Origin of the sequence: Campylobacter massiliensis, assembly GCF_014253065.1 — a bacterium.
Classification (GTDB): domain Bacteria; phylum Campylobacterota; class Campylobacteria; order Campylobacterales; family Campylobacteraceae; genus Campylobacter_A; species Campylobacter_A massiliensis.
Genome location: NZ_JACLZK010000001.1, coordinates 1,150,874 through 1,262,802, shown reverse-complemented (window position 1 = coordinate 1,262,802; position 111,929 = coordinate 1,150,874). Strand labels below are relative to the sequence as shown.

Below are 111,929 nucleotides of genomic sequence, written 5' to 3'. Positions count from 1 at the left end.
TTTGAATTAGTCAAATTTAGTTAGATTCTTTTCGTAAAAAACAACCGTCTAAGGTTGTTTTTTACTTTATTGTAAAGGGGGTGGGGCTTAAATTGCGAAGTCGCTCCCCACCCCTTTAATCCCCCCCCTACGACGCTTTTAAGGTGGCGACATTGCTTTGCCTTACAGGCAAAGCGTCGCGGGTTTAAATTTACATTTTCAAGGTGCGGGTTTTGGCGGCTCAAATTTGTAAATTTGACTTCAAATTTGAACGTAAAACAATAAGGCGAAGTATCGTGAGATGATTTTAAATGTTTTGAAGTAAATTTCGTCCCAAGACTAGACACGTAGTCTGTCGCAGGGCGAAATTTACGAAATCATTTAAAAGCGCGCGCGAGACAAGCCGCTTAAATTTTAACAGCCAAACTCACGCTAAATATCCCATCCCCATCTATCCACTCTTTTACTTTCTTAAATCCCGCATTTGCCACGAGCTGATCCATCTCGGCTTGGCTGCGGCGGCGCATGATCCATGCCGCACCCTGCCTGTGGCTAGATAGAGCGCGCGCGATCATCTCAAGCTGCGGGTGCCACGGCTGGTTGGTGTAGATGAGGTAGCCGCCGCTTTTTACGCTGCTTGAAAAGCCTTGTAGCGCGGTGCGCACGACCGAGTTATCAGGGAAAAGTTCAAACAGCCCAGACACGACGCCTAGCGTATATGCATCCTGCAGGCCCTCGTAGCTAGCGGCGTCAAAGGCGTTTGCCTGCGTAAAGCTCGCGACGTCCTGCAGCCCGCGCTCTTTTATCATTTCGCTGCCGGCTTTTACGTTTATGTCGCTGTAGTCGCGCAGCGTTATGCGCTCAAATTTATGCCCCTGCGCGGCGTCTAGTATGTATCTGCCGTGTCCCGAGGCGATGTCGAGCAGTCGTAGCGGCTCGCCTCGCTCCTGCAGATTTGCCACGGCTTGATCGATAGCTAGCTTGATATTTCGTTTGCGCTCTCTGATACCGCGCCAGCCGATGGCGTTTAGGTAAAATTTATCGATAAATTTAAAAAATTTATTCGCCCCTTGCGGCTCGTTTCGGTAGACGTAGTCAAGCGTACTGCCGCTATCGTAGCCGGTATTTTCGCCGATCTTTAGTCCGCCGACCCACGGTGAAATCGCCTGCATACCAAACCTTTGAAACTTAAACATCAAATTTTTCGGGCTAAATCTCGGCAGCGGCGTAGCTAGCCTATCGGCCTCCTCGCGGCTAAAGCCGTATTCGTCCGCATGCGTGCAGTCCACCTCGCTAAAAGGCGCGCTAAACCTCTCACCGACGAACTCGCGCACGATCTCAAACGCCCTCTCCCGCTCGCTTTCGCCCAGCGTATCGTGGTAAAATCCCTCTAAAATCTCGCGCCTTTTTACGCGCGCGCCAAGAGCGTTGTAAAACTCGTGCTGCGGGGCGTGCTCTACGACCCAATCATCGCCCGAGATCAGCAGCAGCGTAGGCGTCGTGATAGCCGCAGCGTCCGAAACCACGCGCTGCGCCGCTTCGTAAAGCCCCAGCAGTATGCGCACCGAGATCGCGCGAGTGATGAGCGAGTCGGCGTCGTAGCTGGCCTGACGCTGTTTGTCGTGCGTGAGATAGTGAGCCTTGACGTAGCTGTTTACGAAAAAATTTCCGCGGGCGCGGTAGATCGCCTTTAGACCCGCTCTAGCAAACGGTACGTAAAGCTTCACGCTAAACGCCGGACTAGCCAGCACCGCGCAGCGAACGCGCGGAGCGTAGTCGTGCAGCCACGCCGAGACCAGTACCGCGCCCACGCTCTGGGCTATCACGGCTAAATTTTGCGTCTCAAAGCCGAATCTCTGCTCGATGTGCGCCACAAACTCGTCCACGTCGGCGATGAGGCGGCCGATACTCGGCGCGTCGCCCCGCTCGCCGTCGCTCCTGCCGTGTCCGCGCTGATCCCACGCAAAATAGCTCAAACTCTCGTCCGCTAGCCCCTCCGCCACGTGCGTCGTCCTACCCGAGTGCTCGTGCCCGCGGTGAAAAATCGCTACGGCTTTGGCGTTTGGCGCGGCTTTAAATTTGAGATTTTGCTCGGCAATTTCGCTAGGCGTCTCGCTCAAATTTGACGCGGCGCATTTGCCTGTTTCGTTTAAATTTGAGTCCGAGTTTTCGCCGCCGTTTGGTAGATTTTGCTCGCCAAGTTTACCTTCGCCGCTTGAGCCTAACTCCGTATTTTCATCCGCGCCGCTTGCTCGCTCGTCGGTCAAATTTGACGTTTCGTTTGAAGTTTGGACGCCCAAATTTGATCCGTCAAATTTGCCGTCCTCGCTCAAATTTACTTCGCCTGCGCCCGGGTTTTCGCACGCTACGTCGCTAGCTAGGCGGTATCTGTAAAATATCCTCGCCCCGTCGCTCGTTATAAAATAGCTCTCTTTAAACTCCATTTTTTCGCCTTTCTCGCTTAAATTTATCGATTTTTCTACTTATTTTATCCTAAAGTGCCCCGTTATCTCGTAAACATTTAGCACGTCCTCCTCCTGCGCGCCAAGCCCGATATTATGGATCACGAGCGGGTTTTTGTTAGCGGCAAATTTATCCGAAACTATGCCGATGTGCGGCCTGCCGTTATCCAGCCGCCACGTCACGATATCGCCGGTCCTAAACTCGCCCTTCGTCTCGTAGCCCTTGCGTTTTAGATAGGTCGCGATGTTTGGCACGCGGCGATGATCGATGTTTTTGTCGGTCTTTTTCGCGCCCCAGTTTTTTGGATAGGCGTTAAAATTTGCGCTCATGTCCTCGTGGATGAGCCGCTGCAGATCGATATCCTGCCCGCGCAGCGCCCTAACTACGACGTCGGTGCAAACGCCTCTTATCATATCCACGTCGCCCATCGGATAGGCTAGCCTCTCGTACGAAGGATCGTAAAACAGCGTCCGTCCGACCTGCGCTCTAGCGTCTTGCACGAGCTTTTCGGCCGAAAATGCAAAGGCAAAATTTGCCGTCAGCGCTAAAAGTAAAATTTTGCTCCAAATTTTCATTAAACCCTCACGCGTAAAAATATCTAACTATGTGAAAAAATATCGGCGCCGCAAAGCACAGCGAGTCCATACGGTCAAGCATCCCGCCGTGCCCGCTGATCATATAACCCCAGTCCTTGATGCCCAGATCGCGCTTGATCGCAGACATAACAAGCCCTCCTAAAAAGCCCATCATGCAAACGGCAAGCCCGATAAAAAACGCCCCTACCGCGCCAAAAGGCGTGAGATGATGCAAGCACGCAGCCAGTGCGCTAGCGCTAAGCACCCCGCCCGCAAAGCCGACCACGGTCTTAGACGGACTGATGCTAGGCGCGATCTTGCGCTTGCCAAAAAGCTTGCCCCAGACGTACTGCAGCACGTCGCTAGACTGTACAACCAGGATCAAAAATAGCATCAGCTCCATGCCGTTACCGCGCTCAAGATCCAGCAAAAGAAGCGCGGGGATGTGCGAGATACAAAACACGCAGATCATCAGCGCCCACTGGATCTTCGTCGAGCGCTCTAAAAAATATACCGCATCGCCGCAAATAGCCGCCAAAATCGGCAAAAACAAAAATCCGTAAACCGGGATAAATATCATCGCCATCGCGTACCAGTCGGCATAGATAAAGATATACTGCGCGGGCAAAATCACGTAAAAGCACGACACGAGCGCGATATGATCGCCCCTGCGGATGTAGATGAGCGACAAAAACTCGCGCAATGCAGCAAAAGATACGAGCAAAAACAAAAATATCACGGCGTTTTTGCCCATATACGTAAACGCAAAAATCACCAAAATCATCGCCCACCAGGCGTTTATGCGCGAGGTCAAATTTGCAATGGTTTTGTTCTCGGCGCCTAATTTTGCCTTTAGCATAAAGGCAACGACGCTAGAGACGACTAGCACTGCGATGAGTCCTAAAAATAGATTTAAGATATGATTTTGCGGGTTCATTTTAGTGCCTTTCGGTTAAATTTAAAGCTAAATTTGACGTCTGTTTTGAAGCGCTCCCAGCTAGTCAAATTTGCGCACGTTTGATTTGCTCTGCGGACGGTTTGGGCGGTTAAATTTATTGGCGAAAAATGCTCGCGCTTTGAGCCTGCGTTTGGGTCAAATTTGATTTGCGGCGAGGCGAGCATTTTAGCCCGGGCTTTATTTTTAAATTTGACGCTTCTAGCCGCCGCTCTCAAAGGCTTGCCGTCAAATTTGCCGTAAAGATCGGTCACAAATCTCCCAGTCTTACGTGGCGGATTTACGGAGCTCAAATTTACCGCCATCGCCAAAGCCGCCGCGCTAGGCTTTCGTTCTATCATTTTGCGTATCGCTCATCGCTAGTAGCGCGTCCTGCGTCTTTTGTAAAAACTCGCCCTTGCCCTCGCCGCCGTAGATTATCTCCTCGCCCACTATCAGCTCGCAAAGTAGCGGGATGGGTATTATAAAGCCTTTAGGCAGGACATTTCGCGCATTTTTGATCCATACGGGCACGAGCGGGACGGCGGGACACTGCTGCGCCAGGCGGAAAATCCCGCTTTTAAATGGCTGCAGCGCTAGATCGTCGTCCGTCTTGCGCGTGCCTTCGGGAAAGATGATGAGAGAGTGCGTTTTTAGCGCCTCGCTCATTTGCGCTAGCGCCTCTAGCGGATCTTTATGACGGCTGATTAGCAGCATATTAAACACGTTTTTAGCAAGAAACCTGCGCACCGGCCCGCTCTCCCAGTACTCCGCCGCCGCAACTGGGCGCACGAGCTTTCTCGCGCGGTAAGGCAGCGAGACGAAAATCAGCAAAAAATCGCCGTGGCTAGCGTGGTTCGCGTAGTAAATTTTAGTGCCCTCGCCGATGTTTAAAAGCTCCTGCGGCGGCCGCACGCCCGTGATAAATATCGTGATGCGGCAAAGGATAAAATCAAGCGCGGCCGCTAAAAACTCTTTCATCTTTCGTCCTTTTTGTTAAATTTGCCCTGTTTGCGCGTCAAATTTGACGAGTAACACAGATTTGCGGCGACAATTGCTTGCGAACGAAGCGGGTTTGAAGCTCGGGATTTTAACTCGCAAACGCTCATGATACTCCAAATATAAGCTTAACGAAACTTAGGCAGATTTTAGCTGCGACTCTAGCTTGCCGCCTACAAAACCCTTATCGATTTTAAAAATATGATAAATTTCTTTTATAGAAATATCGCTTCGATTGTTTTGTATTTTTGCGGTATTATACCTAAAATTCGTATTCTTTAAGCGAAGCAAGCAATTGTCTCCTTGCCCCTGCGGTTGCTACGCCTTGGAGAAATACCCTTAAATTTGCCGACCCATGTTTCTTGATCGTTTTGCGCGTTAGCGAGTTTGGCTACACAGCCCGCCGATCTCCCGCAACCACCCTGACTTCGTAGAGCCGTCAAGATTGCCATCGCGCCATAGTATCGGCTCGTTTGTTGAGCGATTTTACTACCCGAGCATAGGTCGTGCCGCTCGCGATTTTGTCGTTAGAATTTTAAAATTTGACTCAAATTTGCATAACGCCCCAGCCGCCACAAGAGCTCAAATTTAGCTCGTGAAATTTAAATTCTCATTTTATAAATAATTTTGATAAATTTTCGCCGTTTCTTGACGGCGATCAAGTCGTTATTATAAATAAAATCTTAAAATCTATAACTAATTCTTTATAAAGGATTTTCTATGAGTTACAATCAAGAGATGTTCTGTCATCAGTGCCAAATGAGCGCGCCTGAGGGTTGCGGCGCCAAAGGTCAAGACCGCGGCACCTGCGGTAAAACCTCCACGCTGGCGTTACTTCAAGACACTATGGTTTTCGGACTTAAGGGGCTTAGCGCCTACCGCCACCACGCGCACGAGCTCGGCGCCGATACTAGCGCGGTCGATACCGTTATGGCAGACACGCTGTATTTCACGCTGACGAACTCAAATTTTAACTTTGACGAGCATATTGCGCAGCTGATGGCCGTCGGAAGCGCGGGCGTGCAGATGATGGATATTTTAAGCGAGGCGCATACCGCAAAATTCGGCGTACCGACCCCGGTCAAGGTAAGCCAAAACAAGGTCGAGGGCAAGGCTATTTTGGTTAGCGGTCACAACCTGCACGCTCTTGAGGCGCTGCTAAAGGCGACCGAGGGCAAGGGCATCAATATCTACACCCACTCCGAGATGCTCCCTGCGCACGGCTATCCACAGCTTCGCAAGTATCCGCACCTAAAGGGCAACGTCGGCAAGGCGTGGTTCGATCAGACTAAGCTTTTTAACGAATTTAAAGGCGCGATTTTGATGACCACGAACTGCATCGTGCCGCTTCGCTCATCCTGTAGCTACGCGGACAGGCTGTTTGGCTACTCTATCGCGGGCACAGACGGCGTCAAACATATCCAAAACGACGATTTTACGCCGCTCATCGAGTGCGCGCTTGCATGCGGTGACGTGAGCATCGACAGCGACGAGAGCTTGGTAACGGGCGGACACTACAAGACGATTTTAAGCCTTGCGCCGCAAATTTTAGACGCGATCAGCTCGGGCAAAATCCGCCGCTTCTTCGTCATCGCGGGCTGCGATGCGCCTGGCAAAGGACGAGAGTATTACCGCGAGCTAGCGCTTAGCCTGCCGAAAGACTGCGTGATTTTGACCTCCAGCTGCGGCAAATTCCGCTTCAACGACGTGGATTTCGGAACCGTGCCCGGCACCGAGCTTCCGCGCTATATCGACCTTGGTCAGTGCAACGACAGCAACGGCGCGGTCAAGATCGCTCTGGCGCTTAGCGAGGCTACGGGCATCGCGGTAAACGATCTGCCGGTCTCGATCGTGCTGATGTGGATGGAGCAAAAGGCGGTCATCATCCTGCTTGCGCTGCTTAGCTTGGGCGTTAAGAATGTCAACGTGGGCCCTACGGTGCCTGAGTTTTTCAACGACGAAATTTTGGGCTTTTTGGTGCAAAATTTCGGCCTTCGCCTAATCAGCGGCGACGCGCAGGCGGATTTGAAATACTTCCTGGGCGAGTAATCTTTTAGGGCGCGCGAGAAATTCTGCGCGCCCGTTTCGCCGCCGTTCGCGTTTGTAAATCCGCTTGCGCTCGCTAAAATTTAAAATTCGGCTGGGCGGCAAATTTCGTTTTACAACACGAGCATTACATAGTCTTTGCTTATTAAAAAGCGATCTTAACCACCAAACCTACACTCAAACAAAAATACCCACTCGCTCCTCTGCTTTAAATTCCATAAACGCGTTTGCCTTAGCAATAAGATAACTTTAGTAAAAACCGAGTTTATAAATTTGACATACTCGCCAAATTTAGTTTTTTGTACGGCTATCGCAAGCTCTTATTTTAAATTTGACTAGCTTGCGTCGTCCATAAATTTGGCTATCTTTTTAATAAAGTTTTTGCCGCGGCCATGCTACATTTTTTGGCTATTTTTTTAAAGAATTTATCTGAGTACGGATTGTGATTTATTGCTTGCCCACTAAACATATGCTAGTTTTATAAAACCTTTAAACTAAATTTGGCCGCAACCCTAAACTACGCCAAATACTATATCATTGCAGCTGGATATTCTTTTGGGATTTATATCGTTTGATTTATGGGAGTCTAGGCATAAATTTGCAAAAATACGTCATCCTATTTTTTGCTTCATTCCTTAAATTTATGCCGTGTATTTTATTGAACTAGCTTTTTAAGCCCATTCTGACGCGATTTATGCAGGTAAGCGCAAGCAAAAACACCACCGCATAAAGCACCCAACTAAACCATGAGGGCAGCTGACCCAGTACCGCATATATAGTACCGATAAGTCCGAACACGAATGCGCGGTCACTCTTACCCATAGGGCCGTCGTAACGCCTACCGCTACAGTGTACCTGCCCTAGGACGCCTAAAAACTCGCTCATAAAGGCTAGAAAGATAATAAGCGTGATAATGCCCCATCCAAATGGCGCCACGAAAGCAAACGGTAAATAAAGCGCGGCATCTGAAATAACGTCGGCAGCTTCGTTTAGATAACCTCCAAGCGGGCTTTTTTGATTAAACTCGCGAGCCAGCATACCGTCGATAGCATTTAACGCCATACGTAAAAACATCCAAATAGGTAGCAGAAAAAATAATGCTGAAATATCGGAAAATTTAGCAAGTAGCGCACCTAATAAAATGGAGATAATGCAGGCTAGAAGCGTAACTTGATTTGCCGTAATACCGGCATTATAAAGATGCTTTACTAACGGACGAAGCAGGTTTTGAAATTTGGGTTTTAGCTCGTAAATACTCATGATACTCCAAATAATTTTAATTTAGCATTTTCTCCTAAAAATACTTGAATAAAGTTTAATAAAGGAGCGCACCAACAACTTCATCAATCCAAGAACAGACAACATATTACAAGACAAACAAACTAAAGAATACAGAGTGTAAAACAAGGGAGTAAATAGTATAAAAGAATAAAAAACAAAGCCCGCAACGACCTACTTTCCCGACATCCCAGTAAGGGAGAGTATCATCAGCCAGGACGAGCTTAGCTTCTTGGTTCGAGATGGAGCAAGGCGTTTCCTCGTCTGTATAGTCACGGGCAGTGTTAAAGAAATAAACTATATTAATTTACTTCTTTAACACTGCTATTTAATTGTTAAAAGTCAAATCTCATTTTAACTAAAACAAGATCTTGATAAGGTATAGATTAGATATTTTATTTCGGATTTTCGAAATAAAATTACCCTTAACAAGGAAGTGATGCTTATTAAAAGATAAGCAGACGAGCTATTAGTACTGGTCAGCTAAAGGACTTTCATCCATTACACACCCAGCCTATCAAACTTATAGTCTATAAGAGCTCTTAAAAGAAGATTCATCTTGGAGTTGGCTTCCTGCTTAGATGCTTTCAGCGGTTATCACATCCCGACATAGCTACCCAGCGCTACCCTTGGCAGGATAACTGGTACACCAGTGGTCGGTTCAACCCGGTCCTCTCGTACTAGGGTCAACTCTCCTCAATCTTCTTGCGCCCACGGCAGATAGGGACCGAACTGTCTCACGACGTTCTGAACCCAGCTCGCGTACCGCTTTAAATGGCGAACAGCCATACCCTTGGGACCTGCTCCAGCCCCAGGATGCGATGAGCCGACATCGAGGTGCCAAACCTCCCCGTCGATGTGAGCTCTTGGGGGAGATCAGCCTGTTATCCCCGGGGTACCTTTTATCCTTTGAGCGATGGCCCTTCCACACAGAACCACCGGATCACTAAGACCGACTTTCGTCCCTGCTTGACGTGTATGTCTCGCAGTTAAGCTGGCTTTTGCCTTTATACTCTGCGAACGATTTCCAACCGTTCTGAGCCAACCTTTGTAAGCCTCCGTTACATTTTGGGAGGCGACCGCCCCAGTCAAACTACCCACCAGACATTGTCCTACTTGAGGATAACTCAAGCTAGTTAGCTATCAGAATAAAAAAGAGTGGTATCTCAACAACGGCTCACCATAAACTGGCGTATATGGATCAAAGCCTCCCACCTATCCTGCACATTTTTATCCCAATAGCAGTGTCAAGCTGTAGTAAAGGTCCACGGGGTCTTTCCGTCTTGCCGCGGGTAGGAGGAATTTTCACCTCCACTACAATTTCACTGGATCCCTCTTCGAGACAGCTCCCATCTCGTTACGCCATTCATGCAGGTCGATATTTAATCGACAAGGAATTTCGCTACCTTAGGACCGTTATAGTTACGGCCGCCGTTTACTCGGGCTTCGATCAAACGCTTCGCAGAGCTAACGTCATCAATTAACCTTCGAGCACCGGGCAGGCGTCACACCCTATACATCCTCTTACGAGTTAGCAGAGTGCTGTGTTTTTGGTAAACAGTCGGGAGGGACTCTTTGTTGTAACCTTCAATGCTTACGGAGTAAATCCTTCACAAAGTTAGGCACACCTTATACCGAAGATACGGTGCTATTTTGCAGAGTTCCTTGAAGAGAGTTCTTCCACGCGCCTTAGAATACTCATCCCACCCACCTGTGTCGGTTTACGGTACGGGCAACTATAACTAAACTTAGAAACTTTTCTTGGCTCGACAGTATCAGCAATTCGCTATCCATTCCGAAGAACTTCAAACGCCTGTGGGGTCTCGGCTTAAAAAAATCCGGATTTGCCTGGATCTTAACCTACACCTTTCGACTAGCACTACCATCCGCTAGCTTGCTTAACTCTAAGCGTCCTTCCATCGCACATTATAGTTGGCATTGGAATATTAACCAATTTTCCATCGCATACCCCTTTCGGACTTTGCTTAGGACCCGGCTAACCCTACGATGACGAGCATCGCGTAGGAAACCTTGGGTTTACGGCGTTGGGGATTCTCACCCCAATTATCGCTACTCATGCCTGCATGCTCACTTGCATTCGCTCCAGCGCTCCTTACCGGTACACCTTCGACGCTGAATGCAACGCTCTCCTACCACTTAGTAAAACTAAGTCTAAAGCTTCGGTACTCATTTTAGCCCCGTTATATTTTCCGCGCAGAATCACTAGACCAGTGAGCTATTACGCTTTCTTTAAAGGATGGCTGCTTCTAAGCCAACCTCCTGGTTGTTTAAGTAACTCCACATCGTTTTCCACTTAAATGAGATTTAGGGACCTTAGCTGTTAGTCTGGGTTGTTCCCCTCTCGACGACGGATTTTATCACTCGCCGCCTGACTGCCATGATTACACACTAGGTATTCGGAGTTTGATAGGGTTTGGTACATTGGTGTATGCCCTAGCCCATTCAGTGCTCTACCCCCCAGTGTTACTACATGACGCTATACCTAAATATATTTCGGAGAGAACCAGCTATCACGATGTTTGATTGACCTTTCACCCCTATCCACAAGTCATCCCATGGCTTTTCAACGCCAGCGGGTTGGGTCCTCCACCGGCTCTTACACCGGCTTCAACCTGCTCATGGATAGATCACATCGTTTCGGGTCTGCAGCATCTGACTAAACGCCCTATTAAGACTCGCTTTCGCTACGGCTCCGGGTTTCCTTAACCTCGCCAGACACCACAACTCGCAGGCTCATTATGCAAAAGGCAGTCCATCACACGTCATAAAGAATCGTGCTCTGAATGATTGTAAGTAAATGGTTTCAGGTTCTATTTCACTCTGATCACCTCAGTTCTTTTCACCTTTCCCTCACGGTACTTGTGCGCTATCGGTCTAGTAGTAGTATTTAGGGTTGGATCGTGGTCGACCCGGCTTCAGACAGAATATCACGTGTTCCGCCCTACTCAGGATACTGCTAAGTAAAACAAAGCTTTCATATACGGGAGTATCACCCTCTATGCTTAATCTTTCCAGATTATTCTATTAGCTAAGTTTAGTCTATATCGCAGTCCTACAACCCCGTTAGTAAACTAACGGTTTGCCCTCTTACGCGTTCGCTCGCCGCTACTAGCGTAATCTCTTTTGATTTCTTTTCCTGAGGGTACTAAGATGTTTCAATTCCCCTCGTTCGCTCCATATTAGGTAGTTAAGCTCGCGCTTAACTGGGTTGCCCCATTCAGAAATTCCCGGATCAAAGCCCCTTGACGGCTCCCCGAGACTTATCGCAGCCTGGCACGTCTTTCATCGCCTCTACTAGCCAAGGCATCCACCACTTACTCTTAGTAGCTTACCTTTTATTAGTATATAATATATTCTAATTCGCATCACTTCCTTGTTAAAGGTAACTCATAAATTTAAGATTTCATAACGAAGCCTCAAATTTAGATCTATTACGAAATTTAAATCTCTAGCTTTTAAGACGGAAAGCATTGACTAATATCTAGGTAAGTTTTAAATCCTATGATATCTTGTGACGTCAAACTTCTGCATTAAGCAAATAAGCAAGATCTTTAAATCTTTAACAAGTCCTGTAAAATTGTTTTATTTATTAAAACTTGATTGTGACTTTTAACAATAATAAACTAAATAACGTTTAGACTTCGCAGACTAGTAAAGCTAGTCTTTGCGACCAAGGGCAAAGCCCTTTGGAAACCCCTAAAGCACACCGCTTCTTTCGAAAGCGCCGTAAAAATAAAGAGTCTATTTCGACAAAGTCTAAACTAAATACTTAATAAAAATACTTAGTTTAGACTTTTTTGATGTTAAACTAATTATGGTGGAGAATAGCGGGATCGAACCGCTGACCTCCTGCGTGCAAAGCAGGCGCTCTCCCAGCTGAGCTAATTCCCCAATTAAATTCTCTGGTGGGCCTAACAAGACTTGAACTTGTGACCTCACCCTTATCAGGGGTGCACTCTAACCAGCTGAGCTATAGGCCCCTATAGGTTTGCGTCAATCTTTCAAAACTAAACAAGGTCGATTGAGTAGATTATCTATAACGATAACCTAAATTTTCCTTTGACGAATATCTTGTGAGAGAATATTCGTTGTACTCTAGAAAGGAGGTGATCCAACCGCAGGTTCTCCTACGGTTACCTTGTTACGACTTCACCCCAGTCGCTGATTCCACTGTGGACCATAACCGGTTTGGTATTTGGGCTTCGAGTGAAATCAACTCCCATGGTGTGACGGGCGGTGAGTACAAGACCCGGGAACGTATTCACCGTAGCATGGCTGATCTACGATTACTAGCGATTCCGGCTTCATGGAGTCGAGTTGCAGACTCCAATCCGAACTGGGACGTATTTTATAGATTTGCTCCATCTCGCGATATTGCGTCTCATTGTATACGCCATTGTAGCACGTGTGTCGCCCCGGACATAAGGGCCATGATGACTTGACGTCGTCCACACCTTCCTCCTCCTTGCGAAGGCAGTCTCATTAGAGTGCTCGGCCGAACCGTTAGCAACTAATGACGTGGGTTGCGCTCGTTGCGGGACTTAACCCAACATCTCACGACACGAGCTGACGACAGCCGTGCAGCACCTGTCTTAACATTTCTGCAAGCAGACACTCTTCCATCTCTGGATGATTTGTTAGATATCAAGTCCGGGTAAGGTTCTTCGCGTATCTTCGAATTAAACCACATGCTCCACCGCTTGTGCGGGTCCCCGTCTATTCCTTTGAGTTTTAATCTTGCGACCGTACTCCCCAGGCGGTATACTTAATCCGTTAGGTGCATTACTGCCTCGACTAGCGAAGCAACAACTAGTATACATCGTTTAGGGCGTGGACTACCAGGGTATCTAATCCTGTTTGCTCCCCACGCTTTCACGCATTAGCGTCAGTTAAGTTCCAGCAGATCGCTTTCGCAATGGGTATTCTTCTTGATCTCTACGGATTTTACCCCTACACCAAGAATTCCATCTGCCTCTCCCTTACTCTAGATTATCAGTTTCCCAAGCAGTTTAACGGTTAAGCCGTTAGATTTCACAAGAGACTTGATAATCCGCCTACGCGTCCTTTACGCCCAGTGATTCCGAGTAACGCTTGCACCCTCCGTATTACCGCGGCTGCTGGCACGGAGTTAGCCGGTGCTTATTCCTTGGGTACCGTCATAATTCTTTCCCAAGAAAAGGAGTTTACGCTCCGAAAAGTGTCATCCTCCACGCGGCGTTGCTGCTTCAGGGTTTCCCCCATTGAGCAATATTCCCTACTGCTGCCTCCCGTAGGAGTCTGGACCGTGTCTCAGTTCCAGTGTGACTGATCATCCTCTCAGACCAGTTACGCGTCATAGCCTTGGTAAGCCGTTACCTTACCAACTAGCTGATACGATATAGCCCTATCCATTACCGAAAAACTTTCCCGTACCTACTTATATAGATACGGAGTATAAGGTATTAGCAGTCGTTTCCAACTGTTGTCCCTTAGTAATGGGCAAGTTAGCTATATATTACTCACCCGTGCGCCACTAAGATTAAATAGCAAGCTACTTAATCTCCGTTCGACTTGCATGTATTAGGCACGCCGCCAGCGTTCACTCTGAGCCAGGATCAAACTCTCCATATAAAATTTACCTAAAATAAAATATCTTAGGATTTAATATGAAGTTTTAATCAAAAAACTTTAATTTTATTAATTAGTTTTATCTTTATATCTACTTTCCAGGGAAAGCCTGATAAAAGATTGGCTCAATCGATCACTTGTTTAGATTTCAAAGATTGACTAATTAGTTTAACAGTGTTAATTTAAAAAACATAATTTAAAAGTCAAATTCAAGATTCTCAAAAATTAGAGAATGGTTTATTTAACTCAAAATTAAAACTTACGATATTAAAAGAAAAGGCTTTATTAACGTGAAAGTTAAAGGTGGTTTCTCAATTCGTGAGCTCGAATTATACAGATAGGATGCTTAAAAAATACTGAAGAATAAGAGGGTCGAGAATAAAATTTAGAGATTTTTTGTTGGGCGTTTTGTTAAATTTAATCTATCAGAAATTTACTTTAATATATAGGCAAAAATAAAATTCATTTAGCGGACAAAGTGGTAAATTTTGCGCTATCGTCCGCTAAAAATAATGCAAATTTTAGTTCGCCATTAGGCTCATTATAAATTCTTTGAGCGAAATTTTATCGTTTACGAGCAGGTCGTCGCTACCGACGTCGTGTTTAAATTTCGCGCTCATATACTCGCCGTCTTTGGCAAAAAGCGAATTTACGCGCTCCTCAAAAGGCTTGATGCCATCCATCATCTGGTTAAAGTCGCTATCGGCCATTAGCCCCTTATACGCGCTTAAAAACTCCGTTATAGACGCGACTTGCACCTTTATCTCGCCGTCAAATTTGATCGCTTTTAGCGCCGTTTGGATATCTACGTCGTCATGTAGCGTTTTGCTTTCCGCGCCGAGCCCTGACGCATCGGCAACGGCATTAAATTTTAGCTCTTTGCCGTTTGGGTTTTTAAAGCTAAAATTTTTAATCTCCATCACGTAGTTTTTGCTCATCAAAATTTTATAAAGAGCCGACTCTTTCGGGTCGGTGACGTACATCGCCATCGCTTCTTTGTTTACATTTTTCTCGTTTAGACTCAAATTTAGCTGCGTGAGCACATTTTTGCCGTCTACGTCAAGCGCGCCTAGGCTCGCGTCGGTAAGCGTATCGAGGAGATTTGCGTCCGCGTTTTGCTTTTTCTGCGCCAAAAACGACATACCCGTGATGCCGACCGATTTTGGAAAATCATAGCCCCTAGTGCTGTTAAAGCTTATTTTATCGGCCTTTAGCCCGATTTTAGCTATATTTTCGTAAGGGTTTTGTATTTTTATAAACGGGATAAGATCGTCATAGCTCTTAAAGTCGTTAAGCTCGATGAGCGCGGAGGCGTTTTCTATATCGACCTTATTCGTGCCGTCCGTATCGCCGCCGCCGATTTTACCGACGCCGATTTCTAGGGATTTTATCTTATTTTCTTTGATTTGTGCCTTTGCGAACGGCTTTGAGATTACAAAGCTAGAGTCATCTTCATTTGTTTTGATATCGGCCAAATTTAACGTCACGTCGCGAGTTTTATCAAATTTTATCAGCGCGTCGACGCTTAAAAACTCGTCCGTACCGAAAATTTTCTTTAGATAGAGCGCGGCTTCCGGCGTTAGCGCTTTGACGTCGCTATGAGCCCTAAAGCCGCTAAATAGCTCCGCAAATCCGTGTTTTAGCGTCGTTTTGGCTTCAAATTTGACCGGATCGTTGCCATCGGTGAGCTCGAGTTTTAGCACCGCGCGCGAGCTAAACAACCCTTTGTCGTAGTCGTTTTCTACCGCATTTGCTTTTATATTGAAAAATCCAAGCTTCAAAGTCTCGCTAGTTAGCCTCGCCACGCCCCTGTCGTAGGACTCTTTAGCTTTAGACGAGCCGTAAAACGCGACTCCGAAAACCGCGATCAAAACGACTGCGAGCGCGAATATAATCTTTTTCATTTTTTTTCCTTGATTTTAAATTTTACTTCGTTGCGGCGACGAGCTCGATCTCGACTAGGCCGCCTTTTGGCAGCGTTTTAACGGCGATCGTACTTCTGGCAGGATACGGCTCGCTAAAAAATTTAGCGTAAATTTCATTTACGGCCGCAAAGTCCTCGATGTCGGCTAGAAAAATCGTCGTTTTTACCGCGTTTTCAAAGCTAAGCCCCGCCTGCGCCAAAATCGCCTTTAAATTTAGCATCGACTGCTCCGCCTGAGCTCTCACATCCTCGCCCGCAAATTTGCCGTCAGGCGTAACGCCCAGCTGCCCTGAAATAAACAAAAATCCATTTGCCTCGATCGCCTGCGAATACGGTCCGATCGCTTGTGGGGCGTCTTTTGTAGAGATAACCTTTTTCATTTTCGTCCTTTGTAAAATTTGGGCGAATATTACCTAATTTACGGCTAAAAAAGCAAATTTCGCTATAATTTCCCGCAAGAAAGGCACGAAAAATATGAAAATAACCCTTGCGCCAAACGAGTTTTTGGATGATTACGTTCTGGGATGCGAATTTGCGCGAAACGCTGAAATTTCGGGCAATGCGTATCTGTTTTGGAGCGGCGCGATCTGCGCTAAATTTGAAAACTCGCGCATCGTTTTTCTGCATAAAAAATGCATTCCCGCGCGATTTCGCGAGGCCGCTGCGCGCTGCAGCGATCTGGCTGGACTCGTACTAACATCGGCATTTTGCTCGTTTACGACGCTAGCACCCTCGCACCTCGTCGCCAAAAACGGTTCCAAACTCTATCCGCTTTTTGATCTATGCGAAATTTGCGGGATAAAATTTATAAATTTAAAGAAATTTTACGACGACTTTGGACTTGACTACGACTACAGAATTTACATCGAAAAGTGCTCGTTTTTCTCGCCTGCACCGCTTGAAAAGCGCATAAAGCTAACCGAGACGATGTGTCTTGGGTATTATTAGTCTAGCCGCAAGACCCGCCCAAATTTAACTCTCAAAACGCTATAGCAAATTTGGATCGCAAATTTAATCGCCACAGCATAAAATTTAATTTTCGTAACATTTTAGAAATTTATTTACGTTTTTACTCATTTGTCATAAATTTTTATAGCTTAAATTTTAAAATTAATCAAAAAGTATAATACAAAACTCTATAATCGGTAAATTTAAAACCGAAAGGAGAAAAAATGAAACTATTTTCAGCTCTGACTCTATGCGCGGTGATGGCATTTAGCGCGCAGGCTGCGGAAAAATACAAGATCAAGCTCGCATCCACCTACGAGAGCAACGTGCCAGTACTAGGCGACGCTCCAAAGAAATTTAAAGAGCTCGTGGAAAAGATGAGCGACGGCCGTATCGAGGTGCGCGTCGACTATCCGTCCAAGCACAAGGCGGCGTTCGCGCTGCTTGATATGGTCAAAAGCGCCCAGTACGATGCGGCTTTCACCGCAAGCTACTTTTATAAGGGCAAGGACGCCAAGCTCATGCTCTTTACGACCGTGCCTTTTGGCATGAATAAGGCCGAGCAAGACGCCTGGTACGCATACGGCGGAGGCAAAGAGCTCGCGCAAAAGGTCTTTAACGAGTACGGCATCGTGACCTTTCACGGCGGAAATTTCGGCATGCAGATGGGCGGCTGGTTTAAAAAAGAGATCAAGAGTACGGACGATCTAAAGGGACTAAAACTGCGCATGACCGGGCTTGGCGGCGAGATAATGGCAAAGCTAGGCGTAAACATCAACACGATCCCGATCGGCGAGCTATACATGGCGATGGAGATGAACACGATCGACGCCGTCGAGTGGGTCTGCCCTGCGATCGATATAAATTTCGGCTTTCAAAAGGTGGCTAAATTTTACTACACCGGCTGGCAGGAGCCCGCTAGCGAAAATGAATTCTACATCAACAAAAAGCTCTGGGACAAGCTACCCGCCGACCTTCAAGCTATAGTAGAAACCGCGACTAAGGCCGTAGCAGCCGATGTATACGAGTCTGCCGTCTATCAAAACTCTCTAGTCCTTGATAAAATCAAAAGCGAGCATCCGGACGTAAAAATAGCCTCATTTCCGCCAGAGATCATCGCCGCACTGCGCAAAGCTACGGACGAGATCCTAGACGAGCTCTCGGCAAAAGACGCGACGTTTAAGGAGATTTTGGACTCGCAAAAAGCCTTTATGAAAAAGGCTAGAGTCTGGACGCAGATCTCCGAAAACAGCTACATAAACAGCACTACGGAGTGATCGCTGCTAAATTTAACGAGCCGTCCGAGTAAATTTGACGGCTCGGCTAACGTAAATTTGGTGTTAAATTTAGCCCGATTTTAGCTTGACATCAAATTTGAACTCTAAATTTTATCAACGCTGGTTTGCTTAAATTTAACTGACAACTGCGCCAAGACAGACGCCGTTACTTTTATATCTTAAACTTCTCAAATTTTAACCCAAATAGTGCTAAAATCACTCAAACACCTAAATTTAAAGGAAAGCCATGAAAAACGTGTCTAAAATTTGCCTTTTGGCGGTGATTTTTTGCGGACTCGGCGGCGCAAATCTAAGCGCTCAAACGACTAAAGCCTCGCTAATGGAAAAAACGGTAAACGAATTTTACCAAACAAACTACGGCAACGGCGAAGTGCAACCTATCACATCGGAGTGGCTGACTCCCGAGCTTGACGGGCTCATTTACGATCAGTTCGGCTCTGCGCTCGGACGTCTAAGCGGCGTAGAACACGTATCGTCGGATCTAGATGCCGATCCTTTTATAGATGCGCAGGATATTGACGAACTCAAAAACTTTAGCGCAAAAGCGGTCTCAGAGAACGAAGTGCGAGTAAAATTTGAGCTATTCGGCGAAAAACGGGATATAACTTTGCGCCTAATTTGCGACAAAGATTGCCTAATCGACGACGTAAAGCTTAGCGACGGAGGTTCGCTAAAGGCTAAAATTAAGAAATCTCTAAAAGCGGCGTATCCGAGCAATTACGACAAAATTTTTAAAGACTAAGCATAAAATTTGAGAGTTTAACGCGCCGTTTGGTTTCAAATTTGCCCGCTTTCGCAAATAGCGCGCAAACTAAAAGCGGCGCGTAGATCAGGGCGCGAGCTAGCGATAACCCGCGCCGATAAATTTATATTTTTTTATACGGAGCTTGTCCGACTTCGTAGAAATTGTTGCCCTCGCTATCTATCGCTACGATAGCGGGGAAATCCTCGACCGTAAGTCTTGCGACCGCCTCTGGGCCGAGCTCTGGATAGGCTAGCACTTCGTACTTTTTGATGCTTTGGCTAATCAGCGCGCCCGCACCCCCGATAGCGACCATATAAACGCAGCCTGATTTTTTCATCGCTTCGACGACGGCGTCGCTACGATATCCTTTGCCGATCATGCCGTTGATGCCTACTTCGTTTATCATCGTCGGAGTGTATTTGTCCATGCGTCCGCTAGTAGTCGGTCCCGCAGCGCCTATGACGTCGCCCGGTTTTGCGGGGCTCGGTCCTAGGTAGTAGATCGTCTCGCCGGCTAAATTTACGGGCAAGGCCTCGCCGCGAGCCAAAGTCTCGGTTAGCGCCTTGTGCGCGGCGTCGCGGGCTGCGATGATGGTGCCGCTTATTAGTACGTTATCGCCTGCTTTTAGGCTTTTTACGACCTCTTTGTCAAACGGCGCGGTTATCTTTTTTACTTCTGACATCTTTTCTCCTTAAATTTCAGCTTCGGCGTGGCGAGCGGCATGGCAGTTGATGTTGATAGCGACCGGTAGGCCCGCGATGTGGGTCGGATACCACTCGATGTTTACTTTTACCGCGGTCGTGTCGCCGCCTAGACCTTGCGGTCCGACGCCTGTTTTGCAGGCGAGCTCTAGTAGCTCCTCTTCTAGTTTGGCGTACCTCGGGTCTGGGTTTTTGCTGTCTGCGTCGCGAGCGGCGGCGTATTTTGCCATTAGCGCGGCCTTATCCATCGTGCCGCCTATGCCTACGCCGATCACCATCGGTGGACAGGCGTTTGGACCCGCTAGCTTAACGGCGTCTAGAAATACCTTTTTCACGCCCTCTAGGCCGTCTGCAGGCACTAGCATCTTTAGAGCCGATTTGTTCTCGCTACCAAAGCCTTTTGGAGCCACTTTTATATGAATTTTATCGCCTCTTACTATCCTTACGTTTATGACGGCGGGGGTGTTGTTCGTTGTATTTTTACGCTCAAAGATCGGATCGTTTACGACTGATTTGCGCAGGTAGCCGCCCACGTAACCGTCTTTTACGCCCTCGTTTATCGCGTCTTCTAAAAATCCGCCCTCGATATGCACGTCCTGTCCGAGATCGACGAACACGACCGCCATGCCCGTGTCTTGGCAGATCGGCGCGATACGCTTCTCGGCTAGATCGGCATTTTGGAGTACCTTGCCTAGGATGTCCTTGCCTATCGGCGAGCTCTCGTTTTCTCTAGCTTTTTCAAAAGCCGCTCTCATATCGGGCGTTACGACGTAACAGGCCTGCTTGCAAAGCTCGCTGACGGTTTTGGAGATTAATTCCGCTTGAACTACTCTCATCTGTCCTCCTGTGTTAAATTTGTTTTATAAATTTCAAAATATAAAATTTAATTTTTATCTCTTATTAAATTTCGCGAAGTTTATCAAAATAAGCTAAAAAGTTAGATTAAATTTGCTGATTTTGAGAGAGTCTGAGAGAAAAATCGGCTGAAATTTAGAAAGACGAATTTAAATTTATGCTTCGCGCAAAATTAACGGCAATCCCGCAAGACTCGGCCAAACGGCGATAAATTTAGAGCAAATGCCGCAAACTCAAATTTGACGAAACGGCTTAAATTTGTGCTGGTTTCAAGCGTGGCTGCGTTTTCAAATTTTAGACCGGCTTAAATTTAAGAAGCCGTTTTCACGCATCAAATTTGCGACCAAATTTACACCCTCGCCTGCCAAAAGCAAGGCGCAAATTTACTCAGTCTTCGTCCTCTTTTTCTTCGACTTTTCTGCGCACCTTGACGCTTGAGATACTAGCGCCGTCCATCTTGCGCACCTCGTAGTAGCAGTTTTCATCCTCGATCTTGTCGCCCACGAGCGGCAAGCGACCGATGAGATTAAAGACATACCCGCCGATCGTTAGCTCCTCGGTCTCATCAGCGAAGCTTATCCCCATCAGCTCTTCGACGCTCTCTAAATCAAAGCGCCCCTGAAACTCGTAGATATTTTCGTTGATTTTTTTGTAATGCGGGTCGGCGTCGTCGTGCTCGTCGTTAAAGTCGCCTAGGATCTCTTCCATGATGTCTTCCATCGTAAGCAGGCCCGCCGTGCCGCCGTATTCGTCCACAACGAGAGCGGCGGAGATTTGCTGCTTGTTCATCATCACGAGGATTTTAGATATCGAGAGGTTTTCAGGCACGATGACGAATTTTCGCACGATGCTGTCAAATTCGCGCTTTTTGTTGCCCAGATCGATTTGCAAGATATCTCTGATATGGATCATGCCTAGTATCGCGTCCTTGCTGCCGTCGATGTATGGATAGCGCGTGTATTTGGAGTCAAAGATCACTTTGATATTTTCTTCGTAGCTTTTTTGTTTGTTTATGCAGACCATATCGCGGCGCGGAGTCATAATCTCTTTAGCGACCGTGTCGGAGAAATCGACCGCATTTTTGATGATCTCGGTCTCAAAGCTATCTAAAACGCCGCCTTTTAGGCTCTCGCCCACGATGATTTTTATCTCCTCTTCCGAGTGGGCTAGCTCGCTATCTTTGGCGGGTTTGATGCCTAAAATTTTAAGTGAAACGCCGGCTAAGAAATCAAAAGTCTTGATAAGCGGCGAGAAAACCACCCAAAATACGTGCAGCGGACGCGCGATGGCAAGGACCGCTTTTTCTGATTTTGCGATGGCGACGGACTTTGGTACTAGCTCGCCTAGCACCACGTGCATGAGCGTGATCAGCGTAAACGCGATCGCAAACGCAACGGTGTGGACTAAAATATCGTTTAGATTAAAGTATGTTTTTAGCGGCTCCTCGATCAGCCTAGCGACCGCAGGCTCGCCGATCCAACCAAGAGCTAGCGAGCTTAGCGTGATGCCTAGCTGCGTGGCGGAGAGGTAGGTATCGAGGTTGTTTGACATATCAAGCGCGATTTTTGCGTTTGGCACTTTGTCCTTAGCAAGCTCCTCTAGGCGGCTCTTACGGACTTTGACGATGGAAAATTCTGATAAGACGAAAAAAGCGTTTAGAAATACGAAGAAAAACGCGAGAGCGATCATAAAAAGCGAGTCGGCGCTACTGGGGTGCAATTAAAATCCTTAAAAAATTAAAATGAAATGCGGCGATTATAGCAGAAAATCGGGAATTTTAAACTGAAAGCGCATTTTTGCCGCCTCTAGCGCGAGCAAGAGCCGCAGAGGCTATTTTGCCGCGTTTTAGCGCTTTTGGCGGCGTGCGCGCCTTGCTTGCGGCTTAAATTTGAGCGCAAATTTGACCTCCGCGCTAAACTTGTAATACAAATATTGCTTATATTGTGCGCCGTTTGGCTCAAATTTGCGAAATTTATTTAAATTTGAGTCCAAATTTGACGCGCCTAGACCCGCACCGCAAAAATGCTAGCGGTTAAATTCATAAAATTTGACCCAAGTTTGCGCCGTCAAATTTAACGCGCAAAATCCTAAAACTGCGGTTTGCCGCCGTTTGCCTTCGCGCCGTTTACGAAGTCGATCGCTATCTTTTGGCAGGCTTTTTTGTCCTTTTTCTCAAGGCACAGCATCTCAAGCTCCTCGCGGCTCATGCCTTTGTAATCAGCCACCGTTTTGGTCGTCCCGCCCATATAAAGCCACGTGAGAAAGCCCAAAATAAACAGGATAAAAATTAGTCTCGCCACGCCCGCTCCTTTGCAAATTTATCTTAATGATACAGCGGCGGCGGTTAAATTTAGCTTGATTTTGCGCCAAATTTGACGCGGTGCGGCGCTCAAATTTAAAAAATAGTCTCGCGGTAAAAATCGCCGCGAAAGCCGGTAAAACGATGGCCGCGGCGTTGGAAAATTTTACGCCGAACTCGCTAAATTATTTTACCTTCTTGCCGTTTTTATAGCTTGCGAAAATTTCGCTCGTACCGTCCTTTTTAAACGCGATTACATCATAGTCCTCGACGATGCCGCCCTGCTCCATGCCGGGGCTTCCCAGCGGCATGCCGGGTACCGAGATACCAACGACGTCAGCCGGTTTGGCGGCTAAAAGCGCCTTTATCTCTTCGGCCGGCACGTGCCCCTCGATAGCGTAACCTCCGACTATACCGGTGTGACAGCTAGATAGCTCCGGCGGAACGCCGTATTTGTTTTTCGTTTCGATTATCGCGTTTGTTTTGTGCTCTACGATCTCAAAGCCGCTTTTTTTCATTATCTCGCCCCACTTTCCGCAACAACCGCAGTCCGGGCTTTTATAAACTTCGATCGTCTCGCCGCCCAGGGCCGCCGACGCAAGCGCCGTAAATAGCGCAAATCCCAAAATAGTCTTTTTCATTTTCATCCTTTGTAAAAAAATCGCCGGATTTTTAACGTAATACGCATAACAGTAATCTAACGCACATAAATTTAGCCTGGTTTTGCTATACTTTGCGACTAAATCTCAATTTTAAAGGCAAATAGATGTTTTCGTCGTTTTTCGCGAGCAAAAAATGGGTGCAGTGGGCGCACCTGGGTGTGATATTGATACTAGCTCTTACCTACGCGCAGGTGCAGCTAACGGTAGCGATAAACGAGTGGTACAAGGGCTTTTACGATATATTGCAAGACGTCAAAAACCACACGGTAGGGGACTTTTGGACGGCGATCGAGATTTTTGCCGCGCTAGCGTTTCCTTTCGTGCTACTAGGTACGGCTATATCGTATTTTACGCGGGTTTGGACGCTTCGGTGGCGAGAGGCGATGACCTTTAGCTACATCGACTATTGGAAAAAGACGCCAAAAGATATCGAAGGTAGCTCGCAACGTATCCAAGAGGACATCTACCGTTTTGCTAAGATCGTCGAGGATCTGGGCACTACGGTGGTGGATGCGGTTATGACGCTAGTGGCCTTCGTGCCCATCCTTTGGGTGCTTAGCGCAAAGGTAAAAGTGCCGTTTATGGAGAACGTAGCCGGCTCGCTCGTGTGGATCGCGGTGGCTACTAGTGCGGGCGGCCTCATCGTCTCGTGGTTTGTGGGCATAAAGCTACCCGGTCTTGAGTACAACAACCAAAAAGTCGAAGCCGCATTTAGAAAAGAGCTCGTCTATGCCGAGGACGACAAGCAAAACTACGGCGATACGCGCAAGCTAGAAGAGCTTTTTCAAAAGATAAGATTTAACTTCGGCAGGCTCTTTTTGCACTATGGATATTTCGACGTTTGGAAATACAGCTTTAGCCAAGCCATGATCATCGTTCCGCTCATAGCCCTAGGCCCTAGCGTACTAACGGGCGCGATAACCCTGGGCGTGATGATGCAAGTCGTAAATGCCTTTTCTCAGGTGCGCGCTAGCTTGTCGATATTTATAGGAAACTGGACGACCATCACCGAGCTACGCTCCATACACAAGCGTTTGAAAGAATTTGAAACCAACATCGGCTACAAAGGCACGAAAAACGAGAACAACGAAGGACTCGGACTTGATATATTTGCCTATTGGGCGATCACGATCGTAGCCTTTGCGATATATTTAAAGCTAATGGAATTTAGCATATAAAAACCGTCATGCTTCGTCGGCAGCTCAAATTTAGAGTTTCGGATGCAAATTTGACGGCTTGCTCGGCTGTAAATTCGGCAAATTTGACGAACTCGCGGTTTTTTAAATTTGACGGCTTGCAAGCAGCGGTTAAATTTGAGCTTGCATAGCTACGTCCGAGCCGTCTAAAGCGGGTTCAGGCGCGCAAATTTGCCGAATTTGACCCGCACAAATTTAACGCAGGTCCGTTAAAACCGCCAAAAACAAAGTCCAAATTTATACCGTCAAATTTCCAAAACTCAAATTTACCCGCCGTTTCTTTACAAATTTGCCGCCGTTAAGCCAAATTTAAACGCCTATTTACGAATTTATAGCTGTTTTAGCGGTATAATCGCCAAAATCTCGCAAAGGATGAAAAATGACGATAAGAAAAATTATTTTACTCGCTGCATTTACCGCGACGATGCTGACGGGCTGCTTCACTAGCTCGACTAGCGGTGGCGCGCTAGGCGAAAACAGACGCCAAATGTTTCTAGTCGGAGAACAGGAGATGAACGAGGCCGCAGCCAAAGCCTACGTGCAAACGCTAAGCGGCGCGCGTAAAAAGGGGGCGCTAAACATCGATCCCGTGATGACCAAAAGAGTGCAAGACGTCGCCAAACGCCTGATCGCGCAGGTCGGGGCGTTTAGGGAGGATGCGCTCAAGTGGAAATGGGAAGTAAACGTGATCGACGAAAATACGATAAACGCGTGGTGTATGCCCGGCGGCCGCATCGTCGTTTATAGCGGCATCATCAAAAATCTCTCGCTCACAAACGGCGAGCTAGCCGCAGTCATGGGACACGAGATCGCGCACGCGCTGCGTGAACATAGCCGCGAGCAGGCCAGCACGGATATGCTCAAAAACGTCGGCATTTTCGCCGTTTCGCAGGCTGCAGGACTGGGCGATCTAGCTACCGGCGCCATGAATATGGCCGCACAATACACCATCTCGTTGCCGTTTTCTCGCTCGCACGAGCGCGAGGCTGACCACATCGGCACGGAGCTGATGGCACGCGCGGGCTACGATCCTAAAGAGGCGGTAAACGTCTGGGTCAAAATGTCGCAAAAAAGCGGCGGCAGCGTGCCTGAGATACTGAGCACCCACCCGTCCAGCCAAAGCCGCATCGCCGATCTGCGAGAGGTCGCGGCCAAGCTCGAATCGGTGTATCTGCAAGCCAAAAAGTAAAATTTAGCTTGCGTAACGGCTCTTTAAACGCTTGCGGCCAGCTGTTTGAGGCGGCCGTGGGGCGTTTAATATATTTTACAAGTCGGATATATGAGCCGTAAAAATCCGCCGAATGCTAAATTTGAACGACTAGATTTTAAATTTGCCGCTCAAATGCAGTTTTTGATTTGCTTTAAAAGCGGTAAATTAAACTGCATTTGGTTTTTATGGATTTTGGGCTAGCTATTTTTGCCGTAAATTTGAGTAGTTCTTGACGCCGAATTTACATCGCCGCCCGCATCAAATTTGCGCGCAAGCCTGCTTTTTTATCGCGCTTTTTACTTACGCAAAGCGACGCGTAGCGGGTACAGCGTTAGTTAATCTCTCGCATCGCATCAAGCCGTTTTAAAAAAACTTCCACCTTGCGTAGCTGCGCCGCATCTAGCGCCCTGCCCGAGTAAAAATACTCCACGCTGTTGCCGTTTGGATAGTAAATTTTGCCGCCGTCCGCGCCATATCCTTCTGCATTATTTTTGCCGACACAGCTTTCGTTGCCCCCTCCTGCGCCCTGCTCGCCACCCGCGCCTCGTCCTTCCGCGCCAAATTTGCCGGCTTGCACCGATAAATTCGTATCAAATTTTACGCCATCCTCGGCGTTAAATTTAGTCGTCCGCGATGGCAAATCCTCGCCGCGCGCAAGCCTTAGCCCTCCACCTAGCTCGCTTGCAAGGCGGTTTAGCGTGCCGTCGATGCCGTCGATGATGCGCACGTACGGCGGCAAAATTTCGCGCAAAACGTCCTTGAAATAGTTAAAATGCGTGCAGCCAAGCACGAGCGAACCGAGGCGCTCAAGCTCAAATTTATCTAGCTCCTCCCGCAGATACGTCCGAACCGCGGGCGAGTCAAACTCCAAATCCTGCGCAAACTCCACGAGGCGAGGCAGCGGCAGGCTCCACGTCTCGCACTCCAGCCGCCCCACGAGGCGCGCTAGCTTCTCGCCGGCGATCGTTAGCGGCGTGGCGATGAGCAGCGTCGGGCGCGCGCCGAAGCTGTCCGCGGCGAGCTTGACGGCGGGCTCCATGCCGATAACTGGCACGCCAAATGCGCCGCGAAGCTCCGAGATAGCCGCGCTCGTGGCGGTGTTGCAAGCTACGACGACCGCGTCCGCGCCGCGCGAGACCAGAAACCCGACCGCATCGAGGCTCAGCCGCACGATCTCAGCTCTACTTTTTGTGCCGTAGGGGACGTGATCCTCGTCGGCAAAATACAAAAACTCTGCCCCGCTAAACCGCCGCAGAGCCTCGGCTAGCACGCTCAGCCCGCCGATACCCGAGTCAAAAAACGCTATTTTCAAATCTTTATCCAAGGTAAATTTAAAAGAGATTATAACTCAAATTTGCGGCGATTTAGCCTTTGGACGCAAATTTTGCCTTTTTGCGGCGGCTAGACTCGCACCTTTACGGCGCTAAAATTCGGACCTACTTTTAGTTTAAATTTGACATTTGCGTTGCTACTTTTAATCAAATTTGGCGTAAAATCGGTTAAATCTAACAAAAGGCCTCAAGATGCAAGAAAAACCCGCCGACGCAAAATACGAAATCTCGCGCGCCGTCAAGGCTGATCTAGCCGCTATCACGCGCATTTATAACGCGAGCGTTTTGGAGCAAAACGCCACGGCCACGCTGCATCCGGTCGGCATAGAGGAGCGCGAAGCGTGGTTTGACGCGCACAAGGCGGCAAATCGCCCGATATACGTGCTACGCGAGCTTTGCGAGGGAAATTACGGCGAAGCTGATTGCGAGAGAAAATTTGACTCAGACGGCGAAAATTTCGGCGCGCAAAAGATAGGCGCCGCAAACCAAAAGGGCGAAATCTTAGCCTGGGGCAGCCTTGGCGACTATCATCCGCGCGAGGGCTACCACATCACGGCCGAGATCAGCGTCTACGTCGCACCGGGCGCTCGCGGCAAAGGACTGGGCGGACGGCTAGTAAATTTTATGCTTAAACGCGCGCCGGAATTGGGCGTCAAAAACATCGTCGCGCTGATATTTTCGAGCAATGCCGCAAGCTTAAATTTGTTTGCAAAATTCGGCTTTACGCGCTGGGGCGAACTACCCGAAGTCTGCGATATGGGCGGCAAGCTCGAGAGCCTAGCGATACTGGGCAAAAAACTGGGGTAGATTAAATTTGATCCGTAGATTAGAATACCTGCGCTTTTATCACGCTACATCTCAATCGCGCTACCAATAATTTCAGACAGCGCCGATTTTGACGATTAGCGGGCTTAAATTTGCAACCTAGGATACCGATATAAATCATGCCGACAATGAAGCCAAATTTGGAATAAATTTGCCTGGGCAACGCGAGCGATAAAGCGAGCTGTATACGGTATTTCGCATTTGACGATAAAAATAAATAGCCAAAATTACTTCATAAATTTTATATAGGTTATCAGTTAGGCAAGAAAATCTTTAACTTATTCTTAAGAGATAAAATTATAATATTATTTTAAATTTTATCCCAAAGGAGACCCCATGAAGCACTTTTCACTCTCAAAGGCCGTTTTTATGGCGGCGAGTTTGGCCCTGCTCGGGCTGACGGCTGCGAATGCGCAGGAGAAATTTTCCCCAGTTATCGTCATTCACGGCGGCACCAGCGGGCTTGATCTAACCAAGGAGGAATTTAAAATCCGCGAGGAGCCGATGAACCGGGCGCTTTTAGCAGGTCAGGCCGTGCTTGAGAAGGGCGGCAGCGCGATGGATGCCGTAACGGCGGCCATTATGGTGCTTGAGGACGATCCGAATTTCAACGCGGGAAAGGGTGCGGTATTTACGGCCGACGGATTTAACGAACTCGACGCCTCGATCATGGACGGCTCGACCAAAAAAGCAGGCGCGGTCGCGATGGCGCGGCATATCAAAAACCCTATCCTAGGCGCCAGGCTTGTGATGGATAAGACGTGGCATACGCTAGTCGCCGGCGAGGGAGCCGACAAGCTCGCCAAAGAAAGCGGCCTAGAGATGGTCGATCAGAAGTATTTTTTCACGCAGTTTAGATACGACGCGCTGCAAAAAGCCAAAGAGAAGCAAAAGCTGCTACTTGATAGCGAAAAGGCGAAAAAGACGTCGCTAAATTTACACGAGCGTCCGTATCTAGGCACCGTGGGAGCGATCGCGCTGGATAAAAACGGCAACCTAGCCGCGGCGACCAGCACGGGCGGCATGACAAATAAAATGACCGGCCGCATCGGCGATAGCCCGATAATAGGCTCCGGAACCTACGCCGACAACGACTCTGTGGCGGTTTCTTGCACCGGCACGGGCGACATCTACATGCGAGTAAACGCCGCGCACGAGGTCTCGGCTCTGTATAAATACAAAACCTCCGACGTGCAAAAAGCCGCCGAAGAAGCGGTAAGCCAGGTCAAAGCACTCGGCGGTAGCGGCGGCATCATCTCGATCGACAAGCACGGACACACAGGCTTTGCGTGGACGAAAGACAAGCTCGGCATGTATCACGGCGAAGCAAGGCTCGGAGCTAAGCCGATCGTTTATTGGCCGCTTGGCGAGAAATGATCGAATTTTAGCAGATAGCGCAGAGAGCAGGCAAAGCGCTCGGCGAGAAACGATTAAATTTGCCCCGCCTATTTTGACTCGGACGGGGTCAAATTTAGTTAAATTTTGATTTTATACATAAATACGAAGTCAAATTTGAAAAGCGGTAAGGCTAGGTCTTGTCGCTAAAATTTTGCCCTTTTGCCTACACACAAATTTTAAAATTTGCCGCCCGTTTTAATAAAGCTTCGCTTCGGCGGAGCTAAATTTTAAATTTAACAGCAAATTTTATGGCTCTATTTATAAAATTTAAGCGGGCAAAGGCGTAGTTAATCAAATTTGAGCGCGCTTTAAATTTTGCCGCAAAGCCCATAAACCAACCAATCTACAATTCGCATAAAACTTCGATATCGTTGTTTTTCGCGTATTTTACTCCCCACTCTTTCATCGCTATAAAGATATCGCTAAGCTCTTTTCCGCATTCGCTCAGCGAGTATTCGACCTTGGGCGGGATTTGATTATAGACCGTTCTTATAACAAGACCGCTCTCTTCGAGCTCTTTTAGCTGCGTAGTTAGCATTTTTTGCGTGATATCTTTTATCTCTCGCCCCAGCTCGCCGTATCTTAACGTGCCTTTTTCATTCAGTTTCCAAAGGATCAAACCCTTCCATTTTCCGCCGACTAACTCTAAAGTTAGCTCAAAGCCGCAGTTGTAAGTTGCCTTTTTTGCCATAATTCTTACCTTTTAGTATGTATAATACTTTTTTGTACATACTTGACATAATACACCATACGTGATAATATTCCGCTTAAATTTTAACAAGGAGAGAGTATGAATACGATTTTTTCAATATTAATCGTTGTTACGACGTTTTCTGATGTTAGCGATCATCAAAAAACTGGCGTTTGGTTTGAGGAGTACGCAGTGCCGTATCAAATTTTCCAAGAGCAAGGCTACAACGTAACCGTCGCTACGATTGACGGTAAAGAGATACCTATCGATCCAAGAAGCATGCCCAAAGATAAACAAAAATGGGGAAAAGAGCTTGAGTCTTTAAAATATAGCGTAAAGATAAGTGACGTCGATCTAACGAAATTTGACGCGGTTTATATCCCGGGCGGACACGGAGCTATGTATGACTTGCCAAAGAGCAAAGACGCCATCAAAGCCATAGAGTATTTCGCGAACCAAAATAAGATAGTCGCGTCAATTTGCCACGGCCCTGCAAGCCTAATAAACGTAAATTTAGCCGATGGCACGCCGTTTGTCAAAGGCAAAACCCTAACCAGCTTCACAAACGACGAGGAAAATACGGCAAAAGTAGTCCCTGAAAATGAGTTGCCGTTTATGCTAGAAACAGAGCTTACGAAAAAAGGCGCAAATTTCGTCGCGGGAGCAAAATGGAGCGGTCACGTAGAAGTTAGCGGCAATCTAATCACCGGTCAAAACCCTATGTCGTCAAAAAGCGTAGGCTTGACGATAGTAAAAGAACTAGAAAAAAGAGGAAAATAATGCATCAAATAGTATGGCCAAAGGGCTTTGTTCCGAGATTTGCGGATAATTTTGTATCAAATGAGATGATAATAAAGGGGCTGTCTTTAAGCGACGTTTGGGAAAATTTAGTAAACACCGCGATTTGGACGAAATACTACTCAAATATGGCGGACGTGGGGTTTTACGATCAAGAAGGTGCTCGTTTAAAAGAAAACTCTAGGTTTAAATTTAAAACTTTTGGGTTTCCGATCGAGGCTAAGATCACAGAATTCGTGCCCTCTTTTGACGGAGAGCCTGCGCGTATAGCTTGGCATGGCTGGAACGAGACTAAAAATAAAGACGAGAGGCTAGACGTCATTCACGCGTGGCTTTTGGAGGAACTTCCGGGAGGCAGGGTGAGAATTTTGACCCAAGAGACTCAAAACGGCAAACCCGCGGTAGAGCTTGCCAAAACCAGACCAAATCCTATGCTAAACGGCCATCAAGCTTGGTTGGACGGGCTGATAGAATTTTCTTTAAAAAATAAATAGATAGCGGGCTTTATCGGCGGTTAAATTTTGACTGCCGATAAAGCCGATTTAAATTATCTCGCAGTCTTCGCATCTAAATTTTACTTCTTATACATAACGCCGTGCGATAAGCCAAATCAAAGCGCTCGGCGTGAAATGATCAAATTTGCCCCGCCTATTTTGACTCGGGCGAGGCCAAATTTAGTTAAATTTTGATTTTATATGAAACACGGAGTCAAATTTGAGCGGTAAAGCCTAGCTTCGCCGCTCAAATTTATCCTATTTTACGCTATTTTCAGCCTTAAATTTAGCCAAAAGCTCCTCGTCGCATTTCGGGCAGTATTCGTGCTCGCCGCTGATGTAGCCGTGTTTGGCGCAGACGCTAAAGACCGGCGTTATCGTGATATAGGGTAGCTTGTAGTTGTTTACCACGCCGCGCACGAGATCCTTGCAGGCCGCAGCCGAGCTGATACGCTCCTTCATATACAGGTGCAGCACCGTACCGCCGGTGTAGGAGCTTTGCAGTTCGTCTTGCAGATCGAGCGCCTCGAACGCGTCGTCGGTGAAATTTGCCGGTAGCTGCGTGGAGTTGGTGTAGTAGATATTTTCGCCAGATCCTGCTTGGATGATATCGGGATATCGCTTTTTATCCTCTTTAGCAAAGCGATATGTAGTGCCTTCGGCAGGCGTGGCTTCGAGATTATAAAGGTTGCCTGTGCTCTCTTGAAATTCGCGAATTTTACCGCGCAAAAACTCTATCATCTCGATCGCAAATTCTCGCCCAAAATCGGTCGCTATGTTTTCCTTGTCGTTCGTGAAATTTCGCAAAAGCTCGTTCATGCCGTTGATGCCGATGGTGCTAAAGTGGTTGTTAAAGTGCTTTAGATAGCGTGCGGTGTACGGATATAGGCCGCGCTCGTACATCTCCTGGATAAAGGCGCGCTTTTTTTCGAGCGTGGATTTGGCTAAATTTAGCAGATACTCAAGGCGCGTGTAGAGCCCCTTTTTATCGCCTTTATATAGATAGCCCAAGCGAGCTAAATTTAGCGTCACGACGCCGATGCTGCCGGTCATCTCTGCACTACCGAACAGCCCTCCGCCGCGCTTTAGCAACTCGCGCAAATCTAGCTGCAAGCGGCAGCACATCGAGCGTACGTGGCCGGGTTTATAGGCTTTGTCGTTTGCGACGCGGTTGCCGTTTTCATCGGTCGTATACTGGCTGCCGACGAAATTTTGAAAATAGCTCGAGCCCATTTTCGCCGTGTTTTCAAAAAGCACCTTCGCCACCTCACTGTCCCAGTCGAAGTCCTCGGTGATATTTACCGTCGGAATCGGGAAAGTAAATGGCTGCGAGCACTTGTCGCCCTCGGTCATGATCTCGTAAAACGCCTTGTCGATGCGGTTCATCTCTGGCTCAAAGGCGCGGTAGGTCATATCGGTTAGCTTGTTAAAGCCGCGCTTGGCGGCCTCCTGCGCTAGCTCGGCATCCTCTAGATCGCTAAATATATGCCTATCCTCGCGCGTAGGGATCTGGTCGCGCAGATCGGACGGGCAGGTGATATCGATCGTTACGTTGGTAAACGGACTCTGGCCCCAGCGAGCCGGCACATTTAGGTTAAAGATAAAGCTCGTTATCGCCTTTTTGATCTCTTTGTCGCTTAGCTTGTCGCGAAAAACGTAAGGTGCAAGATATGTGTCAAAGCTGCTAAACGCCTGCGCGCCCGCCCACTCGCTTTGTAAAATTCCTAGGAAATTTGCCATCTGATAAAGCGCTTCGCGGAAGTGCTTGGGCGCCTTACTCTCGACTCTGCCGCGCACGCCGTTAAAGCCCTCGTTTAAAAGCGCCCTTAGGCTCCAGCCAGCGCAGTAGCCGGTGAGGCAGTCAAGATCGTGGATGTGATAGTCGCCGTTTCGGTGCGCGAGCCCCTCTTCTTTGCTATACACCTTATCTAGCCAGTAGTTGGCGATGACCTTGCCCGCGGTGTTGTTGATGAGGCCGGCGTTTGAGTAGCTAGTATTTGAGTTGGCGAGAATTCGCCAGTCGGTGCCGTTGATGTACTCGCTGATGGTTTGGGTGGAGTTGATGTAGGTCGTATCTTCGTTTAGTCCTAAAATTTGCTCGCGCTGAAGCTTGTGCGTGTGGCGGTAGAGCATAAAGCTCTTCATCACGTCGAAGTGCCCCGCATTAAAAAGCGCCTTTTCGATGTAGTCTTGCACGTCCTCGACGCTCAAAACTTCGCTATCAAACACGTGCCCCATCACGTCTAAAAAGACCTTGTCGTCGTACTCTTTTGACTCGCTTTCAAAGGCTTTTTTGATCGCGTCTTGGATTTTATACGGGAGGTATTCTTGCTTCGTGCCGTCGCGTTTTAGGATAAATTTCATTTCGTTCCTTACGTTAAATTTTGGTGGTAAATTTGACGAAAGTATAGGCAAAGTTGGCTTAAAATTTAGTGACCAAAATTTGCTCTCCGGGCATTTTGAAAATGTCATTTTTAAGTTTAAAATAGCTTTGAAAGCGCGTATATTTAGGGATTTTATAGAGAGCTAATAAATTTTAAGACAGAGCCGTTTTTGATAAGAGATATTAAATTTGAGCAAATTTAAAATAGAGCTATAAAGCAAGCGAAAGTTCAAATTTGACGAGATTTTGCGGGAGTTAAATTTGATAAATTTGAGCAGGAGAGAGCCCCGCCGTAAAATTCGGCGGGAAAGTTTTTATTCGTCGTATCTTAAGAAAATATCCTCGCCGCCTTTTGCAAGGTTTAGGATACCTTCGCCGCGTTTAAACGTTATCTCTGTACCGATATCGTCGTTCGCTAGTCTTACGCCGCTTGCTGTGACTGCGTTTTTAAGGTTGATTTTGTGACCTTTGCTGTCTTCTAGCAACGCGGTGTTAAATTTATCGGTAGAGCTTAGTCTAACGATGTATTTCGGGTCGTTTACGCCCGTAAATTTAATAACTTCAGCTTCTGATTTGGTGATTTGCGCTTTGTTTGCGCTCTCGCTTTTGTGCGCGTGGCAACCGCTAAGCATAGCAACTGCAGCAAAAGCCGCCAAAGATGAAACTAAAAACTTCTTCATTTTCGTCCTTTTTTGTGAAATGAGACTCGAATATTACTTCAAAATAGTTTATATAAAGTAAACTTAGCCAAGAAGGAGTCGTTGCTCAAGGCTAAATTTACTCGCGGGCTTACGCTTGTTTAGAAAAACAAGCCGCCGCAAATTTATCGCCGCTCTTAAAAAACTCGCGAAACCGGCGAATTTTCGGCATTAATGACAACCGCAACCGCAGCAAGATTTAGCACCGCCATGAAGCTCGGAAACGTAAAATTTAACCGAATTTAGCCCCTCTTTTAGCGCCCACTCGTAAGCGCTCGAGACGAAATCCCAGTTGATATTTTCAAACAACTTTTCCAAATACGCCGGGCGCGCGTTTCTGTAGTCGACGTAGTATGCGTGCTCCCAAACGTCCGCGACTAGAAGCGGCACGAAGCCGTCCGTTACCGGAGTTTGCGCGTTGCTTGTTTGTACGATTTGAAGTTTGTCCTCTTTTGGATTATAAACTAGCCACGCCCAGCCGGAGCCAAAAAGCGTAGTCGCAGCCTTTAAAAACTCCTCTTTAAAATTTGGAATATCTTTTTCCAAGCGAGCTTTTAGCTCGTCGCTCATTTGGCTTTTTTTCGCGATGCAATCCCAGTAAAAGTCGTGGTTATAGACCTGGGCCGCGTTGTTAAACACGCCGCCGGAGCTTTTTGTCAGGATATCAAAGAGGCTAGCGCCCTCAAACTCGGTACCTTTTATCAAATTATTTAAGTTATTGACGTAGGTTTGGTGGTGTTTGCCGTGGTGGTAACTACAGGTTTCCTCGCTAACGACTGCGTTTGCTTTCGGATCGAAAGGCAGTTTTCTAAGTTCAAACATAATTTTTCCTTTGTAATAAAATTTATCCGTATTATAGCAATAAAATAGTAATTAATTTATTAACGCGCAAACTAACCCGCCTATGCTTCCGTTTTATCAAATTTAACTCCTCTCGCCGCACAAAAAGGTCAAATTTGATAAAATAATGTGTATTTTCGTAACATTTAGTCTTTTTAGCGTTAGATTTTACTTTGGCCTGCTCTCAAATTTGACGGTCAAATTTGAGATATTGTTACTTATTTACACACAAATTTGAAATTTATTGCAAAAAGTCGAAACATTTTCACGCAGCCGCTTTTTTATGAATTATAATTGCACCTAGCTGAACTAGCTAATCTTTTAAAAAGGATCACAGATGAAAATTAAGTTACTTTCCGCACTGCTTCTTTCTTGCGCGCTTGCGGGCAGCGCGTTTGCCGCAGGCAAAACATACACGATCAAATTTGCCCACGTAGTGGCCGCCTCTACGCCAAAAGGCAAGGCTGCCGATTTTTTTGCTAAACGTGTCGGCGAGCTTAGCGGCGGAGCGATCAAGGTAGAGGTATATCCTGCCGCATCGCTGATGGACGACGATAGAGTTTTTGGAGCGCTAAAGCTTGGCAACGTACAGATGGCTGCGCCTAGTTTTTCTAAATTTACGCCGATAGTACCGCAGTTTCAGCTATTTGACCTGCCGTTTATCTTTAGAGACAACGCTCATCTTTACGCTGTTCAAGACGGCGAAGTCGGACAAGCTCTAAAAGATATGATCGCTAAAAAAGGCTTCATCGCGCTTGATTTTTGGGACGCGGGATTTAAGCACTTTAGCTCAAGCAAAAAGCCTATCGTAGAGCCTGAGGACGCTAAGGGGCAAAAATTCCGTATCCAAAGCTCAAAAGTGCTTGAAGAGCAGATCAAAGTAGTCGGCGGCAACCCGCAAGTATTGCCGTTTTCAGAGGTTTATCCAGCCCTTCAACAAGGCGTAGTCGATGCGACGGAAAACCCGCTTTCAAATTTCTATAACTCCAAATTTTACGAAGCGCAAAGCTCTTTAACGCTATCAGGCCACGGATATTTGGGATATTTAGTCGTTATGAGCGAGAAATTTTGGAAAGGTTTGCCTGATGATATGAAGGCTCACGTAACGCAAGCTCTAAAAGAGGCTACGGCTTATGAGCGCGAAGAGACGGCTAAAGAAGAGGAGCACATCTTAAGCGAGCTTAAAAAATTCGCAAGCGAGAGCAAAAAGCTTGAGATAATCGAGCTAAACGCCGATCAAAAGAGCAAATGGGCAGAGGCTATGAAGCCGATTTATCCGAACTTCTACAACGTGATCGGTCAAGACCTAGTAGAAAAAACGATAAATACGAAGTAGGCTTTTATGGGTAAATTTTTTGAGATTTTAGATGTCGGCATCGCCTCGGTAAACAAAACCGTAGCTGTGCTAGGCATCGCCGCAGGCACGCTGCTAGCCTTTGTTAACGTAGTGATGAGATACTGCTTTAACACAGGCTGGTCGTGGGCGGGCGAGCTAACTAACTATCTTTTTATCTGGTCGGCGTTTTTTGCCGCCGCTTACGGCTTTAGAAAAGGCATACATATCTCGGTTACGATTTTGATCGAGAGATTTCCCGCTCCTATCGCCAAAGCCTACCTCATCTTCGCAAACATCCTAACGACGGTATTTTTGATGTTCGTCGTGGTTTATAGCGTGCAGTATCTGCAGGTGATGTACGAGCTTGATTTCATAAGCGTGGATCTAGGCGTGCCGCAGTGGGTACCGATGCTAGTACTTCCGATAGCGTTTTTAGGCGCCAGCTACCGCGCCGGCGAGAAAATTTACCAGATCGCTATGACGCCTTCGGATAAAGTCATTATAAACAACGAAGCCGAGATGATACGCGACTCGGTCAAGAAAAGCTAAGGAGAGCCTATGACCATCGCATTTTTGTTTATTTCGCTGTTTGGCCTTATGCTTATAGGCGTTCCCGTCGCCGTTTCTCTAGGAGCCAGCACGGTTATTACGATGCTTCTTTTTACGGATCTTGACGTCGCAACGATACCTCAGCTCATCTTTGACGGTATCAATAAATTTGCCCTCATGGCGATCCCGATGTTTATCCTAGCCGGAAATTTACTGAGCAAGGGCGGTTCTGCTAGACGCATTATAGATTTTGCTAAATCCATGGTCGGACACCTACCGGGCGGACTGCCGATGAGCGCGATATTTGCGTGCGTTATATTTGCCGCAGTTTCTGGCAGCTCGCCAGCTACGGTCGTAGCGATAGGCTCTATCATGTTCGTCGCCATTAAAGAAGCGGGTTATCCGAAAGAGTACGCCGTGGGCGGCATCACCACCGCAGGCTCTCTAGGCATTTTGATCCCGCCTTCTGTCGTTATGATCGTTTACGGCGTGACGGCCGAGGTCAGTATCGCGCAGCTATTTATGGCGGGCGTGGTGCCTGGACTGATGCTAGGCGGTATGATGATAGCGCAGACTTATATCGGAGCAAAAAGGCTTGGATTTAAAGCTACTACGCCCGAGCCTTGGAGCGAGCGAGTAAAAAAATTCGGCAAGGCGTTTTGGGCGCTGTTAATCGTAGTAGTCGTTATCGGCGGTATCTACGGCGGCATTTTCACCCCGACCGAGGCTGCGGCGGCGAGCGCTATATATGCGCTGATTATTTCGCTATTTGTTTATAAAGATATCAAATTTAAAGACCTGTGGGATATCTGCCTAGAGTCTGCGATCACGACGGCGATGATATTTTTCATCATCGCAAACGCGGTCGTGTTTGCGTATCTGCTAACTAGCGAAAACATCCCGCAAACGATAGCGGACAGCATCCTAGCCGCAAATATCGGCAAAATAGGCTTTCTAATCATCGTAAACGTCCTGCTTTTCATCATGGGACAGTTTATGGAGCCGTCATCGGTCGTTATGATCATGGTGCCGCTGCTACTACCGATCGCGACTGCGCTAGGCGTGGATCCGGTGCACTTTGGCATCCTGCTAATCGTGAATATGGAAATCGGCATGATCACGCCGCCGGTCGGACTAAATTTATTCGTCGCAAGCGGCCTAACCGGCATGAATCTAAAAGACGTCATCGTCTCATGCTTGCCGTGGACTTTGACGCTATTTGTCGGACTCATCCTGGTGACATACATCCCAGAAATCTCGCTTTGGCTACCGAGGCTGATGTACGGAGGCTGATTTAAATTTGCAAATTTACGGCGACTAGCGTGAGCTTATACGGCTCGGCGACCCGCCGTAAACTATATACTCCTTTAGTTGCCGATATTGTGTTCAGGCTTAAATTTCTTGATGTTTTTGTGGTTACGGCGGATTTTGTAAAATCGACAAAGTCCGTCGCCTTTTTTCGTCGAATTCACATCCGAATTAACCGTCAAAATTTATAAATTTGATTTCATGCCCCTATCCGCCCAAAAGCCGCTTTAAAGCTGACCTGCTGTACCATAGTCGAAAAACAAAAAAAAAGGGGGGAATCATGTACCGCGTCAAACTGCATATTTGTTTAACCCAGGATATAAAAAATAAGCTTGAGCAATACAGAAATATCCCGCCCAGACCGCGCTTTGAACACGAATTTAAGATCCTGCAAAGCGCCCACGACATCCCCTCGCCCATCCCTGACGAACACCAATACCTAATCATCGCAAGCGAGAACTGCGGATTAAATTTATCCGAGCTAAAAAACCGCATAGGCGAAAACGGCTTTTTGGCGATTTACGCGAGAGACTCGGACAAGATAACCGGCGAGCAAAAAGATGCCGCCGATGAAATTTGGCTTGAAAGCGCAAATTTAGACGACTTTTACTTTGAAAAAGCGCTAAATTTAATCGCCGAGCGCAAAGAAGCGTGGCTGTAAAAAACTTGGCTACAAACGCTGATAAACTCATCTCCCGATATGATCTGGTTTAAGGATATGGGCGGGCTACATCTAGAGGTAAACGACGAGTTTTGCGAGGTCGTAAACAAGCCAAAAGAGCTCGTGCGGGGCAAAGATCACTACTACATCTGGGATATCCCAAGAGAAATCTACGAGCAAACGGACTACGTCTGCGTCCAGACCGAGGACGACGTCGTCGCAGCGCGTAAGACCTGCCTTTTTGACGAGGAGGTTATGCGCGCGGACGGCAAACTAAGCAAGCTAAAAACGTATAAAACGCCGATATTTGACGGAGAGACGATCATCGGCACCGTCGGCATCGCGCGCGACGTGACGAAAGAGCACGAGTATCTGCAAAACATCGAGTACCTAGCCCACTACGACCAGCTCACGGGGCTAGCTAACCGCAACCAGCTAGACGCCTTTTTAGACGGGCTAAAAACGGTGCGTATGAGCATACTTTATATGGATCTGGATCGCTTTAAGCAGGTAAACGACGAGCACGGACATCAGGCGGGCGACAAAGCCCTGGTCGCGATCGCTGGACTGATAAAGGAAATTTTTGCCGACGCTATGAACGTGCGTATCGGCGGGGACGAGTTTATATCGATATTTACCGACGGAGCGACTGCGCAAAGCATCGCGCCTAGGGTGCAAATTTTGATCGACCGATTTTTTAAAATTTGTCAAGAAAATCCGCTATTTAACAGACTATGCGTGAGTGCGGGTATCGCAGAGGACAGGATAGGGCCTAACTCCTTTGATCTACTGCTGCAGAGAGCCGACGATGCTCTTTATAAAGCAAAGCACTCGGGTCGCGGCACGTACTGCGTAAGCCCGCGGAAGGATTTTGAATAAAATAAATTGCTTACTAACGAGCAAGCTACGTTAAATTCTTCGCACTAAATTTTTCTCAAATTTTGCCGATATCGTTAGAAAGCCAAATTTTAAAAGGATTTTAGATGATAGGCGGCGTAAACGGATTTAACGCAAATACAAATTTAGATTTTAGCGGCGCTCGCGGGCAAAATTTAAAAGCACGTGAGGAAAAAGAAGCGGCGAATTTGATGTCAAATTTGACGGTACAGATTAATTACGATACGGTAAATCCAAGCGAATTAGACTACAACCAACTAAAAATTTGGGCGGATAAGGTTGATCCAGAAAAACTAACGGGTAAAAATTTAAGCATGTGGCTGGGCGTAAAAATGGGGTTTAAAAAGACTGTGGATGATTGGCGCAAGGAGCTCGGACTAAAGCCTGACGAACCGGTATTTGCAAGGAGGATATTTTCTCTAAGCGGCTACACGAGAGACGACAAAATCAGCATCTGGGGCAAATTAAACGGACTTGATCCAAGCGTGAGCAAAGAACAAGCCGCCGAGCTAAAAAGCTTCGTAGATAGCACGCAAGCTCTGATCGCGCACGCGGGCGATCCGTCCGATATATTTAGACAGGACGTCTTTAGCGTGGATAAGTTTTTGAGTAAATTTAATGTCGATTTGGGCGGGTTTGGCCCGGGGCTTGGCATGCGTAGCGGCAGCGGCCTGATAATGGACGCCAAGGCCTCGAAGCTGCTGGATTCAGATATGAGCGAAGAGGAGTTTAAAGATAAATGGCTCGAGTACGCGGCAAATAAAATCCTAGGCGAATACGCAAACGTCAAAATTTCGCTCAAGGACGGCGCGCTAAATTTCGACCAAACGCCCGCAAAAGAGCGTATTACGCTTCTTGGGCAAGATCTCGAAACTCGCGTGAGCTACGCAGACGAAGCGAGCAAAAAAGAGTTTTTTAAATTTCTAAAAGACGTATTTAAAAACGGCGAGAGTATCGGAGACGCGCTACAAAAAATCGCGCTAAAAAAGGGCGATTTTGACAAAACGGTCAAAGAGGAAGCGCAAGCAGACGCCGCCAAAGAAAAGAAATTTAAACCGATCAAAGCGACGAGTAAAAGCCAAACCTATGTTTATAGGGATATAAAACGCGAGTTTTTCGAGAATTTTATCAAAGCCGAACAAGAAAAAGGAACGGACGTAACCAGGCTTTTAGAGGCTCTAAATAAAATCCGAAAGCTAGATATAAATGCCTAAATTTGAAGGCGGCGGTTGCTAGGATAATTAAAAAAGACGAATTCGTATGTTAGTCCAAATTCGGCTCAAAAATTAACTGAAATCACGCGCCGAATTTGCTCGTAAAAGCTAAATTTAAACGCTCCAAATTCGGCCTGCCGGCAAATTTACCACGCAAAGCCGAATATGAGCGCAAATCACATCTCGTAGCTATCCTCTTCGTCTTCGTCGCCGTATTCGTAGTCATTCTCGTCGTAGTTGTAGCTGTATCGCTCGGATCTTTCGTCGTCAAATTCGGAGTATTCCTCCTCTAGATCTTCCTCTTCGTAGTCAAATTCTTCGCTCATTTTTTCTCCTTTAAAATTATTTTTTCACTTCTTCGACGTATAGGCTCTGGCTAGGGAAGGCAAATCCAAGCCCGTTGGCCTCTACTATATTCATTATTTTTAGCATCACGTCCTCTTTGACGGCCAAAAACTCGCCCCAAACTATCGTCTTTGAAAAGCAGTACACGAGGATATTTATCGAACTATCGGCAAACTCGTCCACTACGACGAATAAATTCGACTTATACCCCGCCAAATCGTCGATCGAGACGATACCGCGGTCGTATCGGCTAGCCTTTTTAGAGCCCATATCGTCGCCCTTTGCGATGTCTGGATGGTCGATTAGCATCTGTTTGATCTCATCGACGCACTTTTTGATCTGCTCGGTCGTGGCGCTATATTCTAGTCCGATTAGCATCCTTATACGTCGTCCCATCTTTCGCCTGCTCCAGTTTCGGATCGGATCGCTGGCTAGCTTGGAGTTTGGCACGAAGATAAGGGCGTTGTCAAAGGTTCGCACGGTCGTTTTTCTAAGTCCGATCTCCACGACCGTTCCCTCGATATCGCCACATACGATCCAGTCGCCTTGCGAGAACGAGTTGTCAAAGAGCAGCATGACGGAAGCAAAGAAATTCGCCAAGATATCCTTAGTCGCAAGAGCTACCGCGAGGCCGCCGATACCAAGAGACGCGATGATGGCGCTGACGTTAAAGCCGAGCTTGCTAAGCACGATAAGTAGCGCGATAACAAAGATGATGAAATAAATGATCTTTAGGATCAAATTTATCACCTCTTTGCGCCCGCTTTTTTTAGTGAGTTCGTTGATGAGCACCATGCCGTAGCCGTTTAATACGCTAAGTATGAGCCACGTGACGGCGATAACGAAAGTGATCGTGAGGAAATTTGCAAATTTTATCGGCATAGGAGCCGGATAATACGCGATCGAGACGCAAATATCTATCGCATAGGCGATGAGGGTGAGCAACATCGGGCGTTTGATGATCTCAACGATGCGCCCTTTCGTCTGTCTATCCGAGTCGTGCTTGACAAAAAATTTCATTAACGCCCACAGCGTGAGCTTACTAAGCAGCGTCGTAAACGAGACAAAAAACAAAAATACGACGAATATAATCGCAGCCTTGCCGACGTTAAATTTGCTCGTAAACGATGCTTTTTCGTTGATAAAATCAATCGCCGTTTTTAAATTTAGCTCGGAGATGATGTAGTTTGACGTGAGCAGCTCGGCGTTATCGCGCAGATAGTGAAGTATCTCCTCAAGCGTCTTTTTATGCGCTTCTAGCGCATCTAGCTCGCCTTTGTGCGCCAAGGCTACTTCTTCGCTTAGCGAGTCTTTAAAGGCCTTAAACTGCGCGTAAAACTCGGTCTGAAAGCTAAGCAGCGTCTCCTCGACGGCAAGTTTGACGTTTACGGCTTTTCCGCCCTCTTTAAAGATATTTTCCAAATTTAAAAGCGAGGAGTAAAACAGCTCGTCAAGCCGCATGCGCTCGAGCTCGAGCATATTTTTGACGTATAAATTTTGATTGCTAGAGTTTTTTAGCTTTTTGGTTTTCGTCTCTAACTCTTGCATATCTTGTTTGAAATTTTGTACCTGCTCCTCGTCGATTTCGATTTGCATGACGAGATAGGGGATCTGCTCGATCAGTTTTTCTTTTTTCTCTAAGACCGTTCTAAAAAGCACGTTTTTGTCGGCGGTTTCGTTGTTTTCGGCCGACTGAGCCTTGATAACGGCGATCTGCGCGTTTGCTTCGTTTATTTGATTTACGACACTTAGGATATCCGTGGCGTTTAGGTCGTCGATTTTGGTATTTGCTAGTAAATTTAAGCCAAAGCACAGTGCAAAAACGGCGGCTAAAATTTTTCTCATTTCTCGACTCCTAGCAGTTTAAAGCTCTTTGTTGCGAAGTTATAGTTGTAGATTTCGCCCGTTTCTATTATGTAGTGCCAGGCGTAAATTTTTAGCTCCTCGTCTTTAAATTTAGCCTTGACGTCGGGGTAGCTCAGTAAATTTTCAAACGAATTTACGAGGCTTAAGCGCTCGGTTAGCCACTCTCTTTTTGCGATATTGTCGCCGAAAAGCTTTTGTACGCGCTTTTTTACCGGCTCAAGTAGATCAAGCCAGCGCTTTACGTTTGGCGTTTTGCTAAATTTAGCCTCATCCATCCATAAAGCCGCGCAGCCGCCGCAGTTGCTGTGCCCGCAGATGATGACGTTTTGCACGTTTAGCGTTTGCAAGGCGTACTCGATCGCCGACGTCGTAGCCAAAAACTCCTCGCTTTTGCGGTACGGAGGCACGATATTTGCGATATTTCGCACGACGACGAGGTCGCCCGGAACCGTGTTTGTTATGAGGCTAGGCACGACGCGCGAGTCGATACAGCCGACAAAAAGAGTGTGCGGCGTCTGCTTCTCGCCCAGGCTTTCAAAAAGCTCCTTATGCTCTAAAAAATCCTCTTCCATAAATTTAACCGCGCCGTCTAAGATACCTTGCATCTGCTTTCCCGTATAAAAAATTATAAATATTATATCAAAAACGTTTCAAAGTTCGTTAAAATTTTTTAAAATGCTTTTCGCGCGTCAAATTCAGCGATCTTTTATATTTTATTTACCTATTTTTGGCTAAATTTGCATCAAAATTTAAAAAGGAGAAAAAATGAGTTTATATGACAGAAACTATGCAAACTCAAGAGAGCACGAGGTTGCGAGCGAATATTCGCAAAGCGCGCTTAGCACGTTTATCAAGCAAACCTATCAGCTTTTCGCAGCTTCGCTTTTAGCCGCCAGCGTCGGAGCTTACGTCGGGCTTTACAGCTCGCTGGGAGCTACGGTAGCGGGCAACTACTGGCTATTTGTGATACTTGAGCTAGGACTTTTGGTCGGTTTAATGTTTGCTAAACGCAAAGCGGGCTTAAATTTGATCCTGCTTTTTGCCTTTACTTTCGTTAGCGGACTTACGCTTACGCCTATTTTGGGACGCACTTTTGCGATGCCCGGAGGCGCGGCGATAGTGGCTCAGGCCTTTACGCTTACGACGGTAGCATTTGGCGGACTTAGCGTATTTGCGATGAACACCAAGCGCGACTTTACGACGTGGGGCAAGATGCTTTTCATCACGCTTATCGTTTTGCTCGTGGCTATGCTACTAAATTTATTCTTCCAAAGTCCGATTTTTCAGGTAGCGTTATCGTGCGTGGGCGCGGTTTTATTTAGCGCATATATCCTTTACGATACGCAAAATATCATCCGCGGTAACTACGAAACTCCGATCGAGGGCGCAGTTGATCTTTACCTTGATTTCTTAAATTTATTCGTTTCATTGCTTAGAATTTTAGGATTTTTTAATAGCGATGACTAACGAAGAGCGGCTCTACCGCGTAATAGACGCAAATTTAAACCGCTTAAAAGAAGGGCTTAGAGTCGTCGAGGACGTCAGACGTTACGGCTTTGACGACCTAGCCCTCGCTAAAAAAATCAAAAATCTCCGCCACAAAGCAAAAATCCCGCAAAAAGAATTCTTAAAATTTCGCGACGCCGCAAACGACGTGCTAAAACCGAGCCTAAAAGACGAGCAAATCCGCCTAAATTTGGACGATTTGCAAACCGCCAACATTAAACGCGCGCAAGAAAGTGCAAGGGTTTTAGAGGAGTGCTTTAAGCTCATCGACGTTAAAATTTCCGAGATTTTTAAGGCCGTACGCTACGAACTTTATGAGATAGAAAAAGAAATTTAACCCAAATTCAAAACTTTTTTAGTATAATCGCGACTAGTTTTGAAAATTTAAAAGGATTTTTATGGATTCGCTTTTTTTAGTATTGCAGTTTATTTTCGCGGTAGTTTTAACGATCGCCGTTTTGCTTCAGAAAAGCTCCTCTATCGGACTAGGCGCGTATAGCGGTAGCAACGAAAGCCTATTTGGCGCAAAAGGACCGGCCGGGTTTTTGGCTAAATTTACCTTCGTAGTGGGCGTTTTATTTATCCTAAATACCCTAGCGCTAAGCTATGTTTACAACACGCAAAGCAGCAAATCTCTCATAGATAGCGTCGATACTTCGTCGCTACCTGCGGCTCCAGAGGCAGTCGTTCCGCAAGCTCCTAGCGCTCCAGCAGTCCCTGAGGCTCCGTCAAGCGAGCTAAAATAAGGCGCATCCGGTGAAAAAAATAGTTTCCGCCCTCGCATTTTTTGCGGCGGCGCAGTTTGCACTTGCGGACGCGCATATCTTTAACTATCACAGATTTGACGACGATAGACACCCGAGTACCAACATCTCTAGCAAAAATTTACGCGAACAGTTTGACTATTTTAAAGAAAAAGGCTACGAGGTCATCCCGCTTTCAAAGCTCGTAGACGCGATAAAAAACGGCGAGCCGGTATCGGATAATTGGGTCGTTTTAACGGTAGACGACGGCTACAAGAGCTTTTACGAAAAAGGCTTGCCGATATTTTTAGAGTACGGATATCCGTTTGCGCTGATGATCTACGTCGAGGCCACCGCACGAAAATACGGCGACTTTATGACCTTTGAGCAGATTAAAGAGATAGAAAAATACGGCGAAGTCGGCTATCACTCATACGGTCACTTGCATATGGTCGGTCTTAACGAGGAAAAACTAAAAAACGACTTTGAGGACGGCATAAGTAAATTCGAAAAAAATATGGGCTACAAACCGCGATATTTCGCCTATCCTTTCGGCGAATATAACGACAGGGTACGCGACGTCGCGATAGAACACGGCATCGAGGTGATACTCAGCCAAAACTCGGGCGCAGTCGCGGCAGATAGCGATCTGCACGAACTAGATAGGATCCCTGCGATGAACGGCACGCACCTACCGTCCGCGCTTGCGAGCAAATTTCTAAAAGCCGAATGGATACTGCCCCAAGACTATCCAAAAGACAATAAAATCAGCGAGATAATCATCAAAACCGATGAGAATGCGACGCACGGATACTTCTCAATGACGGGACAGCAGACAAAAAAGGTCAAGCTTGAAAACGGACAGATGACGCTTAAATTTAACAAGCCGATCGACCGATACAAAGTCAGAATGAGCCTTAAAGTAAACGGAAAAACGACGACCAAAATTTTAGTAAAGGATATAAATGCTGAATGAAATTTATAAAAAGCAAAAAGAGCATAGCGACAAGTGCATAGACGGCTTAAAACGCGACTTTAGCACGCTTCGCACAGGCAAGGTAAATATAAGCATAGTCGATAATATTTACGTGGATTATTACGGTAGCCAAACCCCGCTAAACCAAGTCGCCACCGTACTAACGAGCGATGCTAGCACCATAAGCATCACGCCGTGGGAAAAACCGATGCTAAAAACCATCACAGCAGCGATCTCTGCGGCAAATATCGGCGTAAATCCGAACAACGACGGCGAGAGCGTGAAGCTATTTTTCCCTCCGATGACGGTCGAGCAACGCCAAGAAAACGCAAAGCACGCTAAGGCATTTGGCGAGAAAGCCAAAGTCAGCATCAGAAACATCAGAAAAGACGCTAACGACGAGGTAAAAAAGCTAGAAAAAGATAAAGCTATCACCGAAGACGAGAGCAAAAAAGGGCAAGACGAAGTCCAAAAGATCACCGACAGCTACACGTCAAAGATCGACTCGCTCGTAAAAGAAAAAGAGAGCGAACTTTTAAAAGTTTAAAATTTACATACGGCTCGTCAAATTTAACGAGCCGCTTCTTTTATAAAAACCCTCCGCTATTTCGCGTTTAGCATAAATTTTAGTCCGCTTTTACTACACCCAAAAGTACGTTTATCTATTTCGTCCAAATTTTAAATTTATCATACCATGCTCGCTTTTACCAAAATTTATATCCAAATTTAAAATTGCTAGCCATTTTTGCTCGGCAGAGGCTTATAATAACGTAAAATCGCAAGACATGAAAAGCTCAAAAAATAGTAGCTTAAGCGCGCTTAGGGTAAAATTCGCTCAAATTTTACAAAGGAAAAACGATGGATTTAGAGAAAATTTACAAGGACGCGGGCGCGTTTTTGCAGGGGCATTTTTTGCTTAGCAGCGGCAACCACTCGCAGTTTTATCTCCAAAGCGCCAAAGTGCTCGAGGATCCGCAGTTAGCAGGCGCACTAGCTGACGAACTAGCCGCCGTCATCGAAAAATCGGGCGTAGAGTTTGACAGCGTCTGTTCGCCCGCTCTAGGCGGCATTTTGGCCGGCTACGAGCTAGCTCGCGCGGCAAAAAAGCGCTTTATCTTTACCGAGCGAGTCGAGCGCGTGATGAGCCTGCGACGCGGCTTTGAAGTGCAAGACGGCGAGCGATTCGTCGTCTGCGAGGACATCATCACCACGGGCGGCTCGGCGCTAGAGGCCGCGCGCGTGATCGAGAGCCTAGGCGGCAAGGTCGTGGCGTTTGCCGCACTTGCCAATCGCGGCTTTTGCAAGGTCGCAAATTTAGCGGGCAGCGTCGCTAAAGCTAGCGCCAAACTACCCGCTGACAAGCCGTTTTTCGCACTTGGAAACTTTGAGTTTGAGATTTACGAACCCGCAAATTGCCCACTCTGCGCCGACGGAAGCAAGGCGATAAAACCGGGCAGCAGAGGCAACTAAATTTATTAAATTTGGCGGCTACGTTTGATTTAGCCCCGCAAATTTGGACGGATTTTGCAGGCGTAAATGAATGCAAACCGATCGCAAATCAAATTTGACTCGGCCGTGTTGCGTTCCGCGATATTTTAAGCGATAAATTTGACGATAAACGAAACCCGCCGCTACGTTTTTGCAAGCCGCAATCGGAGCGAAATTAAATTTACGCTGCCGTCTTGTGCATTTAGCGGCAACCGTCAAATTTAGATTTAGGTAAATTTACGTCCGCAAAAAGTGCGTCCTAAAATTTATAAATTTAAACGCGGCGCATAGTTTCGGCAATAGATAAATGCCGAGTTTTGCTTACGGCTTGATAAACGATGCGGGGCGGGCGATAAATCAAGCGCAAGCAGGCCTAGTAAAAACATGCGAGACGAAAATTATCGATCATCGCAAACAGCTGCACAGCCAAAAACGAACAAAGACGCGGCGGTACCCATAAAAATTGCGCCGCACCGAGAAAATACATAATTGGGCCGCAACCAAGGCTCCGTTTATGTGCGGAGCAAGGTCGGCCGATAAGACGGCACAAGCGGCGGGCGCGAGGAAACGAGCCGTAAATTTACTGTACGGAAACGAGAGTTCGTAAAAGTAGGCCGTAAATCGCTACAACACATAAATTTGGGCGCTAGCGAGCAAATTTGACGCTCAAAATCCAAAACGAGCGCCTGGAATAAAGCATAAAAAGGAGTAAATTTGGCAAAACAAAAAGCGCGACTAGCCGGCATCGGTGCGCGAGCAAAGGCCTTTATAGTCGATCTTTTTTTGATCGGCATGCCGATATATTACCTCACGACCTATGTTTTTTTGGGCGGCAAGGACGACTTTTTACGCAACCAAACCGCGATATTTGCGGCAAATCTCGCAGTCGGCCTTATCTGCTGCACCTTTTTTGCGATCAAAGCCCAGACGCCCGGCTACCGCTCGCAAAACATCTATCTCATCGACCTGCGCAGCGGCCGCAAGCTCGGCTTCATACGCATTTTGCTCCGCTACGTCTGCTTTTTGCTCGCGGGAGTTAGCATCGTCGGGCTTTGCCTCTGCTTTTTCCGCAAGGACGCGCTAAATTTACACGATCTACTCACGCACTCGGCCGCCGTTTGCAAAAAAGCCGAGTAAATTTAGCCTGCTTTTTTGGCAAATTTGAGCTAAATTTGTAGCGGTTATTTTTAGCGAGTCCGCGCTCGTTTTTATTAGCCCAAATTTGACGCCGGATTTACGTCTAGCATTTTGCGGTGCGGGTTTTGCAGGCTAGCTTCGTATCTCGCCTCAAAGGCAAAATTTGACGCCTCCGCCGCCCCGTCAAATTTAAATCTTTAAACCAAATTTCGTTACAATCGCCCCCGATAAGGAAAAATATGCAAAAAATAATGGGATTTACGAGAACGCGGGAAAACGCGGAGAAAAAAGGCGCGCTGATACCTAGCGACTTCACGCACGCGGCTATCATCGGAGAGACGGGCAGCGGCAAGACGACGGCGATGATATATCCGAATTTGCTTGACCGCATGCAAAACGGCTACGCGGTGTTCGCAGTGGATTATAAAGGCGGCGAAAGCGCCAAGATCAAGGCTCTAGCGCGCAGAGCGGGGCGTCTAAAAGACGTCGTAAGCGTAGGAGCGAGACTAGACGCGCCGATAAATCTCATCGCCTCGATGAAACCGCGGGACTTTAAAAACTGCGTGAAAAAGCCGATGGAATCAAGAGAAAAGTTTTGGGAGGAGTTTGGCTCGAGCATCGCGACGGAGTTTTTTAAGGTGCTAAAGGCGCTTAAAATTTTCGCTAAAAAAATCACGCCGCTAAACGACTGCTACGGGGACGCGTTTTATGCCGACGTGCGCACGCTCGCGCGGGATTTTACCTTTGACGTCGCTACGATACTGCGCCTCTCGCAAGACCTAGAAAAGATGCTCGAGTTTAAAGACGCGCTGAGCCTCATCTGCGACAATCTCGACTCCTCGACGCTAAATTTCACCCGCGAGACGATAATGATAAACCGCGCGTTTTTGGCCACCGCGGACGAGTTTTTGGACGCGACGAGCCGCTACAAGGATATCGGCGACGAACGCACGAGAGATGATTTTCGCAACTACTCGATGATGATGTCGCCGTTTCTTGGCCTCATGAACGACGACTCGCTAAACGGCGACGGCGAGGGCGCTGCGGGCGACGCGAGTATCGCAGGGCTGCTAAATAGCGGCAAGATCGTGATATTTAACGCCGCTAGCTGCGACAAAAGCGCGCTAAGCTTCCTGTTAAACAGCTTCCTGCCAGAGCTTTTAAAACGCGTAACGATGAAGCAAAAAAGGCCCATTAGCCTATTTCTCGACGAGTCGGCGAAGCTGCTAAGCGAGAACACCGAGCTAAACGAAGAGATCCTGCGCGAGTGCGAGGTGGAGCTGGTGCTGGCGTTTCAAAACGAATTTTTGCTCAAACGCGCGATCGGCGGCACGGCGTACGAGGCGCTGATAGGCAACCTCACCAACCGCTACTTCATGCGCAACAAGGACGTCGTGAGGCTGGGCGGCAGCGAGGTGGACTGCTCGACACTGGAGAAATTCGAGTGCGTGCTAGAGGGCGACAAGATCGCACTAGAGCCTATTTTCATAGACGAGGCGGAGTGTCTGCAAGCGCAGCTGGAGTTTGAGCACGAGAACCGCTTGCACGAGCGACTGCTGGGCAAAATTTATGAAAACCGCGTGATAGAGTTTGACGAAGAGATCGTGGATGACGGCAAAATTTGGGTGCGAGACATAGATACGGGCGAGCGCGAATGCGTGTTTTTTAGCGACGAGGTGCTAAATATCGGCCCGCAAGATATCTATAAACGCCCGCCAAATACCGGCGGCTACAACATCTCGCTTGACGACGGCACGGACGATGCGCAGATAAGCTTTAGGTAAATTTGGCTGCGACTAAGCGGGAGTGCGGGTTAAATTTGACCGAACGAGCAAGCAAATTTGACCACAATTTTAGGTCAAATTTGCCGCCGTTATCTGTATCCAAATTTAACGAGTAAGCCGAGAAATCCGCTCGCTAGCAGTCAAATTTAACAAACCGCCCGCAATTTTATCTCTCCTTGTTTCGGGTCAAATTTAGTCGCCAAACCAAACCCCAAATTTAAAGCGTAAATCTAAAATTTAGATTTTTATCTACGCTTTATATTTTTGCCGTCTTTACTTACGCACATAAAATCCACGGTAGCCCCGCCGTCATAAATCAAAGCTACGCCGTCTGAATGAAATCTATCCTCGCAGCCCGCTTCCTTGTCGCCTCGCAGTATCTCGTCCGAAGCGTCGTCAAAAATCTCGTAATACGAGCCTCCAAAGCCATCACTCCGATAATAAATCGTCGTTTTGCGCTCGCCTCCAAACGCCTCGTTGCCCCAGATTCTTACGCCTATGACGTTTGCGCTTTTTAGTTTGGCTTTTAGTTCGCCGAAAGTCTGCTCGTCCCAGCCCAGTATCCGCAGAGGTTCCTGCACGCTCGTTCGCTCATCTACGCGGATGAAGCTCGCGGTTTGGTTTTTATCGGCACTCACGGCGCTAAACGTCTCAACCCGGGCTCCGTCCAAGCGCAGGTCAAACCAAACTCCGCGAGGCCTAATCTCGCGCGCAAAATCGCGCAATGCTAAAATCTCGATACGATTTTTTTCGTAGTTTCGCGCCAGCTCCCGTCCGTCGTATAAATTTAAGTAGACGGCCGCCACTGCGATTAGAAAAATAATAATAAAAGACGCTTTGCGGCTTATACTCATAAATCCTCGCAAATTCTTTTGTTCTTACACTAATTTACGGCGTCATGCACGCTAAATTTAAAATTTAACCCCGTGATTTAGCAGTTTTCTCATGCCTAGATTCGTGTCGATGCCGGTGATTATGGCGTTGTAGATGTATTCTTTGCCTTGTTGGATGGCGCCCTCTAGGCTCTCACCGCGAGCGAGTAGGCAGGCTAGCGAGCTAGAAAACGTGCAGCCCGCGCCGATGATAACCAGCGGATCGGCTAGCGGCGTCTCAAAATTTTGCACGCTGCCGTCCTTGCGGTAAAGCGTGTCGATGCTTTTGCCAGCGACGATGTGCTTTTTCACGATCACGTTGCACGGCAAATTCGTAAAATCATCGCCGAAAAGTACGTCTGCTTCGCGCAGGTTCGGCGTCGTGACGGCGGCAAATTTCATTAGTTCTTTTAGCCGCTCGATGGCGCTATCTTTGATGAGTTTATGCCCCATTTTCGAGACGCAGACGGGATCTAGCACCACGGGAGCGGAGTTTTTTTCTAAAAAGCTCTGCACGACGTCCATGATAGGCTCGTTAAAGAGCATGCCGATCTTGACGGCGTCGAAGCTAAACTCCGCCGAGAGCATCTCAAGCTGATCGGCGATGAACGAGGGATCTAGCGAGACGATATTTTTGATCTTGTCCGTGTTTTCGGCCGTTAGCGCCGTGACCGCGGTCGCGCTATAGCAGCCAAAGTGCGCACACGCCTTGATATCGGCTTGTAGGCCTGCGCCACCGTTGCTGCACGAGCCTGCGATGATGAGGATTTTTTTCATTTTTTGCCTTTTTTCGTTTTTTAAAGCCGTATTATAAACGACATTGCATTAACGGCGAGTTAAACGCTAAATTTTATAAATTTTTAAAGCCGTTTGCACTACAATTTCTATAAAGATTATCAAAATAAAAAGGAAAAACGAGATGGAAAAGATCGCATTTGCAGATATCGTCTCCGAAACGCTACTTATAAATTTATACTTTAGAAGCAAGGAAAACGAGGAAGCCCGCCCCATACTAAAAGACGAATTTTCAGGTGACGTCGTGAGCAGGATCGATTATGATTTCGCCAAATTTGACCGCTCGACGCTAAGCAGGGTCGGCACGGTGATACGGGCGAGGTTTTTTGACGACTGCATACTTAAATTTACGCGCGAGCACCCGGACGCCGTCATCGTTCAAGTTGGCGCCGGGCTTGATACCAGGCCTCTTAGGCTAGCTCCGCTCTGCCCAGAGGCGACCTTTTACGACCTTGATTTGCCGGACGTCATAGCCCTTCGCGATAAGCTCGTGCCAAAAGCGCCGCGAAACTACAGCCTACCCTGCTCGATGCTAGAAACCGCGTGGATGGACGAGTTAGCCAGAAAGCACGCGGGAGAGGAGTTTGTTTTCGTGCTAGAAGGCGTGTCGATGTTTTTTGAAAAGCCGATTTTTCGGGAGTTTTTCTTAAATTTGGCAGCGCGATTTAGCGGGCTGGTGCTGGTCGATCTACTCAACGACTTCGCGACAAAAATGAATACACGCAAACACGACACGCTAAAATTTATGAAAGAGGAGGTAAAAATCAAGATGGGTATCGCGGGCGCGGACGAGGTCGAGGCGTGGGATAAAGAGCGCATAAAGTGCCTGGAAATCGGCACGATGATGAATATGTACAAACACCGCTGGGGGCTAGTCGGTCGCGCGATGAGCTGGATAAAGCCGTTTCGCGAGGCGTGCAGGATGTTTGTTTTCGCTCTGGGTAAGCGCGGATAAATTCGCTCAAATTTAAGCTAAATTTGGCAGCAAATTTGACGCTTTTGCACCCTAACCCGCACCTTTATGGCGCTAAGACGTTACGCGCGCTAAATTTGACGCCGCCATAAAACGCGATCAAACTCAAATATAAGTTTGCGCTTATTAAATTTTAGCTATAATCCAGGCTTCATAGATGGGTGTCCGAGCGGTTGAAGGAGCACGCCTGGAACGCGTGTAAAGTGCAAGCTTTCGAGGGTTCGAATCCCTTCCCATCTGCCATAATCTTATAAAACTTAACCCAAAAATTTTCCACAAATTTAACGCAAGAACAAAAAATGATAAAGATAAAACACATAAACGAAGATGATTACGCGCGGATTTTCGTATTCGGCGATATGCACGGCTGCCTCAGGCTTTTTAACCTGATGATTAAAAAGATAAATTTGACCAAAAAGGATTTGGTTATTATTTTAGGCGATAGCTGCGACCGCGGCGAGGATACGATAGGGCTTTACAAAAGATACGCTGAGCTCGTTAGAAACGGATACGCGCTGATCCACGTGCTGGGAAATCACGAGAAAATGATGATGGACGGATATTTCGGCGGCGACTCGCTGGATCACCAAATTTGGCTTAGAAATGGCGGCGATAAAACCAAAAGATCGATCTACAAGCGAAATTTAAACAGTTTCGCGCTCTCGTGGCTCAAGGATTTTATCAGCGATATGCCCCACGTCGTAAGCTCTGAAGAAAGCATATTCGTCCACGCAGCCTTTGACGGCGAAAAAAGCGAAGAGGAGCAGGACGAGGACTACGTACTATGGAGTATCGAGCCCTTTTGGGAGAGTAATAATACGGGCAAGCGGATATTTCACGGGCACGTCGCAAGCGAAGAAAATAGAATAACCAGGCGCGCAAACGACGTCTTTTCGATGGACGTAGGGGTCGTGTTTTTCAAGCGCCTAGTTATCATGGAGATAAAAAGCGGCGAGAAATTTGAAGCGGATTTAAAGGAGCAAAAATGATTTATTTTACCTCCGATTTGCATTTCGGACATAGCAATATCATGAAATTTCATCCGTGCTTTAGGCCTTTTTCTAGCGTAGAGGCGATGGACAAGGCGCTCATTCGCCTCTGGAACGATAGAGTAAATCCCTGCGACACGGTCTATAATATAGGCGATCTAAGCTTTCACAAGGATATGCAGACTAATATATCCATATTTAGCAAACTAAACGGCAAGCACGTCCTAGTGCTAGGCAATCACGATGAAGCGATAAAAAAGCATAAAGACGAGCTGCTAGCTATGAAAAAAGAGGACGGCAACGCGCTGTTTGAAGAAATTTGCGAATACAAAGAGATCACCGTGCAGCACGGGCAGGATAAATTTCGCCTCGTGCTCTTTCACCATCCGCTAGCCGAATGGAACGCAGGTCATCACGGCGCGATCCAGCTCTACGGCCACATCCACGCAAATATCGCAAACATAAAAGGCAAGGCGCTAAACGTCGGCTACGACCTGCACGGCAAGATTTTGAGCTTTGAGGAAATTTATGGTTTCGTTAAAGACCAACCGCCTTTTGAACATAGCAAACACAGGATGTTTAGCGAGGAAGATAGCATGGAAAGTAGAAACAAAAGGATAAGAGAGGTTTTAGAAAAGCTAAATTTTGACTGACCTTAGTCAAATTTGCGCTTTAAATTTACAAAGCGAATTTGGGCCGCAAATCTTAAATTTGAGCCCAAATTTAGCTACCTTTATAAAAATATCGCAAACAAAAATACGCCCAAAATCATGCGGTAGATAACAAACGGCAGCATACTGGCTCGCGCGATCAGCGCCATAAATAGCCGCACGCAAAGATACGCGCTAAGGCCGCTAACCGCCGCGCCGATAGCAAGGTCACTCCAAGGCAGCGCGTCCGGGGTTTTTATTAGTTTTACCGCCTCGAGTCCGCCTGCTAGCACGATAACCGGGATCGAGAGCAAAAACGAGAAATTCGCGCTTGCGCTGTGGCTAAAGCCAAGCATCAGTGCCGCCGTCATCGTCACGCCCGAGCGCGAAACGCCGGGTATCAGCGCGATCGCCTGCGCTAAACCCACGATGAGAGCGAGCTTGATCGTCATTTCATATTCGGTTTTTAGGCCTGATTTTTTGTCCGCGACGTAGAGCGCGATACCGAAAATTATCGTCATCGCCGCGATCACGAGTCCGTTTCTAGCGTACTGCTCGATGGCGTCATTAAACGCCAGGCCAAAAAGCCCCACCGGCACGGTCGCAAAGCCGACCGACCACACGAGCGTGCTGTCGCCGACCTTCTCGCGTCGCGCGATAGACGCGAAAAAATCGCGCATAAGCCCCGCAAGTCTGTCTTTAAAATAAAAAAGTATCGCCGCTAGCGTGCCTACGTGAACGGCGACGTCAAAGGCAAGCCCCTGATCCGCCCAGCCAAGTAGCTTTGGCACCAGCACGAGATGCGCCGAGCTAGAGATCGGTAAAAACTCGCTAATGCCCTGAACTAGGGCCAAAACTATGATATGCGAAAGCTCCATCACGCGGCCTTTTGGTTAAATTTAATCGTATTTTGCGCGCTAAATTTGATTTTATCTTGAGCATAAATTTGCTTGCTCAAGCCTTTTTGCGCGTCAAATTTACCCGCGCCGCGAGCTAAATTTAAGATGAAATTTTCGTCGGCGAATCGCCCTGCTTTTTGCCTATATTTTTGCAAACTTTTCCTTTTTATAAATTTGATTTTGCCACGAGCAGACCGCGTAAATTTGATGCGGGTCTTGCCCGGCATGAGTTCTCAAATTTGACGCCTCCAGCCTAAGCCAAAACCGTCAAATTTAAGAGGCTAAATTTACTTCGCCGTTTCCTGTGCAAATTCCGCGATCTTTTCAGGCGTAAAGCCGAAGTATTCGAACAATGCGCCCGCCTTGCCGCTCTCGCCGAAGCTCTTCATCGAGTAAATTTCACCCGCAAATTTATACCACTCCAGCGCGCTTGCGGCTTCGACGGCGATGATTTTAGTTTGCGGATCTAAAATTTTATCCACGTACTCGCGCGGCTGCTCGCAAAGCAGGTCAAAGCACGGCGCGGATACGACGTTCGCGCCGATACCGCGAGCAGCTAAAATTTCAGCCGCCTTGACGCAAAGCTCCACCTCGCTGCCGCTAGCTATTAGCGTGATTTTGGCGTTTTGCGCGCGTTTTAGCAGATACGCGCCGTTTTCTACGCTGCCAAATTCGCCTTTTTCAAGCGGAGCTAGGCCTTGGCGGCTTAGCACGAAGGCGCTTGGAGCGCGTAAATTTAACGCCGCCTTCCAGCAAAGCGCGTTTTCGTTGCCGTCGGCCGGACGGAAGGTGTAAAAATTCGGCATCGCGCGAAGCGTGCTAAGCTGCTCGATAGGCTGATGCGTCGGGCCGTCCTCGCCTACGCCGATGCTGTCGTGCGTAAAGATAAAAAAGTGCCTAACGCTCATCAGCGAAGCGATACGCGCAGACGGCTTTAGATAGTCGCTAAATATAAAAAACGTCGCGCTAAACGGCAAGAAAAGCCCGTATCTAGCGATCGCGTTGTTTATCGCGGCCATGGCGTGCTCGCGGATGCCGTAGTGGATGTTGCGTCCGTTAGGGAAGTCGCCCATGCCCTTTAGCTCGGTTTTGTTTGACGGCGCCAGATCCGCGCTACCTCCGATAAAGCCAGGTAGTGCCCGAGCGATCTCATTCATGATGATGCCGTTACTATCGCGCGTGGCTAGCTTTTTGCCGCTAAAATCAGGAAAATTTATCTTGCTAAAATCGGGATTTAGCAGCGAGTTGAGCATATTTTTGCTTTCACTGCTTAGATTTTCTACCTTTTTGTTCCACTGAGCTTCGGCTAGGTCGCCCTTTTCTAGCGCGGCGCGGAAGCGAATCAGCACGTCCTCGTCGATGGCAAATTTACGCTCAGGATCAAAGCCGGCTACGATTTTAGCGGCCTTTATGATCTCCTCGCCAAGCGGCGCGCCGTGGCTATGGTGACTACCCTCTAGCTCGCCCGCGCCCTTTGCGATGCGGGTGTTTGCGATAATGAGATACGGGCGCTCCTTCTCCGTGGCTTGCTCGAGCGCAAACTCGATCTGATCGTAGTCGTGACCGTCGATGCGAGCGACGTCCCAGCCCTGCGCCTCAAACCTCGCCTTCACGTCCTCGCTCCAAGCGATGCTCGTGTCGCCCTCGATCGTGATGTTGTTGGAGTCGTAGATCAGCACGAGGTTGTCTAGGTGTAGGTTGCCCGCGACCGCACAGGCCTCGTAGCTGATGCCCTCCTGCAAGTCTCCATCGCCGCAGAGGCAGTAAATTTTATGATCGATGACGGCGTTTTCCGGTTCGTTTAGCAGATTGGCCGCGTATTTTGCCGCCATAGCAAAGCCCACTGCGTTTGCCACGCCCTGCCCTAACGGTCCGGTCGCTACTTCGACGCCTTTGGTGTGGATCTCGGGGTGGCCAGGGGTTTTAGAGCCTAGCTGGCGGAAGTTTTTTAGATCATCAAGGCTAAGATCATAGCCGCTAAGATGCAAAAAGCTATACACGAGCGAGCTTGCGTGACCGCCGCTAAATACGAGCCTATCGCGGTTTAGCCAGTTTGGATTTTTAGGATTGTGATTTAGAAATTTAGCCAGCACGACCATGACGTCGGCTAGCCCCATCGGCGCGCCAGGATGCCCGCTGTTTGCCTGCTGCACCATATCCGCGCATAAAAACCTTATCGTATCCGCCATCTTTTTTAGCATTTTTTCTCCTTAGTTTTTATGCGATTATACGAAAATTCGGCTTAAATTTTACGCTTTTAACGCCGCCGTAAATTTTAAAAACTCGGCGAAATTTTCCTTTTCTCTTTTTAATTATTTAGCAACATCTAGTTTGCCAGTGCCTGCGTTTTGATTTACCTCGTTTTGGACGTCTGAGGCTTTGAGGAGCTCAAATTTATATGGAGGCTCAAATGGCGGCTTAGTTAGCTTTTCGCAAACGCTGCCTTTTTTTGAAAGGTCTATATTGCCGCTTTCAAAAATGGTGCCTTTGTTACACTTGTAGCTTATTTTGACGCCATTTGTAAAGTAGTTGTTTTGAGCGTATATTAGTGAGCCAAAGCGCACTCCAATGGCGTATTTTTGGTCATAAAAGCCATCTTTTGAGTCGTAAAAGTTGTTATAGACGTGCACCTTTGCATTGCGTGCCATAGGTAAGCGTTGCGCGCAGTTGTCAAAAATGTTATGAGCGACCGTTATCGTCCTTGTTTCGCTGCTGCCGTCTGAGTCTCTTGAGCCTATTAGCATCGTTTTGTCGTGGTTTTCAAAAATGTTGTGCGAGATCGTGATAGCCGCACTATCTCCCTTGATGTCGCATAGTCCGTCGTAAGTCTGCCATTTAGTAAGCTCTCCGCCTGCTAAATGCACATGACCAAGCTCGACCGTGTCCTTAAAATGGCAGTGATCTATCCAGATGTTTTTGCTTGACTCTATGCTAACGCCGTCATATTGCGCGTTAAAGCCGTCATTTTTTTGTACATCTGGAAATGGATCAAAAGCATCTAGGATATTCATGTTGCGGATCGCGATATTTTGGACATTTTTTAGCAAAAGCGAGCCGCCTTTTATGCCTGAGTTTTCGCCTAGGCCGATTATTGTGGTGTTGCTAGCTACCGGCACTACTATGAGCTTTTCCCATTCGTTGGCTAAATTTTTGCGAAGCGCTGCTAACTTTGGATCTTGTGAACCGTCTAAATTTGCACGGCATGAAGCGCCGTAAGCCTGCATAAATTTGGCATAAGAGCTAAACTCGCCACCGCTAATCTCACTTATAAATTTATCCAGCCCCTCGCTATTGCCATTTTGTGGAATCTTGCCTTCGCTAAGGTCTATGAGGCCATCCACATAGATGACGTAATCACCCATTTGAGCGTATTTTACGAGCTCTTGCCTATCTTTTACGACGACTTCTTTACTCTCTTTGCCGGCGTATCCGCCAAAATTTTGCTCTGCACCAATGCTAGCGTAACCAAAGGGCGAGTCGCTTGCTTTTATCTCGCCTGCTTGAGCTAGAGCACCAAATGCAAATAACGAAGAAACGGCTAGAAACAATATCTTTTTAAACATCTTTAGCCTCCCAAATTTGGCTTTTTATTTTTGATCTTCTGTTAGAAAATCGCTGCCGAATTTTATTTTGACTCATTAAATTTAGTGTAAGGCTTTTATAAATTTTTAGTAAAAGCGAAATTCAGCGGCGAGTACCTTGCAAAACGCGTAAACCACTTCGCTTACGCAAAGACGCGCTTACTTTCAGCCGACAAAACTCAAATCTAGTTTCCGTCAAAACCCGCGCAGATACCGCCTTCTTTAAATTCGTAAATTTTAACTAGGCTTGACTTGCAGTTTCTCGTTGCCACTTCACTCGCGCCCTCCGACATTTAGTCCCGCGACCGTAAATGCGCCGTCTTGGGCCTTATATATGTCGCCCAGCATTACGGATAGCTTCTTGCCCTCTTGCTTGGTTAACGTAAAGACGATCTTTTCGCCGTTTTTTAAAAAATGCGCAAAATTTGAACGATACACGGCTCACTCGCGAGACGGCTCGCACTTTTCGTAAAACCACTCGAGCGTCTCGCTTAGCTTAAACTCGTCGCCGTCTAAAAAGTACTGCTTGCTGCTTTTGATCGCGTTTTCGCCCGCGGCTACGTAGTCGCCGATGAAGCCGCGATCCATGACGTCGCGCGCTAAAATATCCCGCTCAAAGGCGTTTATCGTCTTTTGCGTTTCGCGCCATTTGCCGCTCTCATCTGGCTCACGAAGCGCTGAGGATAGGTTATTTCCCACTTCGTCGTAGACGTAGACGTACTCGCGCCGTTCGCCGTCCAACGTCTCGCGATTTTTTATCAAATTACCGCGCGCGTCGTAGCTAAGCTCGTTTTCAAACACTATCTCCCAGCGCTGCGACTCCTCGCACCAAAATGACGATGCGGAGTATTTTTGCCGACCTTGCTCGGTCTCCTCGCGCACGTTTTTATAGCAGCCGTTCCACTCGCTCTTTGCGGCGTCCCAGCGACATCTAAGATCGGTAAAACGCCTAAATTCGGGCTCTATTTTTTGCACCGTCCTCTCCTGTGGTCGCCACGCGTCCTCTTTCCACGTAAAATTTATCTCGGTGCGCATTCCGTCCGCAGCCGTAAAGGCCACGTGCTTCGTCTGCGGCACCCATTTGCCCTGCCACCTATAGCCCTCGGAGCTCGCATAAACGTCGCCTTTGTAACGATATATAGATTTTTCGTACGGAGTCCATTTTTTGGCTTTGGCGCTCCACTCAAAGGTCGCTACGAGCGTGGTTTTGTGATTTTCGTCATAAAGTCTTTTGATTAGATACGTCGGCGTCCATTTGCCGTTTTTTAGAGTGAAATTTTGAGAGATTTCCGTCGCGCCCGTTCGCTTTTCGACGGTTTTTTGACCTTGGTTTAGCTTGCCGTTTTGACCGCGGGTATCAATAAAAACAAACGCGCCGTCCTTTGTCCTCTCTGTTTTTGAGAACCCTGCTTTGTGCCATTTGCCGGCTCTAAAGTCCCACTCGTACTCAATGCTGCCTATCTCGCGCTCGCCTCTTTCGTCAAATTTGACAATGCTTTTCGTCCTGCGCCTGCCGTCGTCGTTGATTTCGTCGTAGATTTTTTCTAGCACGCGAGCCTTCGCGTCGTAAGCTTGGCTCGTTTCGTATTTGTAGCGCGGCACGGCGTCGCCCTGTGTTTTATAGATAGTCTTTTTTAGGCAAATTTCGCCCGACGCAGCTAGCGGCAAGGTCCAAATCGCCGCCATCGCCGCCGCTTTCCAAAAAAATCTCACATTCGCTCCTTTTTAAATTTAGCCGCCCAAACGGCGTCAAATTTGATGCGAAAGCAAAATTTAACGAGCTAAATTTGACGCTCGGGCGCTTGTTAAATTTGACCAAATCCAAAGCGTCAAATTTACCGCAGTTAGGCCGCTAGCAAAAGATCATTTGACCCTTTTATATTTCCACGTCTGCTCTGAGGCGAGCTTAAATTTACCGTCCGCCGCGACGAACTGCTTAAAGCTAGTCACCGCGTATCTGCTAGGCATCTCAAAGGACATCAGCGAGCCGCCGTGTCCGACGTCGTCGGCCAGTATGTGCGGATCAAAGGTCGTCTCAAGGCGCTTATTTTGCACCCATCTTTTGCCGTTTTCGTCGCTAGCTAGCTCGTAAACATCCACGCTCACGTTATCGCCGCGCTCGTTGTAGCCGTAGACGAACTTCTCGCTGCCGTCCATCGTGTCGTATCGCTGCGTTAGCAGACGCTCGCCGCTCTTGTCGTAGATGCTGCGGTTGGAGTACTCCTGCTTCCACTCTTTGCGCTCTTTATCCCACAAAAAGGCCGCCGTCTCAAAGTCCGCGCCCTCTACGACCGAGACGTTTTTGCTGTTGTTTTCCCATGCGTTTTGCTCGGCGTTCCAGATGAGATTTATCGTCACGTCTTTGCCGCTAGAAGCGTCGTAGTCGTGCTTGGACATCTCGGCGTAGCGCCACGCGCCGCCTTCAAATACGCTTCTTACCTGCTCGTATTTGCCCTTCACGTCGCCCGCAACCGTGCCTCTTTCGCGGTTTTGCCATGCGCCGTTTTCGTAATCCCAACTCTCATAGCCGCGCGTCTGTCCGTCCGCGCCGTAGAGTAGCTGCGTTTTTGATTTAGGCTGCCATCTTTTGCCGTCCCAGACGCTAAGTACGATGAGCTCGTTCTCGCCGTATGCGTTCTCGACGGTTTTGGTTAGCGCGGTTTTTCGCCATTTGCCTTTTACCAGCTCGTATCTGATCTCCTCGCTAGCGTTTTTTAGGTACTTTATGATAGTTTTGCTGGCATTTTCCGGCATACCGCGGATAAACGAGCTAGACTCCTGCATGAGGACGCCTTTTTTATAATCGGCTTTGTATTCGGTCACTTTGATCCATTTTTTCGCGGTAAAATCATAGCTAAAGGCTTCATATTTCGTCATCTTGCCGTCTTTGTTATAGTAGCTGATCTCTTTGTGTTTGCCCTTTAGCCCGTCTGCGAGCTCGGAGGTGCTAACTAGCTCTAGACGGCGAGCCTTGGCATCGTAGTTTTGCTTAGTCTCGTAGCTAGAAGTCGGCTCCTCAAAAGTCTTTTGCGCGGTGCTAGCTAGCATGTAGTCGTACTCTTTGGCAAACGCCGCCGCACACAAAAGCGCAAGCGATAAGGCTATTTTTTTCATTATCTCTCCTTTTGATAAATTTAAAAGATTATAGCATAAAAAGGACGCCGAATTTTGCCGATTTTGCGGCGGGATCGGCACGGTTTGCGGGATGGTTTGTTTATACCGAGCGGATAGAGTTTTGTAGTTAAGGATAAAATTTGCGAAATTTGACGGCAAATTTAACTGCTCAAATTTGACCGAACAAAACGCAAATTTAAGCCGAATTTACCGCAAATGCTTGTCGATGAGACCCGTCACGATAGCGCGGATGCCTGCATGCACGCTGCCTAGCTCGCGCTCTATCTTTGCGATGAGTTCGTTTTTAGCCTGCACTGCGCCATCAACGCCAAGAAGGTTGGTAAAGGAGTTTTTCGCGCCGTCGTTATGCGTCGGTTTGCCCGCCGTTTCGGCGCTTTGCGTCGCGTCGATGATGTCGTCTGCGATCTGAAACGCCAGCCCCAGATCAAGCCCGATGTCGTATATGCGCGCAGCCTCCGCCTCATCTAGCCCCGCCACGACGCAGCCTGCTTGCAAGCTCGCCGCGATGAGGCGCGCGGTCTTGTGGATATGCAGAAATTTTAGCTCTTCAAGCCCTAGTTTTTGATTTTCGAAATAGCAATCCACCGCCTGCCCTAGCGCCATACCGTAGATACCGGCGTTGCAGCTTAGGATCTCGACGCATTTTATGCGCGCGTCCGCGTCTAGCGGAGCCCTTGCTATCTGATAAAAGGCGTGGGTGTTTAGCGCGTCGCCAGCCAGGATCGCCGTTACCTCGTCAAATTTGACGTGCAGGCTAGGCTGTCCGCGGCGCAGGTCCGAGTCGTCCATCGCGGGCAGATCGTCGTGGATGAGCGAGTAGCTGTGCATCGTCTCAAATGCTAGCGCGACGTGAAACGCCGCCTCTTTGCGCTCGGGACGTACTGCCGCTACGACGCCTGCGACTAGCATAGCGCGAAAGTGCTTGCCGCCCGATTTTAGCGTGTATGAAAGCGCCTCGTCAAAGCACGGATGAAAGCTAGGGCTGCTCGGCAAATGCGCGCTCAAAAATGCCTTAAACTCGGCCAAAAGCGCGTCCTGATCGGCGGCGCTCGGTGCTGTTTGCAGTAAATTTGAGCCGGAAGTAAACGATGAGCTCTTGGCTGCGTTTAGCGAGACCAAATTTGCTCGATTTTTCGGGCTTTGAGCCAGGTTTTCGGAGTTTATTTTAGATTTGGCCGCGTTTAAAATTTGAGGCTGATTTTGAGACGAGCTCGCACGCAGGCTTTGCGCCGAATTTTGCACTTTAGATATCGCCCGCGACTTGCTCAAATTTAACCCTCTCCCCGTGTTTTGAACGTAAATTTTACCGTTACCCGTAGATTTTAATTTCATCGCTAAATTTTTTTGATCTTGCATCTATTCTCCGTTTTATTTTATCAACTCCGAGCGCAGGCTAAATTTGACGCTTCGTTTACCCGCTAAAAGCGTCAAATTTACCGCCCGAACCTACCGCGCGTTGTAAAAAAAGTCAAAGCCGTTGCGTCTAAAGAGCAAATTTTGACCGCCGCCTTTAGCAAGCAGGCCTAGCGCTTCTTTGCGGCTTGAGACCGTTTTTTGCCCTACTTGTATCAGCTTATCGCCGACTCTGACGCCGAATTTCGCCGCACCTGAGCTTGCGTCGACGCTTTTTACCGTTAGCTTCTCGTCAAAGGTTATGCCGTAGAGCTTTTGCACGCTCGCGGCATCGCTGCTTTGCGGTATGGACTGCGGTTTTGCGTCGCTAGAGGCGGCCTTTTTATCCGCTTTCGTCGGCGCTTTTTGCTCTTTTTTGGCCGCGTCGTCCGAAACCGCCACGCCAAATCTCAAAACCTCGTCGCCGCGCTTGATCTCAAATTTGAGCCGCTCGCCCTTTTTGGCGAACAAAATTCTCTCGTTTAGCTCGCGCAAGCTCTCAAATTTCTCGCCGTTTACGCTCAAAATTTCATCCCCCGCCATCAGCGCCGCGCCGCGTCCGAGCGGATCGACGCTTTTTACGTAGAGTTTGCCGTCTCGCTCCTCAAAAACCGCGCCCACGTCGCCGTAATACACGTCCTTATACACCGCAAAGTGCCTTAGATAGCGGCTCGGGACGAACTTATCCCCGCCCACGGCGATACCGCGTAGCTTGCAGCATGGATTTAGCACGGCGCCCGTTCCGTTTACGTCAAACGTGAGCACGTCCAGCTCGCCTAGAGCCTGCGCCTGCGCCTTTACGTGGCCGTAGACGGTCGTGTTTAGATCGTGCGTGACGCTGACCCAGTCGCTTTTTTTCGTCGCGTTATCGTCGGCCATCTTTACAGGCTCGAGTTTGGCATCCGAGGCGACCAGATAGAGGCCCAGATACGGGTCAAATTTGACGTAGTTTTTCACGGGGATTTCGCCTTTAGGAACGGCTATTAAATTTGGCGTGATCGCGATACCGCCGTTGCCCGCGACGTTTACCATGGCGGGCAGGTTTTTCTCAAAGCAAGCGTTAAAATCATCCTGCGTCGGGCGCGGCTCAGCCCTAAGCGAAGCGGCAAGAGCGCAAATCATAAAAACCGCAAAAAGCGGAGAGCAAATTTTGCGGGCTAAATTCGCCGTCAAATTTGGAGCCAAATTCGTCGCTATTTTAGCACTCAGACCAGTTTTTTGCGAAATTTCACGTGGATTTAAAGAAGCGTCATATTTTACTGAACGGGCGCGCGAATTTGAGCTTAAATTTACCTCCGTATCGCCCCGCGCGCTGCTAAAATTTAACCGCATAAGCCCCAAAACCGCGTCCAAACGGCGCGAGAAAGCTACGCGTTTCATTGCCCTAGTCCCATGCCGGCAAACCCGCCCAGCATCCTTGACGCGGCGTTTTTGCGGTCGTCCTCGATCATCTTTAGCACGTCGTTTACGGCGCTGATAAGCAAAATCTGCAAGCTCTCCTTGTCCTCCAGCAAGCTATCGTCGATGCTGATATCGAGCACCTCGCCCTTGCCGTTTGCCCTTACGCTAATGAGCCCGCCGCCGCTTTTTACGCTAAATTCGCGCTTTTGGCTCTCCTGCTCGATTTCTTGCGCCTTTTTTTGCGCCTCCTCGAGCATCTGTCCCATTTTTGAAAAATCGATCCCCTCAAACATAAACATCCTTTCAAATTTCGCGTTATTTTAGCCAATTTAAGCTAAATTTACTTTTTTAAGCTCTGCAATGCAAGTTTCGTTCCCGCCTTTAAAACTCGCGGCGGATGCGAGCGCGGACGGATAAATTTAAGTCCGAAAAGCCGTCAAATTTGATGATAGAATTTTACTTTATATGAACCGCGCGAGTTTTGATCCATTTTGGCTCCCGCAAGCGTGCCTGCAACGAGCCGTAGTAAAATCCAGTATGATTGATTTGCCAAGTAACGTGGACTCGGCGGGCGCTAAATTTGGATCATTTCGGCAAATTTAAAAGCCGAGCGCAAAGCGAAACAAAATAAATTAGCGAGCTGGTCCGCCCGAACGAGCGCGCGTCAGATATCTTTGAGCTCCGCCGCGACTGATTTTTCCAGATTTACCGCCTTGCCGAGGATCGTTATCGCCTTTTGCCTGCACTTGTTCACACATCTGTAGCAAATCGTGCAGCGCTCGCCGAATTTTGCTTTACCGTGCACGATTTTTATATTTTGCATCGGACAGGACCTCGCGCACTTGCCGCAGCCGCTACACCGCGCCGTATCGAGGCTCGGTTTGCACCTGGCAAAGGGCGTTTTGTCCCAAATTTTCATCCATAGCCGCTGCCCTAAAAGCCCCGCGATGCGGCATAGCATGCCTAGCCCCTCTTGCGGCGGTTTACCCGCGGCAAATGCCTCCGAGGCGCGCTCTAGCTTGGCGTTTGCCTCTTTGATCAGGCGCTCGTTTTTCTGCGCCGAATAACTAAAAATCGCCACGTCGAGGATAAACGCGGGCATTCTGATGTGTGCGCCGCCCGTTATTTTCGCGCCCGCCCGCCTTAATATCCTAGCCGCGCAGCCCGCTCCGTCGCCGCTAAAAATCTCCATCGTAGCGATGATAAAGACGTTTTTACCGCAAAAATTCGCGCTGTTTTCGCAAATGAACTCGCGCACGATTTGCGGCAGGTCGCTAAAGTAAACGGGGTAGGCGAGGATCACATCATCGTGGCGTTTTAGCAACTCGCCGCAAGCCCCGTCCTCGATCGAAACCGCAGGGATACCGCCGCCCAGGCGCTCTATAAATCTCTTTACGCAATGCTTAGTGTTGCCCGTGGAGCTAAAATAAATCGCTATCATTTTGCGAATCCTTTTAAATTCAGGCGCAAAATTTTGCCTATTTTCGCCAAATTTTACCGACCGCGTCAAATTTAACGCCAAACGGCGGCAAAATTGAATAAATTGATATTCGGCGCATTCGTCTTTCGTCCGTTCGCAAATGACCGTCGTGCTAGCTAGCTTAGATCTTACCGCAAATTTGACTCAGCGCCATAAAACGTAAATTTAAACGCCACGCCGCAGAAACGGCAAATTTGGACATATATTATTTTACGATCTCGTTTTGCTCGTTTACCTGCACGATTTTTGGTTCGAAATCTCTCGCTTTTTTGGCGCTAAGAAGCGCGTAAGCAACAATAATGACGACGTCGCCGACGCAGACTTTGCGCGCGGCCGCGCCGTTTAGGCATATCTCGCCCTTTTTCTCGCCGCGGATCACGTAAGTAGCGAAGCGCTCGCCGTTATTGACGTTTAGGATCTCGACTTTTTGGTACTCGCAAAGCCCCGCAGCCTCGATGAGCTCGGGTCCGATCGTGACCGAGCCCACGTAGTTTAGGTTGGCGTCCGTCACGCGCGCGCGGTGGATTTTGCTTGATAAAATTTCGATTTTCATCGGCAGTCCTTTGTGTTTTTTGGGAAAATTATACTATAAATTTAGCCGCGAAAAGCAACTTTATGTAGTCGCGGCGATTCGTTTTTGCTTGCTTGACGAGATAAAATTCGGAGTTAAATTTGTGATTAAATTTGATTTTGGAGGCATTTGCGCGAGCGATAAAAGCTGCGACAAATTTGACGCCGCTCGGCAGTAAAATAGAAATTTAGACGCAAACAAAGGCAAATTTTACTCAAATTCACCCTTGCTTCGTCGCCGTTTTGTTCGTAAATTTAGGCGCGTCCGTCCAAAAGTTCGCGCACGACCTCTTTGTCGCTAAACGGATATTTTACGCCCTTGATCTCCTGATAGGTTTCGTCGCCCTTGCCCAAAATCACTAAAATTTCGTCATGCGCAAGGCTTTCAAGCGCGTATTTTATAGCCTCTTTGCGGTTTGCAATACATTTTACGCGCTCGTTCATCTCTAGGCCGCCGCAGATCTCAGCGATGATGCTTTCTGGCTCTTCGCTTCGGGGATTATCGCTGGTGACGACGAGTCTGTGCGCGTATTTTTGCGCTATTGCGCCCATTTTAGGACGTTTGGTGCGATCTCTATCTCCTCCGGCACCGAAAACCGCGACGATTTTGCGATGGCGCAATGCATTTAGCACCTTTTCGATGCCGTCTGGAGTGTGCGCAAAGTCCACGATCACGAGCGGCTCGCGACTAACGACCTCCATGCGCCCCTCGACGCCGTCAAATTCCGCCGCGGCGCGCGCGATCTGCTCTAGCGGTCTATCCGTCAGCGTCGCGACGCAAGAGACGGCTACGATGAGATTGTAGAGGTTAAATTCGCCGTGCAAATTTGAACTTAGCGTCATTTGCCCGCGCGGGGTCTTTAGTGTCGCGCGTATACCGCCTTCTAGCGAATACTCGCCGGGCGCAAAGTCCGCGTCGGCGTGCAGCGCATAGGTTAAGGCATTTGCGGGGTTAAATTTGATCCCGCCGCGGTCGTCTATATTTATGAGCTTTGGCGCATCGTCTGCGAAAAACTCGCTCTTTACGCGCGCGTACTCTTCAAGCGTGCCGTGATAGTCGAGATGGTCTTGGGTCAAATTCGTAAAAATTTTCATCGCAAAGGATAGGCTCTCGATGCGTTTTTGCGCGATAGCGTGCGAGCTAACCTCCATCACGAAGTACTCGCAGCCGCGCTCGCTAGCGGCTTTTAGGTAGCTAAGCGTGCGTAAAATTTCGCTCGTCGTTAGCGCCTTGTCGTCTATGCGTTCATTGTTTATAAAAGCGCCGCGAGTGCCGCACAGGCCGCATTTGTAGCCTAAATTTAACAGCGTAGCGCAGATAAGCGCTGCAGTCGTGGTCTTGCCGTTGGTGCCCGTAATGCCGATGATTTTGATGTTCTCGTCGATACCTAGTAGCCGCTTGCACTCGGCCAAATTTATGATTTTTGCGCCCTTTGCTTCGGCGGCGGCTTCAAATTTGGCGTTCGTCGCCGTTTTTACGAAACAGCAACCCGCTTCGCATTCGTTCGAGTTGTCGGTGACGAAGCCCTCTTTAACGTAAATTTTCACTTTCGGCCTTTTCGTTGATTTCGCGAGCCAGCGCGCTTAGCCGTTCGTCGCCGGCAAACATCACGGCCGCGGTCTCGATGTAGTTTAGCCCCATTTCGATGAAGTCGTTTTTGATAAGATTTTGCAAAAACTCGAGAAAATCGTCGCGGTTATCGATCATCACACGCGTGGAAAACATGATGTCCTCAAAGGTGCTTTTAAATCCGCCGCGCCTAACCGCATCCATAAAATCGGCGTAGCTGATCGCATTTTGCTCCTCAAGGCTCTCATCGTCGTTAAATTTCGCCTCGAGCGCGCCTAAAATTTCCTCCAGCTCGTCCGGGCTCATACCGAGCTTATCTTTTAGCTTAAATATCTCAAAAAGCGTCATCGCCTCGTCGCGGCGAGTCTTAGCAAGCGAGCAAAGCATAATGAGAAAAAGTAGTTTTTTGTCCGGTTTTTTGTCGTAGGCGAGCGAAAAATAGCTCGCAGCGGCGTCATAATCGCCCTTGTTAAACGCTTTTAGTCCCGCCTTTTTATAATCAATCAAATTTAACTTCCTCGCCGATAGGGATGTTTACGACCTCTAGCTCGGGGTGGATATCCATGCGGAGCTGGCGCTCGATGCCGTATTTTAGCGTGGTCGAGCTAGCTGCGCAACCGTGGCAGTGGCCGGTTAGACGGACGTAAATTTTGCCGTTTTTGATACCTAATAGCTCCATACCTCCGCCGTCGTTTTCAAGCATAGGCAAAACCTTTTGCAGGCTTGCTTTTACGGGCTTTAAAAGCTCTTCATCAGTAAATGGGATCATTTTTAACCTTTTAAATTTTTGAGATATTATAGCAGATAAAATTTTAAATACGCTATGAGTTTGGCGTTTTGGCCGCTATTTTTAATCTAGTTAAATTTAGAATTTGAGGCGATTCTATATGTGATCAAGCCAAATTTAAAAGATGCCAGCAAAGGCTGAGAACGAAAAAGCGCAATAGTAAAAGGATGCAGTACGCAATATAAAGCTCAAAATAATTTTATACAATCGGTCGTTGCACATTATAAGATTGTTTTTAGATAAATTTGACATATTAGGCGTTTGCTATGTAAGCAAACCTTTAAAAGGCAAATTTGTACATAAAATCACATAAAATTTAGAATAAAAGTCGCTACAAAATTTCTCATTTTCCGCCCATATGTAAAATTACAAACGATGTAGCAGAGAAGCAAACAAATTTAATTGAGATGGAAAATCAAGTGAGTTTTGAGATAGCTGAAGTGGATAAATTTAAAAAGAAAAAGAGAGCCGAAGCTCTCTAAAAATTATTCTTTGATTAGCTCGATATAAGCCATCTCGGCAGCATCGCCTCGGCGAACGCGAGTCTTAACGATGCGCGTATATCCGCCGTTTTTACCTACGAATTTCGGAGCAAGCTCGGTTACTAGCTTGTTCGTAGTTTCTTTATCCTGCAAGCTAGCAAAAACCGCTCTGTGAGCGTTGCTGTCGCCTTTTCTAGCTCTGGTGATTAGCTTTTCGATATAGCTTCTTAACTCTTTTGCCTTAGGCAAGGTCGTCTCTATCTTTTCGCTTTTGATGATAGCGATAGCTAAATTTTTAAGTAGAGCCGAGCGGTGAGCCGACGTCCTACCTAGTTTTCTGTATCCGTGACCGTGTCTCATTTATGTTCCTTTTACTCTTTTGCACTCATTTGTGATTTTAGGTCGGCGATTTTTTTCTTGAGTTGATCTTTGCCGCCGCCTAGGTCGCCGCCGACCGGATATCCGATCTCTTGCATAACGGCCTTAATCTCTTCTAGAGATTTTTTACCTAAATTTTTAAGCTCTTTTAGCTCGTTTTCATCCATCAAAGCAAGCTCGCCGATAAATCTAATCTCGGCTTTATCAAGGCAGTTAAAGCTTCTGGCGCTCAAATTTAGCTCTTCTACGCTTTGAAGTAGTTTCGCATGCTCGCTGCCAGAAGTTTGAGAGTTTAGACCTGCCGAAACGTCGATATTTAAAACGCCTTTAAACACCGACATCTGCTGATACATCGCCTCGATCGCGTGTTTAAACGCCTCGATCGCGCCCACTTGTCCGTCCGTCGTAACCGTGAAAATAATCTTCTCATAGTCGGGATTGTCCTCAACTAGAACGTTTACTAGCTCGTAAACGGCTTTTTTAACAGGCGTAAAGAACGCGTCAAGAGCTATATAACCCTCTTCGGTATTGTCTCTTATCTCTTCGCTTGGGACGTATCCGATACCTTTTTGGATGATTACGGAAAATTTAAGCTCCGCATCCTCGTTTATGGTCGCAAGATAGGCGTCCGGATTTACGATATCTACGACATCGCTTTTTAGATCGCCGGCTTTTATCTCTTTTGGACCTTTAAACGAATACTCGACCACTTCGCGCTCAGACTCGTTTTTTAGCTTAAAGCGGATGTTTTTTAAATTTATAATAAACTGCGCTACGTCCTCGAGCATGCCTCTCATCGAATCAAATTCGTGAGATACGCCCTCTATTTTGACGCCCGTAGCCGCAAATCCAACCGTGCTGCTATATAAAAGTCGTCTTAGCGGATGAGCCAAAGTGACCGCATAACCCGTTTCAAACGGATACGCAGTTATTCTGGCGACATTCTCGCTTATACTCTCTACTGAAATTTCGGTAGGCATATAAGCTGATGTGGTAATTTTTCTCATCGTTATACCCCTTATTATTTCGAATAAAGCTCTACTATGAATCTTTCCTCGACAGGAATGACGACTTCTTCCCTTTCCGGAGTTCTTGTGAAAATTCCGAATTTTTTATCTTTTTCGACGTCAACCCAAGCTACGATGCCGGTTTGTGCCGTAAGATCGATCGCGCGAACGATTTGCGGATTGTTTTTAGACTTCTCGATAACCTCTACTTTAGCGCCAGCTTGGACTCTGTAAGAAGGAATATCTACTCTCTTGCCGTTTACTAAAATATGTCCGTGAGTAACTAGCTGACGAGCGAAGCGGCGAGTCGTCGCAAAGCCCATTCTGTAAACTACGTTATCTAATCTTTGCTCTAAAAGCTGTACCAAAAGCGCACCGGTATTTCCCTCGCGGCGAGCAGCCTCTTGGAATAAGTGGCGGAATTGCTTCTCGCTAATGCCGTACATAAATTTAGCTTTTTGTTTTTCGCGAAGCTGCAAGCCGTATTCGCTTATCTTGCTTCTTCTTTGTCCGTGTTGTCCCGGAGCGTAAGGTCTTTTATCAAGCGCGCTCTTACCTGCCAAGCGACGCTCACCCTTTAGCGCCAAACTAACGCCGAGTCTTCTTTCTAATTTTTCAACGGGTCCTCTATATCTAGCCATAATAATTCTCCTAAATTTCTAATTATACGCGGCGGCGTTTCGGCGGTCTGCAACCATTATGCGGAAGCGGGGTTATATCTTTTAAAAACGTTACTTTTATACCCTCTACCGCGCCTACGCTCTTGACTGCGGTCTCTCTACCGCTGCCAGGACCTTGTACTTTGATGCCTACTTCTTTTATACCGTGCTCTTTTGCTTTGGTTAGAGCGTCTTCTACTGCTTGTTGGGCCGCATAAGGAGTTGATTTTTTACTTCCTTTAAAGCCTAGTCCGCCAGCACTACTCCAAGCGATAGCATTTCCCATCTCATCGGTAACCGTTACCATAGTGTTGTTAAAAGTCGCGCTTATATAAACGATACCTTTAGCGATACTTTTTCTTACAATTTTCTTTTTAACTACTTTTCTTTTTGCCATCGCTTATCCTTATTTCGTCGCAGCGCCGACTGTTTTGCGCTTGCCTTTTCTAGTTCTAGCGTTTGTTTTAGTCTTTTGACCGCGCACCGGAAGACCTTTTCTGTGTCTTAGACCGCGGTAGCTTCCTAAGTCCATAAGAGCCTTGATGTCCATAGCGACGCTTTTTCTAAGGTCGCCTTCCACCACGTGGTTCTCTTGGATCTCTTTGCGGATAGCCGCAGCTTCGTCTTCGGTTAGATCGTTTACTCTTTTATCGTAAGAAATTTTGGTAGCATCCAAAATTTGACGAGATTTATGAAGACCGATACCGTAAATATAGGTCAAACCGTATTCGATTCTCTTTTTCTTTGGTAAATCCACACCTGCGATACGTGCCATGCTTTATCCTTGTCTTTGTTTATGTTTTGGATTTTCGCAGATTATGCGAACTACGCCTTGGCGCTTGACAATTTTGCACTTGTCACACATCTTCTTTACAGAAGGACGAACTTTCATTCTAGTCTCCTAAAAATTTATTCCACTTTTAGGCTGCATCAGGTTTAACGAAATTTTAAACCAACTATTTTCAAAACAAGTGGTGGGCTTTGAAAACAATTCTTCATACAGCAATTTGTCGCAAAGGGCTGAGTATAGCCAAATTTAGCTTTTAATTTACTTATGTCGGTAAATTATCCTACCCTTATCCAGACTATAAGGCGTTAGTTCCACCTTTACGCGGTCTCCAGGCATTATTTTTATATAATGCATCCTCATCTTGCCCGCAATATGACACAAAATCACGTGTTTGTTGTCGAGCTCGACCTTAAACGTCGCGTTTGGCAGCGCCTCGATGACGTTGCCGTCGATCTCTATGACGTCGTCTTTTGCCACTTAACTCCTTTTTGTTAAATTTACTTTCGCCGCTCGGCGGAAGTTTGAAATTAAAATTTTAACTCACCACAAATTAAAATTTTAAAATTTACAAGTCGCACGAACGATTTGTAAATTTTAAAATTTTACGCTAGGCTTAAGATCTCCGCGCGTCCATTAATGACTGCCATGCAGTGCTCGTAGTGGCTGGTTCTTAGCCCGTCTTTGCTGGTTACTTTCCATTTGTCAGGCCCGATCACCGGAGTGCCGTCTTTTTGACAGATCATCGGCTCCACGCAAAATACCATTCCGTTTTTTATTTTTGGTCCCGATTTTGGACTGCCGCCCTCTAAATAATTTAAAATTTGCGGATCTTCGTGCGGGCGTCTACCGATGCCGTGACCGCAAAATCCCGTTAGCGGAACAAATCCGCGAGCTCTTATAAATTTCTCGATTTCAAAACTAAGCTCTTTAAAGTGCATTCCCGCTTTTACGGTATCTATCGCAAAATATAACGCATCTTTAGCGCAAGCGATTAGCTTTTCGTCCTCGCGCGAAATTTGACCCACGCCCCAAGTCCTAGCCGAGTCGCCGAAATACCCGTTCAAATTTGAGCCGATATCGACGCTTACGATGTCGCCTTCTTGTAGTTTGTATTCGTTCGGGATGCCATGGATGACTACTTCGTTTACGCTGATACAAGCGGCGTTTGGAAAGCCATAAAGCCCCTTAAACGCTGGCTTTGCGCCCGCAGCCCTTATCATATCGTCGCAAATTTTATCTATTTCGAGCAAAGAAATGCCGGGCTTGATCACGCCTTCTACGTAGTCGAGAGTTTGAGCGACGATTTTATTCGCCGCTCGCATTTTCTCTATGTCGTTTGGCTGCATAATGGTTATAGCCATTACAAGCCTACCGCACTTAGAGTTTGATATTTATTCATATAAATTTGAGCTTCTATCCTTCGCATCGTATCAAGCGCGACAGAAACTACGATCAGTACCGACGTACCGCCGAAATAAAACGGAACGCCCATAATTTTAACGAGCACCCAAGGAAGCGTCGAGATAAGTCCAAGGTAAATCGCGCCGCTAAATGTTAGCCTTGATGCCACTTCGTTTAGATAGCCCGCAGTGCCCTCGCCCGGTCTAATGCCTGGGATAAATCCGCCCTGTCTTTTTAAATTTTCGCTGATATCTTTTGCATTAAACGCTATCGAAGCGTAAAAATATGCAAAAAATACGACCAGCAAGAACGTCAAAAAGTTGAAAAAATAGCTATTTGGATTTAAAAAATCGTGAATAGCTTGGATGTAAGGATTTGTACTGGCCTGCAAAATGGTGCTTGGGAACATCAAAATCGCACTGGCGAAAATCGGAGGAATAACGCCACTTAAATTTACCTTGATAGGTATATAGTTCATGATACGTTTATTTTGATTTTCCATCACGACTTTACGCGAATAGCTCACCGGCACGCGTCTCTCGCCCATCTCGACGTAGATAACTATGCCTACCGTGACCAAGATAACAAGCAAAATTACGATAACTACAAGGAAGTTCATCTCGCCCGTATTTACCAAATTTACCGTTCCACCGATAGCTGAAGGTATGCCGCTAACGATACCAGCGAAGATAATAAGGCTGATGCCGTTGCCGATACCGCGCTGAGTGATCTGCTCGCCTATCCACATCAAAAGCATAGTTCCCGTTAGCATCGAAGCCGCTGCGATGGCGATAAATAAATTCATATCTATCATTATTGCGTCCTCTCCGCCTCTACCGTGAAGACTCTGAAGCCCCATACTGACGCCCACTGCTTGAACAAGCGTGATACCGATAGTGGCATAACGGATAATCTGCATATATTTTTGCATGCCATCGCGGTCTTTTTTCATCTTGCCCAAATTTGGGAAAGTAGCCGCTAAAAGCTCCATGATGATAGATGCTGTGATGTATGGCATAATGCCTAGAGAGATGATGCTGAGGCGCTCTGCGGCCTTACCGCTGAACATATTAAATAGTCCAAGCGCATTTGCAGAATTCGAATCGAAAAACTCTTTAATAACATTGACGTTTACGCCAGGAACCGGCACGTATGCCAGTATCCTGTATGCAAATAAAAATGCCAACGTGATTAAAATCTTGTTGGTCAATGTCTTATTCATTACGCACGTCCGCTAACGGTTACGTTCTCGTCTTTGATTTTCGAAGCCAAATCTTTTGCGCTCACTCCGATCAATTTGATTTTCTTGACGCTGCTTGAAATTTTATGCACGGTAGCGATAGTAGCGATAGTGATCTCGCTTAGCTCTTTTACCGCAACGATTTTTTCTACGTTGATTACGTAAGGTTTCTCAAATTTAGAAGCGAAGCCTACTTTTGGAAGGCGTCTTTGAAGCGGTTGCTGACCGCCCTCGAAGCCTCTTTTTTCATTGTAGCCTTTTCTAGCTCTTTGACCTTTGTGTCCTTTGCCTGCGGTTTTACCTTGACCGCTACCTTGACCGCGACCTAGTCTTTTGATTTGTCTAGTCGAGCCCTCGGCAGGTTTTAAATTTTCTAGTCCCATATCTTCTCCTTAGCCTTTAAGCATGCTTAGCGCTTTTAAAGTAGCGCGAACGACGTTTGCCGAGTTGTTTGAGCCAAGCGATTTTGTTAGGATGTCCTTGATGCCCGCAAGCTCTAGAATAGGACGAGCGCTACCGCCCGCGATCACACCCGTACCTTCGCTAGCAGGGCGAAGTAAAACGCGGCTAGCGTTAAATTTAACCTCTACGTCGTGAGGTATAGTCGAGCCTTTTCTTTTTACCTCGATGATGTTTTTAAACGCGTCGTCTACGGCTTTTCTCATAGCGTCCGGCACCTCTTTTGCTTTACCGAAGCCAAAGCCCACTAGGCCGTTTCTGTTTCCTACTACGACAAGAGCCGTAAATCTAAATCTACGACCGCCTTTTACGACCTTTGTAACGCGGCCGATATCAACCATTACTTCTTCGAATTCTTCTCTGTTATATTTTTCCATAGCGATTTTCCTTATAGTTTGATACCGTTTTCACGTAATGCGTCTGCAAAAGCCGCTACGACTCCGTGATACAAATAGCCGTTTCTGTCGAATAATGCCGTTTCAATTTTTTTAGCTTTTAGAGTTTTTGCAAATTCTTTAGCCAAAGTTACGGCGCCTTCTTTGTTTGCTTTTACGCCTAGTTTTCTGCCGTCGGCTGCCGCTAGAGTTACGGCTGCTACGTCGTCGATAGCTTGGACGTAAAGAGTTCTGTTTGATTTGAAGATAGAAATTCTAGGCAATACCGCAGTGCCGGAAATTTTGGCTCTGATTCTTCTTTTTCTCTTGATTCTAAGAGCGAGTTTTCTTTTTAATACATTTGCTGTCATTATCTATCCCTTACTTCTTAGATGTCTTACCGGCTTTGCGGATGATGCGCTCTTCTACGTATTTAACGCCCTTGCCCTTATACGGTTCAGGCGGTCTATACGCCCTGACTTGAGCCGCGATCTGACCGACCACTTGCTTATCGTCGCCTTTAATAGTGATGATGTTTTTCTCTACGCTGATTTCAACGCCTTTTGGCACTTCGTGATTTATCGGGTGAGAAAATCCTAAAGTAAGTTCAAGCACTTGGCCTTTAGCAGCGGCTTTGTAACCGACGCCGTTGATCTCAAGCTGACGAACAAAACCTTTTGTGATGCCGATTACGATATTATTTGCAAGCGCTCTATAAGTGCCCCAGTAGGCCCTATCTTGTCTCTCGTCGCTTTTTGGAGAAAATACTATGTGAGCATCTTCGACTTTAACGTCTACGTGCCCCTTTGTGTCAAGCTCTTTTAAATGAGCGCCTTTTTTAAATTTAAGGACGTTGCCTTCTACGCTGACCTCTACTCCGCTTGGAATAGCTATCGGCTGTTTTCCTATACGTGACATTTTTTTCCTTTTTTACTTGTCTAGGGTATGTCTACTTTTACGAATGGATACCACAATACCATAAAAATAGAAATGAATCGAAGCGATAAAAAACCGCTTCAAACACTTTAATTTTCTCATCAAATTTGACTTGTTTTTTGGAGTTTTTTTCCAAAATTTAACGTCAAAATTTGACATCGTCGTTTTTAAATTTAGCTTTGCCAAATTCGGGTAAATTTACAAGTCGAGCTAAATTTGGGAAGCTTTTTAAATTTAAGCTTCCGATTTTAAATTTTAGAAATTCGACGGCGAAAATTTTTCGTAAATTTTATAAACTACAAAAAAGATGCCTAGTAAAATTTCATTTCAAAGTAATCCTAAACACTACCCGTCGCAAATGCGACAAGTCTACCGAATTAGATTACATTTTAAAGATTCAAAAACGATGCTCCGCTGTAAACCCAGCAAGCTCACCGCTTCAAGCTTCTTTTTAAGGTAATCTAAAACGCTACCCCGTAGCGTTTTAGACAATTACCACACAGAGCAGAGGATTTCGCCGCCTACGCCAGCTTTGTGAGCGTCTTCATTGCTTAAAACGCCTTTGCTGGTGCTAACGATGATCGTTCCGTAGCCGTTTTTAAATCTCTTGATCTCGTCTTTTCCCTTATAAACGCGGCGACCCGGGCTTGATACGCGCTTAAGCTCGTTAATCACGCTTCTGCCGTGCTCGTCGTATTTTAAAACTACGTTTATAAATTTCTTTTTATCTTCTTCTACGACGTTGTAGCTCTCGATATAGCCTTTAGCCGCAAGGATAGATAAAGTAGCCTCGACGACGTTTGAATGAAGAAGCTTCGTAGTCTCGAGTCTTCTCATTGCGGCGTTTCTAATGCGAGTTAGTCCGTCTGAAATTAAGTCGTTTAACATTTCTCTTCCTTACCAGCTTGCTTTTTTTAGACCCGGGATTAGTCCCTCATTAGCCATTTTTCTTAGGCATACGCGGCAAATTCCAAAATCTTTATAAACCGAATGCGGGCGACCGCAAATTTGGCATCTCGTATAGCCGCGAACCGTAAATTTAGGCTTTCTGGCAGCCTTTGCTATCATTGATTTTTTTGCCATATTACTTTCCTTTCGCAAACGGCAAACCAAATAGCTCAAGCAATTTGAATGCCTCTTTGTCGCTGTTTGTCGTCGTGACTATAACTATATTCATACCGTGAGTGCGTAGAATCTTATCGTACTCGACCTCCGGAAACATTAGCTGCTCGTCAAGGCCGAAGTTGTAGTTTCCGCGTCCGTCAAAGCCGTCTTTTGGAAGGCCTCTAAAGTCCTTAACTCTCGGTAGCGCGATAGAGATTAGTTTGTCTAAAAACGCAAACATATTCTCTTTTCTAAGCGTTACTTTTACGCCGACGGGAAATCCCTCGCGCACTTTAAAGCCCGCAACCGATTTTTTAGCGTCGGTAACCACGGCTTTTTGTCCAGCGATTAGCGAAATAGTATCGGCGATGTTTTGAAGTTGCTTTTGATCTTTAGCCGATTCGCCAGCGCCTACGCTTATTACGATCTTTTCGATCGCAGGGATTAGCATAGGATTTTTGATGTCGAATTCTTTAGCCAAAGCAGGCTTTACGACCTCGTTATATTTAGCTTTTAATCTATTCATTTTCAGCCCTCAACTTTTGCAACATTTGAGATATCAATAGGCATCTCTTTATTGATAAAGCCGCCGTTTGGGGTTTTTTCGCTAGGTTTTATAGCTTTTTTAGCTACCTTGCAGCCCTCGACGATGACTTGTCCTTTTTTGGCTAGGACGGATAAAATTTTACCTGTTTTACCTTTGTCGTCGCCTGCGATGATCTTAACGGTATCGCCTTTTTTTACTTTAAATTTAACGTTAGCCATTATAACACCTCCGGAGCAAGCGAAACGATTTTCATAAAGTTAGCGTATCTAACCTCACGGCCGACCGGTCCAAAGATACGAGTACCGATAGGCTCGCGTTTGTTATCTAGGATGACGGCTGCGTTTTCGTCGAAGCGGATTAGCGAGCCGTTATCTCTTTGAACCTCTTTTTTAGTTCTAACGACGACCGCTTTTACCACTTGACCTTTTTTGATCTTACCGTTTGGAAGCGCCTTTTTGACCGAGCAGATGATAACGTCCCCAAGAGTCGCGTATCTTCTCTTGCTGCCGCCCAAAACTTTAATACACATTAGTTCTTTCGCGCCGCTATTGTCGGCAACCGTAAGCCTCGTAAAAGATTGTATCATTACTCAACCCCCGTCGCTAAAATAGTCTTTAAGCGGAAAGATTTTCTCGCGCTTAGCGGTCTGCATTCGATAGCTACGACAGTATCGCCCGCTTTAGTTTCGTTCTTTTCGTCGTGAATCATATATTTTTTAAAGCGTTTTACGAATTTGTGGTATCTTGGGTGCATAACGCGTCTCTCAACCAAAATCGTAGCCGTCTTATCGCCGGCCTTTTGTAAAACGACACCTTGAATTTCTCTTTTTAATGCCATTTCTCACCCCTTACTTTGAAGCGCTAATTGCAGTGTTGATTTGCGCTATTTCCTTACGGACGGCGCGAATCTCGTTAGGGTTGCTTAGCTGCATGGTTTTTAGCTTTTGTCTTAAAGTAAATAAAAGCACCTTTTTCTCTTTCAATAACGCGTTAAGTTCTGCAACGCTTTTGTCTTTAATATCAGTATATTTCATTTTCACTCTCTCGCGTTACGATTTTAGTCTTAAACGGAAGTTTGTGGATAGCTAGAGTTAGAGCTTCACGCGCTAATTCCTCATCTACGCCCGCCATTTCGACTATTATACGACCTGGTTTTATGTTCATAACCCACTCTTCGACTCCGGCTTTACCTTTACCCATACGAGTTTGTAGAGGTTTTTTGGTTAGCGGCTTATCTGGGAAAACTCTGATCCAAGTTTTAGCCTGGCGTTTTACGTGGCGAGTTAGAGCCACACGAGCCGCTTCGATCTGGCGCGAATTTACGCGGCCCGCTTCTACGGCTTTTATTCCGATCTCACCCATAGCAAGATCAGCGCCGCGAGTAGCTTTACCGCGGTTTCTGCCTTTCATCTGTTTGCGAAATTTAGTTCGTTTTGGCATCAACATGATTATTTACCTCTTCTTGCTCTGCGCGGTTTTTTATCGGCTTTTTCTTCTTCGTTCTTTTCAGGTTGAACGCCTTTTTGAAGAACCTCGCCTTTAAATATCCACACTTTTATACCTATGTTTCCATAAGTCGTATGCGCTTCAGCAACGCCGTAATCGATCTTAGCTCTTAGAGTATGAAGCGGAACGCGACCCTCTAAGTACCACTCTGTTCTAGCGATTTCCGCACCGCCAAGACGTCCAGCAACTGAAATTTTGATACCTTTAGCGCCTGATTTTTGAGCGCCTTGGATAACTTTTTTCATTGCGCGTCTAAATGCAACGCGTTTTTCAAGCTGCATAGCTACGTTTTCCGCAGCTAGCTGAGCTGAAGCTTGAGCTTTTCTTTCTTCTTTGATATTTACGTTTACTTCTTTGTTGATCAGCTTTTGGATATCCTCTTTAAGCTTCTCTACGTCAGAGCCCTTTTTGCCGATGATAATACCGGGGCGAGCTGCTACGACGGTTACGCGAATTTTCTTAGCCGTTCTCTCGATCAAAATTTGAGAAACGCCCGCGTAGTAAAGTTTCTTTTTCAAGAAAGCGCGAATTTTGTAGTCTTCGCCGATATTTTCAGCCAAAGTTCCTTTAGCAGGAAACCATCTTGACTCCCAGTTGCGGTTTATTCCTAGTCTTAGACCTATCGGATTTACTTTTTGACCCATATTACGCTTCCTTCTTTTCAGGTTTAGATACTTCTACTAATATATGAGAAGTCGGTTTGCGGATTCTGCTTGCGCTTCCTCTCGCTCGCTGTCTAAATCTTTTTAATACTGGGCCTGCATCCACGCGGCAGCTTGTCACGATAACCTCTTCGGGCTCAAATCCGCCGTTAGCTACCGCAGAGCTGATAGCCGTAGCGATAAATTTGGCGCCACGGTTTGGCATAAAGCTAAGGCTAGCTAGTGCAAATTCGGCGTTCATGCCTTGTACTTCTCTTGCGATTAGTCTGGCTTTAGTCGGAGATAGTCTTACGAATTTAATAATTGATTTGCTCATCTTATCCCCTTACTTACCGATTTTCTTTTGCACCGAGCCTTTGTGACCCTTAAATGTGCGCGTAGGAGCAAATTCGCCTAGTTTATATCCGATGTGGTTTTCAGTAACGTATACTGGAATGAAGCTCTTGCCGTTATGAACGTTAAACGTTAGGCCTATCATTTCAGGCACTATCGTGCTGCGTCTAGACCATGTTTTTATCGGCTTGTTGTCGTTGGCTTTTTTAGCGGCAACGACTTTTTTCATTACATGCTCATCGACAAAAGGTCCTTTTTTGAGTGATCTTGCCATCTCTATTTACCTTTCCTTCTTGAAATTATAAGCTTATCGCTAGCCTTCTTACGGCGAGTCTTAGCACCTTTGGTCGGTTTACCCCATGGAGTAACAGGATGACGGCCTGAGTTTTTCTTGCCCTCACCACCGCCGTGCGGGTGATCTACCGGGTTCATCGCAGAACCGCGAGTTTGAGGACGGATACCTCTGTGGCGATTACGTCCGGCTTTACCGATAGTTACGTTCGCCCAGTCTTCGTTACCTACTACGCCGATGCTAGCCATGCACTCTGCAAGCACTTGTCTCATCTCGCCGCTTGGCAAGCGAAGCATTACATATTTTTCCTCTTTACCCATTAGCTGAGCATAACCGCCGGCTGAACGAGCCATCTGAGCGCCCTTGCCCGGTTTTAGCTCCACGTTGTGTACGATAGTACCAACCGGGATATTTCTTAGTTTCATCGCGTTGCCAGGTTTTATGTCTAGGCCCGCTTCGGCTGCTGCTACTACATCACCAACATTTAGTCCGTTTGGTCTAATGATATAGCGTTTTTCGCCGTCTTTATAAGCGATAAGCGCGATGCGGCAGTTTCTGTTCGGATCGTACTCGATAGCTTCGACCTTACCTTCGATACCGAATTTGCGGCGTTTAAAGTCGATGATTCTATAAAGTTTCTTCGCTCCGCCTTCTTTATGTCTAGAAGTTATTCTTCCGTTATTATTTCTACCGCCGCTTACAGGGATCTTTACAAGCAAGCTTCTCACGCTAGGTTTAGCGGTGATATCCTCGCTCGATAAGCCCGTCATAAATCTGCGGCTAGGTGTATAAGGTTTATAGGTTTTTATCGCCATCTTACGCCTCCGTGTTTTCTAGGCTTGAGCCCTCAGGCAACTTAACGTAAAATTTCTTTATCTCGTTGCGTTGTCCTTCTCTTCCTTTGAAACGCTTAACTTTTCCGTCGATTCTAAGCGAATTTACGCGAAGCGGCGTTACTCCAAAATACTCTTTCAAAATTTCTTTCAGCCTGTTTTTAGTCATCTTAGGCGAAGTTTGTATGACGACCACGCCTTGCTCTTGAAGACCGAGAGTTTTTTCCGTATATAAAATCGTTTTGATATCAGTTATATCTGCCATTTCAGCCCTCTTTTATTATAGATTCAAGTGCGGCCTTCTCGATAACGACGGCACCGTAAGTCGCCACTAAGTAAGCGTTTATCTCGCTCGCATCGATTAGATAGCAGTTTGATAAATTTCTAAACGCCAATAGCGTGTTGTCGTCAAGCAGATCTTTTACGACCAAAGCGTCTCTCAAATTTAACGCGCTGATTACTTTAGCAGCGTCTTTAGTCTTACCGCTTGCGATCTCTATGCTATCTACCGCGAAAATTTTACCCGCGTTAGCTTTTTCGTTTAGCGCGAACTCAAGCGCCAATCTTTTTTGCTTTTTATTGACCTTTTGGAAATAGTTTCGCTCGTTGCTCGGACCAAACGCCACCGCGCCGCCTACCCAGACGTTAGTTCTAGTTGAGCCCGCTCTAGCGCCGCCGCGACCTTTTTGTCTCCACGGTTTTTTACCGCCGCCGCTTACGAAAGCTCTGGTTTTGGTGTGAGCCGAATTTGAACGCATACCGGACAAATAAGACTTAACGTAAAGATATAGGTTGTGCGGGTTGATCTCAGCGTAATTAGCCGGTAGATCAAGCTCGCTAGCTTTTTCAAATTTTTCGTTTAATACGCAAACTTTACTCATTTTACTATCCTTATTCTGCCCATTGCGCCGTTATAGCCAGCGACGCTGCCTTTTAAAACCAAAATTCCGTTTTCGGCGTCAAAGCTTACGATCTCGTTTTTAACGGTAACTTTTTCGTTTCCGGTGTGTCCGGCCATCTTCATACCAGGCTGAACACGTCCCGGCCACTCGCGGTTACCGATAGAGCCGTGTCTTTTGTGGAAGCGAGAACCGTGGCTTTTCGGACCGCCGCCAAAGCCGTGTCTTTTCACGACGCCTTGATAGCCTTTACCTTTTGAGCTGAAGCTAACTTTTAAAATTTTAGCCGAGCTAAGCGGACTAAAATCAAGATCGCCCGCCTCTTTATTGGCGACTTGTAGGGTTGCGAATTTATTAAATTCCGCCGTTAGGCTATATTTTTTTTGCTGACCCTCTATGGCTTTATTTTTTGCTTTACCTTTAGCATAAGCTACTATAGCACTGCCGCATTCGCTCACTTCGCAAACTTTAGCGTTTACGACCTTTAGAAGCGTAACGGGGATGCTTGGGTTGTTTACCGTTCTGCTCATGCCTATTTTTTCTACGATATATTCCATCTTTCACCTCGCCTTTATTTGCCCATCGCGCGGACTTCGACGTTAACCTCAGGGGCTAAGTCAAGCTTTGTTAGCGAGTCGACGGTATCGGGCGTAGCCGCTACGATATCTAGCATTCTAGCGTGAATTCTCATTTCAAACTGCTCGCGTGAGTCTTTGTTGATGTGTGGTGATTTTAAGACCGTGTAGCGTTTGATCTTCGTAGGCATCGGCACCGGACCTCTGACGTCGGCGCCCGTTCGTTTGACAGCTTCTACTATGGCTGCAACTGTGCGGTCGAGAACTCTATGGTCATAAGCTTTAAGCTTAAGCCTGATTCTTTCCATTTTCTTTCCTTTGAATAGAACTTGTCGCAAACATACGACACTTCTTACTTATGTAAGAGACTCGGATTTTATCCAAATGGCTTTTTAAAGTCAATATTTTGAGCAAATTTAGTAAAATTTAATAGATTTATTTCCTTTTTATAAGGAAGCTTTTGTAAATTTGGCTGAAAATTTAAAGCGGAATATTTAAATTTGATTTGGGGTAAATTTGGACAGATAAAAATCGTGTCCAAATTTTAAATAATCATCTTGAGCCTTGCTTTAAAAGTTCGTACATTCCGCAGGTTAGTTGCCAAAGCTTAACGCCTTCTTCAAAAGATTGAACAACATTATCGGTAGCCCCGGCAGTACATGCTCTTTGATAATATTTCATTGCGTCGTTTTTCTCATTTATTTTTAAGTATACATCGCCCAAAAAGCTGCAAGCAGTAAAATCCGGCGTGATGTCGCAGCTTTTTTTAACACGCCCAAATCCTTCCAAAAACGCTTGCTTCTCATTTATGCCTGAAACATGCTTATTGATATACAAAAATCCGAGATTTCTACAACCGAGCGCGTCGTTTCCGATGTCGCAAGACTTAGTATATAACTCAAACGTCTTTTTATAGTCTAGTTTTACGCCTTTTTCATTTTCGTACATAAAGCCTAGATTATTGCACGACCTGTAGTTTCCATTATCGCAGCCCTTTTTATAAAATTTCATCGCCTTGCCGTAGTCTTGCTTTACCCCGTACACCTCAAAGGCAAAATCATAAACTCCGCCCGCCACGCCGCACGCCATCTCATCTCCGGCATTACACTTGTTTTCATAGTCCTTTAGTATATCTGCCATCGGATTGTCTATCGCCAATGCACTTATTAACGTCAGACCAAAAACCGTAATTTTTTTCATAATATCCGCCTTTCAAATAAAAATTTAATGCATTCTACCCCCCCCCCCCCTTTTTTTTAAAAATCATTAAATTTGCCCTTGTTTTTTGACGTCAAATTTTAATTATCTTCCTCTTTACAAGGAAACTTCGCTATAATTTTCCAAATTTTAAAGGCTAAAAATGCAAACTCTAAACGCGCTATACCAAAGCCCGCCGAAAAACGTCAAATTTATAAATAGAAAATTTGAGATTACCGCGCCCAAAACGCTGATAAAAGGCGGCATAGGAAGCGGCAAAACCTCGTTGATCGCGGGCTTTTTGTCGGCATTTGATAGCAAAGAGTTTTTGTACGTAAATTTAGGCGATCTTCGCATAGACGCGGATGATATTTTGTCAAATTTTCTCGAGTTTTTACGCCAAAATCCGCAGATAAAAATTCTAGCGATCGATGATTTCGAGCAGAGATTTTGGGATAAATTCGAGCCGATTTTAGAGCTAAATTTGCAAAATTTTATCGTCGCTTCTGGGTTTAAAGACGCGAATTTAAACGGCTTTAGCGAGCTAAATTTGGATTTTTTAGACTACGAGGAATTTATCGCATTTTTTTCAAAAAAGATCGATCCAGAGACGCTTTTTAGCCACTTTTTGCTTCACGGCAGAAGTCCTGCGTCGGCCTTTTGCGACGCCGAAAACGTCGCGGCAAATCTACAAACCGCGTTAAAATCCTCGCTCTCCGCCACGCAGCTGGCCGTACTAAAAGAGTGCGCGAAAGCTCAGGCGCAAAACGTGAGCATTTTTGAGATTTTTAGCACGCTAAAATCCACCCGCAAAATCTCAAAAGATAGCGTTTACGGAGCGCTTAGCGAGCTAGAAAATATGAGCACAGTTAGCTTGGTAGAAAAATTTAACGAGCCAAACGCCGCAAAAAGGCTTTATTTTAGCGACTTTGCATTTAAAAGCGCGCTAAGCCTAAAAAAGGACTTCGCTAAAAATTTTAATAACACGGTTTTTTGCGAATTGGCCAAATTTAATGAGCAGATTTTTTATACAAAAGAGCTTGATTTTTTCCTGCCTAAAAGGAAACTTGCTATCATTTGCTCGCCGTTTAGCGATGCGGATTTGGTCTTTTTAAAATTTAAAAAACTGCACGCAAATTTAAAAAATTTAGGTATAAATAGGCTACAAGCAATCAGCGTGGCGAACTCCGGCGAGACGAGTATAGAGGGCATAAAATGCGAGGTGGCGCCGTTTTCGCGCTGGGCGCTGGGCATATAAGGAGCGGTTATGAGAGTGGTTGCGGCGCTATTTTTAGCCTGCGTTTTGGCGCTAGGCTACGAGATCAGACACGAAAACGAGGGCAAAATTTATAAATTTGCAGGCGAGGCGGACGGGAGTAAATTTGAGCTCTACATCAGCGAGCTTGAAGCCGAGTTTGAAAATTTTAGCGATAAGGGCGTCGTTTTGCCGCCTAAATTTCAAGGGCACGCATTTTTTGAGGGCGCCAGATACGACTTCACCAAAGGCGGCATCGAAAAATCGGGCGCCGCTATAACGGCCGTAAGCGCAGTTACCGAGTGGCTAAATCTAAGCGTAAAAGCGGATAAAGGCGAACTGACGGGCAAGCTAGCGATCAGAGGCAAGGCGCGAAAAGCCGTGATAAAACAGGTCGCAAGCTATGATTTTGCCGCGCTCGGGCTGCAAGAGATCGGGCGAGACGGGACGCGATTTGAGGCCGTCGCGAGCGACTTTTACGCGCCTAAATTTGCGCAAAATAACAAAAAATCTCTCGCCGCAAAACTTGAAAATTTTAAAACGACATGGCTCAAAGACCCCTCAAAAAACGCCGCAAACGCGCTAAATAGCCTCGAGTATCAAAACAGCAAAATAAGAAGCGTCTGCGAACTCGGAGAGGGCGGGAAAATCTGCAAAACCGTCTGGCTAAAAAACCTAAAAAAGATAAATTTGAGCGACGTTTTTAAGGATTTAAACGATGCAAATTTGACCGCGATTTTCGCAAAAGAAAAGATAACTCCGAGCGAAAATTTTACGCTCTCGCCAAGCGGAATTACTTTTTTTGACGGCGCGACCGGCGGCAAAAACAGCGAGATCTCGCTACCGCTTGAGCCCATCAAAGAGCATTTAAAGCAAAATTTCGGGCTGTTTTAGCCGATTTTTTCCGCCAGAAAATGAAGCTTAAAAAATGGAAGGCAAAATTTGATACGAAACAAGCTAAAATTTGACAAAACAAAGACGCAAGCGAAAAGTAAATTTTCAAATACCGTATAGAGAAAAAATCAAAAATCAAATCAAACCGAGGCAGAATTTGACGACTTAAAATTTGCAAATTTTATACTCGGTAGGATAGAACTATCAAGCACAAAAATCTCGCTATGCCAATAAATTTTGTACTTGAAAAAATAAAATTTAATAAGAAAGCACACCGATGAAAAACAAATCTAACGCCCAAATCTGCGGTATCGACGAAGCGGGGCGCGGCGCGCTGGCTGGGCCTTTGGCGGTAGCCGCATGCGTGCTAAAGCGCGAGATAGCGGGGCTAAACGACTCAAAAAAACTAACCGCAAAGCGGCGCGAGGAGCTGTTTAAAGAGATCGCGGGAAGCTCGGAATTTCTCATCGCGTATTTTTCAAACGAGCAGATCGACGAGCTAGGGCTTAGCGAGTGTCTTAGGCGCGCGCTGCGGCTGTTTAAGTCGCATTTTGCGGACTACGAGTTGCTCTACGACGGCAATGCAAACTACGGCACCGGCGTAAAAACCATGGTCGGAGCCGACGGCAAAGTCGCGCAGGTAAGCGCGGCCAGCATCCTAGCCAAAGTAAGCCGCGACGCGCTGATGACGGCGTGGGACGGCGTGCATACGAGCTACGGATACGCCGCGCACAAAGGCTACGGTACGAAGGCGCATCTGGACGCAATAGCAAAACTGGGCGACTCGCCGCTGCAAAGGCGCAGCTTTCGCGCAAAAAGCTTTGAACGCGGACTGTCTGACGAATGATTTTTTGATATAAAATGAGTTTTTAGGCGATAAGCAGTTTATCCTAATCCGCAAGAAATCGCAATTTACAATCATCTATCATGCGTTCTATTTAAACTTTTTAATCAAATTTGAGTAAATCAGCTACTCGCAAGCAGTTTTTCTAGCTTGCGATTTTTAAAGAATTTTACGACGTCAAACGCGATTTTAGCGGCCAAAAGCGCCAAAAAAACGTGTCTAAAAGTATAAAATTTGCCTAGATATTTATGCTTTTTCATGAGCTTTAGCGCGAGCGATTTTATCGCTTCTATGGGCTTTTTGATTGCTTCGCCGATCATTTTGTCTTTTATCTCATGCACGACGAGAGCGGTGACGGTTTTTAGGTATTTTTTCGTTTTGGGCGCGGGTAAATTTTGCGTCTTGGTTTCGCCGTAAACGCCGCCGACCCAATCTTCAAAATTTTGTCTAGCGTTTTTGCCTTTTAGGAGTTTTTCGCCGGTTTTGCTTATCTCGTAGATCCCGCGCGAAGTCTTTAAAACGATCCTCTTTTCTTGCGGTAAAGCTTGAATTTTAGGGCTATTTGCTATGACGCTTAAAAGCGCGTCCGTTTTGCTTTGACTCGCACCCGTTTTGTGCGATAAAAACTCCGCTATCTCCTTACGGTTCGCCTTTTTTCTCTCGTTTAAAAACTGCGCCAATAAAAATAATCCTTGATAATCCATCGCAAAAACTCTCATTATTATATTAAAATGAGAATTATACTTAAAATATATCAAAATAAAATAAAAGACAAAATCACTTTGATTTTGATGCGTCGCAAGGTGAATTAAATTTGCCGAGTTAAAACAAGGGGTTTGTACTGTAAATTTGAAATTTATCCGTGTGCAGACTCTAAAATTTGCGGTAAATTTAATGAAAGACGGCAAAAGCTTGAGCGCTTCGAGCCGTTTAAATTTGCCTTTTTCCGAAAATCAGGCAAATTTAAAGCTCTCAATTTTAACTAACGAAAAACTCCTGCGCAGGCTCTTTGCCCTCAAAAGGCTTCACGCAAATATCGCGCTCGCCGATCCTAGCTCGCACCGCCGTATCTTTATCGGCTCTGGTGTAGGCAAGCGCCAGCCGCACGGCAAACTCGAGGTCGGCCTCGTTAAATTCAGCATCCACGAAGCTCACCGCACCTACGATATCGCCGTCAAATTTGATCTGCGTAAATTTTGGATTATTTAGGGCTAGCAGTTTGGCGTTATCGTTTTCGTCGCGGCCGATGACCATTTTGGTGCCGTTTGTTAGGCGTAGATGGCGTCCGAGGCGCAGTAGCTGCATATCCGCACTCGTCATATTTGGGTCAAATTTGATGAAATCTCTGATTTTATTCGCAAAGCTCTCGATCGTGAGCAAGCACCCGCCGCCCGGCGTCTCGTACTCGCTAAAGCCAAACTCTTTCGCGAGCGCGAGCTGTCTTTTGCGGTCGCGTCCGCCGATAGCGAGCAGTTTACTGCGATCGACCCAGCCCTCTCTCTCGGGTTTTGTTGGCTTCATCAGCCGTGCAGACATCGGGCGCAAGATGAGATCCTCCTCGTCGCCCGCGGCGTTTTTGACCCGCAACATCGCGTCGCGCCTCTGACTCATCGTACGCTGACCGACCACCTCGCCCGTCGCTATAAAGTCCGCGCCCTCCGAGCGCATCATCGCAAGCGCCGTTTTAAACATATATCCGTGGCAGTCGATGCAGGGGTTAAAGTGCTTGCCGTAGCCGTATTTTGGCGTGAAAAGCACATCGCGTAGGTATTCGTTTCTAATATCGACTATCTTAAAATCAGCTCCGGCTTCGTTTGCGCGGCGGCGTAAAATTTCCATCTTTCCCTCGTCGCCGCTAAAGCCGATATCGATGTGCACCGCCGTAACGTCGATGCCTTGGTTTGTCAGCAGCTTGATGGCGATCATGCTGTCCAGCCCGCCGCTAAATAAAACTAATGCTTTCATTTTTCTAACCCTTGTAAAATTTTTCCAATTTTTATCAATATTTCCTCTTTTTTATTATATGGTATTTTGGCAGCAAGGTAGTCTGCTTGCATTGTTTTATAAAATTCTATTTTTAAAATTTTTGCGGTTTTTAGAATTTCATCTTCGGTTTTAAAGGTATCGTAGCTTTCAAATATTATTTCTCGAACCACAGCTTCGTCTTGCGTCGCGCCGTTTGCAATAGCTTCAAAAATATCTCTGTAGGATGAAAAATACTCTGGTTTTAAATTTTCTAAAATAATTTTTTTTAATTTTGGATTTTCTACCATAGTTTTCAAAATTTGAATTTTGAGCGGGTCTTTACGCCCGCGCTGATTTTTGCCGAAATTTTGCATTTCGTAGGCTTGCATACGCTCCTGGACGGCTTGCGTATTTGCACCTCTAGTTAGCCAAAACGACCCCTCGGCTATATTTAAAATTTTAGCCACGAGCGGGGCGTAGGAGTTTGCAACGACGGGTTTTAGGCTCGCCGTAAAGGCCTGGATCGCCTCTAGCGCTTTTTGCTTTTGCACGGGGCGCGAGAGGTCAAAGCCGCTGGCTAAATGTCTGATGTAAAATTCGCCGATCTCCGTGCCGCTTTCAAAAATTTGCCGCAGATACTCTATCTTGCCCGCTACCACCATATCGGCCGGATCTGCGCCGCCTTCTATGATGACGACGCTGCCGTCGATTTCGTTTTGCGCGAGCAGCAGGGCGGACTTTGTCGCGGCGTTTATGCCCGCGTCGTCGCCGTCAAAGCACAAAATAACGCTAATCTCGCCGCGCTTTAAAAGCGGCAGGTGCTTGGTCGTGAGCGCGGTTCCCAGCACCGCTACGACGTTGTTAAAACCCGCCTTGTGCAGCATGATGACATCCATGTAGCCTTCGGTGATGATGATCTGATTTTTGGTGAAAATTTCGCGCTTTGCCAGGTGGTAGCCATAAAAAAGCGTGGATTTGTCAAAAACTGCGGACTGGGGCGAATTTACGTATTTTGCGGGGTTGCCGCTGATCGTACGTCCGCCAAAGCCCACGAGCCGTCCCGCGTGCGTGTAGATAGGAAAGGTGATACGGTTTATGAAGCTAGCGTAGATGCCGTTTTCGTTTTGCTTTACGATACCGACTTCTAGGGCTTCTTTGGGCTCGATTTGATCGTTTTGCAGTAGCCTTATCGTCTGCGCGCTCTCAGGCGCGAAACCTAGTTCAAATTTATCTATTAGCTCGTCCGTGATACCGCGCGAGTACAAATACTCGACGGCCGCAGGAGTTTTGTAAAGCAGCGAGCGGTAAAAGGCGTTTGCGTTTTCTAGGATGTGCTTGTTTTCTTTCGTCGGTTCGCCGCCGCGCACATAGTTTAACGTGAAATTTTGCAACCCCGCGATCTTTTCGACGGCTTCGGGGTAGCTTAGCTTTTCGTAGTCCATCACGAATTTGATCGCGTCGCCGCCGGCTTTGCACGAAAAGCAGTGAAATATCCCGCGCGACGGACTCACGCTCATGCTCGGGTTTTTATCGTCGTGAAACGGGCAGACGCACACGAAGTTCGCTCCGCTTTTTTTCAGCGGCAGATAGTGCCCAACTATATCGACGATATCGGTTTGCGCTTTTAGTCTTTCTATTGATTTTGGATCGATCATAAGCGAGATTATACAATCGTTTTGCTATAATCGGCGTTAAATTTGACTTTAGAAAGCGGCATTTTGGATATATTTTTTATCGAATTTAGAGACCCGATTTTCGGTCTCGTGGTGCTAGTCGCCGCGGTGCTCGTGATCGCCGTTTTTAGCTACGCGTGGGGCGTTTTTAAGAGCAAGGACGAAAAGGCGGAGATCGCGGGATTTTTGAAAAAATTCGGCAAATCTCAAGGCCTGAGCGACGAAAACAAGCAGCTTTTGATAAACTCTGGCGCAGATACGGCTACGATGTGCTTTTTGGCGGGGACGTTTTCAAAAAGCGGGTATTTTGAAAAGGCTATTAGCGTCTATGCCGTGGCTTTGGAGCGAGCTAAAAACCGAGCGGCAAAGGAGCAAATTTTTACCGATCTGGGTCAGACTTATTTTAAGGCGGGCTTTCTCGAGCGCGCAAAGAGCGTGTTTTTGGAGGCGCTAAAAATCTCTCCGCGAAATCAAATCGCGCTAAAATCTCTAACGATAATTTTCGAAAAACTAAAAGACTACGAGGGCGCGCTGCAGGCCTTGGACGCGTTGCAGGAGCTTGGCAGCGACGTGAGAGCGCAGACGGCCTACATAAAGGCGCTGCAAATTTTAGCGGATAAAAGCAGGGACGAAGCCGCTAAGATCGGCGAAATTTTAGCCCTAAAGGATGAATTTGCGCTCGTGCGCCGAATGGCGATGGAGAGGTTAAATTTAAACGGTTCGGGGCTTAAGGATTTTAGCGATTTCCCGCCGCTACAGGACGTTTTGGATTTAGTTTATTATCAAAACACGCCCGTAAATTTAACCGACCCCGAGTATAAGAGCCTATTTTTCATCAAAGGCATGAGCGACGAGGACGGCGCGCCGCTGGGTTTTGAGCTAGAGGTTTTAAAGAAGCTAAAAGCGGCAAACTACGACAAAGCCGCGCTTAGCTTTAACTACGTTTGCAAGAGCTGCAAAAACGCCTTTCCTATGCATTTTTACCGCTGTCCGATGTGTAGTGAGCTAGGCAGCGTGCAAATTTTGCCTCACATCACGGAAAAACCTGATGAAAACAGTATGCCTTTTTAGCGACGGCTCGTGTCTGGATAACCCAGGACCGGGCGGCTGGGCGTACATCCTAGAGTACGGCGAGCACAAAAAAACGGCAAGCGGCGGGCAGGCGCACACGACGAATAATCAAATGGAACTACGCGCTGCGATCGAGGGACTAAAAGCGCTAAAGCAGCCGTGTCGCGTGAAGCTCTACACCGATAGCTCATACGTCGCAAACGCCGTAAATGCGTGGCTAGAGGGCTGGGTGAAGAAAAACTTTAAAAACGTAAAAAACGTCCCGCTGTGGCAGGAGTATCTAGGCGCAAGCGAGCCGCACGAGGTCGAAGCGATCTGGGTCAAAGGTCACGCCGGACACCCGCAAAACGAGCTTTGCGACGAGATGGCGCGCGAGCAAGCCGTAAAGATAAAAAATAGCTTAAAAGGCGAATAATGCGAAATTTGGAAGAGAAATTAGGATATAAATTTAAAGACGAAAAGCTGCTAAAAACCGCGCTCACGCACAAAAGCGTAAAAGGCGGTGCGAACAACGAAAGGCTCGAGTTTTTGGGCGATGCGGTGATGGATCTGGTGATCGGGGATTATCTTTTTCACAAATTTTCGCGCCTAAGCGAAGGCGATCTGAGCAAGCTAAGAGCCGCGCTCGTAAATGAAAAAAGCTTCGCCGAGCTGGCTAAATATCTAAATTTAGGCGGGCTCATCAACATCTCGCAGGCCGAGGAGCACAACGGCGGACGACTAAAAGCCTCGATACTCTCGGACGCTTTCGAGGCGCTGATGGGCGCGATCTACCTAGAAAGCGGCTTTGACGCCGTGCGCGCGGCTAGCCTAAAAGCCTTTGAGAGATGCTATCCTGATATAAATTTCGACCGCATGGTAAAAGACTACAAAACCGCGCTGCAAGAGCTAACTCAAGCGCGCTTCGCCGAGATACCAAAATACGTACTGGTAGGCTCAAAAGGCCCCGATCACAAGAAAGAATTTGAGATCGCGCTGATGCTAAACGAGCGCGAGATCTCGCGAGCCGCGGGCAAGAGTAAAAAAGAAGCCGAGCAAAAAGCCGCCAAAACCGCGCTTGAGATTTTAGGAGACGGCAAGTGAATACCTTCGGACGCAAACTAACGCTAACGACGTTTGGCGAGAGTCACGGAGCGGCGATCGGCGGCGTGCTAGACGGCTTTCCTGCGGGTGTGCGCATTGATCTAAATTTTATCCAAAGCGAGCTTGACAAACGAAAGCCGGGCGGCTCGAAATTTGCCACAGCAAGGAGCGAAGGCGACCGCGTGGAGATTTTAAGCGGCATGTTTGATGGGCTAAGCACGGGCACTCCGATCGGCTTTATCATCCGAAACGAAAATCAAAAATCGGGCGATTATGAAAATTTACGCGAGCTCTTTCGTCCTGGGCACGCCGACTATGCTTACTACCGCAAATACGGCATCCGCGACCACAGAGGCGGCGGACGCAGCTCGGCTAGAGAGACGGCCGTGCGCGTGGCGGGCGGCGCGATAGCTCAAATTTTGCTGGGCGAGTTTGGCGTCAGCGTGCAAAGCGGCGTGGCTAGCGTAGGTGAAATTTCGTGCGGCGAGCGACCGGATTTCGAGCTGGCGGCGCGCTCGGAGATATTTTCGCTGGGTAACGAAGAGGCGATGAAAGGGGAAATCCTAAAAGCCAAGCAGGAGCACGACAGCGTCGGAGCTAGCGTCGTCACGGTTATCCGCGGCGCGCCGGTGGGGCTTGGCGAGGGGCTATACTATAAATTTGACGCGGCAATCGCGGCTGCGATGATGGGCATAAACGGCGTCAAAGCCGTAGAAATCGGCGAGGGCGTGAATGCAAGCAAGATGCGCGGCAGCCAAAATAACGACCCGATGAGCGCGGCGCATATAGGCGTAAATTTGGGCGCGGATAACTCTACTCTTGACGGTACGGACGAGCCGACAAATTTAAACGGCGGCAAATTTGACGAATGCAAAAGCGAGGCGGACGGCGAGGCTTGCCGCGGATTAAATTCAAACGAGAAATTCGGATTCGCCTCAAACCACGCGGGCGGAACGCTGGGCGGCATGACGAGCGGACAAGAGGTCGTGATAAAGACACATTTTAAGCCGACTCCGTCGATATTTTTACCTCAGCCGACGCAAAACGTGCGCGGAGAGGATACTCTCTGCGAACTGCGCGGACGGCACGATCCGTGTATCGGAGTGCGCGGCAGCGTCGTAGCTACCGCGATGGCTAGACTAGTAACGGCCGATATGCTGCTTTTAAATTTGAGCGCAAATCTTGCAAATTTAAAGAAAATTTACGGCTAGAATAGTAAATAAAAATAGAGGGCTAGAAAGGCCCTATCAATTCAAAATCCCCAAAAAACCTCTATATTTATTTACTTTAAAAAACCCCAAGTATTTTAAATATGCCTGTTTTACTTACCAGAAAAACTCCAACGGAGTAAATTTTAACGGCTCGCCAAACCCGACCAAATTTCAAGACGAATTCGATTTCAAACTCCAACGGAGTAAATTTTAACTATTAGAAAAATATGCGGAGAATATGCGAAGATTTGGGTTTCAAACTCCAACGGAGTAAATTTTAACTCGGGGTCATTTAGCGGTTTTTGCAGGTTTTTTAGTTTCAAACTCGAACGGAGTAAATTTTAACGTCATACGCGGTTTTTAGATTTGAGATAGAGCTCAAGTTTCAAACTCCAACGGAGCAAATTTTAACCTTATCTGTTCGGTCATCCCGCCCGTTTCGGGGTCGGTTTCAAACTCCAACGGAGCAAATTTTAACACACTGATGGTTCTTGCATTGATTGTAGTAGTTTGTTTCAAACTCCAACGGAGCAAATTTTAACCATGATAACTTGTTTAGTCGGCAATCCTGGAAGCGGGTTTCAAACTCCAACGGAGCAAATTTTAACCCTAAACCTGATGATCCTAATAACCCTGGCGGTGGGTTTCAAACTCCAACGGAGCAAATTTTAACTGAAGCTGTTTTATTTTTTGACTTTTAGCTTCATTGTTTCAAACTCCAACGGAGCAAATTTTAACTTTTTGAGCCGACTAGCGCTCTTGCATCTTGTTCTCGTTTCAAACTCCAACGGAGCAAATTTTAACCGTCGATAGATTTTATGCGTTATCGGAGTTTTTGTTTCAAACTCCAACGGAGCAAATTTTAACTGAAAAATCTCCATTAGATACGCCCCGTCAAAATCGTTTCAAACTCCAACGGAGCAAATTTTAACTTTATATATGGGAGAATATGAAAAAGCTGTGTATAGTTTCAAACTCCAACGGAGCAAATTTTAACATAGGTCAAGTTAAAGCTAGGATCGCAAATAAAAATGTTTCAAACTCCAACGGAGCAAATTTTAACGCAACTCCTACAAAGCCCTTGCAGGTTATCAAGGTTGTTTCAAACTCCAACGGAGCAAATTTTAACATCTCGCCTTGCAAATTGTAGCCGGCGGTAGATATGAGTTTCAAACTCCAACGGAGCAAATTTTAACATCATTACATTTTTGGCACTGTCGAGTATTTGAATGTTTCAAACTCCAACGGAGCAAATTTTAACTTTTATTAAGCTATCCAAGCACGATTTCATAAAATGTTTCAAACTCCAACGGAGCAAATTTTAACTCGGGAAATGAAGTCGTAGCTGATCTTTGGGATGGTTTCAAACTCCAACGGAGCAAATTTTAACGCGAAGTCGAGCGCACGCAAGCACAACAAGAAATTTAGTTTCAAACTCCAACGGAGCAAATTTTAACCGCGCGGAGCAAGCAAAGAAGGCCGCCTTGTCAATCGTTTCAAACTCCAACGGAGCAAATTTTAACTTTCGTGCCTAGTATAGGCGCGGTCAAAGGACGCCGTTTCAAACTCCAACGGAGCAAATTTTAACCCGTATTTTTTTGGAACTTGGTTTTTGTACCTTCGGTTTCAAACTCCAACGGAGCAAATTTTAACGCTTTTTTAGCTTGTTTCAAATCTTTAGATTTTAGTTTCAAACTCCAACGGAGCAAATTTTAACCGGCGCAGAGCGCCTGAAGCTTGGCGGGAAAGAAGTTTCAAACTCCAACGGAGCAAATTTTAACGCGGAAGTTATCCTTTACGACGCGCTTAAGACCTAGTTGTTTCAAACTCCAACGGAGCAAATTTTAACTTAAAATTATTGACCCGGTCAGACTGATACATCTTGGTTTCAAACTCCAACGGAGCAAATTTTAACAATATCCCCGAGCATAAGGAAGTTATCATTTATGAGTTTCAAACTCCAACGGAGCAAATTTTAACTCATAGTTGCCGTTATATTGACGGCCGTATTTCTTAGTTTCAAACTCCAACGGAGCAAATTTTAACGGCTTTTGGTTCCTTTGCTAACAATTCTTTTGTAAAATGTTTCAAACTCCAACGGAGCAAATTTTAACTTAAAGTTGATAGCGTAGCATGTTCGCTATTTATGCAGGTTTCAAACTCCAACGGAGCAAATTTTAACTTAGTTTCCTTTAACTCCGTTTGATTTTCAGAAATTTGGTTTCAAACTCCAACGGAGCAAATTTTAACTTAGAAGCGATATATCTACATATCAAAAGCACTTGTTTCAAACTCCAACGGAGCAAATTTTAACGGTCCGGGTCATGGTGATGGCTCAGGCTTTTACGGTGTTTCAAACTCCAACGGAGCAAATTTTAACGTGTGTATAGTGGTGCCGTAGTCTTTGCCATTGTGTTGTTTCAAACTCCAACGGAGCAAATTTTAACCGCTACGCGCCGCACGACACAAAATTTAGATTAGAGTTTCAAACTCCAACGGAGCAAATTTTAACGCGGAAACTGAGCGCGGCGCGTAGCGCGCGCGAAGGTTTCAAACTCCAACGGAGCAAATTTTAACGCAAATTTGCTAGAAATAGAGCTTAGAACGCTTTAGTTTCAAACTCCAACGGAGCAAATTTTAACATTTTTTAGCTCCTCAAGCACGGGTGCATCGAAAACGTTTCAAACTCCAACGGAGCAAATTTTAACTCAGATGAAAAAGAGTTATTTTGTCGGTGCTGACGGTTTCAAACTCCAACGGAGCAAATTTTAACTTGATTATTCCGACAAAAAAGGGGAATATGAGGATTTGTTTCAAACTCCAACGGAGCAAATTTTAACTTTCAATATCTCGTTTAAATTCGTTCAAATTTGAATGTTTCAAACTCCAACGGAGCAAATTTTAACCAGCGAACTTTAGTCGCTTATTCGGTTGCTAGGATGGTTTCAAACTCCAACGGAGCAAATTTTAACAGCACCAAAATATACATTTTTAGGGCTACTAAAAACCAAAGTCTATATTTTTACGCCTTAAATTTGCATAAAATTCAAAATAGCATAGATATAAAATGGCCCAAATTTCAGCATTTCTAAAATCTTAGAAAAAGCTTTATCGACATGATTTGGATTTAAAAAGCCACTCAAAAATCAAATATCCCACCGCGAAAAGAGCAAGCTAGCACCCCCCCCAACCCGACACCGTAGCCAAAGACGCATAAGTCAAATTTAACCGCAAATGCGTAGCGATTTTTGTGCCGCATTTTGATGAAGTCAGGACTCTAAAATCAAATCATCAAAATGCAACCGCGACCTTTTGCTGGACCTTACCGACAAAAGACCAAATTTACCCCCACCTAAACCCCTCATAAGGCGCATCTTCGCAGATACATTTTTTGATCTGATTTGCCTCGCGGCGGATCACCTGCCGCCACGTGAGATTTTGCCCACCAAGCGAAATCGTTTCGCCAAGCCTCGCGATCATTTTTAGCTCTATTTTTTGCACGGCATCGTTGCTAAATTTTATCCGCCCGGCGTCCGTTTGAAAGTCCTTTGCCGTGATCTCCTTTTTATTTAGCATGCTAAAAATCAGCGTGTCGCCCAAAATCGGTTTAAAGATCTCGGCAAGATCGAGGTGCAGGCTCAGCGCACGGTAGTTTGGCTCGTGCAAAAAGCCGATGCGCGGATCAAGCTCGGTTTTGTAAATTTCGCTGAGGCAGACGTTATAAATGCGCGTATTTACGTAGCTTATGAAGCTGTTGATTTTATCGGCGGGCGGGCGCTTGGAGCGGACGGTAAATTTAAAGCTTTTTTGATCCGCGATTATCTCGTTCCACTTTTCGTAGTATAACTTTTGAAACGCCCCTTCCACCGCCATTATCGCAGGCGCGTCCGCAGCAGCGTTTAGCGCCTCTATATGTGGCGAGACGTCAAATTTCACGCCGTGTCTTTTGCAGTTTGCCGCGTCGTTTAGGATGTGCGCGCGAGTAATCTCGCGGGCGATGTAGGCGCGCTTAAGCGGGTCGTCAAAAGCGCGGACCTGATTTAGCAGCACGAAGCCGCTTTTATTGACCGAGTTTGAGGTATTTGGATAAAAATTACCTCGAAAGCTCTGATACGGGCTAAAAACGTGCAAAAGGATGTTGTTATCCGCCAGAAACGCCATAGTGTAGGTATCGATCTGCACTTTTGCCAGTACGTAAATTTCATCGATCGCGTTTATCGGCAAAATTTTACTAGCGACGACCGCGCCCGCATCATCAAATTTATCAAAATAGATATTGTTATCTTGCCTGCGAAGCCTGCCTGTGCTCAAAATAAAATGCGTCCTGTCGCTTTTTTGCATCTTTTTTCCTTAAATTTAGCTGGGATTTTAAACGCCGCCAAACTCGGCAAATTTACGCGAGCAAATTTAACTAAACAGCGCGCCGCTTTTATCCTGTCCGATTACGATACGCTTGGAGTATTTCAGCGAATTAAACGTATAAATCACGATAGAATCGAGCTGTGCAATGCACTCTTTTTGCAAAATCGCAGTTAGTTTTTTAAAATCGCTCTCGCGAATCTCGCCTTCAAAAACGGAAAACTGCACGCGAGGCAGAAACTTCTCGACCGCCTTTCTGATGCGGTTTGAGTTGTTTTTTTCTTTTTGCTCGGCGCCGGCGATGTCGTAAAATAAAATCACGTACATTTTTCTAACATTTTTCTAAATTTTAACTCGCACAATATCCGCTATAAGCGCAGTTTGTGCAAAATTTACCCTGCGTAAATTTCGGCGGTCGCTCCAGATTTACGAGCGCCGTTATCTCGCTTAAAATTTGCTCTATTAGAGCGAAATTTTCACTGCTATCCTCTACCAAAATTACCTTTTTACCGCTGATTAGTTTGCCTTTTACCTCTTTTAAATTTAAGCTCGTTTTCAAAAGATAGATATAAAAAAGTAGCTGTATTTTGCCCGCAATCTCGTTTTTTAGGCTTTTTTTGTATTCGGTGACGAGATAATGTCCGCGCTGCTTGGAAAGTTTGTCGAATTTTAAATTTGAAAATGCGAAATCCTGCAAATCGCTCTCTTTGGTGTCCGCCAGCGCCTTGCCCATCAGCACGTTTTCATCCTCCTGATCGGCGTGGATATGGTGCGCGTAAAGCCACGCCTCGCGCTTACAGGTAACGTAATAATTCACAAGCGTGCCGGTGATTTGGTCTTTGCAAAACATTAGTCAAATACCTCGTCCTCAATATCCAAATTCGTATCTTTTTTAAGCCCGTAATCCGTGCTATAAAAATAAGACGAGCCAAACGGTAGATAAAACATATCTTTTAGCCCGCGTATTTGCTTTAAATTCGGCAATAATTTCTCTTTATCTTTTAGTGTTACGTTTATGCTAAATTTCGACAACTTTCTGATATGATTTTTTAAAATATCTCGTATCGTAAATTCGTCATTTTGGCTATTTTTAATTTCAAGAATTTTAGCTTCAAAATCCTTAATGAAATTTTCTTTAGCTTCGATTATTAGCGTTTGTTTGCAGTTATCATCCATAACCTTTTTGATCACTTCGTTAATGTCTTCAAACTCAAGCTTTTTTATTCTCTTTCCTATGTCGCTTTCATCCGTATCTTGTTCCAGCTGAGCGCTAACTTTTTGAAAAAATGAATTTGAAATTTCTAAAATTTCGCTCTCTTGCACCTCTCTTTGCCTAAAATCCTCCAAAATAGTTCCGCTTACTTTATACAAATCGCCGTAAATTAAATTTGTAAATTTACTTATTTCAGGAAAGACGTATAACTCTCCGCAAATTTTTCCAAAATGCCTATTTACGCGCCCTGCGGTCTGTATGATAGAGCTAATGGGCGAGACTTCGCGAAATCCCACGTCAAAGTCAAGATCCACTCCCGCCTCAATAGACTGCGTGGAAATTAATAAAATTTTACTCGCGAACGGATCGTTTTTGCTCTTACTTATCCTATATCTTACCATTCTTATAATCGCTCGCTTATGCCTATCATACATATATCCGTTTAAGCAAAAGCAGCTAAATTTATCTCTTAGTTTTACAAACAGCTCCTGCGCTTTTTTGATCGTATTTACGACGACGAGGGTATTTTTATCGCTTGCGACCTGGCAAATCTTTTCCAAAAGCCCATCTTCGCCGTTTATGTCAAGCCATTTTATGACGTATCTATCCTGCTTTGAAAAATACTCTAAATTTGAAATTTCTTTAAAATTTTCGCTTTTAATAACTGGCATCGTCGCCGACATAAATATAAAAATAGTGCCGAGCCGCTGTGAAATGATCTCGCAAAGCAGGATAAAATCTTTTCTAAAATTATACGGGATCGCTTGGGCCTCGTCGATGATAACGACGCTATTTTTGAGTTGATTAAATTTAACGTTGTCTTTGTTTTTATTGCCAAATAGCGCAAATATCAGCTGATAAAGCGTAGTTACGTTTATCTCACCGCTAAAAGATTCCATCAAAAATTTGATCTTAGAATACCTATCCTCCTCGGTTAGATTTTTTTCATCTATCGTCGTTTTGTGGTGAGCCTTACTAACCGAAATATCGCTATTTTTATAAATTTTTGCGATTATATCGTAGGTCTGATCGATTATCGAAGTGAAAGGAAGCGCATAAATTATGCGAGATTTGTTAAATTTCAAGGCAAAATTTAGAGCGGTCAAGGTCTTGCCGTAGCCAGTCGGCGCAGTCAAAGTAAAAAGTTTGTAATTTTCGTCAAAGTTGTTTAAAACAAATTTTCTAAACGTATCTCGCTTATTTGGTTTTTCGTCGCCTGATTTTTCCGCTAATTTTGAAATATGTCTTTCTAGCTCACAAAGCGGAATTTGCTTATTTCCTTGCCTTGGCTTATTAAAGATAGCCTCAAATTTATCGCTATAAACTAAATTCGAGTATAGGCTTTTGAAATTTATAAAATCTTTATACGTAAAATTGCGATAGGTTAATCGGCAAGAAAACATTTGAAGGCTCATAGCTTTCTTTAAGAACTCATCTTTTTTAGTAGATAATCCCGAATAAATCTCGATATTTTTAGCGGCGTCGGCCACTTCGTCCCAGTATTTTAGCTCTTTTGAATTTTCAAAATTATCGCCCAAAAATTTGTTATCTTCGCGCACTAATCTATCTAAATTTAATACGTCGCCATGGTGCGAAACGATGGCAAGAAAGCCAAATAGAGTCGGTATTTCATCAAATTTTGAATTTAGTAAGAAAAAATATGCCGATAAAAACGAGTGGTTTTTATCCAGCTTATCGTTTGAGGTATCTCTGATGTAAATTTGAAAATTATTCTTCAGTTTTGCGATGTCGTGATAGAGCTTTACCTGCTTATCTAGCTCTTCATCGCCGGGAGAGATCATATTTTTTATATGATTTTCTAAAAGCTTATTTGGATGAGACCAAAACTCGTCAAATAAAATAGACTCTTTCATCGTTTATCTGATATATATTTCCATGATTTTTAGATTTTATAGGTTCTTTGCTGTTTATCTCCATCACAAAGTCTTTAAAATCTTTAAAAATTCGTCCATTTTCGCAGTCGCAAGGCATTCTTGCCGTAGTTAATTTCGCATTTTCATTAATACCGTCAAAAATAAAATCATCCATAAGCGTAAATGTATCTATAAAGCTTTCATCCTGCGATATTTTTTCGCATATTTTTATATCGATCCAGCTAAAATCGGCTATACAAAAGTTTATCCCAAGATACGGCGTAAAGGCGGTTTTATGCTCTTTTAAATTTGAAATTATTTTATCCCGATATCTTTGCTCTAAATTTTCTAAATTTAAAAATACGATATAAGACGGCGAGCAAATAAGTTCTCTGCAAAACTGCTTTTTCTCCTTTGCGTTTTGATAGCCTTCCTCTATATGCATACTGCTTGAGAGGGCAAATTTTATGCCGTTAAAAACAAAACTCTTTTTTAAAATTTGCCTATCTATTTTTATGCTGTATCTGATGCCTGATAGCTTAAAATACTCTTCTTCGCCTATAACGGCACCCAAAAAGCCCATTATAGCGGTCTTTGGCGGCACCGGATAGGTTAGGCTAGAATAAATCGTCGCCGGATGCGAGAAATGAGCGTAATCGCCGAACAATCTAAAAGCAATAATGCTCATTTTATGCCTCTATCTTTTTCCAGCTACTGTCAAAATTTTCTTTGTTTATCGCTTCAAAATCATAATCGCTCATATACTCTATTTTTTCTATATTTGCGGCATATCTTGCGAGTTTATTTTTTAAATTTGTGAAGTCGATAGCGTATTCGTTGATACTTCTTATCGCCCTATCGTCTTTTTCGCTTTTTAGGCTTATGCTATTGTTTAGATCGCCCGCAAATGTATCGTCTTTGTACGTGATGATTAGCATAAACCTCGGAGTCTGGCCGATTTTGGAGCGAGTCGTTAGGTTTTTAGTGCCGTGCCATAAGGCTTTTAAAATTTTAGCTTCATCGGCTTCGTTAAAGCCGGTTTTTGCCGCATTATAATTATCGATAATGCCGTAAGTAGCAAAAATAGCGTATCTTAAAAATCTTTCCTCTCTAAAGGTCGCTTGATCTTTTTGTTTTTTTGACTCATTTGGATCGTAATCGCTGGCAAAAGCACCGGTCCCTTTAACATACTCTATTTCGACCTTGTTTAGGGATTTGCTCAATCTAAACTGCACCGGCCCCGTAAACTGAACGCCAGCGGTTTTTATCTCCTTATCCTGTTTCATTTCGTCTTTATCCGAAATCGGCAACACGCCGCCGAATGCGCGAATATCGATAAATTTAGACAAAATTTCTTTTTGCAGTTCGCTTTTGCTTTGTTTTATGTTTATACTTTGTCTGATCGCCGTTTTAGCGTCTAGTACGGCATCTTCTATCCTATACTCCTTTATAAAAATCGACGCCTCGTCTTTTTTCATAATCTCGTCCCTAATAGTTCTTTTTATACGCACGTCCGTTACTTCGGCTATGCCGGTCTCATCATCGCATCTTGGAGCGTTATCCTTTAGCATATCGCCGTTTGGGTTCCAATTCTCTCCATCCCACAAAAAAAGTATCTCTTTTTTCTGCATCTTATTCTCCTTGCTTATTTTGTTTTATCTTTTAAAAATTTACGATAATCGCTTCCGCCCATAGCAAAAGCAAGCGTAATGTATGAGCTTTTGACCGTTTTTCCGGCCCTTTTTGCAAAAAATGTTTGTGGTAAAATTTCAATCAAACACTCTTTTATGTTTTCAACATTAGAATTCGGTTTGCCGGAAGCGCCTTTTAACTTTCTAATCATCTCATCGCATTTAGTCCAAATTCGTTCCAAACTTTCTTTATTTATCGAGCCGTAGTTATCAAGCCAGTTGCTAAACGATACGCCGCCGTTAACGCCGAGCTGCCAGTTTATCAGAGCTGCGCTTAGCATACCGAGCAAATAAGCGCTAATGAGCGCGTCGTTTTGATTTAAAAACTCGCTATTTTTGATTAGCTCTTTAATCAGTTCCTTTTTATCGGTTAAATTTTCCAAATCGCACTCCTTTTGAAACACTAGTTTTTTATTTAAGACATCGATTTCATTAAAAAAATTTTGATATTTCGTAATATTTTCAAACGTTCTTTCTTTATAAAAATCGTTAAAATATTTGCTCCATTCTAATTTTTTTGCATAACTTTTATTGACGCTACCGTAATAAATCAAATCGCTATATCTTTCTATCATAATCTCTAAATCAAATTTATTTCGCGACAGTAAAAAACTCATCACGCTTAGCCCGTCTTCAAACAAATTTTGCAAATAAATCGTCTCGTCGGTTCCACCGTTTTTTTCATAGAAGGCTTTTATATCAAAACTACCCATTAAATTTGAAATATGAGAGATAAAAGAGGGCAAAACATCATCTATCGCAAGCTTTAAATCGATAGCGGCGTTACTTTGCGTATAAAATAAAATCGTATTTAAAACAGGCAAATTTTCCTGCTTTTTAGCAGCGGCTTCGAGATAATAATCTATGCTAAATTTTATAACTTTTTCAGATATTTGAATGCTTTTTATATCGCTTTTTGAAGTTTCTTCTAGTATTTTTACAATCTCTTCTAAATTTACCGACCTACCTAAAATCATCGGCAAAATCGCCATTTTCATACCGTAAAAATTATGCGATAGCTTATCTTTTATAGCTTTAAAGCCGTTTTCTACCTTTTTTGCGCTAACGGCGTTTAACGGCAGGAGTTTGGATTTGATAAATTGCATATTAGCGGGCATCTCATTTACCGAGCAAAACGCTAAATTTGCATCGCCGCCTATGCCTTTTTCATTTGTTAAAATATCGTATCCGTAAGATGATTTTTGCTCTTTTACGCTGATATGATTTTCAAAAATTTGCTTAAAATAGGCAGAAACGGGTTTGCCCTTGTATGAGAGCGAGAAAAAAGTAGCGACTTTTTTGCCTTTTTCCTTTTTTATCTCATCAAGGTCTTTGATTTCATCTATAATATCGGCAAAATATTCTTCATTTATACTTGGTAACATAGACAAAATAGCGTCATTTTCTATATTGCTCGGCTCGAAAAATGAGAGCAAATTTGAAACCGATCTCAAAACGCCTTTTATAAATTTAACTTCGTCTTTATTTACTTCTTTGGATAAAAATTGAGAATTTGGAAAAAGATTACCGGAATTTGCGCCTACGCCAAATCTACATATTATCAGATCGTCTTTGCTTATGTTTAAATTCGGTTCTATTCGCTTGCTTTCTATGTCACAGAGATACGCTTTGATTGCGTCGTATTTGTAGGCTTCGTTTTTGAGACGCTTTTCGTCTTTTTGGTATATTTCGCCTATGTCGGCGAAAATTTTAACTATATCGCCCAAGAGATTCCCCTAAATTAAGTTGGCATAATTATACTGCAAGCGATCTTTTATGTCAAGTTATTATAATTTACATAGATTTTACTTGATTTTTTAAGTAAGTTTTTATAAAATACTCTTTGAAAAGCAAGCAGTACTTGTTTTCCTTATAGGCTTTTAAATTTATATTTTACTTAACTTGCTTTTCCTCCACCATCTCCACAAACCCCACTCCGCAGTTCATACATCCACTTCCTACGCCCGCATCAAGGATCAAATTTATGAGCTCGGGCTGTGCATAAATTTTCCATTTTGCTTGCCAAGCTTGAACCGGCGAGCGGCTATTGCCGTAATAAAAATTAAATGGGTTTTGCAAATTTTGCCAGAGTAAATTTAGCTCAAATTTGCCCTCGTATCTGCATCCGGTAAGCGTTTCAAATCTTTGCAAGGCGTTTGTTTTCATCATCTCAAGATGCCTAGAATCTTGCGGTTGCAGATAAATTTTATGCCCCAAAAGCCCGCTTACCGCGCATGCTACGCAGCCTTGCAGCACCGTTTCGCTTTGCGTAGTTCTGTGCTCGCTAACCGCCACCGTCGTATCGCACAGACAAAGTTCGCCTAAATTTAACCCATCTTTTAGCACGGCAAGCGCGATTATTTTTTCAAATTCCGGCTCATAAGAGGTAAATCTAATTCGCAAATTTGCGCCCTTTAAACGAAAATCAAAATTCGTTCGTTTAAAAATTTTGCCGCTGGGCTCATGCCTATATCCCTCGTGCTCGGCGCTTGGTAGATAGCGGTAGACGTAGCCTTGGATGAGCTGAGGCAGTGCCTTTGAAATTTTTAAATTTGCGCTTGGCAAACGTGAGGTTATCGTGAGCATTTTTATCCTTAAATTTGCTAAATTTTTAATGCAATTATAAAAAATATTGCATTAAAAATCGACTTTGCTCAAAAATGTAGCAAAATTTTAAATTTTACCCGTCAAATTCGCTAAAATATCCGCAAAAATTACGCAAGGAGAGCAAATGAAATACGATTTTGACGCGCCTGTAGAGCGAGGCGGGACGTATTCGTCAAAGTGGAAAATAAGCGGCGACGAGCTACCGATGTGGGTGGCGGATATGGATTTTAAGGTCGCGCCCGAAATTTTAGAAGCGCTGCAAAAGCGCCTAGACAACGGGGTTTTTGGCTACTCGTACGTGCCGTGGGAGTGGAGCGAGGCCATCTGCTCGTGGTGGAGCAGGCGCCACGACGTCAAATTTGACCCAAATTGGCTGATTTTTTGCACGGGCGTGATCCCGATCATCAGCTCCGCCGTGCGCAAATTTACGAGCGTGGGCGATAAAATCGTGATCCAAAGTCCTGTCTATCACGTATTTTACCGCAGTATCGAAAACAACGGCAGGATCGCGCTCACAAACGAGCTAGCATACGACGGGCGAGGCTACGATATAGACTTTGCAGACCTCGAAGAAAAGCTCGCCGACCCGCTAACGACGATGTTTATCCTTTGCAACCCGCACAATCCCGTCGGCAAAATTTGGAGCGAGGAAAAGCTAGCCAAAATCGGCGAACTATGCTATAAACACGGCGTTTTGGTGATCTCCGACGAGATTCATTGCGACATCACGAGCCCGGGCAAAAGCTACGTGCCGTTTATCCGCGCGAGCGAGACTTGCAAAAACATCTCGATCACCTGCGTTTCGCCGACCAAAGCCTTTAACATCGCCGGCCTTCAAAGCTCGGCCGCCGTAGTGCCAAATCCCAAACTGCGCGCCAAAATGGCAAAAGCTATCAACGACGACGAGGTGGGCGAGGGCAATGCGTTTTCTTGTATCGCGGCGATCGCGGCGTTTGAGCGGGGAGAAGCGTGGCTCGAGCAGATGCGCGAATACGTAGAGCAAAACCGCAAAATCGTGAGCGCGTTTTTACAAAACGAACTGCCGCAGATCAGGCTCGTGGAGCAGGACGCTACCTATCTACTCTGGCTTGATTGCCGCGAAATTTGCGACGACGCGAGCGATTTTCATAAATTCTTACGCCAAAAAGCGGGCCTTTGGCTAAACGACGGCAACGCGTATAGAGGCGCGGAAAAATGCTTCTTACGCCTCAATATCGCCACGCAAAGATCGCGCGTGCTAGAGGGGCTAAAACGCCTAAAATCAGGCGCTCTGGCCTACGCGAAAAGTAGGGAATAATATATTTACGAAAAATTGGGATAAAATTTAGACCTTTTTGGTATGATTTGCGCGTCCGACAAGAAAACCTCCTTTTTGTAACGGCGCCTCGGCTCCCCCTGCCGAGGCGTTTTTGTCTTATTCATTAAGCTTTTTTAGTTATAATCCTTCTCATAAATTTACTCCGCCTAGCTCAAATTTAAGCAAATTTAGCACTTCAGGCGAAAGGACGAAAATGCTAACTCACATAGACGAAAACAACCGCCCTAAAATGGTCGACGTAAGCGACAAGGGCGTAACTACGCGCATAGCCGTAGCAAGCGGCATTATAAAAATGTCGCGCGAAGCCTTTGACGCGATCAAAAACAACACTGGCAAAAAAGGCCCAGTCCTGCAAACCGCCGTCGTAGGCGCGATAATGGGAGCGAAAAAGACGAGCGAACTCATCCCGATGTGCCACCCGCTGCTAATCAGCGGCATAAACTGCGATATCGAAGAGCTAGCTGATATCTGCGCCTACAAGCTAACCGTTAGCGTCAAGATAGACGGCAAAACCGGCGTCGAGATGGAGGCGCTAACAGGCGTTAGCGTCGGTCTCCTAACGATCTACGATATGATAAAAGCGATAGATAAAACCATGCAGATAACAGATATCGCGCTAGAAAGTAAGAGCGGAGGCAAAAGTGGCGACTACGTGCGATCTAAATAAAGAACCAGAAATCATCTATCCAAATTTTTGGGAATACAAAATCATCGTGCTTGAGAATGAAAGCGCCGAAGCTATTGCGCAGGGCGTCGTAGGCGAGAGACAACACAAGATAACGCCGTCAAAATCGAGCAAAGAGAGCAAATACAAAAGCTACAATCTAAGCGTTTTGGTTAATTCTAACGAGGAGCGATTAGAGATATTTTCCGCGCTAAGACGCGTTTGCAAATACGTACTATAAGGACTTTCATGCAAAATTTAGTCTTCATCCAAACCATAAAAGAGAACAAAAACGACCCGCAAATTTCCGTTTTGATAAGGGAATTTGCGCTAAGCGAGTTTAGAAAAAGCGTCAAAGGCGCAAAAAACGGCGACGCAAACGCGGCTCTGGCTAAAGAGTTTGAGCAAATTTGCGAGGCGCTAAAGAGCGAGGATCTGCTAAACCGCCAAAACGTCGCCAACCTCATCCAAAGCGCGGGCGACGCGCTCAGCGAGGCAAAAGAGCAGTACATCCACCGCCTAATCTACGAAAAAGAGCAGATCGAGCGGCAAATTTACGCGCAAAAAGACGAGATCAAAAACGACGTTCGCGAGCTGCTTGAAAATATGGAAAATTTCATCAAAAGCAGCGACCTGGCGGATAAAGAGGAAATTTTAACCGCGATAGACGAAAAAATGCTCTGCGAGCTGCAAATGCTGGGAATCCTAAAAGAAACCACCGAGGCGGCGTTTCTAACCGCGATCGAAAAGGGCGACGATGTGAAGGACACGGTGGAGCAAATCGCCAAAAACGTCGTGCTTAGCGCGATAAACGAGGGCGAAGCGAGCAAAGAGCGCATCCTGGAGATCGCAAGGACGGTCTGCGAGGCGGCGACCGAGCTAGCCGACGTCGATCAGGCTTTTGCCAAAGAGCTAATAAGCGGCGCGATCGGCGGCGTAAAAGAGGCGCTTAGCAAAAGAACGGAGAAGTTTATCGAGGAGATCAAATTTGCCCCAGACGGCCAAACGCTGCTAGGCGAAGCTAAAGAATTTATAAGGCTCGAGGAGAGGTTCGTGGCAATGCTGCGCGATATGGCGCGCTCGGATGAGCCGTCTGCTGCCGTGATAAACGAAATCCTAGACGAGTCCGTCGATAGCTACTTCGCCAAATTTAAGCGACTACAAAACGACGTTTCGCGCCAGATCGAGCTTCAGCTAGAGGAGCTAAAATTTAACGAAAATATCGATAAATTCGCTAGCCTTGCCGGAGCTAAATTTGAGGAGCTAAAGCGCGAAGTCGGTCAAGCAGGCGATAAATTTAAAGAAAATTTTAACGCCAAAGAACGCCTCGAAGCGCTCAAAAAAGATATCAGCGACTTCGAAAAACGAACCGAGGAGAAGCTAAGCGCGATAAATGCGAGCGAGATCGGCGAAAATCTCAAAGCAAAATCAAAAGAACTAGGCGAGAAGCTCTACAAAGCCGCCGAAAATCTCATAAAAACCGCCAAAGAAAAAATCGGCAAAAAAGAGGACGAGAAAAAGGACGAGTAAGCCAAATTTGGGCGCGTATGCTTAAATTTGCGCCCGAATTTTTATTCTCGCTCTAAACGGCGGCAAATTTGACGCGGTAAATTTAGGCTCAAATTTGACTCCGCCAAAACGCCGCGAAAGTCAAATTTAACTCCAAAGGATCAAAAATGAGCATCACGTTTTTCGTCAAAAATAAAAAGAAATTTCTAGTCGGCCTTGCGCCCGTGATGAGCGTAGAGGAGGCGCTGCGAATAGTGCCCAATTTATCGCAGTTTAACGCGGACGAGGATGACGAGGAGTTTGACGCCGAGGGCTTTTACGGCGCGAAGCTCGACGAGCTTGACTGCCTCGTTGCCGGCACGGACGGACTTAGCGGGCGCGGCTTTGAGATCGGCTGCGAGGACGAGGCCTATAACGTCCGCATCGGCACGCCAAGCACCCGCACGGACTGGAAAATCGCTCTAGAGTACCTAAAAAACCTAGCCATAAAAATGGACGGCGAAATCGTGAGCAAGGACGGCAAGAAATTTAGCGCGCAAAATATCGAGGGCTTTGACTATGAGCCCGATATACGCGCGGGACTAGAGGCGATAGAGCAAAATTTGCAAAAAGAGGCGCAAATCAGCACGATTTACGGCACGCGAAACGAAGTGTCGCTTGATCAAAAGATCATAGCTCGCATCCTCGGCGCGAAGGATCCCGCGGGCGAATTTAGCAAATTCGTAACCGATATCCAAAACCTGGACGCGTATTTTGCAAATCAGATGTTTTATCGCAGGAACGATAACGGCGAGATCATCGGGCAGTATGTCCTGTCGCAAGGCGTCGTTACCGCGCTACCGTATGAGCCTAGCGTGGAGTATAAAAATTTACAAATGCTAGGCGATGAGAAAGTTGCGCGCTGGTCTGTCGCGATATTTGGC

General features: G+C 46.2%; 118 protein-coding genes, 3 tRNA genes, 3 rRNA genes and 1 CRISPR repeat array (1 of these 125 cut by a window edge). Of the genes, 40 read left to right on the top strand and 84 right to left on the bottom strand.

The features are described from left to right. Nucleotides 1-386: 386 nt before the first annotated feature. Genes H7R39_RS06065 through H7R39_RS06045 form a run of 5 tightly spaced genes read right to left on the bottom strand, consistent with a single transcriptional unit; the run spans nt 387 to nt 4,932 of the window. Nucleotides 387-2,423 carry a bifunctional alpha/beta hydrolase/class I SAM-dependent methyltransferase gene (locus H7R39_RS06065; protein ID WP_185898381.1) on the bottom strand — a complete coding sequence of 679 codons (2,037 nt, stop codon included), beginning with the start codon at nt 2,421-2,423 and terminating at the stop codon, nt 387-389. A gap of 39 nt (nt 2,424-2,462) precedes the next feature. Then, nucleotides 2,463-3,017: a DUF1287 domain-containing protein gene (locus H7R39_RS06060; RefSeq protein WP_185898380.1), complete on the bottom strand. Its 555-nt coding sequence runs from the start codon at nt 3,015-3,017 to the stop codon at nt 2,463-2,465. Between the two features lie 7 nt (nt 3,018-3,024). Then, nucleotides 3,025-3,954 carry a phosphatidate cytidylyltransferase gene (locus H7R39_RS06055; protein WP_185898379.1) on the bottom strand — a complete coding sequence of 310 codons (930 nt, stop codon included), beginning with the start codon at nt 3,952-3,954 and terminating at the stop codon, nt 3,025-3,027. Then, nucleotides 3,951-4,313 (bottom strand): hypothetical protein, encoded by a 363-nt coding sequence (locus H7R39_RS06050; RefSeq protein ID WP_185898378.1) that lies wholly within the window; start codon nt 4,311-4,313, stop codon nt 3,951-3,953. Before H7R39_RS06050 ends, H7R39_RS06055 begins: the two co-directional genes overlap by 4 nt. After that, entirely contained in the window at nt 4,294-4,932 is a 639-nt protein-coding gene (locus tag H7R39_RS06045) for a lysophospholipid acyltransferase family protein (RefSeq protein WP_185898377.1), read from the bottom strand. Before H7R39_RS06045 ends, H7R39_RS06050 begins: the two co-directional genes overlap by 20 nt. Before the next feature lie 738 nt (nt 4,933-5,670). Here H7R39_RS06045 and hcp point away from each other — a divergent pair. Continuing rightward, the gene (hcp, locus tag H7R39_RS06040) at nt 5,671-6,999 is read left to right on the top strand and encodes a hydroxylamine reductase (RefSeq protein WP_185898376.1); all 1,329 of its coding nucleotides are present in this window, start codon (nt 5,671-5,673) and stop codon (nt 6,997-6,999) included. Nucleotides 7,000-7,659: 660 nt separating this feature from the next. Here the strand turns inward: hcp and H7R39_RS06035 are convergent. The 8 genes from H7R39_RS06035 to H7R39_RS06000 all read right to left on the bottom strand — a co-directional run bounded on the left by H7R39_RS06035 (nt 7,660) and on the right by H7R39_RS06000 (nt 16,206). Then, nucleotides 7,660-8,256 (bottom strand): CDP-alcohol phosphatidyltransferase family protein, encoded by a 597-nt coding sequence (locus H7R39_RS06035; protein ID WP_185898375.1) that lies wholly within the window; start codon nt 8,254-8,256, stop codon nt 7,660-7,662. Between the two features lie 179 nt (nt 8,257-8,435). After that, nucleotides 8,436-8,554, bottom strand: a 5S ribosomal RNA gene (gene rrf / locus H7R39_RS06030). A 169-nt stretch (nt 8,555-8,723) separates the two neighbouring features. Beyond that, a 23S ribosomal RNA gene (locus tag H7R39_RS06025) occupies nt 8,724-11,629 on the bottom strand. A gap of 481 nt (nt 11,630-12,110) precedes the next feature. Then, nucleotides 12,111-12,186: transfer RNA gene (locus H7R39_RS06020), tRNA-Ala, on the bottom strand. A 12-nt stretch (nt 12,187-12,198) separates the two neighbouring features. Continuing rightward, nucleotides 12,199-12,275 (bottom strand) — tRNA-Ile (locus tag H7R39_RS06015). A 119-nt stretch (nt 12,276-12,394) separates the two neighbouring features. Next, a 16S ribosomal RNA gene (locus H7R39_RS06010) occupies nt 12,395-13,905 on the bottom strand. Together the 16S, 23S and 5S rRNA genes with 2 tRNA genes alongside form the textbook arrangement of a ribosomal RNA operon. A 518-nt stretch (nt 13,906-14,423) precedes the next feature. Further along, nucleotides 14,424-15,806, bottom strand: a complete 1,383-nt coding sequence (locus tag H7R39_RS06005) for a DUF945 family protein (protein WP_185898374.1) — start codon at nt 15,804-15,806, stop codon at nt 14,424-14,426. A 22-nt stretch (nt 15,807-15,828) separates the two neighbouring features. After that, nucleotides 15,829-16,206: a RidA family protein gene (locus tag H7R39_RS06000; RefSeq protein WP_185898373.1), complete on the bottom strand. Its 378-nt coding sequence runs from the start codon at nt 16,204-16,206 to the stop codon at nt 15,829-15,831. 94 nt (nt 16,207-16,300) lie between these two features. Here H7R39_RS06000 and H7R39_RS05995 point away from each other — a divergent pair, with 94 nt between their 5' ends. The 3 genes from H7R39_RS05995 to H7R39_RS05985 all read left to right on the top strand — a co-directional run bounded on the left by H7R39_RS05995 (nt 16,301) and on the right by H7R39_RS05985 (nt 18,814). Next, the gene (locus H7R39_RS05995; RefSeq protein WP_185898372.1) at nt 16,301-16,774 is read left to right on the top strand and encodes a cysteine permease; all 474 of its coding nucleotides are present in this window, start codon (nt 16,301-16,303) and stop codon (nt 16,772-16,774) included. 224 nt (nt 16,775-16,998) lie between these two features. Further along, on the top strand, nt 16,999-18,051 hold the full coding sequence (locus H7R39_RS05990; RefSeq protein ID WP_185898371.1) for a TRAP transporter substrate-binding protein: 1,053 nt from the start codon (nt 16,999-17,001) through the stop codon (nt 18,049-18,051). A gap of 247 nt (nt 18,052-18,298) precedes the next feature. Beyond that, complete coding sequence (locus H7R39_RS05985) at nt 18,299-18,814, top strand: hypothetical protein (protein WP_185898370.1); 516 nt, start codon at nt 18,299-18,301, stop codon at nt 18,812-18,814. A 124-nt stretch (nt 18,815-18,938) separates the two neighbouring features. Here the strand turns inward: H7R39_RS05985 and H7R39_RS05980 are convergent, their stop codons facing one another. From H7R39_RS05980 to H7R39_RS05960, 5 genes are all read right to left on the bottom strand, one after another. Then, nucleotides 18,939-19,499, bottom strand: a complete 561-nt coding sequence (locus tag H7R39_RS05980; protein ID WP_122862386.1) for a Fe-S-containing hydro-lyase — start codon at nt 19,497-19,499, stop codon at nt 18,939-18,941. A gap of 9 nt (nt 19,500-19,508) precedes the next feature. Then, nucleotides 19,509-20,354 (bottom strand): fumarate hydratase, encoded by an 846-nt coding sequence (locus tag H7R39_RS05975; RefSeq protein ID WP_185898369.1) that lies wholly within the window; start codon nt 20,352-20,354, stop codon nt 19,509-19,511. A gap of 406 nt (nt 20,355-20,760) precedes the next feature. Continuing rightward, complete coding sequence (locus H7R39_RS05970; RefSeq protein ID WP_185898368.1) at nt 20,761-22,092, bottom strand: hemolysin family protein; 1,332 nt, start codon at nt 22,090-22,092, stop codon at nt 20,761-20,763. A gap of 368 nt (nt 22,093-22,460) precedes the next feature. Then, nucleotides 22,461-22,673 (bottom strand): hypothetical protein, encoded by a 213-nt coding sequence (locus tag H7R39_RS05965; protein ID WP_185898367.1) that lies wholly within the window; start codon nt 22,671-22,673, stop codon nt 22,461-22,463. 184 nt (nt 22,674-22,857) lie between these two features. Then, entirely contained in the window at nt 22,858-23,313 is a 456-nt protein-coding gene (locus H7R39_RS05960) for a DUF411 domain-containing protein (RefSeq protein WP_185898366.1), read from the bottom strand. 125 nt (nt 23,314-23,438) lie between these two features. On the opposite strand from H7R39_RS05960, the gene H7R39_RS05955 reads away from it, so the two are divergent. Next, a complete protein-coding gene (locus tag H7R39_RS05955) occupies nt 23,439-24,512 on the top strand; it encodes a putative transporter (protein ID WP_185898365.1) in 1,074 nt (357 codons plus the stop codon). 397 nt (nt 24,513-24,909) lie between these two features. Further along, nucleotides 24,910-25,719, top strand: a complete 810-nt coding sequence (locus tag H7R39_RS05950; protein WP_185898364.1) for a M48 family metallopeptidase — start codon at nt 24,910-24,912, stop codon at nt 25,717-25,719. Nucleotides 25,720-26,071: 352 nt separating this feature from the next. On the opposite strand, the gene murI is transcribed toward H7R39_RS05950, so the two are convergent. Next, a complete protein-coding gene (murI, locus tag H7R39_RS05945; protein WP_185898363.1) occupies nt 26,072-27,052 on the bottom strand; it encodes a glutamate racemase in 981 nt (326 codons plus the stop codon). Between the two features lie 211 nt (nt 27,053-27,263). On the opposite strand from murI, the gene H7R39_RS05940 reads away from it, so the two are divergent. Both H7R39_RS05940 and H7R39_RS05935 read left to right on the top strand, forming a co-directional pair. After that, complete coding sequence (locus H7R39_RS05940) at nt 27,264-27,878, top strand: GNAT family N-acetyltransferase (protein WP_185898362.1); 615 nt, start codon at nt 27,264-27,266, stop codon at nt 27,876-27,878. Nucleotides 27,879-28,232: 354 nt separating this feature from the next. After that, the gene (locus tag H7R39_RS05935; RefSeq protein ID WP_185898361.1) at nt 28,233-29,273 is read left to right on the top strand and encodes an isoaspartyl peptidase/L-asparaginase family protein; all 1,041 of its coding nucleotides are present in this window, start codon (nt 28,233-28,235) and stop codon (nt 29,271-29,273) included. 364 nt (nt 29,274-29,637) lie between these two features. Here H7R39_RS05935 and H7R39_RS05930 read toward each other — a convergent pair whose 3' ends face one another. Further along, nucleotides 29,638-29,985 carry a winged helix-turn-helix transcriptional regulator gene (locus tag H7R39_RS05930; protein ID WP_185898360.1) on the bottom strand — a complete coding sequence of 116 codons (348 nt, stop codon included), beginning with the start codon at nt 29,983-29,985 and terminating at the stop codon, nt 29,638-29,640. Between the two features lie 99 nt (nt 29,986-30,084). Here H7R39_RS05930 and H7R39_RS05925 point away from each other — a divergent pair, with 99 nt between their 5' ends. Both H7R39_RS05925 and H7R39_RS05920 read left to right on the top strand, forming a co-directional pair. Next, complete coding sequence (locus tag H7R39_RS05925; protein WP_185898359.1) at nt 30,085-30,765, top strand: type 1 glutamine amidotransferase domain-containing protein; 681 nt, start codon at nt 30,085-30,087, stop codon at nt 30,763-30,765. Further along, the gene (locus H7R39_RS05920) at nt 30,765-31,277 is read left to right on the top strand and encodes an SRPBCC family protein (RefSeq protein WP_185898358.1); all 513 of its coding nucleotides are present in this window, start codon (nt 30,765-30,767) and stop codon (nt 31,275-31,277) included. The genes H7R39_RS05925 and H7R39_RS05920 overlap by 1 nt, the downstream gene beginning before the upstream one ends. Nucleotides 31,278-31,535: 258 nt before the next feature. Here H7R39_RS05920 and H7R39_RS05915 read toward each other — a convergent pair whose 3' ends face one another. From H7R39_RS05915 to sodB, 3 genes are all read right to left on the bottom strand, one after another. Then, nucleotides 31,536-33,641 (bottom strand): ribonucleoside triphosphate reductase, encoded by a 2,106-nt coding sequence (locus H7R39_RS05915; RefSeq protein WP_185898357.1) that lies wholly within the window; start codon nt 33,639-33,641, stop codon nt 31,536-31,538. Nucleotides 33,642-33,974: 333 nt separating this feature from the next. Further along, nucleotides 33,975-34,340: a hypothetical protein gene (locus H7R39_RS05910; protein WP_185898356.1), complete on the bottom strand. Its 366-nt coding sequence runs from the start codon at nt 34,338-34,340 to the stop codon at nt 33,975-33,977. A gap of 189 nt (nt 34,341-34,529) precedes the next feature. Continuing rightward, complete coding sequence (gene sodB, locus H7R39_RS05905) at nt 34,530-35,180, bottom strand: superoxide dismutase [Fe] (RefSeq protein ID WP_185898355.1); 651 nt, start codon at nt 35,178-35,180, stop codon at nt 34,530-34,532. Nucleotides 35,181-35,535: 355 nt separating this feature from the next. On the opposite strand from sodB, the gene H7R39_RS05900 reads away from it, so the two are divergent. From H7R39_RS05900 to H7R39_RS05880, 6 genes are all read left to right on the top strand, one after another. Beyond that, complete coding sequence (locus tag H7R39_RS05900; protein WP_185898354.1) at nt 35,536-36,534, top strand: DctP family TRAP transporter solute-binding subunit; 999 nt, start codon at nt 35,536-35,538, stop codon at nt 36,532-36,534. A gap of 6 nt (nt 36,535-36,540) precedes the next feature. Beyond that, the gene (locus H7R39_RS05895; protein ID WP_185898353.1) at nt 36,541-37,083 is read left to right on the top strand and encodes a TRAP transporter small permease; all 543 of its coding nucleotides are present in this window, start codon (nt 36,541-36,543) and stop codon (nt 37,081-37,083) included. Between the two features lie 9 nt (nt 37,084-37,092). Further along, nucleotides 37,093-38,376, top strand: coding sequence for a TRAP transporter large permease (locus tag H7R39_RS05890; RefSeq protein WP_185898352.1), 1,284 nt, complete (start codon nt 37,093-37,095; stop codon nt 38,374-38,376). Nucleotides 38,377-38,671: 295 nt separating this feature from the next. Continuing rightward, the gene (locus H7R39_RS11290) at nt 38,672-39,052 is read left to right on the top strand and encodes a hypothetical protein (RefSeq protein WP_228724733.1); all 381 of its coding nucleotides are present in this window, start codon (nt 38,672-38,674) and stop codon (nt 39,050-39,052) included. A gap of 57 nt (nt 39,053-39,109) precedes the next feature. Further along, nucleotides 39,110-39,931 carry a sensor domain-containing diguanylate cyclase gene (locus H7R39_RS11630; RefSeq protein WP_407644564.1) on the top strand — a complete coding sequence of 274 codons (822 nt, stop codon included), beginning with the start codon at nt 39,110-39,112 and terminating at the stop codon, nt 39,929-39,931. Nucleotides 39,932-40,035: 104 nt separating this feature from the next. Beyond that, nucleotides 40,036-41,163, top strand: a complete 1,128-nt coding sequence (locus H7R39_RS05880) for a hypothetical protein (protein ID WP_185898351.1) — start codon at nt 40,036-40,038, stop codon at nt 41,161-41,163. 176 nt (nt 41,164-41,339) lie between these two features. On the opposite strand, the gene H7R39_RS05875 is transcribed toward H7R39_RS05880, so the two are convergent. From H7R39_RS05875 to H7R39_RS05865, 3 genes are read right to left on the bottom strand one after another with little or no spacing between them, the layout of a single operon-like run. Next, nucleotides 41,340-41,489: a hypothetical protein gene (locus tag H7R39_RS05875; RefSeq protein ID WP_009494881.1), complete on the bottom strand. Its 150-nt coding sequence runs from the start codon at nt 41,487-41,489 to the stop codon at nt 41,340-41,342. 16 nt (nt 41,490-41,505) lie between these two features. After that, the gene (locus H7R39_RS05870) at nt 41,506-43,353 is read right to left on the bottom strand and encodes a mechanosensitive ion channel domain-containing protein (protein ID WP_185898350.1); all 1,848 of its coding nucleotides are present in this window, start codon (nt 43,351-43,353) and stop codon (nt 41,506-41,508) included. Beyond that, nucleotides 43,350-43,979 (bottom strand): carbonic anhydrase, encoded by a 630-nt coding sequence (locus tag H7R39_RS05865; protein WP_185898349.1) that lies wholly within the window; start codon nt 43,977-43,979, stop codon nt 43,350-43,352. Before H7R39_RS05865 ends, H7R39_RS05870 begins: the two co-directional genes overlap by 4 nt. A gap of 160 nt (nt 43,980-44,139) precedes the next feature. Between H7R39_RS05865 and H7R39_RS05860 the strand changes: the two genes are divergently transcribed. The 8 genes from H7R39_RS05860 to H7R39_RS05825 all read left to right on the top strand — a co-directional run bounded on the left by H7R39_RS05860 (nt 44,140) and on the right by H7R39_RS05825 (nt 51,008). Beyond that, entirely contained in the window at nt 44,140-44,841 is a 702-nt protein-coding gene (locus H7R39_RS05860; protein WP_185898348.1) for a Bax inhibitor-1/YccA family protein, read from the top strand. Then, nucleotides 44,834-45,217 carry a thiamine-phosphate pyrophosphorylase gene (locus H7R39_RS05855; RefSeq protein WP_185898347.1) on the top strand — a complete coding sequence of 128 codons (384 nt, stop codon included), beginning with the start codon at nt 44,834-44,836 and terminating at the stop codon, nt 45,215-45,217. Before H7R39_RS05860 ends, H7R39_RS05855 begins: the two co-directional genes overlap by 8 nt. Nucleotides 45,218-45,278: 61 nt before the next feature. Continuing rightward, nucleotides 45,279-45,626: a preprotein translocase subunit SecG gene (gene secG / locus H7R39_RS05850; protein WP_185898346.1), complete on the top strand. Its 348-nt coding sequence runs from the start codon at nt 45,279-45,281 to the stop codon at nt 45,624-45,626. A 10-nt stretch (nt 45,627-45,636) separates the two neighbouring features. After that, on the top strand, nt 45,637-46,599 hold the full coding sequence (locus H7R39_RS05845; RefSeq protein ID WP_185898345.1) for a polysaccharide deacetylase family protein: 963 nt from the start codon (nt 45,637-45,639) through the stop codon (nt 46,597-46,599). Beyond that, the gene (gene frr / locus H7R39_RS05840; protein ID WP_185898344.1) at nt 46,589-47,146 is read left to right on the top strand and encodes a ribosome recycling factor; all 558 of its coding nucleotides are present in this window, start codon (nt 46,589-46,591) and stop codon (nt 47,144-47,146) included. Before H7R39_RS05845 ends, frr begins: the two co-directional genes overlap by 11 nt. Before the next feature lie 311 nt (nt 47,147-47,457). Next, complete coding sequence (gene pyrE / locus H7R39_RS05835) at nt 47,458-48,069, top strand: orotate phosphoribosyltransferase (protein WP_185898343.1); 612 nt, start codon at nt 47,458-47,460, stop codon at nt 48,067-48,069. A 732-nt stretch (nt 48,070-48,801) separates the two neighbouring features. Further along, nucleotides 48,802-49,224 (top strand): RDD family protein, encoded by a 423-nt coding sequence (locus H7R39_RS05830; RefSeq protein WP_185898342.1) that lies wholly within the window; start codon nt 48,802-48,804, stop codon nt 49,222-49,224. Between the two features lie 239 nt (nt 49,225-49,463). Further along, nucleotides 49,464-51,008, top strand: coding sequence for a type IV secretory system conjugative DNA transfer family protein (locus tag H7R39_RS05825; protein ID WP_185898341.1), 1,545 nt, complete (start codon nt 49,464-49,466; stop codon nt 51,006-51,008). A 245-nt stretch (nt 51,009-51,253) separates the two neighbouring features. On the opposite strand, the gene H7R39_RS05820 is transcribed toward H7R39_RS05825, so the two are convergent. Together H7R39_RS05820 and H7R39_RS05815 are read right to left on the bottom strand one after the other, a co-directional pair. Further along, nucleotides 51,254-51,862 carry a hypothetical protein gene (locus H7R39_RS05820; RefSeq protein ID WP_185898340.1) on the bottom strand — a complete coding sequence of 203 codons (609 nt, stop codon included), beginning with the start codon at nt 51,860-51,862 and terminating at the stop codon, nt 51,254-51,256. A 57-nt stretch (nt 51,863-51,919) separates the two neighbouring features. Then, complete coding sequence (locus H7R39_RS05815) at nt 51,920-52,657, bottom strand: hydroxymethylpyrimidine/phosphomethylpyrimidine kinase (protein WP_185898339.1); 738 nt, start codon at nt 52,655-52,657, stop codon at nt 51,920-51,922. Nucleotides 52,658-52,799: 142 nt separating this feature from the next. On the opposite strand from H7R39_RS05815, the gene H7R39_RS05810 reads away from it, so the two are divergent. The 4 genes from H7R39_RS05810 to H7R39_RS05795 all read left to right on the top strand — a co-directional run bounded on the left by H7R39_RS05810 (nt 52,800) and on the right by H7R39_RS05795 (nt 55,290). Next, complete coding sequence (locus H7R39_RS05810) at nt 52,800-53,630, top strand: class I SAM-dependent methyltransferase (RefSeq protein ID WP_185898338.1); 831 nt, start codon at nt 52,800-52,802, stop codon at nt 53,628-53,630. Nucleotides 53,631-53,803: 173 nt separating this feature from the next. Further along, nucleotides 53,804-53,891 (top strand) — tRNA-Ser (locus tag H7R39_RS05805). Nucleotides 53,892-53,947: 56 nt separating this feature from the next. Beyond that, complete coding sequence (locus H7R39_RS05800; RefSeq protein WP_185898337.1) at nt 53,948-54,637, top strand: metallophosphoesterase; 690 nt, start codon at nt 53,948-53,950, stop codon at nt 54,635-54,637. Further along, nucleotides 54,634-55,290 (top strand): metallophosphoesterase family protein, encoded by a 657-nt coding sequence (locus H7R39_RS05795; RefSeq protein WP_185898336.1) that lies wholly within the window; start codon nt 54,634-54,636, stop codon nt 55,288-55,290. The genes H7R39_RS05800 and H7R39_RS05795 overlap by 4 nt, the downstream gene beginning before the upstream one ends. An 80-nt stretch (nt 55,291-55,370) precedes the next feature. Here the strand turns inward: H7R39_RS05795 and H7R39_RS05790 are convergent, their stop codons facing one another. The 45 genes from H7R39_RS05790 to H7R39_RS05570 all read right to left on the bottom strand — a co-directional run bounded on the left by H7R39_RS05790 (nt 55,371) and on the right by H7R39_RS05570 (nt 85,778). Continuing rightward, complete coding sequence (locus H7R39_RS05790; RefSeq protein WP_185898335.1) at nt 55,371-56,165, bottom strand: undecaprenyl-diphosphate phosphatase; 795 nt, start codon at nt 56,163-56,165, stop codon at nt 55,371-55,373. Continuing rightward, nucleotides 56,165-56,341: a hypothetical protein gene (locus H7R39_RS05785; protein ID WP_228724732.1), complete on the bottom strand. Its 177-nt coding sequence runs from the start codon at nt 56,339-56,341 to the stop codon at nt 56,165-56,167. Before H7R39_RS05785 ends, H7R39_RS05790 begins: the two co-directional genes overlap by 1 nt. A gap of 132 nt (nt 56,342-56,473) precedes the next feature. Beyond that, nucleotides 56,474-58,387 carry a transketolase gene (gene tkt / locus H7R39_RS05780; RefSeq protein WP_185898333.1) on the bottom strand — a complete coding sequence of 638 codons (1,914 nt, stop codon included), beginning with the start codon at nt 58,385-58,387 and terminating at the stop codon, nt 56,474-56,476. A gap of 111 nt (nt 58,388-58,498) precedes the next feature. Further along, nucleotides 58,499-59,749 (bottom strand): pectate lyase family protein, encoded by a 1,251-nt coding sequence (locus H7R39_RS05775; protein ID WP_185898332.1) that lies wholly within the window; start codon nt 59,747-59,749, stop codon nt 58,499-58,501. 291 nt (nt 59,750-60,040) lie between these two features. Beyond that, nucleotides 60,041-60,205 carry a hypothetical protein gene (locus H7R39_RS05770; protein ID WP_185898331.1) on the bottom strand — a complete coding sequence of 55 codons (165 nt, stop codon included), beginning with the start codon at nt 60,203-60,205 and terminating at the stop codon, nt 60,041-60,043. Nucleotides 60,206-60,208: 3 nt separating this feature from the next. Next, entirely contained in the window at nt 60,209-61,480 is a 1,272-nt protein-coding gene (locus H7R39_RS05765) for a hypothetical protein (protein ID WP_185898330.1), read from the bottom strand. 150 nt (nt 61,481-61,630) lie between these two features. Further along, on the bottom strand, nt 61,631-62,881 hold the full coding sequence (locus tag H7R39_RS05760; protein WP_185898329.1) for a hypothetical protein: 1,251 nt from the start codon (nt 62,879-62,881) through the stop codon (nt 61,631-61,633). A 207-nt stretch (nt 62,882-63,088) separates the two neighbouring features. Then, nucleotides 63,089-63,967 (bottom strand): polyprenyl synthetase family protein, encoded by an 879-nt coding sequence (locus H7R39_RS05755; protein WP_456064414.1) that lies wholly within the window; start codon nt 63,965-63,967, stop codon nt 63,089-63,091. Nucleotides 63,968-64,348: 381 nt separating this feature from the next. Next, nucleotides 64,349-65,674: a DUF7488 domain-containing protein gene (locus H7R39_RS05750; RefSeq protein WP_185898328.1), complete on the bottom strand. Its 1,326-nt coding sequence runs from the start codon at nt 65,672-65,674 to the stop codon at nt 64,349-64,351. Continuing rightward, nucleotides 65,671-65,988 (bottom strand): YbaB/EbfC family nucleoid-associated protein, encoded by a 318-nt coding sequence (locus tag H7R39_RS05745; protein ID WP_002947064.1) that lies wholly within the window; start codon nt 65,986-65,988, stop codon nt 65,671-65,673. The genes H7R39_RS05750 and H7R39_RS05745 overlap by 4 nt, the downstream gene beginning before the upstream one ends. Nucleotides 65,989-66,359: 371 nt before the next feature. Further along, on the bottom strand, nt 66,360-67,136 hold the full coding sequence (locus tag H7R39_RS05740) for an EFR1 family ferrodoxin (RefSeq protein WP_185898327.1): 777 nt from the start codon (nt 67,134-67,136) through the stop codon (nt 66,360-66,362). A 244-nt stretch (nt 67,137-67,380) separates the two neighbouring features. Beyond that, nucleotides 67,381-67,728, bottom strand: coding sequence for an aspartate 1-decarboxylase (gene panD, locus H7R39_RS05735; RefSeq protein WP_185898326.1), 348 nt, complete (start codon nt 67,726-67,728; stop codon nt 67,381-67,383). Between the two features lie 272 nt (nt 67,729-68,000). Continuing rightward, the gene (locus H7R39_RS05730; RefSeq protein ID WP_185898325.1) at nt 68,001-69,293 is read right to left on the bottom strand and encodes a UDP-N-acetylmuramoyl-L-alanyl-D-glutamate--2,6-diaminopimelate ligase; all 1,293 of its coding nucleotides are present in this window, start codon (nt 69,291-69,293) and stop codon (nt 68,001-68,003) included. Then, a complete protein-coding gene (locus H7R39_RS05725; protein ID WP_185898324.1) occupies nt 69,277-69,822 on the bottom strand; it encodes a histidine kinase in 546 nt (181 codons plus the stop codon). The genes H7R39_RS05730 and H7R39_RS05725 overlap by 17 nt, the downstream gene beginning before the upstream one ends. After that, nucleotides 69,815-70,084, bottom strand: coding sequence for a NifU family protein (locus H7R39_RS05720; RefSeq protein ID WP_002947081.1), 270 nt, complete (start codon nt 70,082-70,084; stop codon nt 69,815-69,817). The genes H7R39_RS05725 and H7R39_RS05720 overlap by 8 nt, the downstream gene beginning before the upstream one ends. Before the next feature lie 503 nt (nt 70,085-70,587). Beyond that, nucleotides 70,588-70,944, bottom strand: coding sequence for a 50S ribosomal protein L17 (gene rplQ / locus H7R39_RS05715; RefSeq protein WP_002943070.1), 357 nt, complete (start codon nt 70,942-70,944; stop codon nt 70,588-70,590). An 11-nt stretch (nt 70,945-70,955) separates the two neighbouring features. Further along, entirely contained in the window at nt 70,956-71,969 is a 1,014-nt protein-coding gene (locus H7R39_RS05710) for a DNA-directed RNA polymerase subunit alpha (protein ID WP_185898323.1), read from the bottom strand. Between the two features lie 14 nt (nt 71,970-71,983). Then, the gene (gene rpsD / locus H7R39_RS05705; RefSeq protein ID WP_185898322.1) at nt 71,984-72,610 is read right to left on the bottom strand and encodes a 30S ribosomal protein S4; all 627 of its coding nucleotides are present in this window, start codon (nt 72,608-72,610) and stop codon (nt 71,984-71,986) included. A gap of 22 nt (nt 72,611-72,632) precedes the next feature. After that, nucleotides 72,633-73,025 (bottom strand): 30S ribosomal protein S11, encoded by a 393-nt coding sequence (rpsK, locus tag H7R39_RS05700; protein ID WP_002947090.1) that lies wholly within the window; start codon nt 73,023-73,025, stop codon nt 72,633-72,635. Nucleotides 73,026-73,034: 9 nt separating this feature from the next. After that, on the bottom strand, nt 73,035-73,403 hold the full coding sequence (rpsM, locus tag H7R39_RS05695; RefSeq protein WP_002943382.1) for a 30S ribosomal protein S13: 369 nt from the start codon (nt 73,401-73,403) through the stop codon (nt 73,035-73,037). A gap of 3 nt (nt 73,404-73,406) precedes the next feature. Further along, nucleotides 73,407-73,520 carry a 50S ribosomal protein L36 gene (gene rpmJ / locus H7R39_RS05690; RefSeq protein ID WP_002947091.1) on the bottom strand — a complete coding sequence of 38 codons (114 nt, stop codon included), beginning with the start codon at nt 73,518-73,520 and terminating at the stop codon, nt 73,407-73,409. 156 nt (nt 73,521-73,676) lie between these two features. Beyond that, nucleotides 73,677-73,895, bottom strand: a complete 219-nt coding sequence (gene infA / locus H7R39_RS05685) for a translation initiation factor IF-1 (RefSeq protein ID WP_002943098.1) — start codon at nt 73,893-73,895, stop codon at nt 73,677-73,679. 125 nt (nt 73,896-74,020) lie between these two features. After that, the gene (map, locus tag H7R39_RS05680; RefSeq protein WP_185898321.1) at nt 74,021-74,779 is read right to left on the bottom strand and encodes a type I methionyl aminopeptidase; all 759 of its coding nucleotides are present in this window, start codon (nt 74,777-74,779) and stop codon (nt 74,021-74,023) included. Continuing rightward, nucleotides 74,779-76,041, bottom strand: coding sequence for a preprotein translocase subunit SecY (gene secY / locus H7R39_RS05675; RefSeq protein ID WP_002953674.1), 1,263 nt, complete (start codon nt 76,039-76,041; stop codon nt 74,779-74,781). Before secY ends, map begins: the two co-directional genes overlap by 1 nt. Further along, nucleotides 76,041-76,442: a 50S ribosomal protein L15 gene (gene rplO / locus H7R39_RS05670; RefSeq protein ID WP_002947096.1), complete on the bottom strand. Its 402-nt coding sequence runs from the start codon at nt 76,440-76,442 to the stop codon at nt 76,041-76,043. The genes secY and rplO overlap by 1 nt, the downstream gene beginning before the upstream one ends. Nucleotides 76,443-76,451: 9 nt before the next feature. After that, a complete protein-coding gene (gene rpsE, locus H7R39_RS05665) occupies nt 76,452-76,895 on the bottom strand; it encodes a 30S ribosomal protein S5 (protein ID WP_002943402.1) in 444 nt (147 codons plus the stop codon). Between the two features lie 11 nt (nt 76,896-76,906). Further along, entirely contained in the window at nt 76,907-77,263 is a 357-nt protein-coding gene (gene rplR / locus H7R39_RS05660) for a 50S ribosomal protein L18 (protein ID WP_124851303.1), read from the bottom strand. A gap of 10 nt (nt 77,264-77,273) precedes the next feature. After that, nucleotides 77,274-77,810 (bottom strand): 50S ribosomal protein L6, encoded by a 537-nt coding sequence (gene rplF / locus H7R39_RS05655; protein ID WP_002943347.1) that lies wholly within the window; start codon nt 77,808-77,810, stop codon nt 77,274-77,276. 510 nt (nt 77,811-78,320) lie between these two features. After that, the gene (rpsH, locus tag H7R39_RS05650; protein ID WP_002943159.1) at nt 78,321-78,716 is read right to left on the bottom strand and encodes a 30S ribosomal protein S8; all 396 of its coding nucleotides are present in this window, start codon (nt 78,714-78,716) and stop codon (nt 78,321-78,323) included. A 9-nt stretch (nt 78,717-78,725) separates the two neighbouring features. Continuing rightward, complete coding sequence (locus H7R39_RS05645) at nt 78,726-78,911, bottom strand: type Z 30S ribosomal protein S14 (protein WP_002943090.1); 186 nt, start codon at nt 78,909-78,911, stop codon at nt 78,726-78,728. Nucleotide 78,912: 1 nt separating this feature from the next. Beyond that, nucleotides 78,913-79,458: a 50S ribosomal protein L5 gene (gene rplE / locus H7R39_RS05640; protein ID WP_002953670.1), complete on the bottom strand. Its 546-nt coding sequence runs from the start codon at nt 79,456-79,458 to the stop codon at nt 78,913-78,915. A gap of 2 nt (nt 79,459-79,460) precedes the next feature. Continuing rightward, a complete protein-coding gene (gene rplX, locus H7R39_RS05635; RefSeq protein ID WP_002943173.1) occupies nt 79,461-79,697 on the bottom strand; it encodes a 50S ribosomal protein L24 in 237 nt (78 codons plus the stop codon). Then, entirely contained in the window at nt 79,697-80,065 is a 369-nt protein-coding gene (gene rplN / locus H7R39_RS05630; protein WP_002947105.1) for a 50S ribosomal protein L14, read from the bottom strand. The genes rplX and rplN overlap by 1 nt, the downstream gene beginning before the upstream one ends. After that, a complete protein-coding gene (gene rpsQ, locus H7R39_RS05625) occupies nt 80,065-80,316 on the bottom strand; it encodes a 30S ribosomal protein S17 (protein ID WP_009494830.1) in 252 nt (83 codons plus the stop codon). Before rpsQ ends, rplN begins: the two co-directional genes overlap by 1 nt. A gap of 10 nt (nt 80,317-80,326) precedes the next feature. Then, nucleotides 80,327-80,512, bottom strand: coding sequence for a 50S ribosomal protein L29 (gene rpmC / locus H7R39_RS05620; protein ID WP_124851387.1), 186 nt, complete (start codon nt 80,510-80,512; stop codon nt 80,327-80,329). Next, the gene (gene rplP / locus H7R39_RS05615; protein ID WP_002947109.1) at nt 80,499-80,924 is read right to left on the bottom strand and encodes a 50S ribosomal protein L16; all 426 of its coding nucleotides are present in this window, start codon (nt 80,922-80,924) and stop codon (nt 80,499-80,501) included. The genes rpmC and rplP overlap by 14 nt, the downstream gene beginning before the upstream one ends. Before the next feature lie 2 nt (nt 80,925-80,926). Next, complete coding sequence (gene rpsC / locus H7R39_RS05610; protein WP_009494829.1) at nt 80,927-81,628, bottom strand: 30S ribosomal protein S3; 702 nt, start codon at nt 81,626-81,628, stop codon at nt 80,927-80,929. Between the two features lies 1 nt (nt 81,629). Then, on the bottom strand, nt 81,630-81,962 hold the full coding sequence (gene rplV, locus H7R39_RS05605) for a 50S ribosomal protein L22 (protein WP_185898320.1): 333 nt from the start codon (nt 81,960-81,962) through the stop codon (nt 81,630-81,632). A 9-nt stretch (nt 81,963-81,971) separates the two neighbouring features. Beyond that, nucleotides 81,972-82,253, bottom strand: coding sequence for a 30S ribosomal protein S19 (gene rpsS, locus H7R39_RS05600; RefSeq protein ID WP_002947116.1), 282 nt, complete (start codon nt 82,251-82,253; stop codon nt 81,972-81,974). Between the two features lie 2 nt (nt 82,254-82,255). Continuing rightward, a complete protein-coding gene (gene rplB, locus H7R39_RS05595; RefSeq protein ID WP_185898319.1) occupies nt 82,256-83,086 on the bottom strand; it encodes a 50S ribosomal protein L2 in 831 nt (276 codons plus the stop codon). 1 nt (nt 83,087) lies between these two features. Further along, complete coding sequence (locus H7R39_RS05590; protein WP_122862333.1) at nt 83,088-83,369, bottom strand: 50S ribosomal protein L23; 282 nt, start codon at nt 83,367-83,369, stop codon at nt 83,088-83,090. 1 nt (nt 83,370) lies between these two features. Continuing rightward, the gene (gene rplD / locus H7R39_RS05585; RefSeq protein WP_185898318.1) at nt 83,371-83,985 is read right to left on the bottom strand and encodes a 50S ribosomal protein L4; all 615 of its coding nucleotides are present in this window, start codon (nt 83,983-83,985) and stop codon (nt 83,371-83,373) included. Continuing rightward, nucleotides 83,982-84,560: a 50S ribosomal protein L3 gene (gene rplC, locus H7R39_RS05580; RefSeq protein ID WP_002943472.1), complete on the bottom strand. Its 579-nt coding sequence runs from the start codon at nt 84,558-84,560 to the stop codon at nt 83,982-83,984. Before rplC ends, rplD begins: the two co-directional genes overlap by 4 nt. A gap of 14 nt (nt 84,561-84,574) precedes the next feature. Next, nucleotides 84,575-84,886 (bottom strand): 30S ribosomal protein S10, encoded by a 312-nt coding sequence (gene rpsJ, locus H7R39_RS05575; protein ID WP_002947121.1) that lies wholly within the window; start codon nt 84,884-84,886, stop codon nt 84,575-84,577. A gap of 244 nt (nt 84,887-85,130) precedes the next feature. Continuing rightward, nucleotides 85,131-85,778: a tetratricopeptide repeat protein gene (locus H7R39_RS05570; RefSeq protein WP_185898317.1), complete on the bottom strand. Its 648-nt coding sequence runs from the start codon at nt 85,776-85,778 to the stop codon at nt 85,131-85,133. Nucleotides 85,779-85,938: 160 nt separating this feature from the next. Here H7R39_RS05570 and H7R39_RS05565 point away from each other — a divergent pair, with 160 nt between their 5' ends. The 3 genes from H7R39_RS05565 (at nt 85,939) to H7R39_RS05555 (ending at nt 88,771) form a co-directional block, all read left to right on the top strand. Further along, nucleotides 85,939-87,033, top strand: coding sequence for an ATP-binding protein (locus tag H7R39_RS05565; protein ID WP_185898316.1), 1,095 nt, complete (start codon nt 85,939-85,941; stop codon nt 87,031-87,033). A gap of 9 nt (nt 87,034-87,042) precedes the next feature. Next, nucleotides 87,043-87,924, top strand: coding sequence for a hypothetical protein (locus H7R39_RS05560; RefSeq protein ID WP_185898315.1), 882 nt, complete (start codon nt 87,043-87,045; stop codon nt 87,922-87,924). A 277-nt stretch (nt 87,925-88,201) separates the two neighbouring features. Next, nucleotides 88,202-88,771, top strand: a complete 570-nt coding sequence (locus H7R39_RS05555) for a ribonuclease HII (protein WP_185898314.1) — start codon at nt 88,202-88,204, stop codon at nt 88,769-88,771. Nucleotides 88,772-88,890: 119 nt separating this feature from the next. Here the strand turns inward: H7R39_RS05555 and H7R39_RS05550 are convergent, their stop codons facing one another. From H7R39_RS05550 to dnaG, 3 genes are all read right to left on the bottom strand, one after another. Beyond that, nucleotides 88,891-89,448, bottom strand: coding sequence for a restriction endonuclease (locus H7R39_RS05550; RefSeq protein WP_228724730.1), 558 nt, complete (start codon nt 89,446-89,448; stop codon nt 88,891-88,893). Nucleotides 89,449-89,746: 298 nt separating this feature from the next. Beyond that, nucleotides 89,747-90,733, bottom strand: coding sequence for an argininosuccinate synthase domain-containing protein (locus H7R39_RS05545; RefSeq protein WP_185898313.1), 987 nt, complete (start codon nt 90,731-90,733; stop codon nt 89,747-89,749). Next, nucleotides 90,730-92,388 carry a DNA primase gene (dnaG, locus tag H7R39_RS05540; protein ID WP_185898312.1) on the bottom strand — a complete coding sequence of 553 codons (1,659 nt, stop codon included), beginning with the start codon at nt 92,386-92,388 and terminating at the stop codon, nt 90,730-90,732. The genes H7R39_RS05545 and dnaG overlap by 4 nt, the downstream gene beginning before the upstream one ends. Nucleotides 92,389-92,451: 63 nt before the next feature. Here dnaG and H7R39_RS05535 point away from each other — a divergent pair, with 63 nt between their 5' ends. From H7R39_RS05535 to aroC, 4 genes are read left to right on the top strand one after another with little or no spacing between them, the layout of a single operon-like run. After that, nucleotides 92,452-93,477 carry a hypothetical protein gene (locus H7R39_RS05535; protein WP_228724729.1) on the top strand — a complete coding sequence of 342 codons (1,026 nt, stop codon included), beginning with the start codon at nt 92,452-92,454 and terminating at the stop codon, nt 93,475-93,477. After that, nucleotides 93,455-93,892, top strand: a complete 438-nt coding sequence (gene rnhA, locus H7R39_RS05530) for a ribonuclease HI (RefSeq protein ID WP_185898310.1) — start codon at nt 93,455-93,457, stop codon at nt 93,890-93,892. The genes H7R39_RS05535 and rnhA overlap by 23 nt, the downstream gene beginning before the upstream one ends. Next, nucleotides 93,892-94,560 carry a ribonuclease III gene (gene rnc, locus H7R39_RS05525; protein WP_185898309.1) on the top strand — a complete coding sequence of 223 codons (669 nt, stop codon included), beginning with the start codon at nt 93,892-93,894 and terminating at the stop codon, nt 94,558-94,560. Before rnhA ends, rnc begins: the two co-directional genes overlap by 1 nt. After that, nucleotides 94,557-95,771, top strand: coding sequence for a chorismate synthase (aroC, locus tag H7R39_RS05520; protein WP_185898308.1), 1,215 nt, complete (start codon nt 94,557-94,559; stop codon nt 95,769-95,771). The genes rnc and aroC overlap by 4 nt, the downstream gene beginning before the upstream one ends. A gap of 118 nt (nt 95,772-95,889) precedes the next feature. Next, nucleotides 95,890-98,743: direct repeats of the CRISPR family, unit length 30 nt; unit sequence GTTTCAAACTCCAACGGAGCAAATTTTAAC. A gap of 370 nt (nt 98,744-99,113) precedes the next feature. Here aroC and cas1 read toward each other — a convergent pair. The 8 genes from cas1 to H7R39_RS05480 all read right to left on the bottom strand — a co-directional run bounded on the left by cas1 (nt 99,114) and on the right by H7R39_RS05480 (nt 107,494). Continuing rightward, complete coding sequence (gene cas1 / locus H7R39_RS05515) at nt 99,114-100,112, bottom strand: CRISPR-associated endonuclease Cas1 (protein ID WP_185898307.1); 999 nt, start codon at nt 100,110-100,112, stop codon at nt 99,114-99,116. A gap of 66 nt (nt 100,113-100,178) precedes the next feature. Next, a complete protein-coding gene (cas2, locus tag H7R39_RS05510; RefSeq protein ID WP_185898306.1) occupies nt 100,179-100,457 on the bottom strand; it encodes a CRISPR-associated endonuclease Cas2 in 279 nt (92 codons plus the stop codon). 22 nt (nt 100,458-100,479) lie between these two features. Then, nucleotides 100,480-100,980 (bottom strand): CRISPR-associated protein Cas4, encoded by a 501-nt coding sequence (locus H7R39_RS05505; RefSeq protein ID WP_185898305.1) that lies wholly within the window; start codon nt 100,978-100,980, stop codon nt 100,480-100,482. After that, nucleotides 100,980-103,217, bottom strand: a complete 2,238-nt coding sequence (cas3, locus tag H7R39_RS05500) for a CRISPR-associated helicase Cas3' (protein ID WP_185898304.1) — start codon at nt 103,215-103,217, stop codon at nt 100,980-100,982. The genes H7R39_RS05505 and cas3 overlap by 1 nt, the downstream gene beginning before the upstream one ends. Then, nucleotides 103,195-103,905: a CRISPR-associated protein Cas5 gene (gene cas5 / locus H7R39_RS05495; RefSeq protein WP_185898303.1), complete on the bottom strand. Its 711-nt coding sequence runs from the start codon at nt 103,903-103,905 to the stop codon at nt 103,195-103,197. The genes cas3 and cas5 overlap by 23 nt, the downstream gene beginning before the upstream one ends. 1 nt (nt 103,906) lies before the next feature. After that, nucleotides 103,907-104,848 (bottom strand): type I-B CRISPR-associated protein Cas7/Csh2, encoded by a 942-nt coding sequence (gene cas7b, locus H7R39_RS05490; RefSeq protein ID WP_185898302.1) that lies wholly within the window; start codon nt 104,846-104,848, stop codon nt 103,907-103,909. Nucleotides 104,849-104,862: 14 nt separating this feature from the next. Further along, on the bottom strand, nt 104,863-106,635 hold the full coding sequence (locus tag H7R39_RS05485) for a TM1802 family CRISPR-associated protein (RefSeq protein ID WP_185898301.1): 1,773 nt from the start codon (nt 106,633-106,635) through the stop codon (nt 104,863-104,865). 166 nt (nt 106,636-106,801) lie between these two features. Next, nucleotides 106,802-107,494, bottom strand: coding sequence for a CRISPR-associated endoribonuclease Cas6 (locus tag H7R39_RS05480; RefSeq protein WP_185898300.1), 693 nt, complete (start codon nt 107,492-107,494; stop codon nt 106,802-106,804). A 145-nt stretch (nt 107,495-107,639) separates the two neighbouring features. On the opposite strand from H7R39_RS05480, the gene H7R39_RS05475 reads away from it, so the two are divergent. From H7R39_RS05475 to H7R39_RS05455, 5 genes are all read left to right on the top strand, one after another. Further along, nucleotides 107,640-108,812, top strand: coding sequence for a MalY/PatB family protein (locus H7R39_RS05475; RefSeq protein ID WP_185898299.1), 1,173 nt, complete (start codon nt 107,640-107,642; stop codon nt 108,810-108,812). Nucleotides 108,813-109,026: 214 nt separating this feature from the next. Next, entirely contained in the window at nt 109,027-109,500 is a 474-nt protein-coding gene (moaC, locus tag H7R39_RS05470) for a cyclic pyranopterin monophosphate synthase MoaC (RefSeq protein WP_185898298.1), read from the top strand. Further along, nucleotides 109,475-109,738, top strand: a complete 264-nt coding sequence (locus H7R39_RS05465) for an HP0495 family protein (protein WP_185898297.1) — start codon at nt 109,475-109,477, stop codon at nt 109,736-109,738. The genes moaC and H7R39_RS05465 overlap by 26 nt, the downstream gene beginning before the upstream one ends. An 8-nt stretch (nt 109,739-109,746) precedes the next feature. Further along, the gene (locus H7R39_RS05460; RefSeq protein ID WP_185898296.1) at nt 109,747-111,027 is read left to right on the top strand and encodes a hypothetical protein; all 1,281 of its coding nucleotides are present in this window, start codon (nt 109,747-109,749) and stop codon (nt 111,025-111,027) included. Nucleotides 111,028-111,173: 146 nt separating this feature from the next. After that, a protein-coding gene (locus tag H7R39_RS05455; protein WP_185898295.1) for a DUF4299 family protein crosses the window boundary here: on the top strand, nt 111,174-111,929 show its 5' portion. Its footprint extends 186 nt past the window's final position; only the first 756 of its 942 coding nucleotides appear in the window; its start codon is at nt 111,174-111,176; its stop codon lies beyond the right edge, outside the window.

What these genes read in the sequence shown, in the direction of transcription:
- H7R39_RS06060 (WP_185898380.1), bottom strand. Translation starts at nt 3,017, where the DNA reads ATGAAAATTTGGAGCAAAATTTTACTTTTAGCGCTGACGGCAAATTTT.
- rpsH (WP_002943159.1), bottom strand. Translation starts at nt 78,716, where the DNA reads ATGTTAAACGACTTAATTTCAGACGGACTAACTCGCATTAGAAACGCC.
- H7R39_RS05935 (WP_185898361.1), top strand. Translation starts at nt 28,233, where the DNA reads ATGAAGCACTTTTCACTCTCAAAGGCCGTTTTTATGGCGGCGAGTTTG.
- H7R39_RS05900 (WP_185898354.1), top strand. Translation starts at nt 35,536, where the DNA reads ATGAAAATTAAGTTACTTTCCGCACTGCTTCTTTCTTGCGCGCTTGCG.
- H7R39_RS05860 (WP_185898348.1), top strand. Translation starts at nt 44,140, where the DNA reads ATGAGTTTATATGACAGAAACTATGCAAACTCAAGAGAGCACGAGGTT.
- H7R39_RS05825 (WP_185898341.1), top strand. Translation starts at nt 49,464, where the DNA reads ATGCAAAAAATAATGGGATTTACGAGAACGCGGGAAAACGCGGAGAAA.
- rpmC (WP_124851387.1), bottom strand. Translation starts at nt 80,512, where the DNA reads ATGAAATATACTGATATTAAAGACAAAAGCGTTGCAGAACTTAACGCG.
- H7R39_RS11630 (WP_407644564.1), top strand. Translation starts at nt 39,110, where the DNA reads ATGGGCGGGCTACATCTAGAGGTAAACGACGAGTTTTGCGAGGTCGTA.
- H7R39_RS11290 (WP_228724733.1), top strand. Translation starts at nt 38,672, where the DNA reads ATGTACCGCGTCAAACTGCATATTTGTTTAACCCAGGATATAAAAAAT.
- H7R39_RS05570 (WP_185898317.1), bottom strand. Translation starts at nt 85,778, where the DNA reads ATGAAAAAAATTACGGTTTTTGGTCTGACGTTAATAAGTGCATTGGCG.
- tkt (WP_185898333.1), bottom strand. Translation starts at nt 58,387, where the DNA reads ATGCTAAAAAAGATGGCGGATACGATAAGGTTTTTATGCGCGGATATG.
- H7R39_RS05545 (WP_185898313.1), bottom strand. Translation starts at nt 90,733, where the DNA reads ATGAAAGCATTAGTTTTATTTAGCGGCGGGCTGGACAGCATGATCGCC.
- rplV (WP_185898320.1), bottom strand. Translation starts at nt 81,962, where the DNA reads ATGAGCAAATCAATTATTAAATTCGTAAGACTATCTCCGACTAAAGCC.
- moaC (WP_185898298.1), top strand. Translation starts at nt 109,027, where the DNA reads ATGCTAACTCACATAGACGAAAACAACCGCCCTAAAATGGTCGACGTA.
- H7R39_RS05710 (WP_185898323.1), bottom strand. Translation starts at nt 71,969, where the DNA reads ATGAGAAAAATTACCACATCAGCTTATATGCCTACCGAAATTTCAGTA.
- H7R39_RS06005 (WP_185898374.1), bottom strand. Translation starts at nt 15,806, where the DNA reads ATGAAAAAGATTATATTCGCGCTCGCAGTCGTTTTGATCGCGGTTTTC.
- rpsC (WP_009494829.1), bottom strand. Translation starts at nt 81,628, where the DNA reads ATGGGTCAAAAAGTAAATCCGATAGGTCTAAGACTAGGAATAAACCGC.
- H7R39_RS05895 (WP_185898353.1), top strand. Translation starts at nt 36,541, where the DNA reads ATGGGTAAATTTTTTGAGATTTTAGATGTCGGCATCGCCTCGGTAAAC.
- H7R39_RS05810 (WP_185898338.1), top strand. Translation starts at nt 52,800, where the DNA reads ATGGAAAAGATCGCATTTGCAGATATCGTCTCCGAAACGCTACTTATA.
- dnaG (WP_185898312.1), bottom strand. Translation starts at nt 92,388, where the DNA reads ATGATCGATCCAAAATCAATAGAAAGACTAAAAGCGCAAACCGATATC.
- H7R39_RS06050 (WP_185898378.1), bottom strand. Translation starts at nt 4,313, where the DNA reads ATGATAGAACGAAAGCCTAGCGCGGCGGCTTTGGCGATGGCGGTAAAT.
- rplP (WP_002947109.1), bottom strand. Translation starts at nt 80,924, where the DNA reads ATGTTGATGCCAAAACGAACTAAATTTCGCAAACAGATGAAAGGCAGA.
- H7R39_RS05920 (WP_185898358.1), top strand. Translation starts at nt 30,765, where the DNA reads ATGCATCAAATAGTATGGCCAAAGGGCTTTGTTCCGAGATTTGCGGAT.
- H7R39_RS05560 (WP_185898315.1), top strand. Translation starts at nt 87,043, where the DNA reads ATGAGAGTGGTTGCGGCGCTATTTTTAGCCTGCGTTTTGGCGCTAGGC.
- H7R39_RS05975 (WP_185898369.1), bottom strand. Translation starts at nt 20,354, where the DNA reads ATGAGAGTAGTTCAAGCGGAATTAATCTCCAAAACCGTCAGCGAGCTT.
- H7R39_RS05745 (WP_002947064.1), bottom strand. Translation starts at nt 65,988, where the DNA reads ATGTTTGAGGGGATCGATTTTTCAAAAATGGGACAGATGCTCGAGGAG.
- rpsE (WP_002943402.1), bottom strand. Translation starts at nt 76,895, where the DNA reads ATGGAAAAATATAACAGAGAAGAATTCGAAGAAGTAATGGTTGATATC.
- rnc (WP_185898309.1), top strand. Translation starts at nt 93,892, where the DNA reads ATGCGAAATTTGGAAGAGAAATTAGGATATAAATTTAAAGACGAAAAG.
- secG (WP_185898346.1), top strand. Translation starts at nt 45,279, where the DNA reads ATGGATTCGCTTTTTTTAGTATTGCAGTTTATTTTCGCGGTAGTTTTA.
- rplE (WP_002953670.1), bottom strand. Translation starts at nt 79,458, where the DNA reads ATGAATAGATTAAAAGCTAAATATAACGAGGTCGTAAAGCCTGCTTTG.
- cas2 (WP_185898306.1), bottom strand. Translation starts at nt 100,457, where the DNA reads ATGTACGTGATTTTATTTTACGACATCGCCGGCGCCGAGCAAAAAGAA.
- rnhA (WP_185898310.1), top strand. Translation starts at nt 93,455, where the DNA reads ATGAAAACAGTATGCCTTTTTAGCGACGGCTCGTGTCTGGATAACCCA.
- cas7b (WP_185898302.1), bottom strand. Translation starts at nt 104,848, where the DNA reads ATGCAGAAAAAAGAGATACTTTTTTTGTGGGATGGAGAGAATTGGAAC.
- map (WP_185898321.1), bottom strand. Translation starts at nt 74,779, where the DNA reads ATGGCTATAACCATTATGCAGCCAAACGACATAGAGAAAATGCGAGCG.
- H7R39_RS05985 (WP_185898370.1), top strand. Translation starts at nt 18,299, where the DNA reads ATGAAAAACGTGTCTAAAATTTGCCTTTTGGCGGTGATTTTTTGCGGA.
- rpsS (WP_002947116.1), bottom strand. Translation starts at nt 82,253, where the DNA reads ATGGCAAGATCACTCAAAAAAGGACCTTTTGTCGATGAGCATGTAATG.
- H7R39_RS05950 (WP_185898364.1), top strand. Translation starts at nt 24,910, where the DNA reads ATGACGATAAGAAAAATTATTTTACTCGCTGCATTTACCGCGACGATG.
- H7R39_RS05590 (WP_122862333.1), bottom strand. Translation starts at nt 83,369, where the DNA reads ATGGCAGATATAACTGATATCAAAACGATTTTATATACGGAAAAAACT.
- H7R39_RS05565 (WP_185898316.1), top strand. Translation starts at nt 85,939, where the DNA reads ATGCAAACTCTAAACGCGCTATACCAAAGCCCGCCGAAAAACGTCAAA.
- panD (WP_185898326.1), bottom strand. Translation starts at nt 67,728, where the DNA reads ATGAAAATCGAAATTTTATCAAGCAAAATCCACCGCGCGCGCGTGACG.
- cas1 (WP_185898307.1), bottom strand. Translation starts at nt 100,112, where the DNA reads ATGCAAAAAAGCGACAGGACGCATTTTATTTTGAGCACAGGCAGGCTT.
- H7R39_RS06045 (WP_185898377.1), bottom strand. Translation starts at nt 4,932, where the DNA reads ATGAAAGAGTTTTTAGCGGCCGCGCTTGATTTTATCCTTTGCCGCATC.
- rplF (WP_002943347.1), bottom strand. Translation starts at nt 77,810, where the DNA reads ATGTCACGTATAGGAAAACAGCCGATAGCTATTCCAAGCGGAGTAGAG.
- rplQ (WP_002943070.1), bottom strand. Translation starts at nt 70,944, where the DNA reads ATGAGACACGGTCACGGATACAGAAAACTAGGTAGGACGTCGGCTCAC.
- H7R39_RS06055 (WP_185898379.1), bottom strand. Translation starts at nt 3,954, where the DNA reads ATGAACCCGCAAAATCATATCTTAAATCTATTTTTAGGACTCATCGCA.
- rpsJ (WP_002947121.1), bottom strand. Translation starts at nt 84,886, where the DNA reads ATGGAAAGAATCAGGCTTAAGCTTAAAGCTTATGACCATAGAGTTCTC.
- H7R39_RS06035 (WP_185898375.1), bottom strand. Translation starts at nt 8,256, where the DNA reads ATGAGTATTTACGAGCTAAAACCCAAATTTCAAAACCTGCTTCGTCCG.
- rplR (WP_124851303.1), bottom strand. Translation starts at nt 77,263, where the DNA reads ATGACAGCAAATGTATTAAAAAGAAAACTCGCTCTTAGAATCAAGAGA.
- hcp (WP_185898376.1), top strand. Translation starts at nt 5,671, where the DNA reads ATGAGTTACAATCAAGAGATGTTCTGTCATCAGTGCCAAATGAGCGCG.
- rplX (WP_002943173.1), bottom strand. Translation starts at nt 79,697, where the DNA reads ATGGCTAACGTTAAATTTAAAGTAAAAAAAGGCGATACCGTTAAGATC.
- H7R39_RS05980 (WP_122862386.1), bottom strand. Translation starts at nt 19,499, where the DNA reads ATGTCAGAAGTAAAAAAGATAACCGCGCCGTTTGACAAAGAGGTCGTA.
- H7R39_RS05875 (WP_009494881.1), bottom strand. Translation starts at nt 41,489, where the DNA reads ATGAGCGAAGAATTTGACTACGAAGAGGAAGATCTAGAGGAGGAATAC.
- H7R39_RS05855 (WP_185898347.1), top strand. Translation starts at nt 44,834, where the DNA reads ATGACTAACGAAGAGCGGCTCTACCGCGTAATAGACGCAAATTTAAAC.
- H7R39_RS05720 (WP_002947081.1), bottom strand. Translation starts at nt 70,084, where the DNA reads ATGATCCCATTTACTGATGAAGAGCTTTTAAAGCCCGTAAAAGCAAGC.
- H7R39_RS05555 (WP_185898314.1), top strand. Translation starts at nt 88,202, where the DNA reads ATGAAAAACAAATCTAACGCCCAAATCTGCGGTATCGACGAAGCGGGG.
- H7R39_RS05475 (WP_185898299.1), top strand. Translation starts at nt 107,640, where the DNA reads ATGAAATACGATTTTGACGCGCCTGTAGAGCGAGGCGGGACGTATTCG.
- H7R39_RS05740 (WP_185898327.1), bottom strand. Translation starts at nt 67,136, where the DNA reads ATGATAGCGATTTATTTTAGCTCCACGGGCAACACTAAGCATTGCGTA.
- H7R39_RS06000 (WP_185898373.1), bottom strand. Translation starts at nt 16,206, where the DNA reads ATGAAAAAGGTTATCTCTACAAAAGACGCCCCACAAGCGATCGGACCG.
- H7R39_RS05940 (WP_185898362.1), top strand. Translation starts at nt 27,264, where the DNA reads ATGCAAGAAAAACCCGCCGACGCAAAATACGAAATCTCGCGCGCCGTC.
- H7R39_RS05925 (WP_185898359.1), top strand. Translation starts at nt 30,085, where the DNA reads ATGAATACGATTTTTTCAATATTAATCGTTGTTACGACGTTTTCTGAT.
- H7R39_RS05930 (WP_185898360.1), bottom strand. Translation starts at nt 29,985, where the DNA reads ATGGCAAAAAAGGCAACTTACAACTGCGGCTTTGAGCTAACTTTAGAG.
- H7R39_RS05960 (WP_185898366.1), bottom strand. Translation starts at nt 23,313, where the DNA reads ATGAAAAAGACTATTTTGGGATTTGCGCTATTTACGGCGCTTGCGTCG.
- H7R39_RS06065 (WP_185898381.1), bottom strand. Translation starts at nt 2,423, where the DNA reads ATGGAGTTTAAAGAGAGCTATTTTATAACGAGCGACGGGGCGAGGATA.
- H7R39_RS05865 (WP_185898349.1), bottom strand. Translation starts at nt 43,979, where the DNA reads ATGCAAGGTATCTTAGACGGCGCGGTTAAATTTATGGAAGAGGATTTT.
- sodB (WP_185898355.1), bottom strand. Translation starts at nt 35,180, where the DNA reads ATGTTTGAACTTAGAAAACTGCCTTTCGATCCGAAAGCAAACGCAGTC.
- H7R39_RS05460 (WP_185898296.1), top strand. Translation starts at nt 109,747, where the DNA reads ATGCAAAATTTAGTCTTCATCCAAACCATAAAAGAGAACAAAAACGAC.
- H7R39_RS05820 (WP_185898340.1), bottom strand. Translation starts at nt 51,862, where the DNA reads ATGAGTATAAGCCGCAAAGCGTCTTTTATTATTATTTTTCTAATCGCA.
- H7R39_RS05480 (WP_185898300.1), bottom strand. Translation starts at nt 107,494, where the DNA reads ATGCTCACGATAACCTCACGTTTGCCAAGCGCAAATTTAAAAATTTCA.
- H7R39_RS05790 (WP_185898335.1), bottom strand. Translation starts at nt 56,165, where the DNA reads ATGGAGCTTTCGCATATCATAGTTTTGGCCCTAGTTCAGGGCATTAGC.
- H7R39_RS05955 (WP_185898365.1), top strand. Translation starts at nt 23,439, where the DNA reads ATGTTTTCGTCGTTTTTCGCGAGCAAAAAATGGGTGCAGTGGGCGCAC.
- rplO (WP_002947096.1), bottom strand. Translation starts at nt 76,442, where the DNA reads ATGGGACTAGAAAATTTAAAACCTGCCGAGGGCTCGACTAGACAAATC.
- H7R39_RS05870 (WP_185898350.1), bottom strand. Translation starts at nt 43,353, where the DNA reads ATGAGAAAAATTTTAGCCGCCGTTTTTGCACTGTGCTTTGGCTTAAAT.
- rplB (WP_185898319.1), bottom strand. Translation starts at nt 83,086, where the DNA reads ATGGCGATAAAAACCTATAAACCTTATACACCTAGCCGCAGATTTATG.
- H7R39_RS05915 (WP_185898357.1), bottom strand. Translation starts at nt 33,641, where the DNA reads ATGAAATTTATCCTAAAACGCGACGGCACGAAGCAAGAATACCTCCCG.
- rpsQ (WP_009494830.1), bottom strand. Translation starts at nt 80,316, where the DNA reads ATGGCATTAAAAAGAGAAATTCAAGGTGTCGTTTTACAAAAGGCCGGC.
- secY (WP_002953674.1), bottom strand. Translation starts at nt 76,041, where the DNA reads ATGAATAAGACATTGACCAACAAGATTTTAATCACGTTGGCATTTTTA.
- H7R39_RS05910 (WP_185898356.1), bottom strand. Translation starts at nt 34,340, where the DNA reads ATGAAGAAGTTTTTAGTTTCATCTTTGGCGGCTTTTGCTGCAGTTGCT.
- rplC (WP_002943472.1), bottom strand. Translation starts at nt 84,560, where the DNA reads ATGGAATATATCGTAGAAAAAATAGGCATGAGCAGAACGGTAAACAAC.
- rplN (WP_002947105.1), bottom strand. Translation starts at nt 80,065, where the DNA reads ATGATACAATCTTTTACGAGGCTTACGGTTGCCGACAATAGCGGCGCG.
- H7R39_RS05775 (WP_185898332.1), bottom strand. Translation starts at nt 59,749, where the DNA reads ATGTTTAAAAAGATATTGTTTCTAGCCGTTTCTTCGTTATTTGCATTT.
- frr (WP_185898344.1), top strand. Translation starts at nt 46,589, where the DNA reads ATGCTGAATGAAATTTATAAAAAGCAAAAAGAGCATAGCGACAAGTGC.
- rplD (WP_185898318.1), bottom strand. Translation starts at nt 83,985, where the DNA reads ATGAGTAAAGTTTGCGTATTAAACGAAAAATTTGAAAAAGCTAGCGAG.
- cas5 (WP_185898303.1), bottom strand. Translation starts at nt 103,905, where the DNA reads ATGAGCATTATTGCTTTTAGATTGTTCGGCGATTACGCTCATTTCTCG.
- H7R39_RS05505 (WP_185898305.1), bottom strand. Translation starts at nt 100,980, where the DNA reads ATGTTTTGCAAAGACCAAATCACCGGCACGCTTGTGAATTATTACGTT.
- H7R39_RS05890 (WP_185898352.1), top strand. Translation starts at nt 37,093, where the DNA reads ATGACCATCGCATTTTTGTTTATTTCGCTGTTTGGCCTTATGCTTATA.
- H7R39_RS05995 (WP_185898372.1), top strand. Translation starts at nt 16,301, where the DNA reads ATGAAAATAACCCTTGCGCCAAACGAGTTTTTGGATGATTACGTTCTG.
- rpmJ (WP_002947091.1), bottom strand. Translation starts at nt 73,520, where the DNA reads ATGAAAGTTCGTCCTTCTGTAAAGAAGATGTGTGACAAGTGCAAAATT.
- H7R39_RS05800 (WP_185898337.1), top strand. Translation starts at nt 53,948, where the DNA reads ATGATAAAGATAAAACACATAAACGAAGATGATTACGCGCGGATTTTC.
- H7R39_RS05815 (WP_185898339.1), bottom strand. Translation starts at nt 52,657, where the DNA reads ATGAAAAAAATCCTCATCATCGCAGGCTCGTGCAGCAACGGTGGCGCA.
- cas3 (WP_185898304.1), bottom strand. Translation starts at nt 103,217, where the DNA reads ATGAAAGAGTCTATTTTATTTGACGAGTTTTGGTCTCATCCAAATAAG.
- H7R39_RS05795 (WP_185898336.1), top strand. Translation starts at nt 54,634, where the DNA reads ATGATTTATTTTACCTCCGATTTGCATTTCGGACATAGCAATATCATG.
- H7R39_RS05760 (WP_185898329.1), bottom strand. Translation starts at nt 62,881, where the DNA reads ATGAAAAAAATAGCCTTATCGCTTGCGCTTTTGTGTGCGGCGGCGTTT.
- rpsK (WP_002947090.1), bottom strand. Translation starts at nt 73,025, where the DNA reads ATGGCAAAAAGAAAAGTAGTTAAAAAGAAAATTGTAAGAAAAAGTATC.
- rpsD (WP_185898322.1), bottom strand. Translation starts at nt 72,610, where the DNA reads ATGGCTAGATATAGAGGACCCGTTGAAAAATTAGAAAGAAGACTCGGC.
- H7R39_RS05880 (WP_185898351.1), top strand. Translation starts at nt 40,036, where the DNA reads ATGATAGGCGGCGTAAACGGATTTAACGCAAATACAAATTTAGATTTT.
- H7R39_RS05645 (WP_002943090.1), bottom strand. Translation starts at nt 78,911, where the DNA reads ATGGCAAAAAAATCAATGATAGCAAAGGCTGCCAGAAAGCCTAAATTT.
- H7R39_RS05750 (WP_185898328.1), bottom strand. Translation starts at nt 65,674, where the DNA reads ATGAAACGCGTAGCTTTCTCGCGCCGTTTGGACGCGGTTTTGGGGCTT.
- H7R39_RS05990 (WP_185898371.1), top strand. Translation starts at nt 16,999, where the DNA reads ATGAAACTATTTTCAGCTCTGACTCTATGCGCGGTGATGGCATTTAGC.
- rpsM (WP_002943382.1), bottom strand. Translation starts at nt 73,403, where the DNA reads ATGGCACGTATCGCAGGTGTGGATTTACCAAAGAAAAAGAGAATCGAA.
- pyrE (WP_185898343.1), top strand. Translation starts at nt 47,458, where the DNA reads ATGGATTTAGAGAAAATTTACAAGGACGCGGGCGCGTTTTTGCAGGGG.